At 64.9% G+C, this 113,811-nt stretch carries 109 protein-coding genes, 1 tRNA gene and 1 pseudogene (2 of these 111 only partly in view); 53 read left to right on the top strand and 58 right to left on the bottom strand.

Going from position 1 to position 113,811, the window contains the following annotated elements; all coding sequences use genetic code 11:
• The 3 genes from HBF25_RS14475 to HBF25_RS14465 form a co-directional block, all read right to left on the bottom strand.
• Positions 1-642 carry the 5' portion of a C40 family peptidase gene (locus HBF25_RS14475; protein ID WP_166949575.1) on the bottom strand. The gene continues 60 nt to the left of window position 1, outside the view, so the window shows 642 of its 702 coding nt (coding positions 1-642); it begins with the start codon at positions 640-642; its stop codon lies off the left edge, out of view.
• 263 nt (positions 643-905) lie between these two features.
• Positions 906-1,613, bottom strand: a complete 708-nt coding sequence (locus HBF25_RS14470; RefSeq protein WP_166949573.1) for a YggS family pyridoxal phosphate-dependent enzyme — start codon at positions 1,611-1,613, stop codon at positions 906-908.
• Positions 1,610-3,055 (bottom strand): M20 family metallopeptidase, encoded by a 1,446-nt coding sequence (locus tag HBF25_RS14465; RefSeq protein WP_166949571.1) that lies wholly within the window; start codon positions 3,053-3,055, stop codon positions 1,610-1,612. The genes HBF25_RS14470 and HBF25_RS14465 overlap by 4 nt, the downstream gene beginning before the upstream one ends.
• Positions 3,056-3,249: 194 nt before the next feature.
• Between HBF25_RS14465 and HBF25_RS14460 the strand changes: the two genes are divergently transcribed.
• The 3 genes from HBF25_RS14460 to HBF25_RS14450 all read left to right on the top strand — a co-directional run bounded on the left by HBF25_RS14460 (position 3,250) and on the right by HBF25_RS14450 (position 4,706).
• Positions 3,250-3,564: a ComEA family DNA-binding protein gene (locus HBF25_RS14460; protein WP_166949569.1), complete on the top strand. Its 315-nt coding sequence runs from the start codon at positions 3,250-3,252 to the stop codon at positions 3,562-3,564.
• 117 nt (positions 3,565-3,681) lie between these two features.
• Positions 3,682-4,143 (top strand): SET domain-containing protein-lysine N-methyltransferase, encoded by a 462-nt coding sequence (locus HBF25_RS14455; RefSeq protein WP_166949567.1) that lies wholly within the window; start codon positions 3,682-3,684, stop codon positions 4,141-4,143.
• A gap of 17 nt (positions 4,144-4,160) precedes the next feature.
• Positions 4,161-4,706, top strand: a complete 546-nt coding sequence (locus tag HBF25_RS14450; protein ID WP_208392585.1) for a GNAT family N-acetyltransferase — start codon at positions 4,161-4,163, stop codon at positions 4,704-4,706.
• A gap of 12 nt (positions 4,707-4,718) precedes the next feature.
• Here the strand turns inward: HBF25_RS14450 and HBF25_RS14445 are convergent, their stop codons facing one another.
• The 3 genes from HBF25_RS14445 to HBF25_RS14435 all read right to left on the bottom strand — a co-directional run bounded on the left by HBF25_RS14445 (position 4,719) and on the right by HBF25_RS14435 (position 8,810).
• A complete protein-coding gene (locus tag HBF25_RS14445) occupies positions 4,719-5,630 on the bottom strand; it encodes a hypothetical protein (RefSeq protein ID WP_166949565.1) in 912 nt (303 codons plus the stop codon).
• Positions 5,627-7,852 (bottom strand): M1 family metallopeptidase, encoded by a 2,226-nt coding sequence (locus HBF25_RS14440; protein ID WP_243853236.1) that lies wholly within the window; start codon positions 7,850-7,852, stop codon positions 5,627-5,629. Before HBF25_RS14440 ends, HBF25_RS14445 begins: the two co-directional genes overlap by 4 nt.
• 91 nt (positions 7,853-7,943) lie before the next feature.
• Entirely contained in the window at positions 7,944-8,810 is an 867-nt protein-coding gene (locus tag HBF25_RS14435) for a 2OG-Fe(II) oxygenase (protein ID WP_166949563.1), read from the bottom strand.
• Between the two features lie 111 nt (positions 8,811-8,921).
• Here HBF25_RS14435 and HBF25_RS14430 point away from each other — a divergent pair, with 111 nt between their 5' ends.
• A complete protein-coding gene (locus HBF25_RS14430) occupies positions 8,922-9,329 on the top strand; it encodes a DUF3224 domain-containing protein (RefSeq protein WP_166949561.1) in 408 nt (135 codons plus the stop codon).
• On the opposite strand, the gene HBF25_RS14425 is transcribed toward HBF25_RS14430, so the two are convergent.
• Positions 9,305-9,565: a GIY-YIG nuclease family protein gene (locus HBF25_RS14425; RefSeq protein ID WP_166949559.1), complete on the bottom strand. Its 261-nt coding sequence runs from the start codon at positions 9,563-9,565 to the stop codon at positions 9,305-9,307. The genes HBF25_RS14430 and HBF25_RS14425 overlap by 25 nt on opposite strands.
• Before the next feature lie 32 nt (positions 9,566-9,597).
• Between HBF25_RS14425 and HBF25_RS14420 the strand changes: the two genes are divergently transcribed.
• Positions 9,598-10,647, top strand: a complete 1,050-nt coding sequence (locus tag HBF25_RS14420) for an aminotransferase-like domain-containing protein (RefSeq protein WP_166949557.1) — start codon at positions 9,598-9,600, stop codon at positions 10,645-10,647.
• On the opposite strand, the gene tcdA is transcribed toward HBF25_RS14420, so the two are convergent.
• The gene (gene tcdA / locus HBF25_RS14415; protein WP_166949555.1) at positions 10,648-11,466 is read right to left on the bottom strand and encodes a tRNA cyclic N6-threonylcarbamoyladenosine(37) synthase TcdA; all 819 of its coding nucleotides are present in this window, start codon (positions 11,464-11,466) and stop codon (positions 10,648-10,650) included.
• A 64-nt stretch (positions 11,467-11,530) separates the two neighbouring features.
• Here tcdA and HBF25_RS14410 point away from each other — a divergent pair, with 64 nt between their 5' ends.
• The 4 genes from HBF25_RS14410 (at position 11,531) to cqsA (ending at position 15,905) form a co-directional block, all read left to right on the top strand.
• Positions 11,531-11,920, top strand: coding sequence for a cytochrome c (locus HBF25_RS14410; protein WP_166949553.1), 390 nt, complete (start codon positions 11,531-11,533; stop codon positions 11,918-11,920).
• 34 nt (positions 11,921-11,954) lie between these two features.
• Entirely contained in the window at positions 11,955-13,331 is a 1,377-nt protein-coding gene (locus tag HBF25_RS14405; RefSeq protein ID WP_166949551.1) for a sensor histidine kinase, read from the top strand.
• A complete protein-coding gene (locus HBF25_RS14400; protein ID WP_166949549.1) occupies positions 13,331-14,368 on the top strand; it encodes a response regulator in 1,038 nt (345 codons plus the stop codon). Before HBF25_RS14405 ends, HBF25_RS14400 begins: the two co-directional genes overlap by 1 nt.
• A gap of 274 nt (positions 14,369-14,642) precedes the next feature.
• Entirely contained in the window at positions 14,643-15,905 is a 1,263-nt protein-coding gene (cqsA, locus tag HBF25_RS14395; protein ID WP_166949547.1) for an alpha-hydroxyketone-type quorum-sensing autoinducer synthase, read from the top strand.
• Positions 15,906-15,933: 28 nt separating this feature from the next.
• Here cqsA and HBF25_RS14390 read toward each other — a convergent pair whose 3' ends face one another.
• The 6 genes from HBF25_RS14390 to HBF25_RS14365 all read right to left on the bottom strand — a co-directional run bounded on the left by HBF25_RS14390 (position 15,934) and on the right by HBF25_RS14365 (position 19,377).
• Positions 15,934-16,239, bottom strand: coding sequence for an Mpo1-like protein (locus HBF25_RS14390; RefSeq protein WP_166949545.1), 306 nt, complete (start codon positions 16,237-16,239; stop codon positions 15,934-15,936).
• Positions 16,240-16,252: 13 nt separating this feature from the next.
• A complete protein-coding gene (locus tag HBF25_RS14385; protein ID WP_166949543.1) occupies positions 16,253-17,128 on the bottom strand; it encodes a pirin family protein in 876 nt (291 codons plus the stop codon).
• A gap of 55 nt (positions 17,129-17,183) precedes the next feature.
• Positions 17,184-18,041 (bottom strand): alpha/beta hydrolase family protein, encoded by an 858-nt coding sequence (locus HBF25_RS14380; protein ID WP_166949541.1) that lies wholly within the window; start codon positions 18,039-18,041, stop codon positions 17,184-17,186.
• A gap of 103 nt (positions 18,042-18,144) precedes the next feature.
• Entirely contained in the window at positions 18,145-18,348 is a 204-nt protein-coding gene (gene cspE, locus HBF25_RS14375; RefSeq protein ID WP_089973954.1) for a transcription antiterminator/RNA stability regulator CspE, read from the bottom strand.
• Positions 18,349-18,950: 602 nt separating this feature from the next.
• Positions 18,951-19,160, bottom strand: a complete 210-nt coding sequence (locus HBF25_RS14370) for a cold-shock protein (RefSeq protein WP_046967385.1) — start codon at positions 19,158-19,160, stop codon at positions 18,951-18,953.
• Positions 19,161-19,200: 40 nt separating this feature from the next.
• Positions 19,201-19,377, bottom strand: a complete 177-nt coding sequence (locus tag HBF25_RS14365) for a hypothetical protein (protein WP_166949539.1) — start codon at positions 19,375-19,377, stop codon at positions 19,201-19,203.
• A 126-nt stretch (positions 19,378-19,503) separates the two neighbouring features.
• Between HBF25_RS14365 and HBF25_RS14360 the strand changes: the two genes are divergently transcribed.
• Positions 19,504-19,986, top strand: coding sequence for a hypothetical protein (locus HBF25_RS14360; protein WP_166949537.1), 483 nt, complete (start codon positions 19,504-19,506; stop codon positions 19,984-19,986).
• Here the strand turns inward: HBF25_RS14360 and HBF25_RS14355 are convergent.
• Complete coding sequence (locus HBF25_RS14355) at positions 19,975-21,249, bottom strand: winged helix-turn-helix domain-containing protein (RefSeq protein WP_341778086.1); 1,275 nt, start codon at positions 21,247-21,249, stop codon at positions 19,975-19,977. The two genes, HBF25_RS14360 and HBF25_RS14355, sit on opposite strands and share 12 nt — an antisense overlap.
• 117 nt (positions 21,250-21,366) lie before the next feature.
• On the opposite strand from HBF25_RS14355, the gene HBF25_RS22035 reads away from it, so the two are divergent.
• Positions 21,367-21,870, top strand: coding sequence for a hypothetical protein (locus HBF25_RS22035; protein WP_208392584.1), 504 nt, complete (start codon positions 21,367-21,369; stop codon positions 21,868-21,870).
• Between the two features lie 145 nt (positions 21,871-22,015).
• Complete coding sequence (locus HBF25_RS14345) at positions 22,016-23,083, top strand: phospholipase A (RefSeq protein ID WP_166949535.1); 1,068 nt, start codon at positions 22,016-22,018, stop codon at positions 23,081-23,083.
• A gap of 231 nt (positions 23,084-23,314) precedes the next feature.
• Here the strand turns inward: HBF25_RS14345 and HBF25_RS14340 are convergent, their stop codons facing one another.
• Complete coding sequence (locus HBF25_RS14340) at positions 23,315-23,797, bottom strand: FKBP-type peptidyl-prolyl cis-trans isomerase (RefSeq protein ID WP_166949533.1); 483 nt, start codon at positions 23,795-23,797, stop codon at positions 23,315-23,317.
• 188 nt (positions 23,798-23,985) lie between these two features.
• Between HBF25_RS14340 and HBF25_RS14335 the strand changes: the two genes are divergently transcribed.
• The 13 genes and pseudogenes from HBF25_RS14335 to HBF25_RS14280 all read left to right on the top strand — a co-directional run bounded on the left by HBF25_RS14335 (position 23,986) and on the right by HBF25_RS14280 (position 36,595).
• Positions 23,986-25,980 (top strand): acetyl/propionyl/methylcrotonyl-CoA carboxylase subunit alpha, encoded by a 1,995-nt coding sequence (locus HBF25_RS14335; protein ID WP_166949531.1) that lies wholly within the window; start codon positions 23,986-23,988, stop codon positions 25,978-25,980.
• 11 nt (positions 25,981-25,991) lie between these two features.
• Positions 25,992-26,885: a hydroxymethylglutaryl-CoA lyase gene (locus tag HBF25_RS14330; protein WP_166949529.1), complete on the top strand. Its 894-nt coding sequence runs from the start codon at positions 25,992-25,994 to the stop codon at positions 26,883-26,885.
• 182 nt (positions 26,886-27,067) lie between these two features.
• Positions 27,068-27,547 (top strand): annotated as a pseudogene (locus HBF25_RS22240) (GNAT family N-acetyltransferase); the annotation flags it as partial.
• Positions 27,548-27,571: 24 nt separating this feature from the next.
• Positions 27,572-28,039 carry a GNAT family N-acetyltransferase gene (locus tag HBF25_RS22445; protein ID WP_341778088.1) on the top strand — a complete coding sequence of 156 codons (468 nt, stop codon included), beginning with the start codon at positions 27,572-27,574 and terminating at the stop codon, positions 28,037-28,039.
• A complete protein-coding gene (locus HBF25_RS14320; protein ID WP_166949527.1) occupies positions 28,036-28,599 on the top strand; it encodes a GNAT family N-acetyltransferase in 564 nt (187 codons plus the stop codon). Before HBF25_RS22445 ends, HBF25_RS14320 begins: the two co-directional genes overlap by 4 nt.
• A gap of 211 nt (positions 28,600-28,810) precedes the next feature.
• A complete protein-coding gene (locus HBF25_RS14315) occupies positions 28,811-29,578 on the top strand; it encodes an SDR family oxidoreductase (RefSeq protein ID WP_166949525.1) in 768 nt (255 codons plus the stop codon).
• Positions 29,579-29,603: 25 nt separating this feature from the next.
• Positions 29,604-30,170, top strand: coding sequence for an elongation factor P-like protein EfpL (gene efpL, locus HBF25_RS14310; protein WP_166949524.1), 567 nt, complete (start codon positions 29,604-29,606; stop codon positions 30,168-30,170).
• A 112-nt stretch (positions 30,171-30,282) separates the two neighbouring features.
• Positions 30,283-32,352 (top strand): FUSC family protein, encoded by a 2,070-nt coding sequence (locus HBF25_RS14305; RefSeq protein WP_166949522.1) that lies wholly within the window; start codon positions 30,283-30,285, stop codon positions 32,350-32,352.
• 182 nt (positions 32,353-32,534) lie between these two features.
• Positions 32,535-33,560 carry an amidohydrolase family protein gene (locus HBF25_RS14300; protein WP_166949520.1) on the top strand — a complete coding sequence of 342 codons (1,026 nt, stop codon included), beginning with the start codon at positions 32,535-32,537 and terminating at the stop codon, positions 33,558-33,560.
• A 97-nt stretch (positions 33,561-33,657) separates the two neighbouring features.
• Positions 33,658-34,155 carry a hypothetical protein gene (locus HBF25_RS14295; RefSeq protein ID WP_166949518.1) on the top strand — a complete coding sequence of 166 codons (498 nt, stop codon included), beginning with the start codon at positions 33,658-33,660 and terminating at the stop codon, positions 34,153-34,155.
• A gap of 19 nt (positions 34,156-34,174) precedes the next feature.
• Positions 34,175-35,455 (top strand): kynureninase, encoded by a 1,281-nt coding sequence (gene kynU / locus HBF25_RS14290; protein ID WP_166949516.1) that lies wholly within the window; start codon positions 34,175-34,177, stop codon positions 35,453-35,455.
• The gene (locus tag HBF25_RS14285; RefSeq protein WP_166949515.1) at positions 35,452-36,159 is read left to right on the top strand and encodes a hypothetical protein; all 708 of its coding nucleotides are present in this window, start codon (positions 35,452-35,454) and stop codon (positions 36,157-36,159) included. The genes kynU and HBF25_RS14285 overlap by 4 nt, the downstream gene beginning before the upstream one ends.
• An 82-nt stretch (positions 36,160-36,241) precedes the next feature.
• Positions 36,242-36,595, top strand: coding sequence for a VOC family protein (locus tag HBF25_RS14280; protein ID WP_166949513.1), 354 nt, complete (start codon positions 36,242-36,244; stop codon positions 36,593-36,595).
• 71 nt (positions 36,596-36,666) lie between these two features.
• Here the strand turns inward: HBF25_RS14280 and HBF25_RS14275 are convergent, their stop codons facing one another.
• The 5 genes from HBF25_RS14275 to HBF25_RS14255 all read right to left on the bottom strand — a co-directional run bounded on the left by HBF25_RS14275 (position 36,667) and on the right by HBF25_RS14255 (position 41,057).
• Entirely contained in the window at positions 36,667-36,912 is a 246-nt protein-coding gene (locus HBF25_RS14275) for a hypothetical protein (RefSeq protein ID WP_166949511.1), read from the bottom strand.
• A gap of 36 nt (positions 36,913-36,948) precedes the next feature.
• Complete coding sequence (locus HBF25_RS22690) at positions 36,949-37,194, bottom strand: transposase (RefSeq protein WP_166949509.1); 246 nt, start codon at positions 37,192-37,194, stop codon at positions 36,949-36,951.
• A gap of 88 nt (positions 37,195-37,282) precedes the next feature.
• Positions 37,283-37,624 (bottom strand): hypothetical protein, encoded by a 342-nt coding sequence (locus HBF25_RS14265; protein ID WP_166949507.1) that lies wholly within the window; start codon positions 37,622-37,624, stop codon positions 37,283-37,285.
• Entirely contained in the window at positions 37,621-39,471 is a 1,851-nt protein-coding gene (locus HBF25_RS22565; protein ID WP_166949505.1) for a deaminase domain-containing protein, read from the bottom strand. Before HBF25_RS22565 ends, HBF25_RS14265 begins: the two co-directional genes overlap by 4 nt.
• A gap of 113 nt (positions 39,472-39,584) precedes the next feature.
• The gene (locus HBF25_RS14255; protein WP_166949503.1) at positions 39,585-41,057 is read right to left on the bottom strand and encodes a serine hydrolase domain-containing protein; all 1,473 of its coding nucleotides are present in this window, start codon (positions 41,055-41,057) and stop codon (positions 39,585-39,587) included.
• Between the two features lie 46 nt (positions 41,058-41,103).
• On the opposite strand from HBF25_RS14255, the gene HBF25_RS14250 reads away from it, so the two are divergent.
• A complete protein-coding gene (locus HBF25_RS14250) occupies positions 41,104-41,685 on the top strand; it encodes an ArsR/SmtB family transcription factor (protein ID WP_166949501.1) in 582 nt (193 codons plus the stop codon).
• Between the two features lie 1,026 nt (positions 41,686-42,711).
• Here the strand turns inward: HBF25_RS14250 and HBF25_RS14245 are convergent.
• From HBF25_RS14245 to HBF25_RS14205, 9 genes are all read right to left on the bottom strand, one after another.
• Positions 42,712-43,995, bottom strand: a complete 1,284-nt coding sequence (locus tag HBF25_RS14245) for a glutamate-5-semialdehyde dehydrogenase (protein ID WP_166949499.1) — start codon at positions 43,993-43,995, stop codon at positions 42,712-42,714.
• A 20-nt stretch (positions 43,996-44,015) separates the two neighbouring features.
• Positions 44,016-45,140 (bottom strand): glutamate 5-kinase, encoded by a 1,125-nt coding sequence (proB, locus tag HBF25_RS14240; RefSeq protein WP_166949498.1) that lies wholly within the window; start codon positions 45,138-45,140, stop codon positions 44,016-44,018.
• Between the two features lie 192 nt (positions 45,141-45,332).
• Positions 45,333-46,625 (bottom strand): argininosuccinate lyase, encoded by a 1,293-nt coding sequence (locus HBF25_RS14235; protein WP_166949496.1) that lies wholly within the window; start codon positions 46,623-46,625, stop codon positions 45,333-45,335.
• Positions 46,626-46,643: 18 nt separating this feature from the next.
• On the bottom strand, positions 46,644-47,591 hold the full coding sequence (argC, locus tag HBF25_RS14230; RefSeq protein WP_166949495.1) for an N-acetyl-gamma-glutamyl-phosphate reductase: 948 nt from the start codon (positions 47,589-47,591) through the stop codon (positions 46,644-46,646).
• Between the two features lie 6 nt (positions 47,592-47,597).
• A complete protein-coding gene (locus tag HBF25_RS14225; RefSeq protein ID WP_166949493.1) occupies positions 47,598-48,914 on the bottom strand; it encodes an acetylglutamate kinase in 1,317 nt (438 codons plus the stop codon).
• Positions 48,904-50,001, bottom strand: a complete 1,098-nt coding sequence (locus HBF25_RS14220; protein ID WP_166949492.1) for an acetylornithine deacetylase — start codon at positions 49,999-50,001, stop codon at positions 48,904-48,906. Before HBF25_RS14220 ends, HBF25_RS14225 begins: the two co-directional genes overlap by 11 nt.
• Positions 50,002-50,011: 10 nt before the next feature.
• Entirely contained in the window at positions 50,012-51,217 is a 1,206-nt protein-coding gene (locus tag HBF25_RS14215; protein WP_166949490.1) for an argininosuccinate synthase, read from the bottom strand.
• A 42-nt stretch (positions 51,218-51,259) separates the two neighbouring features.
• The gene (locus HBF25_RS14210) at positions 51,260-52,291 is read right to left on the bottom strand and encodes an N-acetylornithine carbamoyltransferase (protein ID WP_166949489.1); all 1,032 of its coding nucleotides are present in this window, start codon (positions 52,289-52,291) and stop codon (positions 51,260-51,262) included.
• A 356-nt stretch (positions 52,292-52,647) separates the two neighbouring features.
• A complete protein-coding gene (locus tag HBF25_RS14205; protein ID WP_166949487.1) occupies positions 52,648-53,196 on the bottom strand; it encodes a glycine zipper 2TM domain-containing protein in 549 nt (182 codons plus the stop codon).
• Positions 53,197-53,398: 202 nt separating this feature from the next.
• Between HBF25_RS14205 and cysS the strand changes: the two genes are divergently transcribed.
• Positions 53,399-54,778 (top strand): cysteine--tRNA ligase, encoded by a 1,380-nt coding sequence (gene cysS / locus HBF25_RS14200; protein WP_166949485.1) that lies wholly within the window; start codon positions 53,399-53,401, stop codon positions 54,776-54,778.
• Positions 54,775-55,209, top strand: a complete 435-nt coding sequence (locus HBF25_RS14195; protein WP_166949484.1) for a SufE family protein — start codon at positions 54,775-54,777, stop codon at positions 55,207-55,209. The genes cysS and HBF25_RS14195 overlap by 4 nt, the downstream gene beginning before the upstream one ends.
• A 331-nt stretch (positions 55,210-55,540) precedes the next feature.
• On the opposite strand, the gene HBF25_RS14190 is transcribed toward HBF25_RS14195, so the two are convergent.
• Entirely contained in the window at positions 55,541-56,959 is a 1,419-nt protein-coding gene (locus HBF25_RS14190; protein WP_166949482.1) for a nicotinate phosphoribosyltransferase, read from the bottom strand.
• Positions 56,960-57,068: 109 nt separating this feature from the next.
• Positions 57,069-58,028 carry an RNA polymerase-binding protein DksA gene (gene dksA, locus HBF25_RS14185; protein WP_166949481.1) on the bottom strand — a complete coding sequence of 320 codons (960 nt, stop codon included), beginning with the start codon at positions 58,026-58,028 and terminating at the stop codon, positions 57,069-57,071.
• Positions 58,029-58,145: 117 nt separating this feature from the next.
• Here dksA and yidD point away from each other — a divergent pair, with 117 nt between their 5' ends.
• The 3 genes from yidD to HBF25_RS14170 are packed head-to-tail and all read left to right on the top strand — an operon-like array spanning position 58,146 to position 60,527.
• Positions 58,146-58,406, top strand: a complete 261-nt coding sequence (gene yidD / locus HBF25_RS14180) for a membrane protein insertion efficiency factor YidD (protein ID WP_166949479.1) — start codon at positions 58,146-58,148, stop codon at positions 58,404-58,406.
• Positions 58,399-59,739: a dihydroorotase gene (locus HBF25_RS14175; protein ID WP_166949478.1), complete on the top strand. Its 1,341-nt coding sequence runs from the start codon at positions 58,399-58,401 to the stop codon at positions 59,737-59,739. Before yidD ends, HBF25_RS14175 begins: the two co-directional genes overlap by 8 nt.
• On the top strand, positions 59,727-60,527 hold the full coding sequence (locus HBF25_RS14170) for a peptidoglycan DD-metalloendopeptidase family protein (RefSeq protein WP_166949669.1): 801 nt from the start codon (positions 59,727-59,729) through the stop codon (positions 60,525-60,527). The genes HBF25_RS14175 and HBF25_RS14170 overlap by 13 nt, the downstream gene beginning before the upstream one ends.
• 132 nt (positions 60,528-60,659) lie before the next feature.
• Here HBF25_RS14170 and folE2 read toward each other — a convergent pair whose 3' ends face one another.
• The 7 genes from folE2 to efp form a co-directional block, all read right to left on the bottom strand.
• Positions 60,660-61,589: a GTP cyclohydrolase FolE2 gene (gene folE2, locus HBF25_RS14165; protein WP_166949476.1), complete on the bottom strand. Its 930-nt coding sequence runs from the start codon at positions 61,587-61,589 to the stop codon at positions 60,660-60,662.
• 100 nt (positions 61,590-61,689) lie between these two features.
• On the bottom strand, positions 61,690-62,529 hold the full coding sequence (locus HBF25_RS14160; RefSeq protein ID WP_166949475.1) for a squalene/phytoene synthase family protein: 840 nt from the start codon (positions 62,527-62,529) through the stop codon (positions 61,690-61,692).
• Positions 62,526-63,206 carry an HAD family hydrolase gene (locus tag HBF25_RS14155; RefSeq protein ID WP_166949473.1) on the bottom strand — a complete coding sequence of 227 codons (681 nt, stop codon included), beginning with the start codon at positions 63,204-63,206 and terminating at the stop codon, positions 62,526-62,528. Before HBF25_RS14155 ends, HBF25_RS14160 begins: the two co-directional genes overlap by 4 nt.
• Positions 63,203-63,907, bottom strand: coding sequence for a bifunctional 2-polyprenyl-6-hydroxyphenol methylase/3-demethylubiquinol 3-O-methyltransferase UbiG (gene ubiG, locus HBF25_RS14150; protein ID WP_166949472.1), 705 nt, complete (start codon positions 63,905-63,907; stop codon positions 63,203-63,205). Before ubiG ends, HBF25_RS14155 begins: the two co-directional genes overlap by 4 nt.
• A gap of 9 nt (positions 63,908-63,916) precedes the next feature.
• On the bottom strand, positions 63,917-64,186 hold the full coding sequence (locus HBF25_RS14145) for a YciI family protein (RefSeq protein WP_166949471.1): 270 nt from the start codon (positions 64,184-64,186) through the stop codon (positions 63,917-63,919).
• The gene (locus HBF25_RS14140) at positions 64,183-65,523 is read right to left on the bottom strand and encodes a TRZ/ATZ family hydrolase (RefSeq protein ID WP_166949469.1); all 1,341 of its coding nucleotides are present in this window, start codon (positions 65,521-65,523) and stop codon (positions 64,183-64,185) included. The genes HBF25_RS14145 and HBF25_RS14140 overlap by 4 nt, the downstream gene beginning before the upstream one ends.
• Positions 65,524-65,696: 173 nt before the next feature.
• Positions 65,697-66,278: an elongation factor P gene (gene efp, locus HBF25_RS14135; protein ID WP_166949467.1), complete on the bottom strand. Its 582-nt coding sequence runs from the start codon at positions 66,276-66,278 to the stop codon at positions 65,697-65,699.
• 89 nt (positions 66,279-66,367) lie between these two features.
• On the opposite strand from efp, the gene epmB reads away from it, so the two are divergent.
• From epmB to purB, 3 genes are all read left to right on the top strand, one after another.
• Positions 66,368-67,393: an EF-P beta-lysylation protein EpmB gene (epmB, locus tag HBF25_RS14130; protein ID WP_166949465.1), complete on the top strand. Its 1,026-nt coding sequence runs from the start codon at positions 66,368-66,370 to the stop codon at positions 67,391-67,393.
• Between the two features lie 102 nt (positions 67,394-67,495).
• Positions 67,496-69,556 (top strand): EAL domain-containing response regulator, encoded by a 2,061-nt coding sequence (locus HBF25_RS14125; RefSeq protein WP_166949463.1) that lies wholly within the window; start codon positions 67,496-67,498, stop codon positions 69,554-69,556.
• 51 nt (positions 69,557-69,607) lie between these two features.
• On the top strand, positions 69,608-70,975 hold the full coding sequence (purB, locus tag HBF25_RS14120; protein ID WP_166949461.1) for an adenylosuccinate lyase: 1,368 nt from the start codon (positions 69,608-69,610) through the stop codon (positions 70,973-70,975).
• 199 nt (positions 70,976-71,174) lie between these two features.
• On the opposite strand, the gene HBF25_RS14115 is transcribed toward purB, so the two are convergent.
• The 9 genes from HBF25_RS14115 to apbC form a co-directional block, all read right to left on the bottom strand.
• Positions 71,175-72,482 carry an adenylosuccinate synthase gene (locus HBF25_RS14115; protein WP_166949459.1) on the bottom strand — a complete coding sequence of 436 codons (1,308 nt, stop codon included), beginning with the start codon at positions 72,480-72,482 and terminating at the stop codon, positions 71,175-71,177.
• 54 nt (positions 72,483-72,536) lie between these two features.
• Positions 72,537-73,406, bottom strand: coding sequence for a protease modulator HflC (gene hflC, locus HBF25_RS14110; RefSeq protein WP_166949457.1), 870 nt, complete (start codon positions 73,404-73,406; stop codon positions 72,537-72,539).
• The gene (gene hflK / locus HBF25_RS14105; protein WP_166949455.1) at positions 73,403-74,530 is read right to left on the bottom strand and encodes an FtsH protease activity modulator HflK; all 1,128 of its coding nucleotides are present in this window, start codon (positions 74,528-74,530) and stop codon (positions 73,403-73,405) included. The genes hflC and hflK overlap by 4 nt, the downstream gene beginning before the upstream one ends.
• Before the next feature lie 162 nt (positions 74,531-74,692).
• Positions 74,693-76,000: a ribosome rescue GTPase HflX gene (gene hflX / locus HBF25_RS14100; RefSeq protein WP_166949453.1), complete on the bottom strand. Its 1,308-nt coding sequence runs from the start codon at positions 75,998-76,000 to the stop codon at positions 74,693-74,695.
• 89 nt (positions 76,001-76,089) lie between these two features.
• Complete coding sequence (hfq, locus tag HBF25_RS14095) at positions 76,090-76,350, bottom strand: RNA chaperone Hfq (protein ID WP_166949451.1); 261 nt, start codon at positions 76,348-76,350, stop codon at positions 76,090-76,092.
• A 90-nt stretch (positions 76,351-76,440) separates the two neighbouring features.
• Positions 76,441-77,418, bottom strand: a complete 978-nt coding sequence (gene miaA, locus HBF25_RS14090; RefSeq protein WP_166949449.1) for a tRNA (adenosine(37)-N6)-dimethylallyltransferase MiaA — start codon at positions 77,416-77,418, stop codon at positions 76,441-76,443.
• Positions 77,419-77,479: 61 nt separating this feature from the next.
• Positions 77,480-77,977, bottom strand: a complete 498-nt coding sequence (locus HBF25_RS14085; RefSeq protein ID WP_166949447.1) for a hypothetical protein — start codon at positions 77,975-77,977, stop codon at positions 77,480-77,482.
• Between the two features lie 87 nt (positions 77,978-78,064).
• Positions 78,065-78,631 (bottom strand): dCTP deaminase, encoded by a 567-nt coding sequence (dcd, locus tag HBF25_RS14080; RefSeq protein ID WP_166949445.1) that lies wholly within the window; start codon positions 78,629-78,631, stop codon positions 78,065-78,067.
• 60 nt (positions 78,632-78,691) lie between these two features.
• Positions 78,692-79,777 (bottom strand): iron-sulfur cluster carrier protein ApbC, encoded by a 1,086-nt coding sequence (gene apbC, locus HBF25_RS14075; protein WP_166949443.1) that lies wholly within the window; start codon positions 79,775-79,777, stop codon positions 78,692-78,694.
• A 324-nt stretch (positions 79,778-80,101) separates the two neighbouring features.
• Here apbC and HBF25_RS14070 point away from each other — a divergent pair, with 324 nt between their 5' ends.
• From HBF25_RS14070 to nth, 4 genes are all read left to right on the top strand, one after another.
• Positions 80,102-80,572, top strand: coding sequence for a DUF2147 domain-containing protein (locus HBF25_RS14070; RefSeq protein ID WP_166949441.1), 471 nt, complete (start codon positions 80,102-80,104; stop codon positions 80,570-80,572).
• 279 nt (positions 80,573-80,851) lie between these two features.
• Entirely contained in the window at positions 80,852-82,954 is a 2,103-nt protein-coding gene (gene metG / locus HBF25_RS14065) for a methionine--tRNA ligase (protein ID WP_166949439.1), read from the top strand.
• Positions 82,955-82,979: 25 nt separating this feature from the next.
• Entirely contained in the window at positions 82,980-83,588 is a 609-nt protein-coding gene (locus HBF25_RS14060) for an RnfABCDGE type electron transport complex subunit B (RefSeq protein ID WP_166949429.1), read from the top strand.
• A gap of 20 nt (positions 83,589-83,608) precedes the next feature.
• Positions 83,609-84,223, top strand: a complete 615-nt coding sequence (gene nth, locus HBF25_RS14055; RefSeq protein ID WP_166949667.1) for an endonuclease III — start codon at positions 83,609-83,611, stop codon at positions 84,221-84,223.
• Positions 84,224-84,572: 349 nt separating this feature from the next.
• On the opposite strand, the gene HBF25_RS14050 is transcribed toward nth, so the two are convergent.
• From HBF25_RS14050 to HBF25_RS14040, 3 genes are all read right to left on the bottom strand, one after another.
• Complete coding sequence (locus HBF25_RS14050; protein ID WP_166949427.1) at positions 84,573-86,090, bottom strand: SulP family inorganic anion transporter; 1,518 nt, start codon at positions 86,088-86,090, stop codon at positions 84,573-84,575.
• 12 nt (positions 86,091-86,102) lie between these two features.
• Positions 86,103-86,783: a carbonic anhydrase gene (locus HBF25_RS14045; RefSeq protein WP_166949425.1), complete on the bottom strand. Its 681-nt coding sequence runs from the start codon at positions 86,781-86,783 to the stop codon at positions 86,103-86,105.
• A gap of 140 nt (positions 86,784-86,923) precedes the next feature.
• Entirely contained in the window at positions 86,924-87,277 is a 354-nt protein-coding gene (locus HBF25_RS14040; RefSeq protein WP_166949423.1) for a hypothetical protein, read from the bottom strand.
• 277 nt (positions 87,278-87,554) lie between these two features.
• Between HBF25_RS14040 and HBF25_RS14035 the strand changes: the two genes are divergently transcribed.
• From HBF25_RS14035 to HBF25_RS14015, 5 genes are all read left to right on the top strand, one after another.
• Positions 87,555-88,220: a response regulator gene (locus HBF25_RS14035; RefSeq protein WP_166949421.1), complete on the top strand. Its 666-nt coding sequence runs from the start codon at positions 87,555-87,557 to the stop codon at positions 88,218-88,220.
• Positions 88,217-89,638, top strand: coding sequence for a sensor histidine kinase (locus HBF25_RS14030; protein ID WP_341778084.1), 1,422 nt, complete (start codon positions 88,217-88,219; stop codon positions 89,636-89,638). The genes HBF25_RS14035 and HBF25_RS14030 overlap by 4 nt, the downstream gene beginning before the upstream one ends.
• 189 nt (positions 89,639-89,827) lie before the next feature.
• Positions 89,828-93,064: an efflux RND transporter permease subunit gene (locus tag HBF25_RS14025; RefSeq protein ID WP_166949419.1), complete on the top strand. Its 3,237-nt coding sequence runs from the start codon at positions 89,828-89,830 to the stop codon at positions 93,062-93,064.
• Complete coding sequence (locus tag HBF25_RS14020; protein ID WP_166949417.1) at positions 93,054-94,241, top strand: efflux RND transporter periplasmic adaptor subunit; 1,188 nt, start codon at positions 93,054-93,056, stop codon at positions 94,239-94,241. Before HBF25_RS14025 ends, HBF25_RS14020 begins: the two co-directional genes overlap by 11 nt.
• Positions 94,225-95,676 (top strand): efflux transporter outer membrane subunit, encoded by a 1,452-nt coding sequence (locus tag HBF25_RS14015; RefSeq protein WP_250876747.1) that lies wholly within the window; start codon positions 94,225-94,227, stop codon positions 95,674-95,676. Before HBF25_RS14020 ends, HBF25_RS14015 begins: the two co-directional genes overlap by 17 nt.
• Before the next feature lie 79 nt (positions 95,677-95,755).
• Here HBF25_RS14015 and HBF25_RS22225 read toward each other — a convergent pair whose 3' ends face one another.
• Entirely contained in the window at positions 95,756-97,348 is a 1,593-nt protein-coding gene (locus tag HBF25_RS22225; RefSeq protein ID WP_243853235.1) for a coiled-coil domain-containing protein, read from the bottom strand.
• Positions 97,349-97,551: 203 nt separating this feature from the next.
• Between HBF25_RS22225 and rnt the strand changes: the two genes are divergently transcribed.
• From rnt to phoU, 6 genes are all read left to right on the top strand, one after another.
• Positions 97,552-98,211 carry a ribonuclease T gene (rnt, locus tag HBF25_RS14005; protein ID WP_166949415.1) on the top strand — a complete coding sequence of 220 codons (660 nt, stop codon included), beginning with the start codon at positions 97,552-97,554 and terminating at the stop codon, positions 98,209-98,211.
• 167 nt (positions 98,212-98,378) lie between these two features.
• Entirely contained in the window at positions 98,379-99,392 is a 1,014-nt protein-coding gene (gene pstS, locus HBF25_RS14000) for a phosphate ABC transporter substrate-binding protein PstS (RefSeq protein ID WP_341778087.1), read from the top strand.
• A 120-nt stretch (positions 99,393-99,512) separates the two neighbouring features.
• Positions 99,513-100,544, top strand: coding sequence for a phosphate ABC transporter permease subunit PstC (pstC, locus tag HBF25_RS13995; protein ID WP_166949411.1), 1,032 nt, complete (start codon positions 99,513-99,515; stop codon positions 100,542-100,544).
• Positions 100,544-101,413, top strand: a complete 870-nt coding sequence (gene pstA, locus HBF25_RS13990; protein ID WP_166949409.1) for a phosphate ABC transporter permease PstA — start codon at positions 100,544-100,546, stop codon at positions 101,411-101,413. The genes pstC and pstA overlap by 1 nt, the downstream gene beginning before the upstream one ends.
• Positions 101,414-101,495: 82 nt before the next feature.
• Complete coding sequence (gene pstB, locus HBF25_RS13985) at positions 101,496-102,239, top strand: phosphate ABC transporter ATP-binding protein PstB (RefSeq protein WP_243853243.1); 744 nt, start codon at positions 101,496-101,498, stop codon at positions 102,237-102,239.
• A gap of 22 nt (positions 102,240-102,261) precedes the next feature.
• Positions 102,262-102,969: a phosphate signaling complex protein PhoU gene (gene phoU / locus HBF25_RS13980; RefSeq protein WP_166949405.1), complete on the top strand. Its 708-nt coding sequence runs from the start codon at positions 102,262-102,264 to the stop codon at positions 102,967-102,969.
• Positions 102,970-103,069: 100 nt separating this feature from the next.
• On the opposite strand, the gene sugE is transcribed toward phoU, so the two are convergent.
• From sugE to rnr, 4 genes are all read right to left on the bottom strand, one after another.
• Positions 103,070-103,387, bottom strand: coding sequence for a quaternary ammonium compound efflux SMR transporter SugE (gene sugE, locus HBF25_RS13975; RefSeq protein WP_166949403.1), 318 nt, complete (start codon positions 103,385-103,387; stop codon positions 103,070-103,072).
• Positions 103,388-103,612: 225 nt separating this feature from the next.
• Complete coding sequence (locus tag HBF25_RS13970; RefSeq protein WP_166949401.1) at positions 103,613-103,885, bottom strand: CBU_0592 family membrane protein; 273 nt, start codon at positions 103,883-103,885, stop codon at positions 103,613-103,615.
• A complete protein-coding gene (gene rlmB / locus HBF25_RS13965; protein ID WP_166949399.1) occupies positions 103,882-104,628 on the bottom strand; it encodes a 23S rRNA (guanosine(2251)-2'-O)-methyltransferase RlmB in 747 nt (248 codons plus the stop codon). Before rlmB ends, HBF25_RS13970 begins: the two co-directional genes overlap by 4 nt.
• 3 nt (positions 104,629-104,631) lie before the next feature.
• Positions 104,632-107,403 (bottom strand): ribonuclease R, encoded by a 2,772-nt coding sequence (rnr, locus tag HBF25_RS13960; RefSeq protein WP_166949397.1) that lies wholly within the window; start codon positions 107,401-107,403, stop codon positions 104,632-104,634.
• Positions 107,404-107,533: 130 nt separating this feature from the next.
• Between rnr and HBF25_RS13955 the strand changes: the two genes are divergently transcribed.
• The 3 genes from HBF25_RS13955 to HBF25_RS13945 all read left to right on the top strand — a co-directional run bounded on the left by HBF25_RS13955 (position 107,534) and on the right by HBF25_RS13945 (position 108,712).
• A tRNA-Leu gene (locus HBF25_RS13955) sits at positions 107,534-107,618 on the top strand.
• Between the two features lie 220 nt (positions 107,619-107,838).
• Positions 107,839-108,198: a DUF4274 domain-containing protein gene (locus tag HBF25_RS13950; protein ID WP_166949395.1), complete on the top strand. Its 360-nt coding sequence runs from the start codon at positions 107,839-107,841 to the stop codon at positions 108,196-108,198.
• A 55-nt stretch (positions 108,199-108,253) separates the two neighbouring features.
• A complete protein-coding gene (locus HBF25_RS13945; RefSeq protein ID WP_166949393.1) occupies positions 108,254-108,712 on the top strand; it encodes an HIT family protein in 459 nt (152 codons plus the stop codon).
• A gap of 187 nt (positions 108,713-108,899) precedes the next feature.
• On the opposite strand, the gene HBF25_RS13940 is transcribed toward HBF25_RS13945, so the two are convergent.
• A complete protein-coding gene (locus HBF25_RS13940; protein ID WP_166949391.1) occupies positions 108,900-110,891 on the bottom strand; it encodes an RICIN domain-containing protein in 1,992 nt (663 codons plus the stop codon).
• A 396-nt stretch (positions 110,892-111,287) separates the two neighbouring features.
• Between HBF25_RS13940 and HBF25_RS13935 the strand changes: the two genes are divergently transcribed.
• On the top strand, positions 111,288-113,534 hold the full coding sequence (locus tag HBF25_RS13935) for a TonB-dependent receptor (protein ID WP_166949389.1): 2,247 nt from the start codon (positions 111,288-111,290) through the stop codon (positions 113,532-113,534).
• Here HBF25_RS13935 and HBF25_RS13930 read toward each other — a convergent pair whose 3' ends face one another.
• Positions 113,535-113,811, bottom strand: partial view of an alpha-D-ribose 1-methylphosphonate 5-triphosphate diphosphatase gene (locus tag HBF25_RS13930; protein WP_166949387.1) — the 3' portion only. Its footprint extends 875 nt past the window's final position; 277 of the gene's 1,152 nt are visible here — the last part of the coding sequence; the start codon falls outside the window, past its right edge; its stop codon occupies positions 113,535-113,537. It lies immediately after the preceding gene.

Raw genomic sequence — 113,811 nt, 5'->3', positions numbered from 1 at the left:
CTCGTTCAGGCTGTCGACGCGGACGGTCTTGCCGGCCGACGGAGAATGGATGAACTGACCGTTGTCGATGTAGATGCCCACGTGGGAGATGGCCTTGCCACGGGTGCGGAAGAACACCAGGTCGCCGGCCTTCATGTCGGTGCGCTTGACCTTGAGACCCGCCAGGAACTGGCTGGCCGAGTTGGTCGGCAGATCGAGGCCGATGCTGTGCAGGAACACGTAGCGGACGAAACCGCTGCAATCGAAACCGGTGGCCGGGGCGCGACCGCCGCGGTGGTAACGGATATCGCGGAGCTTCATGGCGAGGGCGAGCAGCGCCTCGCGGGCGTGGCCATCGACGTGGCCGGCAAGCTTGTCGGTGGCGGCGGCGACCAGGCTGTCGTCTTCATCGTCGCCGTTCTCATCGTCGGCAGCGACGGGAGCCTTGGCGAGCAGCGGAGCCTTGGGAGCGGTGAGCGCGGCCACGTCCGGAATGGTGGACTGGGCCAGGGACGTTGCCGGGGCGAAGACCGGCAGGTCGGTCAGCAAGAGTGATGCGGACTGGTCGAGACCTTTCGGTGCGGCCACCGTATCGGCGAACGCAGGAGTAGCGGCGAAGCAGCAGGTGGCTAACGCGAGAGTGGTCAGTCGCTTTAAATGCATGAGCGAGAAGGCCCTATTCATCGTCAAGTTAAGCCGCCGTGAAGGTGGACGACCGTGAACGAGCGGTGAAGTTATCAAACCGCATCGCCCTTGTTGTTGGCATAAAGTTAAAAAGTGCCATTCCTAGGAAATATTCAGAGAAATCGCAAGAAACCACCGTCACAAACGTGAATTCTGAACAGATTTAGACACTTGCATAAAGGACGCGTAAAGCGCCAGCGCCGCCCGTCGGGCGGGGCCTTAACGAATGGAATAAATCCCTGTTATGACGCGGGATAATCGCGGGCACCGAAGATCGCACTGCCGATGCGCACTTCGGTACTGCCCTCGGCAATGGCCAGGGCAAAATCGCCGCTCATGCCCATCGACAGCCGGGACAGCTCATGCCCGGCATCGCGTGCCCGGTCGCGCCAGTGGCGCAGGTGGGCAAAGCAGCGACGAACCACGGCCCCGTCGTCCGAAGCCTCGGCCAGGGTCATGAGGCCGCGCACGCGTAGCGAGGAGAACGCCTTCAGCTCTCCCAGGAAGGCCGGCAAGGCCTCCGGAGGCAAGCCGTACTTGCTCTCCTCGGCAGAGGTCTTCAGCTGCACCAGGACATCGATAGCGCGCCCCTGGGCCTGCAAGGCCTTGTCCAGCGCCACGGCCAGGTCGAGGCGGTCCAGCGACTGCACCTCGGCCGCCACCTTCGCGACAGCCTTGGCCTTGTTCGTCTGCAGGTGGCCGATCACCACCCAGTCCAGCGACTCGGCGGCCAGCTCGACCGCCTTGGCCTGGATCTCCTGCACCTTGTTCTCGCCGAAGCGGCGTTCGCCCAGGGCGACGGCTTCACGGACGACGTCGGCACCGAAGGTCTTGCTGACGGGCAGCAGGGTGACCTCCGCCGGATCGCGGCCTGCCTCGCGGCAGGCCGTGTCGATCCGCGCCCGCACGGCCGCGAGGCGGCCGGCGAGCGTGGACAGGTCGGCGCTCATGCGCGCGACGCTTCCTGGAAGTGGCGGGCGACCACGCTGGCCACCACCATGCTCACGCGCTTGCCTGTCGGGATATGCAGGAACTCGTTCGGACCGTGCGCGTTGGAATGCGGGCCCAGCACGCCGGTGATGAGGAACTGTGCCTTCGGGAACTTCTCGCCCAGCATGCCCATGAACGGGATGCTGCCGCCCTCACCCATATACGCGGCGGGCTGGCCGAAGTAATCCTGCGAGGCCTGGGCCACGGTCTCTTCAAGCCACGGCGACAGTTGCGGCGCGTTCCAGCCGCTGCCGTCCTTTTCGAGGTCGAAGCTCACCTTCGCACCGTACGGCGGGTCTTTCTCAAGCAGCTGCTTGAGGAACTGGCCGGCCTCGGCACCGTTGAGCGTCGGCGGCACGCGCAGGCTGAGCTTCACCGAGGTCTTCGGGCGCAGCACGTTGCCCGCGCTGTCGAGCGGCGGCATGCCACCGATGCCGGTGACCGACAGCTGCGGACGCCAGGTGCGGTTGAGCACCAGCTCGGTCAGGTCGTCAGCGGCCGGCTTCATGCCCTCGACGAACGGGAACTTGTCGTAGATGGCCGTGCCAAGCACCTCGGCCGACTTGCGGGCCTGCTCCACGCGCTGCGACGGGATCTCGACGTAGAGCTCCTTCGGGAGGATCTTGCCGGTGTCCTCGTCTTCCAGGCGGCTGAGCAGGTCACGCATCACGCGGAAGCTCGACGGCACCACGCCCGAGGCATCGCCCGAGTGCACACCCTCTTCCAGCACCTGCACGGTGAGGTTGCCGCCGGTCATGCCGCGCAGCGAGGTGGTGAGCCACAGCTGGTCGTAATTGCCGCAACCGGAATCCAGGCACACGACAAGGGCCGGATTGCCGATGCGATCGGCCAGGTGATCGACGTAGTACGGCAGGTCGTAGCTGCCGGATTCCTCGCAGGCCTCGATGAGGATCACGCAACGGGCGTGCGGCACGCCCTGGTCGCGCAGTGCCAGCAGTGCGGCGAGCGAACCGAAGATGGCGTAGCCATCGTCGGCGCCGCCACGGCCGTAAAGCTTGTCGCCCTTGATCACCGGCTTCCACGGGCCGAGGTCATCGGCCCAGCCCGTCATCTCCGGCTGCTTGTCGAGGTGGCCGTACAGCACCACGGTTTCGTCGGTGCCCTTGTCGCCGTTGAGACCCTGCGCCGGCACATCGATGTAGATCAGCGGCGTGCGGCCTTCGAGCTGCACCACTTCGAGCGTGGCACCGGCCAACGCACCCAGCTTGGAGTTCGCCCAGGTGGACATGAGCTTCACCGCCTGGTCCATGTAGCCATGTTCGCGCCAGTCCTTGTCGAACATCGGCGACTTGTTGGGAATGCGGATGTACTCGACCAGTTGCGGGACGATTTCCGCGTCCCAGAGGCCGCTGACGAAGGAAGTGATGCGTGAGGTATCCATGGGGAAAGGACTCGTTGGGCAAAGCGCGATTGTAGCAGCGCCGACGGTTCACCCTGCCGCCCGACAGCCGCGCCCGGAAAGCACGCCAGCGATGCAACGACGCGAAACGGCGTCATGCGCCGGTTCGGCGCATGACGGTGCAGGCGCAGAGTTCGACGTCGCGTCGTCCGACGCGTATCGCACAGGAGAACCGCATGTCCCGACACATCCTCGCACTCGCCGCCCTGCTGGCTGCCATGCCCGCTTTCGCATCCACGCCGGTCAACATCAACACGGCCGATGCCTCTACCCTCGCCCATTCGCTCGATGGCGTGGGTCTTGCCAAGGCCAACGCCATCGTGGCGTGGCGCGAGGCCAACGGCGCCTTCGAATCCGCCGACCAGCTCGCCGACGTCAAGGGCATCGGCGCCTCGCTGGTAGACCGCAACCGCGACGCCATCCTCCTTGGCGACGACAAACCGGCAAAGAAGAAGGCCGCGGCGAAGCCTCGTCACGCCGACGGCGAGTGAGACGGCGGGCGGAAGGGTCACCCCCTTCCGCCCCGGTCCGAAAGCGCTACACTCGCGCCCCAAGCCGGGACGGAAGCCAACCGCCAGCCGAAACGGCAACAGGGGCCTGATGATCCAATGATCCTGCCGCGTTATCGCATCGCCGCGTCTGGTATTCCTGGCGCCGGCAAGGGCTTGTTTATCGACGAATTCGTGGCCGCGGGCAGCGTGGTCACGGCGCCGGATGCCATCGATCGCACCTACGGCTGGGCCGAGATCCAGTCGTCCCCCGAGCTGTCCGGCCAGCTGCACGCCGCAGCCCGCTGGTTCGGCGACCGCTACACGATTTCTCCCGACTGGCCGGACGAATGCTACGTAAATCATAGCTTCCAGCCGACGGGAATCTGGCATCTGGGCTTCATCTTTGCTGCCAAGGACCTTCCGCAAGGCACTGAAATTACAGTGGATTATCGGCACCTGCTCGCACCGGGGCAGAATGAGGACTTTGCCGATGCGGAAACTGGTGAGAAAATAACCGGCTTGTCCTGGCAGGAGAGCCTCGCGCTGAGTACCCGCGCGCTGGCTTCCCTGATCGGTTGAAACCCTTGGTCACTTCGATGGCAATCAGCAACATCCCTGTCCTGGAAACGCCGCGCCTGCGGCTCACAGCCCTTACCGAGAGCCATTTCGACGACTACGCGAGCATGCTCGCCGACGCCGAAAGCACTCGCTGGATCGGCGACGGCCAGCCCCTGGACCGCATGAACGCGTGGCGCTCCATGGCCATGCTGCTGGGTCACTGGGCCCTGCGCGGCTGTGGCATGTGGGCGATCGAGCTGAAGGCCACCGGCGAGTTCATCGGCCGCGCCGGCCTCATGAAGCCCGAGGGCTGGCCCGACCTGGAGCTGGGCTGGATGCTGAAGCCCGAGCACCGCCACCACGGCTACGCCACCGAAGCGGGCACCGCGATCCTCGACTTCGCCTGGAAGCAGATGCACGCCCAGCGTGTGATCAGCCTGGTCCGCATCGGCAATGAAGCCTCCGATCACGTCGCGGAACGCCTCGGCGGCGAGCACATCGACAACATCGACTTCCTGGGCGGCGCGACCCACCTGTTTGCGTATTACCCGCCCCACCGCGAAGCCCGCCGCGCGGCGGGCTGATTCGCATATCGCCTACAGCGCCGGCGCGAAATCCGTGCGCCGGCGACGATGGGCAGGGTTCGTGGCCACCAGGCCCGCGAGCGCCAGCAGACGTGCCGAGCGCATCCACGCCACGATGGCAACGCCGAGTTGCACGATAAGAAACGCAGACACCACACCGGTGCCCACGGCGCTCGTGTGACCACGCCAGACGGCGATCACCAGCGAACCGGCGGCGCCGATGGCCGTGATCGCCATCCAGATCAACACGCAGGCCAGCGGCCGGCGCAGGAACAGCATCACCCCCCGCCCCATGGCTCGAAACGCCGAGCGCAGGCCTACATCGGCAATGAACTGGGCGCGTGCCGATTCCACGACCGTCTGCACGATGGCGAAGCACAGCGCGGTCAACGCCATGCCGCCGTATTGATACCCGCGTGCCTTCGTTTCCAGCGTGGCCGCATCGACACCGTCGTCCACGACGGAAGAAATACCCATGGCGGCGAGGACAAACAATCCATAGGGCAGCAGCGCGAGCAACATCAGCCTGAGCTGCCGCCCATACTCCGTTGCGCCACCCTGGAGCAATGCGCCGAAGCCCAGCGACCTGCCCGCACGCCCCGACGCCACCACCATGCCCGTGAGGAAGGGGGAAACAAGCAGGGTCAGCACCGCGCCGACCACAAAACCCGCGCTTATCCAGGCATTGCCACGCAGGGCGTCGGCCACATCGCTGAACATGAGTCCATCGAAACGGCGCGCCCAGGCAGGCGCATGCACGGAATGCGCAAGCAGGCCATCCAGCGTCTTCCACAGGGGCAGGGTCACGACGAGGGTCGGCACGAGCGTGATCAGCACCCACAACACGATGAGCTGTCCTTGCAGTGCCTGGAAGGCGCCCTTGCCAAGGCTGGCCAGGGCCGACCGGGGAGCACGTGTGTTCATAGGGTTCCCATCCATGCATAAAAGCCCTGGAGCACGGCCGCGATATCCGAGCTCCAGCGTGTGGACGCCGAATGGTCGGCCTCCACGGTGCGGCTGTCGTTGAGCTTGTTGGTATCCAGATAGATACGGCGCTCGGGATCGAGTTCAGCGGATACGGCCTTCGCACCATGCGTGAAATCGAAGCGCGCCCAGCGACGACCATCGTTCCAGTTCACCGTTTCCGTCGCGCCATCCGCAAAGGTCACCTTCAGCACTTGCGGCACGGCCTCTCCATCGCGCCATACCGTCACTGTCGTTCGCCAGGGGAACGGACCGGTGCCTTCCGCCGCGTCAGGGTGCGCACGATGCCATGCGTTGCGCTGCTTTTCGATGGCCTCGTCGTTGTCGTCCGACGACAGTTCGACGCGCTTGCCATCCCGTATCGACAGGCCGGCCAACGGCAACACCTCGGTGCTGGTGATGTCGCTCACCCGGTCGTCGACATAGGCCACGCCGTGCACGTAACGCGAGAACACCTCGTCCACGATGTCCTGCCTGCCCGAGGCTTCGACCAGACTCTGGCGGAAATCGGCGATGGATGGATGGCGGAACTTCCAGCGTTCGTAATAAGCGTGGAACGCCTTGCCCATCACCTCGCTGCCAAGTCGCTGTTCAAGATCGTGCATGGCCGTGGCCGTGCGTGAATACACGGTGCCGTACTCGGCGTTTGAAAGACGGTTCCACGAATTCTGCCCCAGCGGATCGGCTGCTGCCGCCAGGGATGCCGTCATGCGCTCGAACACGAAGGCACCGAACTCCGGATCGATGCCAAAGAAACGCAAGAACGGCGTCGTCATATGCACGCCCTGCCTGCGCTCGCTCAGCATCCGGTCATCCCAGAATTCGTTGAGTCCCTCGTCCAGCATCGGCTCCTCGAATTCGTTCGAGGCCAGCAGGCCGTAGAAATAGCCATGGCCGAATTCATGGATGGTGGTGAAGTCGATCAGTATCTGGGCAAGCGTGCCGGGCACCACGCGCAGTGCGTTGTCCACCGTGTAGAAGGTGGGATATTCCATGCCACCGGCCTCTCCCCCATGGAAGGGCGGCACCACCGCCGTCACCGTGCGATAGGGGTATGGCCCGAGCGTGCGCGAGAAGTAGGTGAGCGAATCGGTGCTGGCTTTCAGGATGGGCCCGGCCACGGCCTCGTATTCGCGCGGATAGACCACCTTCACGGCCACCGGCGGACTGCCCGGCCCCTGCCATGTCGTCTCGCGCGTAAGGAAATCCCGCGCTGCCATCCAGGCGAAATCGTGCACGTCGCCCTGCGTGAAGCGCCACGTGGCCTGGCCGCCTTCGACGACCGGCGCCCCCTGCTGTTCGCCCACGGCTGCCACGACGTAATCCTTCGGCAACGTGATCTGCACGTCGTAGTCGCCGAAGTCCGCGTAGAACTCGCTGTTGAAATGAAACTCGTGGACATTCCAGCGGGGTTCGGTCGCCCCGCGCTCGCCCGGTAGTTCAAGCACGCCGATCTTGGGGAACCACTGGGCCACCAGGTGAAAATCGCCCACGTAGCCCGTGCGCTCGATCACCCGCGGCAACTGCGACTGGAAGGTCATGCCCAGCGTGACAGAGGCGCCGGGTGCCACGGGCTGCGCCAGATCGACGCGAACCACCGTGTGGTCGGTCTGGGGGCCGCCGTCCGGATGCACGTGACGCCACTTCAGTGTCGCGCCGTCCTGTTCTACCGATGACAGGTCGATATATCCCCATTCGCCCTTGCCCACCTCGCCCGCGCCACGCGCATGGCCCGGCGACAGCGTCCGTCGCTCGGTGAAAAAAGTGCTGCCCTCGCTTTCGAACGCATTGAGATACAGGTGCAGGAACACGGCCGACACGGGACGATCGCTACGATTGCGCCAGGTCAGTTGTTCGCGGCCATCCACACGGTGCCGCACGGGATCGAGCGTGGCCTGGATGCGGTAGGACACGACACGGTCTGACAGGTGCTCCTGCCCTTCATGGCGCGGACCACCCCAGGCATCCGGCGAGCTGGGGGCTGTCACCCCGGCGGCGTCGCGCGAGGCAAAGGGAATCTCGACGGGCACCGGCGGTGGCACGGGAGGAGCCTGCACCGTGGCCGCGGATGCAGGCGCATCCTGCGCCGGTGCAATGGATGCCCAGGTCATCACGCACACCAGTAATCCACCCACGACCCTGTTTGCTGCCGGTCGGCGCATCGACACACTCCCCTGTTATTCGTCGAGATTGAGGGAGCGCACGATACGTCGATATAGGCCGGAGGTCATGCCCGGATCCGGCCCGATCCCGTTACACGAACGAGCGCTCGCGCATCCACTTGGTGACGATCCATTTCTCGCCGCCGCGCACGGCGGCGCCACCGTGCAGGGTCAGTGGGTCGAGCGAGCCCTGTGGCGAGAGGTATTCGAAATAAAGTGCCTGCCCCTTGCGTGGCACGTAGCTGAAATCCACGCGCGGGAAGATCGTCTCGCCGCCCTCGTCCACATCGTTGAGATACATGATGAGCGTGGACACCCGTTGCCCGCCCTGGAGCATGCAGGCCTCGCCACCCTTCTCGGTGGGGTCGAAGTAATCGAAGTGCGGGCGGTACTCGCCGCCCACGCCGTAACGCATCACCTGCAGGCCCTCGCCCTGCTCTTCGGGCAGGCGCATGATGCGCGACACCCGGCTGTCGATGCGGGCGACGAGTTCGTTTTCGCTGCGCTGGAAGTAGGCACCGTCGCTGGTGCGGATATCCATCACGACGCTGCCGCCCTGCTGGCCGCCGACCACCATCGAACGCTTCAGGCGCGCCGCCGCCATCTCGCGGAACGCATCGCATTCGTCAGCCGACAGCACGCCGTCGAGCACCGCGACGACAGGCTGGGTCATGCGGACAAGAACCCGCACCTGGCGGTCGCCGGCATCGATGACGTGGCTATCGGACAACCGCCCGCGCCAGGGCGTGACCACCGGCGGCGAGGTCTCGGAGGGATATCCCTCCGAGCGCTGGCGGGCCTCGTTGATCGCCGCCCAGGAGGCGCGCTCGTCGAAGCCGTTGTCGAGCATCGTCTGCAGGATGTCCACCGCGCGGGACCTGGCACGCAGTGACTCGTCGATCCAGCCCAGCCATTCGGGCGGGATGCGCATATGTCGGTTGTGAGAGGTGACGTCCATGGCGTGTCCTCCCTTGTCAGAGGAACGATCCTGTTCCATGGTGTGCCGGTTCGCGGATGGTCCGCCAGACCGCATCCTAGCGTCTCGACCAAGTTCACAGGTAGCCCCGCCATGTCACATACCGCACGCGGCACGTTCGAGGTGAAGCTGTCTCCCACCGGAACCGACGAGGGTCCGGGCAGCCATCTGGGCACCCTCACCCTCGACAAGCATTACCACGGCGACCTGGAGGCCCCGTCGAAAGGCCACATGCTCACGGCAGTGAGCAGCGCCGTGAAGGGCTCCGCGGCCTATGTGGCGGTGGAGCGCGTCGAGGGTGCCCTGAACGGCAGAAAGGGCGCCTTCGCACTGGTCCATCGCGGCATCATGTCTGCCGGCGGACGCGAACTGCGAGTCGATATCGTGCCGGACTCCGGCGAAGGCGAGCTTCAAGGCATCGCGGGCGAATTGCGGATCATCATCGAGGCAGACGGCACGCACCGCTACGAACTCGATTATTCGCTGGCAGCCTCTCCCTGAACACCCAGCCACGCCAGCTTGCGCCCGCGCGGCAACCGCTTCAGTTCGTACTCGGCCTTCGATGCCGAGGACCGGTCGGGAAACGGCCGCGAGCCAAGCAGGCGCACGGGCGGATGGGCGCGCGTATAACGCGCCCCCTTCCCCGCTTCGTGCGCGGCGTAACGTGCCGGAAGGTCGTTGGTGATTCCGGCATACCACGCACCGTTACGGCATTCGATCAGATAGACGCACCACATGGGCGCAAGCGTATCGCGCCGGACACCTGTTCATGAACAACCACTACGACCTGGCCGTCAACCTTCCCCTGCGAGCGACGGCAACCGCCAGGCTGACGGAGGCATTTGGCCGTTTCCTGATCGAAGCCCGCATGCTGGGCTACCCGCTCCCGGGCGGCGATCCCGCCGTGCTGGCAGCGCTTGGCGAATGGATGACGCGACATGGGGGGCACCGTCATGTCGCGCCACGCCACCTTGTCCTGACCCTGGGTGCACGGCATGCCCTGTCGCTGGCTCTGGACGCCACGTGCCGGCCGGGCGACATGCTGTTGATGGAAGCACTGACGTATCACGGCTTTCATCGCGCCGCCACGGCGCGCGGCATCAAGGCGGTGAGCGTCGCGATGGATGAGCACGGCATGCGCGCCGACGCCCTGGAGGAAGCGGCCCAGGCCAGCGGTGCCCGCACCGTGTATGTACAGCCCACGCTGCACAACCCCACGACGATCACCATGCCACCGCAGCGACGCGAAGCCATCGCCGCCGTCGCGACGAAGCGTGGGCTCACCATCATCGAGGGCGACGTCTATGCGCCCTTGCTTCGTGACGCCGCCGTACCACTGGCCGATCTCGTTCCGGAGCGCTGCTATCACGCCGGCGGCATCGGCAAGGTGCTCGGCCCGGGCCTGCGTATCGGATGGCTCCGCTGTCCGGGCATGGTTGCCAGGGAGGGCGCCGCTGCCGTGCTGGCCGATGCCACGGATGGATTGCCTGCCTTTCTTCCGGCCATCGTGGCCAGTTGGATCACCGACGGCACGGCAGATGCGTTGCTGGAAGAACTGCGCACGGCACTCGACGGGCGCAACGCCATCGCCCGGACGATGCTTGGCGCCGGCCTCGTGACAGGCGGCGGCATGCATGCCTGGCTGCCCTGCGAATCCCCACAGGCATGGGCCACGCGTGCCGCAGAAGCCGGCGTTGGCGTAACCGTGGGTAGCGACGTTGCGCAGGCTCATGCCCGGGGCCTGCGAATCAGTCTTACCGCAGAAGAGGATGGCGGGCGTCTCGAAGAGGCCCTGAGGATCGTCGCCGGCCTGCGCTGATCAGCCCCTGACGCGCGCCGTCAGCTTTTCCAGTGCCTTGCCCACGGCAGCAAAGGCGAAGGCCCCCGTGACATGCGTGGCCGCGCCGAGGCCGCCGCCACAATCGAGCTTCAGTGCGTCGCTGCCCGGAGGGCGTACCCCGCAGACGCTGCCATCGGCCTGCGGATACTGGACGTTCTGCATCGAATAGACCGCCGAGACACCGAAGAAGCGATCCGGATTGCGGGGGAAGCCGTGTTCCTGGCGAAGCTTCTTGCGGATCATGCTGAGCATGGCGTCGTGCTCGGTGCGGGACAGGTCGCGGACCCGGATCAGGGTAGGATCGGTGCGACCGCCCGCTGCCCCGACCGTCACCAGGGGCAGCTTGCGCCGGCGGCACCAGACGATGGTCTCCAGCTTCACCTTGAGCGCGTCGCAGGCATCGATGACCATGTCGTAGCCACGGTCCAGCAGGTCGTCCAGGTTCGTAGGCGTAAGGAAGCTCTCGATGGCCTCCAGGCGCAGCAATGGATTGATCGCATGGGCACGTTCCGCCACGACACCCACCTTGGGCTTGCCGTACTGGCCATCCAGGGCGTGCAGCTGGCGGTTGGTGTTCGACACGCAGACGTCGTCGCCGTCGATCAGCGTAAGCCGGCCGATACCACTGCGGGCCAGCGCCTCGGCGGCCCAGGAGCCCACGCCCCCGACACCGATGACGCATACGTGGGCGTCGGCGAGGCTTTGCAGGCTGCCTCGGCCATAGAGCCGTTCGATGCCGGCAAAACGCTCGGCCTGGGCGGTGCTCACGGGAATCTCTGTAGACGACAAAGCAGGCATTATCTCATATTGAAAGAATGGGACCGTCGGCTATGCTGGCAGTCTCATGATCCATGGACATCCGATGCGCGCCCTGCTCCTCGTCATCCTCGGCCTCGCCATTGGCGCGATCGGGGCGACCTTCGCCCTGTCGGCGCTGCGCCAGGGCACGCCGTACCACAAGGCCGTGATGGCGGTTATGCAACACCATATGGGCGCGCTGCGCGACAACGTGCGGGCGAACCGCTGCGAAGCCAAGGTCACGACCGGGCATCTGCTGCGCCTGCGCCAGGAGGCCGGGGATATCGGCGCCGCGTTCCCCGGGGCCGACGCCGGCTTCGGACAGGCCGCCACGCACCTGGCGTCCTCGCTGGACGACGCCATCGCGGCGGCGCCCGCCGATTGTGCCGGCCTCACGGCCGTGATCGCCCGGGTGGGCGAGTCCTGTCAGTCCTGCCACCGGCAGTACCGATGAACCGCATCCTGAGCGCGACCCGGGGGAACCGATGATGAGCCCGCCAGAGGACAGGCCGCCAACCCAGAAGCCGTTCGTCCACATGCAGTGGTGGCTGCTGTTGCGCGCCATGGCGCGCTTCGAGACCACCATGTTCCTGCGCACGCGCTATTCGCAGCCGAAGATGGTGGCGATCGGCGTGGTGGGCAGTTTCTCGCTGGCGGTGTACTACCCCATCTGGGCGTACCTGTTCCCCCAGCCGTACGAAAACCTGCCGATGCGGCTGATCTGCAGTGCCACGTTCATCCCGCTGGCGCTGCTGCCATGGTGGCCGCGGCGCCTGCGCACCCATCTGCCCACCTACTGGTACTTCGCGATGACGGTGGCGATGCCGTTCTTCGTGGGCTACATGACGCTACGCAACGCCACGCCCGCCTGGCTGATGACCCACCTGGCCTGCGTGATGCTGCTGATGATGCTGTTCGACATCGCCAGTTTCTTCCTGGTGTTCACCCTGGGTACCCTGCTGGCGGGGCTGGTCTTCGCACTCTCGCCGGACGCGCACCTGCACGGCCGGACCATGCTCGAATACGTGCCGCTGCTACTGTTCGGCATGGTGGGCGGGGCCACCTGCACGGTCTCGTCCAACATGGCCGAGCAATCGCGTATCGACGCGCTCACGGCCGCCTCCAACAATATCGCCCACGAACTGCGCACTCCGCTGGGCTCGCTGCGTATCGCCGCGCGCGCCGTGGCGCGCTATATGCCCGACCTGCTGCGCAGCCACCGGCTGGCGGAAAGCGAGGGGCTGGCCGTGCCGGAGATCCGCACGCAGAACCTGCATGCCCTGGAACGCAGCATTGGCGTCATGGAGCGCGAGGTCACCTACGCCAACACCATCATCGACATGCTGCTGCTGTCGGCACGGCCCATCGGCGAGGTGCCGCTCACGCCGCTCAGCGCCCGGGATTGCGTCGAGCAGGCCCTGCGGCGCTTCCCGTATGGCTCCCGTGCCGAGCGCGACCGCATCATGCTGTCTCCCACGGGCGACTTCCCTCTCAGCGGCGAAGAGACGCTGGTGGTGCATATCCTGTTCAACCTGCTTCGCAATGCGCTTTTTCATACGGACCGCGCCGGCAAGGGCGAAATCCGGATCTTCGTAGAACCGGATGAACCCACCAATCGCATTCGTGTCTACGACACGGGGCCGGGCATCCCTCCGGACGTCCTGCCGCGCATTTTCAACCGTTTCTACTCCTACGCCAGCACCAGTGCAGGCGCCGGCACGGTGACAGGGCTGGGCATAGGCCTCGCTTTTTGCCGCGCGGCGATGGAGCATATGGGCGGTAGCATCGTCTGCCGAACCAACCTGGGTGAGTTCACCGAATTCATCCTTACCTTCCCGCATCCAGAAACCGGGGACCGGCAGTGATGACGTTGAACTCGCAGGGCGATATCCAGCCCTTCCATTTTCCAACCACCACGGTGCTGGTGGACGACCACGAGGAATACCTCGACGTCGTGCCGCTGCTGCTCGACCCGATGGTCCGTGTACGCACCTTCAGCTCGCCCCGTAGTGCCCTGGCCACCCTCGGCAACAACGGCAGCCGCCCCGTGCCCGGCGGCGGCTGGCTCTATCGGTGGAAAGACCGCCCGTCCGAAACCCAGGAGCTGGTGGCCCTGGACATCGACTCGATCCATCGCGTGGTCTACGACCCCGAGCGCTTCGCCGAGATATCGGTGGTGGTGGTCGACCAGGCCATGCCGGAGATGGACGGCATCACCTTCTGCAAGCGCCTGCCGAACCCCCACATCGGCAAGATCCTCCTGACCGGGCGCGCAGACGACGCCACGGCCATCGATGCGTTCAACTCCGGCGTCATCGATCGCTTCATCCGCAAGAGCGACCCGCTTGCCATCGAAAAGCTGCAGACCGCCATCGTCGAGCTGCAGCGCCGCTATTTTGATCGTGCCAGCGCCTTCGTGGCCGAGACCCTGGCCCTGGGCAATTTCCGGTTCCTGCGCGATCCGGCATTCCGCGAAGTGCTGCAAAGCGTCACGGCCACGTTCCAGCCCGTGGAGTGCTATGTGCACTGCAATCCCACCGGCCTGCTGCTGGTGGACGCCTGGGGCATCGGCCGCTTCCTGCTGGTCCAGACCGACGAAGACCTGCGCACGCATTATGAAATTGCGGCAGATCTGGGGGCTCCTCCTGCCGTGCTCGACGCCCTGCGCAGCGGCGACGCCCTGCCCTGGTTCGCGTCGCGTGACGGCTTCTACCACAAGGGCGTAGAGAATCCGGAAAGCCACATGTACCCGGCGACGGCAGTCTCTGGCGAACAGTGGTATTACTACGCGCTCATCGACGATGTAGAGCGGTTCCGTCTCCAGCATGTGAAGTCGTATCGCAGCTGGTTGCGTGAGCAGGACCTGAGCCTTTCGGCAGACAGTCGTCCACGCTTCATCTGAGCTGTCCAATTTTCTCAAACGGAGAGACATCCCCGTGGCCCACTATTGGGCCTACGGCGACGTCCCCTGCATAGGAATGCACTTTGTCGTTCCGACCCGACGGGTCTGGCGACGTCTCTACTGGTAAGGCAAGAGGCGGGATTCCCCAAGGGAATCCACAGGATGCCTCGACTCACATCACGCGCTGGCCGGGCGAGGCCTGCGCGCGTGTGCAGCACGGGCGTGCTGCGCACGTGGATATCGCCCACCCCCATCACCACCAGAGAGATGACCCATGGAGAAAGTTACCGTTCTGCACCGCATTGCGAAGGCACCGGCACTCCCTGATTTCGTCCATCGCAGGGTAGAGAAATTCCACAACGAACGCGTTGCCATTGACTGGGGCGGTCGTCACATTTTGCGCGGTCGCCGCCCTCAATCCGATGCACTGATGCTCCAGAGCAACGACTACCTCGCGATCGCCGGCCATCCCGCCATCGTCGAGGCCCAACGCGAAGCACTCAGCAAGGGCGGCCTGGGCATGATGATGTCCGCCCTGTTCCAGCAGGATGCCGACGAACCCATCCACCGCGCAGAACGCGAGCTGGCACGTGCCGTCGGCAGCGAAGACGGCATCCTTGCCCAGTCCGGCTTTGCCGCCAACGTGGGCCTGATCCAGTCCATCGCAGAGGATCGCATCCCCGTGTACGTCGATATGCTGGCCCATGCATCGCTATGGGAAGGCATTCGCAGCGCAGGCGCCAAGGCCGTGTCGGTGCTGCACAACGACGTAGCCCATCTCGAACGGCAGATCCTTCGCAACGGACCGGGCGTGATCGTGGTCGATTCCGTTTACAGCACCAACGGCAGCCTGGCTCCGCTGGAGCGCATCGCCGATCTGTCGGAGGCCAATGGATGCGTGCTGGTGGTCGACGAATCCCACTCGCTGGGTACGCATGGCGATCTGGGCGAAGGTCTCGTCGCCAGTCTGGGCCTCAACGATCGCGTGCACTTCATTACCGCCAGCCTCGCCAAGGCCTATTGCAGTCGCGCCGGGTTCATCGCCTGCACCACGCGCTTCAAGGACTATTTCGGCTGCGAAGCGTTGCCCGCCATCTTCAGCTCGTCGCTGCTTCCCCATGAACTGGCCGGCCTCAGTGCGTCACACCGGGTCATCCAGAACGAAACATGGCGGCGCCTTCGCCTGAGGGATGTCACGCAGCACGTACGCCGCGAACTGGCCGCACTGGGTTATCCCATTGCCGATGGTACGGAACAGATCGTGGCCTTCGAAGCGGGCGAGGAACTGCTCACCGCCCATGTGCGGGATGTCATGGAGCAGCATGGCATCTACGGCTCCGTCTTCAGTGCGCCCGCCACCACGCAGAGTCGTTCGCTGCTTCGCCTCACGCTCAACGCGGGCATGAGCGACGGCGATGTGGAGCGCCTGGTAGACACCTGCCGCGATGCGCGCGAAGTCATGCGCCTTCCCGAATGGAGTGCCAGCCGTCGCGCACAACGCGAGGGCGCCCGCCAGCTGGCCATGGAGGTGGCCTGACCTGTAAGAGGCCCCGTTCGTCTACGCGTCAGCGCAGGCGAACGCGGCCGCGCAGGATGTCCCAGAACATCCGCCAGTCGCCCATGAGGCTGTAGAGCGGATGGCGGAAGGTCGCCGGGCGATTCTTCTCGAACACGAAATGGCCTGCCCAGGCGAAGCCGTAGCCTGCCACGGGTACCAGCAGCAGCCAGAGAAGCTGGCCGGTGATCACGGTGAGGGCAATCACCAGCAAGACTACCCAGCTACCCGCGAAGTGCAGCCGCCGACATCGCACGTCGGCGTGCTCTCCAAGGTAGTACGGATAAAAATCACGAAAACTGGCGAACGTCGACATGGCGACCCTCCCTTCAGTGTGGCGGCAGGGGAATACGCTCGTGCTCGTCGCCGGGCACGACGGGAAAACGCTCTGCCGAAGCCGCCCAATCCGCCTTGGCCGCTTCGATCAGCTCCTTCGAACTGGCAACGAAATTCCACCACAGGTGACGCTCGCCATCGAGCGGCGCGCCGCCGAACAGCATCACCAGCGCATCCTCACGTGCTTCGAGCACCGGCGGTTCGCCATCGTGGGCCACGCCCATGTCCAGTGCGCTCAGGTCGAGATCGCCGAAGCGCGCGGCACCCTCGACGACATAGGCGCCCCACTCCGCGTGATGCGCCGGCATGGTGAGGCGGGAACCGCGCTTCAGGCGCGCCTCGACGAAGAACATGGGTGCAAAGACGCGCACGGGCGAGGTAACGCCAAAGGCATCGCCAGCGATCACCACCAACTGTCCGCCATCGACATCCACGCGCGGCAGTTCGCTCGCCGGGTGATGGTGAAATTCCGGCTCGATCGTCTCGTGGGTCTTGGGCAGGGCCACCCACACCTGGATGCCATGCAGTTTCTGGCCGTGATGACGCTCCACCGGCGGCGTGCGCTCGGAGTGCACGATGCCGCGACCGGCCGTCATCCAGTTCACGTCACCCGGATGGATATCGACATGGCTGCCCAGGCTGTCGCGATGGCGGATCGCGCCATCGAACAACCAGGTGACCGTGGCCAGGCCGATATGCGGATGCGGACGCACATCCATGCCGGTGTCTTCACCAAACGCGGCAGGACCCATCTGGTCGAAGAAAACGAAGGGCCCGACATGACGGGCTTTCAGGTGGGGCAGCATGCGACGGACGACGAAGCCATCGCCCAGGTCGCGCTGTTTGCCGTCGATCAGATCCGGACTCATCGTCACTCTCCGCAAGAACTACCCGAAGCGTAACGCAACACACGTTGCCGTTTGCTCAGATGGCGTTTGCGATCCGTGCCGCGACGGCATCGGGCGCTTTCATCCAAGCGAAGTGATCGGCGGCGGCACCACCCAGATCGTCGCTCGACAGGATGGCCGTCGTGTGTGGGGCTGCCGGCATCTTCCCCTGCAGCCATTCCAGCGATGACAGGGGCGCGAGCCAGTCTTCGCGCAACAGCCATGCGTGCACCGGAGCCTTCTGACGCGCCAGCGCCGCCTCGAAATCCACCGGCATGCCGCGCGCCGCATAGCGCCCTGTGCGTCCGCTGCGCCCCCAGTCGGCGATCACGCCACGCGCCTCGTTACCTCCGAAGCCGATGCTATGTCCTGGCAGCCGGCCCACCAGTTTCGCCAGCAACGGGGCGAAGACGTAGGCGCCATAGGTCCAGGGCTTGAAGCGGCGCCAGTACGGGGCGCCCGTGGCAACCAGCACGACGCCGGAAAGCGGCACCGGTGTCGTCGACGCCAGCAGGCAGGCAAGCTGACCACCCAGGCTATGGCCGCCCAGCAGCACGGGCACGCCGGGAGCCGCTGCGCGCAGCGCATCGAGGCTGTGGGGCAGATCGTCGCCAAGCAGCTCGCGGTAACCCCAGTCCTGCCTTCGGCCCGCGCGTCGATCGCTCGAACCATGGCCACGCCACTCATGTACGCCGACCACGACACCGCGGGCCGCCAATGCCCGGGCGAAGGCCTGGTAATGCCTGGCGGATACGCCCATCGCCGGAACCCATAGCAAGCAGGCACGCACAGGCCCCTGGGGTCGGTAGAGCATGAGGTCGGCGCGAGCCCCGTCCGTCATCTGCAGGGAAAGGGTTTCCGGGTGAATTGCCGGATCGGCCGCTGGTTCGCTCATGGTTTTCCTGAGGACAAACAAAAACTCCCCCGGGAACAGGGGCCCGGGGGAGCGGAAGTCGATGCAGATCCAGGCAATGAAGCCCTATCCGCCTGACAAGGTCTTACTTCGGAACGACGTTGTCGGCCTGCGGACCCTTCTGGCCCTGCGTCACCGTATATTCAACCTTCTGGCCTTCCTGCAGGGACTTGAAGCCATTGCCCTGGATCGAACGGAAATGCACGAACACGTCCGGGCCGCCCTCGTCCTGAGTAATAAAGCCAAAACCCTTGGCGTCGTTGAACCACTTCACCGTACCAGTTGCCATTACACACACCTCTATCGAACACACAAAAACCCGGCTCGCGAGCCGGCGACGTTACTGGGCATGCATGGCGGGGTGATGCGATGGAGCGTATCGAATCGCTTACATCGGGTCACTCGCGTGACCGCGCAAACACAGTACGGTGGATGATAACCACATTTCCCTGAAGTTCTGTAGGGGAATTCCTACAGAGGTCGAATTTTTGACACCGATCACGCCTCGTTACGTGAAGGAAGCGCGAAATTCGGCAATCTATCCGTAAGGGATGTCGCGATACTCGAGTTTAGCGGGTCACTTAATGGCGGGTTGCCCTGCATTTGGGAGTGCAACGGCTTTATTCCCGTGAACAGGCCGGATCAGGGCGATAAATCATATGCATATTCGGCATCAACGCCCCTGGAGCCGGAACTGCAGGAGCGCGCCTGCGCGCGACCGAGCGGGCGACGCCCCATCCCCCTGTAGGAGCGCGCCTTGCGCGCGACCGGTTTTCGCGATGATTCCGGGTCGCGCGCAAGGCGCGCTCCTACAGGAGTCTGCTCCAGCCGGGCCAATAAAAAAGCCGGGCGTTTCCGCCCGGCTTTTCGAAGCACAGAAAGTGAAAAGGCTTAGGCCTTGTTCACTTCCTCAGCCTGCAGGCCCTTCTGGCCGTTGACGACCTTGAAGGAGACCTTCTCGCCTTCGGCGAGCGACTTGAAGCCATTGCCCTGGATGGCGCGGAAGTGCACGAACACGTCCGGACCGTTCTCACGGGAGATGAAACCGAAGCCCTTGGCGTCGTTGAACCACTTAACAGTGCCGATCTCGCGATCCGACATAGAAACACTCCAATACGATATAACGAATAAAACCAGCAACTTATAGGAAGTTGCCGCTTACTGGTGTGCAAGGAAACGCGAGGAGCGAAGCGATGTTGCGGATCGTGATCAGCGGCATCGGGTCAACGTAACTCAATGACCCCGGCAAACACAGTGCGGCGATCATACCCGCGTCGGCGACAAATAGCGATGCCGGAACCCGTTCTTTGAGATTCATTCGCTCCGGCCCACCCTACGCTAACGTCCCGTTCACCCGGTTCCGGCACATCCTTGCGGGGTGTCGCATCCGGATTGCGACGCCCGACCATCCATCGCCCACGTTCCATAAGGGGGACAGCCGACCATGACACACTCCCTGCTTCGCATCGCTCCGCTGGCCCTCGGCCTCCTGGCCCTGGCGGCCTGCTCCGACCACGGCACCCGTTCCACGGCCTCGTCCACCCGTACGGTGACGACCACGGCCCCTGCGACCACGACAACCTCGGGCACGGCCAGCAAGACGGCCACCACGTCGTCTTCCACGAGCCGGACCACGACCCGCACGTCGACGGTCAAGGAAGCCCCGCTGCCTGATAGCACCGGCATTGCCGCCTGCGACGAATACCTTGCCAGCTACAAGAGCTGCCACCTGGCGGCGGGCGTCTTCCCGCGCGACCAGATCGAGAACCGCTACGAGATGATGCGGACCAGCCTGCTCAAGCAGTCCCAGGACCCGGACATGCGAGACCAGCTCGGCGCCCGTTGCACGTCGCTGGCCAGCCAGCTCAAGGATGTGCTCAAGGGCCGCTCCTGCACCGACGCTCCTGCTCCTGCATCAACCCGCTAAGCGGCTGGCGATCGCCCTCGACAGCAAACCGGCCAGCCATCGAGGCTGGCCGGCGTCGATCGCCACACGTGGCGTGTCGTGCCACACCGCGCATTCGATGATTGCCCCGGCCATGCCATCCACCAGATCAGGCGTCGGCAGCACACCTTCTTCGAGCCATACGCCAATCACCTGGAAGAGGCCTTCCTGGCGATGGGCTTTCGCATCCAGCCGGCCTACCAGTCGCCCGCGGTGCAGAACAGGCAGTACGTAATAGCCGTAGCGACGCTTCGCCGCCGGCACGTAGCACTCGATCGTGTACTCGAAACCGAACAGATCCAGCGCCCGCGCGCGATCCCAGACCACCGGATCGAACGGTGAAAGCACGGTGGTGCGCGTAGCGCGCAAGGTGTTCCTGCACGCCTCATCAAGTAGTCCCGCATGATCAGGGTGCACATAGGCCACCTCGTTCCACCCGGTAACACTCACCGCGATGAGATCCCCGTCGTCCACCAGGGGCACGAGTTCGTCATCGGTCACGCGAGGCCGCAGGCGAAAATAATCGGCGATCCATCGCGCCTTGGTGATACCCAGCGCGCGCACGCTGCGCAGAATGAAGTGCCGGCGAATCTCGGTTTCATCGAGCAAGGCCATCGGCGGTGGCTCGGCCCAGCGCGATGTCACCCGTTCGGCAAGGTCGTATACACGCTGAAAACGCTCACGCCGGGTCACCATCAACTCGCCTAGCGCAAACCAGGCTTCAAGCCAGCGCTTCTCAGGCTTCCATCCCCACCATCCCGACGTGGCCGGTGCATCGCGCTCGAAGTCGGCCGCGCGCAGCGGCCCTTCCTCGCGAATGCGCTGAAGCAAGGCTTCCATCTGCGCGCGCGATTCGTCATGCGCACGCCGCGCGTTCTTTGTCGCCCAGTGTCCTGCACGACCCAGGCGGAAGTCGCGGTGATAACGGTATTCGGCTACCGGCACGAACGAGGCTTCGTGCGCCCAGCACTCGGCGATACGTCCTTCGGCCAGGGCATCATCGAGCCACGCACTGCGATACGGGCCAAGACGCGAGAACAAGACGAGATACGGACTGCGCGCCACGACGTGGATGGTGTCGATCTGCAACATCTCCATCGTGGCGATGGTGGCATCGACATCGGCGGCACGTGCCTTGCGCGTGCGTTTGCGCAGCAACCCTTGCGCTGCCAGATGCAGCAACTGCGCAGAGCGATGCGTAAGCACAGGGCGCGTGGAGGGATCGTCTGATACGCGTGACGCCACGGTAGAGGCCTGTTCGCAGTTGGGCCGCCATTAAAACGTCCCTTGCTAGCGTCGGCAATGCCGTCGCGACGAGCGTGCCGCGACACCTTACCACGATGACCCACAAGGAGGCTTTCGATGAAGAAGCAAGTACGTGCCGCAGTCCTTGGTGCTTTGCTGTTACTGGCGGGTGCCGCATTCGCGCAGAATGCGCCCCAGCCCGTTCCGCCTCCGCCGCCGGGTGAAGCCACGCCGCCCCCGCCGCCGCCCGGCTCCATGCCGCCTCCGGCGCCGCGCCCGGCCAACGACACCACGATGCAGCAGGCACCGCCGCCTCCGGCCATGCCGCCAGCCGGTGCCGATGCACCGCCCCCGCCTCCGCCGCCCGGCGGCGCGGCCGCCACGATGAATGCGCCGCAGGGCCAGGTCACCGTGAACAGTGGCATGGCGCCCGCGAAGCCGTCGGGTCCGGCGCCTGATTTCAAGACGCTGGCCGGCAAGAAGGGCTACATCACCGAGAAGGATGCGTCGCAGTTCCCGCTGCTCGCCAATGACTTCGACTATGCAAGCCACAAGAGTGGCAAGGTCACCAAGGCACAGTACGAGGCCTGGGTGAAGAAGTCGGGCGCCAGCGGCCAGTAAGCGAGTCGCGATGACTCAGGAAAACGGAGGGCTGCGGCCCTCCGTTTTCGTTCAGGGCCGTGCTGCACGTTTTTCACACATCCTGCGCGGATACACTCCCTCGCATCAGCCGGCCGGAGCGCCGGCCAGAGGGAGTCATCACGAAATGAACCGTCACACCGCGGCGCGGGCGCTCGGCGCATGGGTCTGTGTCCATGCCGGGCTGGCGTTTGCCCAGAATCCCAGCCCCACCGACATCCGCGCCTGCTCGGCCATCGAGACCGATGCACAGCGCCTGCTTTGCTATGACAAGGCCGTGGGTCGCACCCAGATGCCGCAGGCGGCGAAGAAGGAAGACATCAAGGCCGATACGGTCAGCGTGGATCTCGCCACGCGCAATTCGCGCGATGTCGCCAAGCCGCTGTCGCTTCTGGACAGCCGCTGGGAGCTTTCGCCGGAATCCAAGCTCGGCACGCTCAACCTGCGCGGTTACAAGCCGACGTATGCCCTGCCCGTCTTCGTGGCATCACGACAGAACACCACACCGCACAGCCCGGCCGAAGGCCGTACGGTGACGACGCCGCAGGACCTGGACAAGGTCGAGTCGAAGTTTCAGATCTCTCTCAAGACCAAGGTGGCCGAAACCCTGTTCGGCGACAACGGCGACCTGTGGGTGGGCTATACGCAGTCGTCCCGCTGGCAGGTCTACAACAAAGAGAACTCGCGGCCCTTCCGCGAAACCAACTACGAACCGGAAGCCCTGCTCGTCTTCCGCACGAATTACGAGATCTTCGGCTGGACCGGCCGCCTGGCCGACATCGGCATCAATCACCAGTCCAACGGACGGGCCAATCCGCTCTCGCGCAGCTGGAACCGCGTGGTGGCCGACATCGGCCTGGAGCGCGAAGGCTGGACCATCATGCTGCGCCCGTGGTGGCGCATCCCGGAGAACCGGAAGAACGACGATAACCCCGATATCCAGGATTACATGGGTCGTGGCGAAGTGCAGGTGGTGCACGAAGTGGGCCGGAACGAATTTGCCCTGGCGGCACGGCATTCCTTCCGCGTGGGCGATCGCTCGCATGGGTCGCTGCGCTTCACCTGGAGTTTCCCGGTGATCAACAACCTGCGCGGTTACCTTGAAGTGTTCAACGGATACGGCGAAAGCATGATCGACTACAACCACCACGCAACGTATCTGGGGCTGGGTGTGTCGTTGCTCGACTGGTATTGACGGGAGTGATTCATCGCTTCGGACCGGTCGCGCGCAAGGCGCGCTCCTACATGGTATTGGTGTAGGAGCGCGCCTTGCGCGCGACCGGTTCGAAGCGACACGCCCCTGCAGGAGCACACCTCGCGCGCGACCGAAGCCGAAGAAACGCCCGGACACACGCAGAAGCCCAGCCACCACGACAAAGCCCCGAGGACCCTGCCGCCGGCAAGGCCGGCTCCTATAAGACCTGCATCAGTGGTGGTGACCACCCTCACCATGCACGTGGCCATGGGCCAGCTCTTCTTCCGAAGCCTCGCGCACGTTGGTGATTTCAACGGCAAAGTGCAGGGTCTGGCCGGCGAGCGGGTGATTGCCGTCGACGGTGACGTTGTCGCCTTCGATCTTGGCGATGGTCACGTTGATGCTGCCCTGGTCGTTGCGGCCCTGGAACTGCATGCCCGGCTGGAGGTCTTCCACGCCCTGGAACGCCGCGCGCGGCACCACCTGCACGAGTTCGTCGTGACGCACGCCGTAGCCCTCTTCCGGGGCGACATCGACCTTGAACTGGTCGCCGACCTGGCGGCCTTCAAGGGCCTTCTCCAGACCCGGGACGATATGGCCCTCGCCATGGATGTAGGCCAGCGGCTCGCGACCGTCCGAGCTGTCGATGACGTTGCCCTGGTCGTCGGTCAGCGTGTAGTGGAAGGAGACGGCGTGGCGGTCGGCGATCTGCATGAAATTCTCGCTTTAAGGGGAGGTAAGGATGGCGGTATGCCGCCTTCCGGACTCCCAAGGCTAGGGGAGGCGCCCCCTCACTGCAAATCCCCGGGCCCTCCGATGCTGCGCCGCAACCCGCCGCGAGGCCGGATTCTGCTAGTTTTCCCGCTTTTCCCACTCCCCCTTTTCGCCACGCCGGGAACCGCATGTTCGACTGCATTCTGATTGCCAATCGCGGCGAAATTGCCTGCCGCGTGATCCGGACCTGCCGCCGCCTCGGCATCCGTACCGTTGCCGTCTACTCCAGCGCCGATGCCGATGCCCAGCACGTGAGGCTGGCCGACGAAGCGTGGCCCATCGGTGGCCCGCGACCGGCAGAGTCCTACCTGCGCGGCGACGCCATCATCGAAGTGGCCCGCCGCACAGGCGCCCAGGCCATCCACCCGGGCTACGGTTTCCTCTCGGAGAACACCGATTTCGCCCGTGCCTGCGAGGCCGCGGGCATCGCCTTCATCGGCCCGCGCCCGGCCAGCATCGACGCCATGGGTTCCAAGGCGGCCGCCAAGGCCCTGATGGAAAAACACGCCGTGCCGCTGGTGCCCGGCTACCACGGCGAAGACCAGGACCCCGCCCGCCTCGCCGCTGAGGCCGAGCGCACGGGCTTCCCGCTGATGATCAAGGCCGCCTCGGGCGGCGGCGGCAAGGGCATGCGCATCGTGCGCGAGGCGGCTGGCTTCGCCGAGGCCCTTGCTTCTGCCCAGCGCGAGGCAGCCAATGCCTTCGGCGACACGCGGGTGATCCTCGAACGCTACGTCGATCATCCGCGGCACATCGAATTCCAGGTATTCGGCGACACCCACGGCAACGTCATCCACCTCAACGAGCGTGAGTGCTCGGCGCAGCGCCGCTACCAGAAGGTGCTGGAGGAAACCCCGTCGCCCTTCCTCGACGACGCACGCCGCGCCCGCATGGGCGAGGCGGCCGTGGCCGCCGCACGTGCGGTGGACTATGTCGGCGCAGGCACGGTGGAATTCATCGTGGGGCAGGATGGCGAGTTCTTCTTCATGGAGATGAACACGCGTCTTCAGGTGGAACACCCCGTCACCGAGGAAACTCTCGGCCTCGACCTCGTGGAATGGCAGCTGCGCGTCGCAGCGGGTCAGCCACTGCCGCTGCGCCAGGAAGACATCCGCGCCAGCGGCCACGCCATCGAAGTACGCCTGTACGCGGAAGACCCCGAAGCCAACTTCCTGCCAGGCTCGGGCAAGCTCGTGGCCCTGCGACTGCCGTCGCCGTCGCGCCATGTGCGCCTGGACGGCGGCGTGGTAGAAGGCGACACCGTGACGATCTTCTACGACCCGATGATCGCCAAGCTCATCGTGTACGACCGCGACCGTACCCAGGCGCTGGAGCGCTTGCGCGAGGCGCTGGCGGTAACCGACATCGTGGGTCCGAAATCCAACGTGGCCTTCCTTGAGCGCCTGTCGCGACACCCCATCGTCGTCGAAGGCCGTATCGACACCGGCTATCTCGACCGCCACCTCGACGAATTCCTCGTCGCCGGCACAGCCGCAGGCGACACCGAACGCTTCGCCGCCGCCGTGGCCCTGCTGCTGGCGGACGAAACCACGCCGGTACATCAGGCAGCGGATCCGTTCTCGCCCTGGGCCAGTGCCGACGCGTGGCGCCTCGGTCACGCCGGGAAGCGTGTCGTGGCACTGATGGAAGGCGATACCCGCCATGAGATCGAGGCGCATGGGCATGCCGGCCATTACGTGCTCCATGAAGGCGACACGAGTTGCACCGTGGCAGGCGCCCGTCTGGCGAACGGCGTGCTATCCGCCCGCTTCGACGAGCGCTCGCGCCGTATTCCGCTGGGCATCGAAGGAACCCGGGTTCGTCTGCACGACGAACAGGGCCGCCGCTGGCAGTTCGAGCGCGCCCCCGCCTTCGCCTGGGGCGGTGCCGAAGGCGCGGGCGCAGCGCATCTCGTCGCACCCATGCCGGGCCGCATCGTGCTGGTGCGTGCCGCACCGGGCGACACCGTGGAAGAAGGCCAGGAGCTGCTGGTGATGGAGGCCATGAAGATGGAGCTCGCCTTGAAGGCGCCGCGTGCCGGCACCATCGAGTCGATATCCGCCGCCCAGGGCGATTTCGTGGATGCCGACAGCGTCCTCGTCCGATTCGCCGAGACGGCCTGACCGGAGTTTTCATGAGCAACCATGTCCGCATTGTCGAGGTCGGTCCGCGCGACGGCCTCCAGAACGAAAAGACCCTGCTGGCGGCAGCGGTGAAGATCGAGCTGATCAATCGCCTCTCCGACACCGGCCTGGCCACCATCGAGGCCACCAGCTTCGTCAGCCCGAAGTGGGTGCCGCAGCTGGCCGATGCCGCCGAAGTGTTCACCGCCATCCGCAAGGCGCCGGGCGTGGTCTATCCCGTACTCGTGCCCAATCTGCAGGGGTACGAGCGCGCGCGGGAAGTGGGGGCGACGGAAGTGGCCGTGTTTACCGCCGCATCCGAAGCGTTCAACCAGAAGAACATCAACGCCTCCATCGATGAATCGATCGAGCGCTTCGTGCCGGTGCTGGAGCGCGCATGTGCCGATGGCGTGGCGGTGCGGGGTTACGTTTCCACCGTGCTGGGCTGCCCTTACCAGGGCGACGTGCCGGTCGCCGATGTCGTCCGCGTGGCGAAGCGCCTGCACGCACTGGGCTGTCACGAGATTTCGCTCGGCGACACCATCGGGGTCGGCACGCCAGCCAGGGCGCGCGCCATGCTGCGTGCCGTGGCGTCCGAGGTGCCAATGGCGGCGCTTGCCGTGCATTTTCATGACACCTATGGGCAGGCCCTGGCCAATATCCTCGCCTGCCTCGAGGAAGGCGTACGCGTGGTGGATAGCGCCGTATCGGGTACCGGCGGTTGTCCGTATGCCAAGGGCGCCACCGGCAACGTGGCCAGCGAGGATGTCGTCTACATGCTGCACGGCATGGGCATGACCACGGGCGTGGACCTCGACAGGCTGGTACAGACCGGTGCGTGGCTGGCGGAGCAGTTGGGGAAGGAAACGGCGAGCCGGGTAACGCGGGCGCGTACGGCCGCCTGATTGGGGCGGTGGATGGTGCGTGGTGTTCGCCTGGACGGTCGCGCGCGAGGCGCGCTCCTACAGGGGCCGTCGCGTATAAGGCGGCGGCGGTTGTAGGAGCGCGCCTCGCGCGCGACCGGATATAACGCCAAGCCACCAACACAGCGGTGACGCCAGCACCCCCTCCATGGCAGCATCAGGCCATGTCCTCCGATCTCATCCTCCGCCCCATCGAACCGCGCGACGATGTCCAGGTCGCCGCGGTGATCCGCAGCGTCATGCCGGAGTTCGGCGCCGACGGCCCCGGCTTCGCCATCCATGACCCGGAGGTGGACAGCATGTCCGCCTCCTACGCCCTGCCCCGCAGCGCCTACTTCGTTGTCGAGAAAAACGGCAAGGTCATCGGCGGCGCGGGCATCGCGCCACTGGAAGGCGGTGCCGACGACACCTGCGAGCTGCGCAAGATGTACTTCCTGCCGGAAGCCCGCGGTCTCGGTGCGGCATCGAAACTCATGCGCCTGTGCCTCGATGCCGCGCGCCGCGCGGGCTTCTCGCGCTGCTACCTCGAAACGCTCACTGGCATGGATGCGGCCCAGGCGCTCTACCAGCGCCACGGTTTCACCCGCATCGACGCGCCCATGGGCGGCACGGGGCACTTCAGCTGCGACCGCTTCTACCTGCGCGGAATCAACGACAGCGATCTGATCGTGGCGCCCACGCCGCCCTCACTGACGTTCGCCATCGACGAACCCGGTCGGCCTGACGTTGTCCCGCTCATCGAACAGCTGCACGGTTACCTGTCCGACCTGGACCGCCACCCGGTACCGCCGTCGGTCACCATCGACAGCCTGCAACGCCCGCACGTCACCTTCATGACCGCGCGCGTCGACGACATCCCGCTGGCCTGCGGCGCAGGGCTCGCCTACGACGACTACGTCGAACTGAAATACATGTACGTGCTGCCGGCCTGCCGCGGCATGGGCCTGGGCAAGCAGATGCTCGAAGCGCTGGAAAACGAGGTGCGCTGCCAGGGCGCGCGCGTGGTGCGCCTGGAGACCGGCACCGCCCAGACCGAATCCGTCGAACTCTACGAACGCGCAGGCTACCGCCGCTGTCCGCCCTTCGGCGAGCACCGGGCGAATGCCGCCAGCATCTTCATGGAAAAACAGCTGTGATCCGTATCGCCACCGAAGCCGACGCCGCCGCGTGTCATGCCATCTATGCGCCCGTGGTGGAAACCAGCGCGATCACCTTCGAGACCGAACTGCCCGGCGAAGAGGCCATGCGCGGCCGCATCCGCACGCGGCTGGCCACGCATCCGTGGCTGGTCTGGGAGGACGAGGGCGAAGTGATCGCCTATGCCTATGCCGGTCGCTTTCGCGAGCGCGCGGCATACGACTGGATTGCCGAGACGTCGATCTACGTCCACGAAAAAGCTCGTCGTCGGGGCATTGCGCGTCGTCTTTACAACGCCTTGCTGGAAGCCATGCGGCGCCAGGGAATCAACCAGGCCGTGGGCGTGATCACATTGCCGGGCGAGACCAGCGTGGCCATGCATGAGGCCATGGGGTTTGCGCCGGCGGGGGTCTGGCCGAAGGCGGGGTACAAGCTGGGGCAGTGGTGGGATGTGGGGGTGTGGAGCCTCTTTATCAGCGAGCCCGTGGTGCCGCCCGTGCCTGTCGTGCCGTTTGCCGAGTTGGCGGCGCGGGGTGGGCTTGTGGGGGTGGTGGGTTAGTCGGGCGTGGCGTTGGTCCCCGGTCGCGCGCAAGGCGCGCTCCTACACACCGGATCAGCGCGCGGGGCCCTGTAGGAGCGCGCCCCGCGCGCGACCGGCGCAGCCGAAATAACCCCAACGCCAGCCACCACCACTGCCGCGATGCGGCAACCGCCACTACCTGCCCTCGGCTAAACTGGGCCTCTTTGCCTCACGCATCCTTGGAGTACCCATGCAGCTCGATCAGGTCAGGGCCGTCATCACCGGCGGCGCATCCGGTCTCGGCCACGCCGTGGCCCAGCGTCTCGTTGCCGCCGGCGCGAAGGTCACCCTCTTCGACGTCAACGAAGAAAAGGGCCAGGCCGCTGCCGCGGCGCTCGGCGCCCATGCCAGCTTCCAGCGCACCGACGTCACCTCCGAAGAAGGCGTAGCCGCCAACGTCGCCGCCGCGCGCGATGCCATGGGTGGCCTCAACGTCGTCGTGAACTGCGCCGGCATCCTCGGTGCCGGCCGCGTGCTGGGCAAGGAAGGCGCCATGCCGCTGTCCACGTTCTCCAGCACCGTCATGGTCAACCTCATCGGCAGCTTCAACGTGGCCAAGGCCGCCGCGCAGCTGATGCAGTCCAACGATCAGGGCGAGGACGGCGAGCGCGGCGTCATCGTCAATACCGCCTCCGTCGCCGCCTACGAAGGCCAGATCGGCCAGGCCGCCTACTCGGCATCCAAGGGCGGCGTGGTCGGCATGACCCTGCCCATGGCCCGCGAGCTGGCCCGTTTCGGCATCCGCGTGAACACCATCGCCCCGGGCATCTTCTGGACGCCCATGGTCGATGGCATGCCGCCGCAGGTGCAGGAGTCACTCTCCGCCTCCATCCCCTTCCCCTCGCGCCTGGGCAAGCCGGAGGAATTCGCGGACACGGTCGCCTTCCTCATCACCAGCCGCTATCTCAACGGCGAAACGATCCGCCTCGACGGCGCCGTCCGCCTCGCTCCGAAGTGATTCAACCAACCTACGTGCAGACACCATGAAAGCATCCGACGTAAAGAAGGGCAACGTCGTCGAGAACGACGGCACCGTGTACCAGGTGCGCGACATCGAGCGCAGCTCGCCCACCGCGCGCGGCGGCAACGTGACGTTCCGCTTCACGCTGTACTCGATTCCGGGCAACCGCAAGTTCGACCTCAGCCTGCGTGCCGACGACGAACTGAAGGAAGTGAGCCTCGACCGCCGCCAGGCGAAGTTCTCGTACATGGACGGCGACGCGTTCGTCTTCATGGATGACGAGGACTACACCCAGTACACGCTGGACGCGGCCGTGGTCGGCGACAACGCCGGCTACATCGTGGAAGACGTCGAAGGCTATTACGTGCAGGTGATCGACGATGCGCCGGTCGGCCTGCAGGTGCCCACCTCGGTCATCCTCACCGTGACGGACACCGCGCCGGAAATGAAGGGCGCCAGCGCCACCAAGCGCAGCAAGCCCGCCACGCTCAACACCGGCATCGAAATCCAGGTGCCCGAGTACATCACCAACGATGAAAAGGTGTGGGTGAACACCCTCACCGGCGAATTCGCGGGCCGCGCCTCGTGATCGCACCGGGACGGCGACATCGCCCGATGTCGCCGTCCCGCCTTGCCGCTTGCGTTCCAGTCAGGAAGACTGGGGCAGAATCTTTCGTTCAACGGATGAAAACCAGCACACCATGAGCAACGGCTACTCGTTCCGCGCCAGCGTCGTCGACGCGCTGATCCGGACGAAACGACCCGACGTCCCCATGCGGGTCGCGCTGCGCAACACCGCGGCGGTCGTCCTGCCGCTCGCCATCGGCCTCTACAGCGGACACCCGCAGGTCGGCATTGGCATCGCCGCCGGTGCGCTGGACACCATGTTCTCGGACCAGCCCGGTCCCTACCAGCAACGCCTCAGCCGCCTGTTCCTCGCCGCGCTGACCGCCGGCGCCGCTTCGCTGGTGGGCTTTCTCATCGGCAATTACATCCTGCCCATGAGCATCGCCTGCGCCCTCTGCGGCTTCCTCGGCGGCATGCTCGTGGTGTTCGGCCCCGATATCGCCCGCGTGGGCATGACCAGCATGCTCCTGCTGGTGATCACGGCGGCCACACCGCAGGATCTGCGCGGCGCACTGTCGGGCGGCGGGCTGATTTTCGCCGGCGGCATGTTGCTGGCCTTGTTTTCCATTGCCGCGTGGCCGCTGCAACGGTATCGCCCCGAGCGCCTGGCGCTGGCCGATGTCTATCGCGGGCTTTCGGATCTGGCCCGCAAGCCGCAGAAGGACGGTGAAGCCCCCGGCCTCACCGACGCCATGAACACCTTGCAGGTCACCCTGCTCGGCCGATACCACGCACACGGCCGTGCCATGGAAGCCTTCCGCGTGCTGCTCGAGCTGGCCGAGCGTATCCGTCTCGAACTGGTCGCCATGGCGGAGCTGGAAACGCGGCGCGACGGCATGGGCGAGATGTTCCGCCAGGATGCCTCCCGCGTGCTTACCGCCGTGGCCGAAGCGCTCGACGCGGCCGAGCCACCGCAGCGCGCGGAGCGTGCCCTGGCCACGTTGCGCGCGAGCGAACGGGCACTGCTCGCCGGCAGCTCGGGCACGGGTTTGTCCGCGCATATCCAGGCGCTATCGGGCCAGCTCGCCGCCGTGGTGCGTAACGCCAACTGGGCCGGCAGCCGTGGTGAAGAACGCGCGCAACGCGCCGAAACCACCCTGCCGGAAACACTGCGCAGTGCCTCCGCCCTGGCGACCCTGCGCGCGAATATCACCCCGGGCTCGGTGGCCTTCCGTCACGCGGTGCGTTGCGCCGTGGTGCTTACCCTCGCCTTCGCCGCGTCGCGCTATTTCGAGCTGCCGCATGGTTACTGGCTGCCCATGACCGCCGCCATCGTGCTGCGCCCGGACTTCGCCGCCACCTTCAATTTCGGCCTGTTGCGCGTGGCCGGCACCGTGCTGGGCCTGGTCATCACCAGTCTGCTGCTGCGTTTCACACCGGACGAGACCTGGGCGCACATCCTGATGCTGGGTACGCTGTGCGTGATCTTCCGCTATCTGGCCGGTGCGCATTACGGCATCGCCGTGGCGGCACTGACCGGCACCGTCGTGGTGCTGCTCGCCTTCGAAGGCGTGGAATCCAACCACGCCATGCACGACCGCGTGCTCAATACGGCGCTGGGCAGCGCCATGGCCCTGCTTGCCTACGTGGTGTGGCCGTCCTGGGAGCGACACCGTGCACGCAATGCGTTATCGGACATGCTCTGCGCCTATGCCGACTACCTCGATGCACTGGTCGCTCCCGCCGATGCGGGACGGCGGCACGAGGTGCGCATGTCCACCCGCACCGCACGCACGAATGCATTGGCATCCGTGGATCGCATGCGCGCGGAACCCGGCACGCCGGGCGTCCTGCAGGAGCTGGCAGAGACGCTATACGCCAACGGCAATCGTCTGGCGCGTACCGCGATGACGCTGGAAGCGCTGATCGACGTGGGCGATGTACCGGAGGAATGGACACATGTGGGCCCGTTCATCCATGAGGCCTCCGTCGAACTGCGCCGCCAGGCCGAAGCGCTCACGCGCATCGAAGGCATCCCGGTGCCGCCTGCGTTGCGCGAACACCAGCGCGCCCTGGTGGACGCGCTGTCGCGCAGCAAGGACCGCGAATTCGCCGACGCCGTGGGCCGCCTCACCGACCGTCTCACGGATAACGTGGACACCATCGCCCACGTAGTAACCCGCCGCAGCACCGCCCCCATGTAGGAGCGCGCCTGCGCGCGACCGCTGTCACGCCATGTCACACCCCTGTAGGAGCGCGCCTCGCGCGCGACCGGTCGTGGCGCAAGGCAGGGGTCGCGCGCAAGGCGCGCTCCTACAAGAGCCGCTCCGCATGGATTGCTGCACCGCCAGAGGCATCCCGGCGCGTCCGGCCATACACTCGGGGCATGCTGAAGATCGACACGCACGCGCACATCCTGCCCCGTGACTGGCCCGATCTGGCGGCCCGCTACGGCGACATCCGCTTTCCGGTGATGACCCACTCCCAGGGCCATCACCGCATCTACAAAGACGGCAAATTCTTCCGCGAAGTGTGGGAGTCGGCCTTCGACCCGGCCCATCGCATCGCCGACTACGCCCGTTTCGGCGTCGGCGTGCAGGTGGTGTCCACGGTGCCGGTGATGTTCTCGTACTGGGCCAAAGGCCATCAGGCCCTCGAACTGCACACCCACCTCAACGACGACATGGCCGCCGTGTGCGAAACGCACCGCCGCCATTACGCCGGCATCGGCACGGTGCCGCTGCAATCGCCCGATCTGGCCATCCGCGAGCTGGAACGCTGCATCGACGAACTGGGTCTGCAAGGCGTGCAGATCGGCTCGCACTGCAATGCCTGGAACCTCGACGCCCCCGAGCTGTTCCCCTTCTTCGAAGCGGCTGCCGACCTCGGCGCGGCGGTCCTCGTGCATCCGTGGGACATGATGGGCACCGACACCATGCCCAAATACTGGCTGCCGTGGCTGGTAGGCATGCCCGCGGAGCAATCGCGCGCCGCCTGCGCACTGATCTTCGGCGGCGTGCTGGAGCGCCTGCCTTCGCTGCGGGTGATGCTGGCCCATGGCGGTGGCAGCTTCCCCTACTCCATCGGCCGCATCGAACACGGCTTCCGCATGCGTCCCGACCTCGTGGCCACGGACAACGCCCGCAACCCGCGCGAATACCTCTCGCGCTTTTTCTACGACTCCTGCGTGCACGACGATGCGGCCCTACGCTACCTGCTCTCGGCCGTGGGCAACGACCGCGTGATGCTCGGCACCGACTACCCATTCCCGCTGGGCGAGCAGGAACCGGGCAGCGGCATCGAAGCACTGGGCCTGGACGACACCGCCCGGGCACGCCTGTTTCATGGCACCGCCCTGGAATGGCTGGGCGTGCCCCTGCAACGTTTCCAGCCGGTGGCCGCCGTGGCGTGACGCGGCGCACAGCCCGGCGGGCGCGACGCCCACGCAGCTTGTGCGAAAATGCCGCGGTTACGCGGCCGGGCCGCGTCCAGACCGAGGGGAACAACGAGTGATCCGTCCGCAGCCCTTCCTCGCGCTTGCCCTGCTCCTGGCAAGTGCCTCCGCCGTTGCCACCGACATCAGCATGGCAGGCGGCGATATCCGCTTTGCGGTACCCAATAGCTGGGTATCCATCATGCAGTCCGAAGGCGAAACCGAAAGCCAGGTCTTCCAGGTGCCCGGTGCCGGTGCCGCCGACGCCACGCTGGCACGCGTCTCGGTCACGCTGAAGAAAGTGCCCAGCCTGATCGCCTTCCAGCAGTTTTCCGGCGAGTTGCGCAATCGTGCCACCACGCTCAAGGAATATGCGGCCGGCAAGCCGGCGATGCCCACCGAGAACGTCTATTCCGCGAAGGAAGGCACGGTGAAGCTCGCCTATTACGAGCGCTACTTCTTCGCCAGCGGCTATGCCATCCAGCTACGCTGCATCCGCCCCGCCAACGATGCAAAGTTCGGCGCCACCTTCGACAAGGGCTGCGCCGATGTCGCGGCCAGCATGCCCTCCTGATCCCGTTGAGCGCTTCCCCATGACCTCATTCGAAGCCACGCGCGCCTGGGCCGACGCCCAGGACGCCGCCGATCCGTTGCGCGCTTTCCGCGACCAGTTCCATATTCCTCCCCACGACGGCCGCGACACGCTGTACTTCTGCGGCAATTCGCTGGGTCTTCAGCCGAAGGGCGTCGCCGCTGCGTTGCAGGCGGAACTGGAAGACTGGTCCACCCTCGCCGTGGAGGCCCACTTCCGCGGGCGCTCGCCGTGGCTGCACTACCACGAGTATGTGCGCGATGGACTGGCGAACCTCGTCGGCGCGAAGCCGCACGAAGTGGTCGCCATGAACTCGCTGGGCGTAAACCTGCACCTGATGATGGTGAGTTTCTACCGCCCCACCCCGGAACGACCGGCCATCCTCATGGAAGCCGGCGCCTTCCCCACCGATCGCTACGCGCTGGAATCACAGGTGCGCTTCCACGGTTTCGACCCGGCCACCGATCTCATCGAACTACAGCCCGACGGCCCCGGCGGCACGCTGTCCATGGCCGCCATCGAAGGCGCCATCGCCGAGCACGGACACCGAGTGGCACTGGTGCTGCTGCCGGGCGTGCAATACCGCACGGGCCAGGTGTTCGATATCCGTCGCATCGTTAAGGCCGGTCACGCCGTCGGCTGCCTCGTGGGCTTCGACCTTGCGCACGCGGCGGGCAATCTGCCGCTGGCCCTGCACGACGACGGCCCCGATTTCGCCGTGTGGTGCACCTACAAATACCTCAACGCAGGCCCGGGTGCCGTCGCGGGCGCCTTCGTACACGAGCGTCATGCGAAGGCCGACGTGCCCCGCTTCGCCGGCTGGTGGGGACACGACAAGACCACGCGCTTCCAGATGGGCCCCACCTTCGTGCCGACGCCCGGTGCGGATGGCTGGCAGCTCTCGAATCCGCCGATCATGGCCCTCGCGCCGTTGCGTGCCTCGCTCGATGTATTCCAGCGCGCAGGCATGCCGGCCCTGGTGGCGAAGAGCCGTCGCCTCACCGCCTACCTCGACTGGCTCATCCGCGAACGCCTGGACGACACGCTGGACATCGTCACGCCCAACGATCCCCAGCAACGCGGCGCCCAACTCTCGATCCGCGTACGCGCAGGCCGCGACGCAGGACGTGCACTGTTCGGCCATCTGGAAAAGCACGGCGTCATCGGCGACTGGCGCGAGCCCGACGTGATCCGTCTTTCGCCCACCCCGCTGTACAACCGCTACACGGACTGCCTCGGCGCCGTGGAAGCCATCGAAGCCTGGTGGGACACGCACGCATGAGCCTCGGCGATCTGTATCCCTCGCCGCATGCGGAACGCGGAGAGGGTTTTGCCATGCAGGCGACCACCCACTGGCTGCGTATCGTTCCCGGACGCACCCTGATGGGCCTCATGGCAGGTGGCCTGCGCGTAGCACTGCCGGACCTTCCGAAAGACGTAAGCCATCCGGGCCTCGAAGCCACGGTAGGACGCTACCGCACCGCCGTGGTGGACGTGAGCAGCCACTGGCTGCGCGACAACCCCGCGATCACCGACCGGTACGCCACCGCACTGCGCGATGTCGTCGCCAGCAAGCACGCCCGGCTGGACGGCTACGCAAGACATGTCGCCTTGATGGGCGACGTGGAATTGTTCCTGGGCCCGGCCTTCGACCGGGTCGCCTTCGATGTAGCGCTTGAAGACGGCTCGATCGCCCACGCCCTGAAGATCCTGAAGACCACGCCACCCAACGCCCGCGTGGCCTTCGCGGCAGCTCCCGAACCCGGCGCGTCGCCGTATGACGATCCGTACTTCCTGGCTGGCAACCAGGCCTGGATCGACGGCAACCGCCTGCTTATCGAGTTCGATCCCGAAGAAGGCGGCCGCGCAGAGACCATCGCCATCCCTCGCGGTCAGTTCACCGATGCACTGGAACGCTGCTGGTACACCATGATGGACGTAGCCGACCGGATCGCGGCCACGGCAGGAAACACCATCAAGCGCTAGCGCGCGGGAGCGAGCTGCGGCCGTTGCCGCCCACCCGGCCATCTGCTATTGATCTCTCCACCTTGTCGATGGGGAGCGCGCAATGGCTGTCACGGGAATCGGTGGGTTCTTCTTCCGGGCGAAAGACCCGGAAGCGCTGGGCAAGTGGTATGCCGAACACCTCGGCGTAGGCGCCGGCAAGTACGGCAAATGGGACACGCAGGCAGGAACAAGCGTCTTCTCGCCATTCAAGTCCGACACAGACTACTTCCCTGCCGACCGCCCGTGGATGCTCAACTTCCGCGTGGACGATCGCGATGCACTCTGCGACAAACTCCGCAACGCAGGCATCGAAGTCACCCTGAATGCCGAGTGGGACGCCATGGGCCTGGGCCGCTTCGCCCGCCTCCAGGATCCCGAAGGCAACCCGATCGAACTATGGGAACCCCCGGCCTGATTGCGCCTTCGAACTATGGCCCCCGGCCTCATTGCCCCTTGTAGGAGCGCGCCTCGCGCGCGACCACTCCCCTACTCATCCACCACAACAAACTCCGTCAAACTCCCCCGAAAATCCTCCCCCATCCACCCCACCACGCGATCCCGCTCCTCCTCACTCATCGGCACCCGCTCCCCCTCCACCTGCCGATACACAAACTTCCTGTACAGATAAAACCCCATCTTCCCTTTCGAAGGGAAAAACATCTCCGCCTCAGCGAAATAGAACTGGCCGTCGTACTGAGCCAGGATATGCCCGCGGGAAACCTCGCAAATCATTTCGCATGCCTCCTGCAGTCATGGGTGTCATTGAGCCTATCCCCAAATCGTTGCAGCGTAGAACTCAAATCTGGGGGGACGTCGAGCCTGCCATTCATGTCTGCGACACCAGCAGATCATGCCATTACGAAATCTAGCTCTTTTGGGCAGGTCTTCCCATGGGATCCGGATGTACAGCACAATCAGAATGCCATCGAAGGCCCGCCGATCAGGAATACGGGTACGATGCTCTCGTGCAGCGGTCTTTAACTCCGGGATCCACGCCCTGAGTTCTTCCCACAACTTTCGCTGACTAATGCTCGCCTCCTGCCACGTAGCTTTGTTTATCTAGCCACAAACGCCTTGTTTTGTTAGCCGCTCTAAAAGAGCGCTATATCAATCCAAGTACCTTTATGTCTGACTGGAGCTCACCGGCCTCTTCCTTGCTCAGTAATTCATAGGGAAGATCACTTTGAAAACTCAAAATCAGAAGCTCGCATTGCTTGCGATGAAATTTCTCCAAGTTCGCACTCCATGGCCCCCCCAGCGCTAATGCGATGACGTGAAATATGAGGTTTTCAAAAGGATGATCATATGCACCATCCCATTCATCCAGCGCCCACGCAACAATATGCTGGTGAGACTCACCTTTGAACCCCCTATCTCTACAACCGAGCCAGTAGATTGACAGGACATCAAATTTAATTTCATTGTAGGTGGCAATTTTCTTCATTTTGATCTCGGCCGCAACAACACACCATCATTATCCACAACATTTAATGTGATTCCTGGATAACGCTCTCGGAATTTCGATATAACTCCCGCACAGCTCTCACATACAGATCGTTCGGTCAATAGCGTAATTGACCCTGTTGCCGATCGATTGCTTCCAAGTCTCTCAGCTATATTTCCAAGTATAGAAGCCTCTGTATCACCATTTCTATTAATCAAGTCGCCAGTAGCATTCTCAACAGAAAAGGTTTTGAATTCGGAACTGTATCCAACTATACCAAGTTCCACCTGCGCATCAGTTGGTTTCTCGATTCTACTATGAGCGGCCATTTTTCCTGGCAATCCAGGAATGTCGATCTCCGCTGCAGCCATATTTCCTGAATTTTTAAATTTGGACGCAAGGCCAGATCGAACATCAGTAATCTCCTTTGATAACCGATCAAACGTGATGTAGGTGCCTCTCGCTGCGGCATTTGCAGCAGCTTCTGCGTTCACCGCTTTATTACTTAACGTAGCTTCAACTGCAATCGGAGCCAGCTGTGTCGCCCCATACGCAAGCTCAGCAGCAGTCGAAGACATGCCGAGTTTCTGAAGCGCCTGACTCCCAATCGTTTCCGATGGCCTACCATTGACCATCGTTTGATAGCCAGCAGTCGCGTTATCCCAGCCTGTTGTCCACAGATAGAGTGCCGCAGCGCAGCCGACCCCCGTTTCGCATGTGGACGCAACAGGAATACTACTTGCCGCAGACGCAGTACCCATTAGCCACTGGGCCGCCCCACCCAAGCGCACACCTACTTGAGCATTCTTCCAGGAAACTGCGCTGCTATCGTTCCCTGCATCTTCTTTTGTGTACTTAAAAAGGTCGCGATTCTGAGGAATTACGGCCCCCAATCCAAATATGTAGTCCGTCGTCGTCTGCTTGGATAGCAGATCAATTTCAGGCGCCATCAACTGACCTTGATCAGCCATCGCTTTGTACTCGATGTAATCCGCGCTTCCTTCCGGGTACTGCGCGTAGCATTTCGCCATGGAACAGGCCGCTGCAAGCAGACGATCCTCCGCAGCTTTATCACCATTGGCCAATAGTCGGATTCGATCTTTCTCTTCTGCATGTATCTCCCGGTTATACAGCTCACCGGTTAGTGCGGCATTCGCACCATTACCGCCGCCGACAGCACCACCCACAATGGCGCTACCCAACTGCATATACGTATTCCACTCCGCCGATCCCGGCTGGACGTTGTGGTCGTACAGGTACTGCTGCATGACATGCGACACCGCTTCGCTCGATGCGCCACCCAGCGCGCCTCCGACGGCGTTCCCGCCGCCGAGCGACGCCATGGCCGCGCCGACGACGCCATGCAGGATGGTCTTGTTGCTGCCTCCGTCCATCCACGCCGCGCGTTCCTCATCGGTCTTCGCGTTCTTGGCCATCCATTGGGAGAGGTCGCCGACGCCACGCATGCCGACGTAGCCCGCCTGTGCCGTCAGTTCCTGGCGGTCGGCGACCTTGTTGGCGTCGTAGGTGTTCTTGAGCGCTTCGTTTTCCAGCGTCGGCTTGCGATCCAGTCCGGACAGATCCTTGCCCGGATCGTTGCGCACGACGAGGGTGCCTTCGGCGATCCCCGAACGGGTGTCGCTGCTGGCGTTGCCGTGCTGCGGCGTAGCAGCGGAGACGACGGTGCCGATGGCACCAGCGACGTTGCTTGCGATGGTGCTACCACCGCTGAAGCTGATCTGGCTGGCCTTGTACTTCGATTCGTTGTGCAGATCCTCGTAGGTCAGGGTGCCCGTGCTCAGCCAGTTCTTCGACGCATCCGCTTCGCTGGCGATTTTTCCGCCCACGAGGTGGGTATTGCCGCCGACATCCAGCTGGAATCCGCCGCTGCCGGCCTGGATGCCGCTAACTTCGTTGACGCTGCTGTAATGGCTATCGACCGCAGGCGCGCTCCTACATGTTAGTCGAGGGCGAAGCCGGCGACTTTGCCCTGGGCATCCGGGCGGATCGTGTATGGCATGAACACGCCGGGGCCGAACTCGGCAATGTAGTTGTAGAGCATGCCCTTCTCGCCGGGCTTTCTACCTTTGTAGACCATGGCCGTTGGTGTTCCGTAGCCACGCATGCTGGTTAAGCCTGCGCCAAGTCCGTTCGAAAGCTTGTCGCGCAGCGGGGCACTGAAGGCCGCGTAATCCGTGCCAGCCTGCAACTGCGCGAACGACGCCTTCGCGCTCGCCGTCATCGCAGCATCCTCACCCTCGGCGGGCAGATTCCAGGCCGTGACGATATCCGGATGAAGTGCCGCGAAGACAACGTTGGTCACCGTGACCCCGGCCTCCGGCGTCTTGTCGCCAAGGTTGGTAAACGCGAGGATGCGCAGATGCTGATCGGGGAAGTACTCATCTGCCGTGGTAAATCCCTGCGATCCACCCGTGTGCCCGATCCGCACCTGGCCGTAGAGCGAGTCGACGAACATGGCTAGGCCGTAACCCACACTACTGCCGTCGGAAGTCACGAACGACGTCGTCATTTCCGCATAGCCGGCCTTTGACACGACCCTGCCGCCGCTCAACCCCGTGTCCCAGCGGGAAAGATCATCCAGCGTACTGACAAGGAAGCCTGCGGGGCCGCTCCAGTCCGGGTGGAAGTATGGCGAGCGACGCAACGCACCCTCCTCGTGCCGGTAGCCAACGGCCATGCCGTCGAGACGGTCCTTATCGGCCAGGGTGAACGTGTGCGTCATCCCCAGCGGATCGAGCATGTGATGCTGGAGATACGCACGATAGCTCTCGCCTGAAACGGTTTCGATCACTTTCCCAAGCAAGGCATAGCCCGTATTGGAATAGGACCAGCGCGTACCCGGCGGAAAATCGAGAGGCTTGCCGGCAACGCGTGCGATCAGATGATCGTAATCGATTGGCCGCGTAACGAGATCGTCCACCTCTTTCTCCGGGCCGCTGAAATAGTCATGCAGGCCGCTGGTATGGGTCAGGAGCTGACGCAAGGTCACTTCGTCTGCATGTGGGGCGTGTGGCAGGTACAGGGCAAGCTTGTCGTCCATATGCAGCTTGCCCGCCTCCTGAAGCTGGATGACGGCAGCTGCTGTGAACTGCTTGGTGATCGAGCCGATCTCGAAAGGCGTATCCGTGCGTACCGGCAGATTGCCTTCCTTGTCGCGCTGACCATAGGCCTTCGCATAGACCTGCCTGCCATCGACAATGACCTCAACGGCAGCACCCGGAACCTGGAAACGTTGCAGCACCTGCTGCACGTCGGCGTCGATGCGTTTCGCCGTGGTCGCGGCGATCGGGGAGCCGGCCGCCTGCCCTCCCCCTTCCTGTCCGGTCGGCGCGGATACGACAGGCGCACTGCTGCACGCAGCCATGGCGACGGCGAGACCTCCCACGACGATTCCCAGGTAACGAATGCGCATATCCGTGCCATCCCCTATTTTTTAATTTTCGATTATATTCTGAATTATGAGCAAATCGCCGACAAGCCCCCAGACCACGCTGAAGCTGACCGCGGCCCAGTTGGGCACCCTGGCCTCCTCGACGCGGCTGGCGATCATCCAGCGCCTGGATGTAGACGGCGAGGCCTCCGCACGCGAAATCGCCGGGCGCCTCGGTCGTCCGGTCACGGCGCTCTATCACCATCTGGATCAGCTGGAGAAATCCGGTCTCATACGCGTCGTGGAGCTGCGCAGCACGGGGCGTCGGCCGGAGGCGGTTTATGCGGCAGCGTCCAGGCAGATGTCGTCGGCGGATGCCGTGCGCACGCGAAGTGGGCGGAAGAATCTGATCAAGGTGGCCAGTAGTGCTTTAGCTGCCAGCCTGCGGGCCTTTGCTGCCGTGGCCTCGCAGGCCGCGACTCGCTTTGAGGGGCCACAGCGTAATTGTGCTGTGCGGCACCTGACGTTCCGTGCTGACGATGCGCGGCTTGCGCGGATCAATGGGCTGATCAGCGAGCTTGAGGAGGCTGCGTTGCACGCCGGGGAAGGTGGCCAGAATATGTTGTTGACGGTGCTGCTCGCTGAGGTGCCGGGGAAGCGGAAGGGGTGATGACTATGCGAAGAATGACACCACGGTCGTTCCTTCCAAAGCTCGGGATCCGGTGCGGTGCGATAGGTTTTTGGTGAGAGGGTCACTTGCACACAAGCCGATGCAGCGTGGCGGTGTTTGCTGGTGGACCGGGGCGCTGGGTTCCTGCTTTCGCAGGAACGACGGGTTGCGAGATTGCAGCTCCCTTCCTACCCCTCACGTCGTCCCTGTGAAAACAGGGACCCAGTGCGGTGCGGTGGGTTTTCGCGAGAGGGTTACCTGCACACAAGCCGATGAAACGTGGCGGTGTTTACTGGTGAACCGGGGCGCTGGGTTCCTGCGTTCGCAGGAACGACGGGTTGCGAGATTGCGATGCCCTGCCTACCCCTCACGTCGTCCCTGCGAAAGCAGGGACCCAGTGCGGTGCGGTGGGTTTTCGCGAGAGGGTTACCTGCACACGAGCCGATGCAACGTGGCGGTGTTTGCTGGTGGACTGGGGCGCTGGGTTCCTGCGTTTGCAGGAACGACGGGTTGCGAGATTGCAGGTTCCCACCTACCCCTCACGTCGTCCCTGTGAAAACAGGGACCCAGTGCGGTGCGGTGGGTTTTTGCGAGAGGGTTACCTGCACACGAGCCGATGCAACGTGGCGGTGTTGGCTGGTGGACCGGGGCGCTGGGTTCCTGCGTTCGCAGGAACGACGGGTTGCGAGATTGCAGCTCCCCACCTACCCCTCACGTCGTCCCTGCGAAAGCAGGGACCCAGTGCGGTGCGGTGGGTTTTTGCGAGAGGGTTACCTGCACACGAGCCGATGCAATGTGGCGGTGTTTACTGGTGAACCGGGGCGCTGGGTTCCTGCGTTCGCAGGAACGACGGGTTGCGAGATTGCGATTCCCTACCTACCCCTCACGTCGTCCCTGCGAAAGCAGGGACCCAGTGCGGTGCGATGGGTTTTCGCGAGAGGGTTACCTACACACAAGCCGATGAAACGTGGCGGTGTTTACTGGTGAACCGGGGCGCTGGGTTCCTGCGTTCGCAGGAACGACGGGTTAGTGGGGTGGAATATCGAAGGTTCTCGCATGGCGGGTCTGGCCTGCGCCACGTACTACGAAGCGTTCGATCGTCAATGATTCCGCTCCCATCGGCCCATAAGCATGCAGGCGGGTGGTCGAGATGCCGATTTCCGTGCCCAGACCGAGCTCTCCCCCATCACTGAATCGCGATGAGGCATTGACCATCACCACGGCAGAGCGGATGGCACGAATGAACTGCTCTGCCGTTGCCTCATCGCGCGTGGCGATGACTTCGGTGTGGTCCGAACCATAGCGATGGATATGGCCGATGGCATCCTCAGTGGAGTCGACGATGCGCAAGGCAATGACCAGATCGAGGAATTCGGCAGCATAGTCGTCATCCGTGGCCTGCACCAGATCAGACACCAGTGCGCGGCTGGCCGCATCGCCGCGCACCTCTACGCCTTTCTCCCGGAGTTGTCTTACGGCCAGCGGCACGAGGGATGCCGCGATATCCTTGTGAACGAGCAGAGTCTCCAGTGCATTGCATACACCGGGGCGGCTGGTCTTGCCGTCCAGCAGGATGTCCAGCGCCAGTGCTTCGTCGGCCGCACGGTCCACATAGAGGTGGCATACACCCTTGTAGTGTTTGATCACCGGCACGCGCGCGTGCTCGGCGACGAAGCGGATCAGGCCTTCGCCGCCGCGGGGAATGGCGAGGTCCACGATATCCGTGAGCTGAAGCAGTTCGATCATCGTTTCGCGACGTGGATCGTCGATGACGGTAATGGCATCCTCTGGGAGGCCCTGCTCTCGTAGCGCACGGCGCAATGCACCGGCGATGGCGAGGCTGGATTGCACGGCATCGCTGCCGCCACGCAGGATCGCACAGTTGCCTGCCATGAGGCATAGAGCCGCCGCATCGGCGGTGACGTTGGGCCGTGCCTCGTAGATCATCGCGATCACGCCGAGCGGGATGCGTACGCGTTCGACGACGATGCCATTGGGGCGGGTTTCGCGTCGCGTCACAGTACCTACCGGGTCAGGAAGCGCGGCAACGTCGCGTATGCCGGCGACGATGCCTGCCAGACGGGCCGGATCGAGGCGAAGACGGTCCAGCATGGCGTTGCCCGTACCGTTCGCTTCGGCAGCGCGCATGTCGTGTGCGTTGGCTTGCAGTACGGCGGCCTCGTCGGTTGCCAATGCATCGGCCATATGGTTCAACAGGTGCCGCTTGGCGTCGGTGTCGAGTGCCGCGATGGTTGCGACGGCATCACGGCAGGCCAGCGCTGCCGTACGCAAGGGAGAGATCGTGTCCATGGTCGCCTCGTGCTCCTGGTTCATGGGTCACCCAGCAGAACGAGGTCGTCGCGATGGACCACGTTCTCGCCATAGCTGTAGCCAAGCAGGGATTCGATGTCGCGGGTGTGCCGGCCGGCGATGCGGCGGATGTCTGAGGCTGCATATTGCACGACGCCACGGGCCATGGGCTTGTCGGCATGGGCAATGTCGATGACATCGCCGCGTGCGAAGTCGCCTTCGGCGTGCAGTACCCCACCCGGCAGCAGGGAGGCACCGCGCGCGCGCAGTGCTTGCAGGGCGCCGTCATCCACCACGATACGCCCGGCTCCCGGTGCGTGCCGCAGCCAATACTTGCGTGCTGCGAGGCGTGAACGCGGCGCGCGCAGACGGGTGCCGGTGAGATGGCCTTCCGCCAGACGTGCTACGCAGGCGGCGTCGCGGCCGTCGAAAAGGAGGGTTTCAATACCGGCGGCGGCCGCCTTGAGTGCCGCTTCCAGTTTCGTGCTCATACCGCCGGTACCAGCTGCCGTACCGGCGCCGCCTGCACTGGCCAGGTGATCCGGGGTGACTTCGGCCACGTCGGGCACCGGTTGTGCGTCGGGGTCGGTGCGCGGGTTGGCTGTGTACAGGCCCGCGATATCCGAGGCGATCATCAGCACGTCCGCATCGACCAGCGCCGCCACGATGGCGGCGAGGTTGTCGTTGTCGCCGAGTTTCAGTTCGTCGACGGCAACGGTGTCGTTTTCGTTGATGACGGGGATGGCGCCCAGGGCGAGCAGTTCGCGAAGGGTGGAACGGGCGTTGAGGTAGCGGCGGCGGTTGCGCAGGTCGTCGTGGGTGAGCAGGACCTGGCCGACCGGGGCGTCGAAAAAGCCTTGCCACAGGGCGACCAGGCGGGTCTGGCCCAGGGCGGCGAGGGCCTGGCGGCCGCTGAGGCCCGTGCTTTTTTCGGGTAGTGCGAGGCGGCGACCGGCGGCGACGGCGCCGGAGGAGACAATGACCACTTCCCTGCCCTCGCGGCGGCTGGCGGAGACGAAAGCGGCAAGGGATCCGGCATGATGGTCGTCGAGGCTACCGTCCGGGGTGGTGAGAAGGCTGCTGCCGACTTTCAGGACAGCGCGTCGCCAGGAAGGCAACGGTTGTTCGGTGAAGTGACTGGCCATCACGTACCCTCCCGGTGTGCGACAGTGACTCGACGTTGTTGTAGGAGCGCGCCTTGCGCGCGACCGGGTTATGCGAAGAGCTGTCGCGCGCGAGGCGCGCTCCTACAGCGGTGAGGTTTCTTGTAGGAGCGCGCCTTGCGCGCGACGGGTTTTCGCGATCACCTGTCGCGCGCAGGGCGCGCTCCTACAGGGTTAGCGCAGGCTCTCCAGACGCTTGCGCAGAGTGTCCAGCATCAGGTCGTGACCGGCGCCTGGCGAGGTGCGGGCGGCGAGGCTGGATTCCGGAGAGCGACCTTCACCGGCCGAGGCCGCCGTTTCCGCCGCGGCGCGGTAGGCGTCGCGGAACGGTACGCCGGCCACGGCCTGCTCGATCGCCACATCCGTGGCGTACATCGCCGGTTCGATGGCGGCGCGCATCTTGTCCGCCTTCCACTCGAAACGGGCCAGCATGTCCGGCAGCAGTTCCAGTGCACCCAGTCCCATGGAGAAACCATGGAACAACGAACCCTTGGAGAACTGCAGGTCGCGCTGGTAGCCCGAAGGCAACGACAGCAGCTGTTCGATCTCGGTGCGCGCGGCGGCCACGCTCGCATAGCTCGCGCGCAGCAGTTCCACCACGTCCGGATTGCGCTTGTTCGGCATGATGGACGAGCCGGTGGTGTACTCGGCCGGCAGCTTCACGAAGTCGAATTCGGCGGTGGTGAACAGCGACAGATCCCACGCCAGGCGACGGGTGTCCAGCAGTGCCGTGCCGACGGCATCGAGTGCCGCCATCTCGAACTTGCCGCGCGAGAGCTGGGCGTAAATCGGCGAGACCTGCATGCGGCTGAAGCCGAGCGCCGCCGTGGTGTGCGCGCGGTCGAGGGCCACGTTCACGCCATAACCGGCGGCAGTACCCAGCGGATTCGCGTCGATCAGCTCCAGCGCCTGACGTGCACGCAGGGTGTTGTCGATGAAGGCCTCGGCAAAGGCCGCAAACCACATGCCCGTGGACGAGACCACGGCACGCTGGATATGCGTGTAGCCCGGCATCGGCAGGGCATCGCCAGCTGCGCGTTCAAGACACACCTCGGCAATGCGACGGCAGAGGGCCTCCAGCGTGGAGAGCTTCTCCTTCAGCCACAGGCGCGTGGCGACCAGGATCTGGTCGTTACGGCTGCGGCCGGTGTGCACGCGGCGACCGGCATCCCCAAGGCGCTCGGTAAGACGGGCCTCGATGGCGGAATGGCCATCTTCGAAGCGTTCGTCGAGCACGAAGCTGCCGGCGGAAAAATCACCGGCCAGGATGTCGAGCTCACGCAACAGGGCGTCACGCTCATCGGCGGAGACCACGCCGATATTGGCCAGGCCTTCCACATGCGCCTTGCTGGCGGTGATGTCGTGCAGGAAGAACTCACGGTCGAGCACGACATCGTTGCCAGCGAGGAAGCGCATGATGCGCGCGTCCACCTGGGTGTCGGATTTCTGCCAGAGCGGCTGGGTCATCGTAGGGTTCCTTATCGCTCAGAGCGGAATGGCGGTGAGCTCGTCGAAGCCGAGCGCGCGGTTGATGTTCTGCATGGCCTGGGTGGCGGCGCCCTTCAGCAGGTTGTCGAGGGTGGCCACCACCACGACGCGACGACCATCGCTGGACACGGTGAAACCGCCGACGTCCAGATGATGCTTGTTCGCGATTTGACTCACCCACGGAGCTTCATCCACCACGTGGATCAGCTTCTCGTTCTCGAAGCGTGCCTCGAAGCGACGGACGATATCCTCACGCTTGTGCGCCTTGGCGAGATAGAGGTTCGTGGTAACGGTAAGGCCACGGAAGTGCGGCGCTACGTGCGGCATGAATTCCACCGGCATGCCGAGATGACGGCTGGCTTCCTTCTCGTGCATGTGGCCGGTGAGCGAGTACGGCATCAGGTTGTCGCGCAGCTTGTCCGGATCGTTGCGATCCGAGGGCGTAGTGCCCGCACCGGAATAGCCGGACACGCCAAACGATACCGGCGGTGCCGCCAGCAGGTCCTTGATGGGCGCGATGGAGCATTGGATGGCCGTGGCGTAGCAACCGGGGTTGCTCACGCGCTTCTCACCGCGCCAGCGATCGCGATACAGCTCGGGCAGGCCGTAGTACCAACGCTCGTCGAAACGGTAATCCGCCGAGAGGTCCACGATCACGGTGGACGCAGCTGCCTTGTCGATGGCTTCGACGTACGGTGCCGCCTTGCCGTTGGGCAGGGCCAACACCACGACGTCGGCGCCCTGCTCCGCCACGGCGGCCGGGTCGAGGTTGCTGTAGCGCAGCTCGCCGGTGTAGGCGTCGCTATGCTCGGCCAGGCGCTGGCCGTCGAGTTCGCGCGACGACACGAACTTCAGCTCCAGCGACGGATGGCTGGCGATCAGCCGGATCAGCTCGGCGCCCGTGTGGCCACGCGCGCCGACGATGCCGATGGTCTTGGTCGACATGGCCGTTCAGTCCTTCAGGGTGGGGATACGCGTGGCGCAATGCGCGACGCAACGCTCGATGTCGGCGAAGTTGTCCAGGCCGTACCAGAACACCTTCCAGCGCGACTGCTTGAAGCAGCCGTCCGACTCCGCGTAGTAGAAATGATTGATCACGTTGCCGTGGCGCGAACGCCAGAACAGCTTCGGGTTCTCATCGCGCATCACCTGCCACACGGCACGACCCAGGCCTTCGCCCTGCGCGTCGTCCAGCACCGCGAACTTGTCGAGATAGGCAAAGCCTTCCTCGGCCGTGAGCACCATGGCGGCGCGGTAGTTCTCGGAGACGTAGAGGCGATGCAGCTTCGTGCGCTCGAAGTAATCCGGCAGCAACGTGCGGCCGAAGCTGGACTCGATGAGCTGACGCATGCGATCCAGGTCGACGCCTTCCCAGGATTCGAAGCGCAGCACGCGCTCGCCGCGACGCACCAGCGTGCCCGAACCCTTGTGGGTGAACAGTTCCTTGGCCAGCTGCGACGGACGCGTGATCGACACCGACGAGGTCAGCGGCAGGTCGTCCAGGAGATCCTTGATCTGCTCGATCTTCAGGCGCATGCCCGAGTGCAGCCACGGCTGGGCGAGCAACTGCTCGTATTCCGTGGACAGGTTGATCGAGTCGATCACGTTGCCTTCGCCGTCGAGCAGGCCGCCCGTGCCCGTGAGGAACACGATCTTGTACGGCTGCAATACGCGCACCAGTTCGTTGGCGGCGAAGTCGGCGTTGATGTTGAGGATCTGGCCCGAGTCGGTTTCGCCAAGACTGGCGATGACCGGGATCGAGCCCGCGCGCAGGCTGGCCTCGATCGGCGCGAGGTTGATCTCGCGCACGCGGCCCACGAGACCAAGCTGGTCCTGGTCGAGGAAGTCGGCCGTGAACACGCCCGAGGGCACGGACGTGGCACGCGTACCCACTTCCTGCAGCGCTTCCACCAGACGCAGGTTCTGCGCCTGGAACACCTTGCGCACGATGGCCAGGGCTTCGGGCGAAGTCACGCGCAGGCCGTTCACGGTCTTCTTTTCGATGCCCGCGGCCTGCAGCTCTTCGTCGAGCTGCGGGCCGGCACCGTGCAGCACGATGGGCGTAAGGCCCACCTGCTGCAGGAAGGACAGCGACGAGGTCAGGTCGGGCAGTTCGTCGCGCAACACGGCGCCCCCCACCTTCACCACCGCAAAACGTGCGGCGTCGAGCTGGGAGAAACGCTTCAGGTACTGCTGGATCTCGCGCGCGCTGCCCATGGCGGAGAGCAGGCGGACGATGGTCTTGCGGGTGTGCTGGTTAGATTCCACGATCGACGATCCGATGGATGGTCTGGGCGTAATGCCCGAGTTGTTCGAGAGCGACCCATTCGTCGGCGGTGTGGGCCTGGGCGATGTCGCCAGGGCCATAGACGAAGGAGGTGTAGCCGGCCTTGGAGAACAGCGCCGATTCGGTCCAGAAATCCACGGCGTTGCCGACGGGGATGTTCAGTTCGTCGGCAACGTCGCGGGCGGCAAGACGACGCGTTTCGGCCGAGGCGGTGTCCCCGGCCGGCAGCGAATCGCCGCGGAAGGTTTCGCCGAACTCCACCGGATGCGGTTCGACCAGCGTGCGGAAGGTTTCCAGCAATTGGTCGGCGTCCATCGACGGAAGCGGACGGAATCCGAAACGGACATCCGCCGTGGGCGCGATGACGTTGGCCTTGATGCCGCCTTCGATCTTACCCACGTTGAAGCGCAGGCCGGTAAGGCCTCCGAAACGCTCGTGCGACAGCGCCTGGACATGGTCCAGTGCGGCCGCGCCCCAGCGAATCGCCTGGTGCAGTGCGCTGTCGGACGGCTTCTGGTCGCCCGAGGCGTGGCCTGCGCGACCGAGGAAGCGCATCTGCACCGAAAGGATGCCGCGATGCGCGAGCACCGCCTCGCCCTTGGTGGGCTCGGCGACGATCACGGCCTCGTAGTCGCGTGGCGTCTTCAGGAAACCATCGATGCAGCGTGCATCGTTGGCTTCCTCGTCGGTGGACAGCAGCAGGGCCATGTCGCCCTGCGTGGCATTGGCTACCGCCACCAGCGCGGCAGCGGCGCCCTTGATGTCGCAAGCGCCCAGGCCGATCGCCCGGTCTTCCGTCACCCGCAGGTCGAACGGGCTGGCCGTCCAGTGCGGGGAATCAGGCACGGTGTCGAGGTGCACGTTGAACAGGTACTTCGGCTTGCCGCGCACCGCGTACAGGTTGACGGCACCGGCACCGAAATCCGTCACCTGCACGTCGAACCCGGGAAGGTTCGCGCGCAGGTAATCGAAGATGCCACCGGTACCGATGGTTCGCGGCGGGTTGCGCGTGTCGTGGCCCACGAGCGCGCGCAGATGGGTCAGGGTGTCCTGGAGAAGTTTGTCCATGGGGTCGGGATCACTTGCCGTTGGCGCGGTCGACTTCGGCCCAGAGCGTGGAGCTCATGCCGTAGAGCTTGATGAAGCCTTCGGCCTCGGCCACGCCCCAGTCGGCGGCCTGGGCATAGGTAGCCTTGGCAGACTGCAGGATGTTCTTCGATTCCACCTTCACGGCGTACACCGAGCCGCCACGCGTCTCGATGATCACCTTGCCGTCGACCTTGCGCTGGGTGGAGGCGAGGAAGGCTTCGAGGTCGGCCTTGATCGGATCATTGAAGAAGCCTTCGTAGGCCACCTCGGTCCACTTGCGGCCGATCTCCGGCTTGAAGCGGTTCTGCTGCTTCGACAGCACGGTTTCTTCCAGCGCACGGTGCGCGGTGAGCAGCGCGGTGAGCGCCGGCGCCTCGAACACGATGCGGCCCTTAAGACCGATATTGGTGTCGCCGGTGTAGAGGCTGCGGCCCACGCCGTACTTCGCCAGCTCGCGGTTGAGGAAGCCCAGGATTTCCGGACCGGTGGCGGCCTTGCCGTTGAGCGACACGGCCACGCCCTTTTCGAAGCCCAGCTCCACGCGCAGCGGTTCGGACGGCCATTCGGAACGCGGCGCGCACCAGCCGATGGCGCCCTCGCCCGGGATTTCCCACGCGTCGATCTCGCCGCCGGAGATGGTCACGCCCAGCACGTTCTCGTTGATGGTGTAGTGCTTGGTCTTGGCGCGAACTTCGAAGCCCTTGTCTTCCAGGTACTTCTGCTCGTAGGCGCGCACCTGGGTGTGTTCGCGCTGGATTTCGCGGATCGGGGCGATGATGGTGTAGTCGCCCAAGGCCTTCACGGTGAGGTCGAAACGGACCTGGTCGTTGCCCATGCCGGTGCAGCCGTGGGCAAAGAGCTTCGTGCCCAGTTCGTCGCAGCGCTCAAGCGAGGCCTGCACGATGAGGTAGCGGTCGGACACCAGCAGCGGGTACTGGCCCTGGTAGAACTCGCCGGCCTGGATCAGCGGGGTGACGAAGCTGTCCCAGATCGCCTGTGCGGCATCGACGGTGCGGTGCGAGGCGGCGCCCAGTTCGGTCGCGCGGTGCTCGATGTACTCACGCTCTTCGGCCGAAACGCCACCGGTATCGACGAACACGGTGTGCACGGCATAGCCGCGCTCCATGAGGTAAGGGACGCAGAAGCTGGTGTCGAGGCCGCCCGAGAAGGCGAGGACGATATCTTTGCTGGACATGCTGGCTCCGGAAAATGAGGTTCGTAGAGGAAGAAGGAAGAATCAGAAACCGAGGCCGGACTTCGTGCCCGACTGGGAAATGAGCGAGGCCATGACCGCCTTCTGCACGTGCAGGCGGTTTTCGGCTTCGTCGATGGCGATGCAGGCGGGCGAATCCATCACCGCGTCCGTTGCCTTGATGTTCCGGCGCAGCGGGAGGCAGTGGCTGAACAGGCCGTTGTTCGTGAGGGCCATCTTGGCCTCGTCCACGATGAAGTGCTTGTTGGCGTCGCGGATGGCCTTCTCTTCGTCCCAGCGGCCGAAGTAGGGAATGGCACCCCAGCTCTTGGCGTAGACCACGTGCGCGCCGCTATAGGCCGACTCGATGTCGTGCGACACCTGAAGCGAACCGCCGTTTTCGCGGGCGTTCTGCTTTGCGAATTCCATGTAGCGCTCGTCCAGCACGTATTCCGGCGTGGGGCACAGCAAGGTCACGTCCATGCCCATCTTGGTGGCGATGAGCAGGGCCGAGTTCGCCACGGCCGTGTTGAGCGGCTTCGGGTGGTAGGTCCAGGTGAGCACGTACTTCTTGTTCTGCAGATCGCCCAGGTGCTCCTTCAGGGCCAGCGCATGGGCCAGCTCCTGGCACGGATGGGTGATGGTTTCCATGTTGATCACAGGCACCGTCGCGTAGCGGGCGAAGGCGGCGATGACCTTGTCCTGGCGATCCACTGCCCAGTCCTGGAACTTCGGGAAGGCGCGCACGGCGATCAGGTCGACATAGCGCGAGAGCACCCGGGCCACCTCGGCGATGTGTTCTTCCGTATCGCCATCCATCACGGTGCCCACCTCGAACTCGATGGGCCACGCATCCTTGCCCGGCGCCAGCACCACCGCGTGGCCGCCCAGCTGGAAGGTGCCCAGCTCGAAGCTGGTGCGGGTGCGCATCGAGGGGTTGAAGAACATCAGGGCAACCGATTTGCCCGCCAGCTGCTGGCCCTGCGGGGAACGCTTGAACGCGGCGGCCTGCTCGAGAAGGGCGTCGATCTCGGCGCGGCTGTAGTCCTGCGTGGAGAGGAAGTGGCGAAGGGTCATGGCGATCCAGGGGCGGTGGTAGGTGCCTTGCGGGCGGTGTATGGAAAGAAAAAACCGGAAGTGGAAACGAAAAAACCCGGCACATGGCCGGGTTTTTTAGTCGATACGGATGAAACGCGCGCGACAGCCTACCCGGCCAGTTGTCCGATGTACGGTCGACGAGCACGCGAGGTCATTCCTGCGGCCATACGGGCGCTGGTAAGGACGATCGCGGTGTAGACAGCGTTGGACACGGCGGAGCCTGTCAGGGTGGAACGGCGATCATGCCGTGGTTTGGTGCGTTGCGCAACTGGTGGGGCGCACAAAAAAAGCCGCGATCGCTCGCGGCCTTTCCTGTACCGATACAGCCGAAGGGTTCAGTCGGCTGGCGAGACGCTGACCCGTACCCGCAGGCGTTCACCCGGGTCGTAGTTCAGGCGCGAGACATACACCTCGCCGCGATAGCGGTATTCCACGTCGTAACCATTGATGCGGCGCTGCTCGGACACCGTGCTGACGTCGCGGCAACGGGTCTCGGTGCTCTGGTAGACCCGGTCGTCGCCACGCGAGACGTTGTTGCCCACGGCACCGCCGGCTACTGCGCCGACCACCGTGGCGGCCGTGCGGCCGTTGCCCTTGCCAATGGTGTTGCCGAGCACGCCGCCGACGACGGCGCCCAGGATGGTGCCGGCGGTGCTGCCCTGGCCCTGCTCCTGGCGGACCACCTGCTGGTCGTAGCATTCCTGGCGGGGCGTCTCGACGCGGGAGACGCCATAGACCGGATCGACGCGCAGGACGTCGGCCCAGCCGTAATGGGTGTTGTCGTCCGGACCCGCGGGGCCGGGAGGGGCATAGCGACCATCCTGCGCGTTGGCGCCGGTGGCGAAGACCGCAAGGATGAGTGCGGGAATGAGCAGGCGAGACATGTAGAAAAACCTCCAGCCAGGCGCACAGAACGCCTACTGGCATGCATTTCACCAAGTTCACGCTGAATCGACGCTTAGAAGTGCAATGCGACGGAATCACGTCGCGTGTCAACCAATTTCGCCCCCGCGCGTACGCCCGTGGGGCGGCCGGCTTGCTAATATCTCCGACCGGCCGCCCGCCGCGCCCGTCCACGGATTCCAGATGCCGATCTCGCTCTACAACACCATGTCGCGCCGCACGGAGGCGTTCACCCCCCTCGATCCCGAGCGGGTGACGATGTACGTCTGCGGGCCCACCGTCTACAACTACATCCATATCGGCAATGCCCGTCCGCCCGTCGTCTTCGACGTGCTGGCCCGCCTGATCCGGCGGAACTACCCGAAGCTGGTCTACGCCCGGAACATCACGGACGTGGACGACAAGATCAACAAGGCCGCCGCCACCGCCGGCGTGCCCATCGGCGAGATCACCGGCAAGTACGCCCAGGCCTACCGCGACGACATGGCGCGGCTCGGCGTGGCTCCGCCCGACGTGGAGCCGCATGCCACGGCCCATATCCCCCAGATCGTCGCCATGATCGAGCGACTGATCGCCAGCGGCCATGCCTATGCCACCGAGGGCCATGTCCTGTTCCATGTGGACTCGTACAAGGAGTACGGCGCCCTTTCCGGTCGCGATCCCGATGAACAGATCGCCGGCGCCCGTGGCGAGGTTGCCCCGAACAAGAAGAGCCCGAGGGACTTCGTGCTCTGGAAACCCTCGGACGAGACACTGCCTGGCTGGGACAGCCCCTGGGGTCGCGGCCGCCCGGGCTGGCACATCGAGTGCTCGGCCATGAGCGAAACCCACCTGGGCGAGACCATCGACATCCATGCCGGTGGCGTGGATCTCACCTTCCCGCACCATGAGAACGAAATCGCCCAGAGCACCTGCGCCCACGGCGGCAAGGTGTTCGCCCGTTACTGGCTGCACAACGGCATGCTCACCTTCGACGGCAAGAAAATGTCGAAGTCGCTGGGCAACGTGCTCCAGTTGCACGAACTGTTGAACAAGCACCCCGGCGAGGCGCTGCGCCTGTTGCTGCTGCGTGGGCATTACCGCCAGCCGCTGGACTGGTCCGACGCCGCCCTCACCCAGTCGGTGCGCACGCTGGACGGTTGGTATGGCGTGCTGCGCGACATGGCGGACGTGGATGCCGGTGAGGTGTCGATCCCCGAGGCCGTCGAGGCGGCGCTCTGCGACGACCTGAACACGCCCCAGGCCCTGGCCGAGATCTCGCAGCTGGCCGACGCCGCGCGTCGCGCCACGGGTGACGAGCGTGCCGCCGCCAAGGCCGCCTTGCTGGGCGGTGCAAGCCTGCTTGGCCTGCTTCAGGAAGAGCCGGAAGCCTGGTTCCGCCAGGGCAGCCCCGGCGAGAGCGTGGACGCGGCCGCCATCGAGGCGAAGCTTGAGGAGCGTCGCGCTGCCCGTGCGGCGAAGGATTTCGCCCGTTCCGACGCGATTCGCGACGAATTGAAAGCCATGGGCATCGCCATCGAAGATGGTGCGCAGGGCACGCGCTGGAGCGTGGTGAAGGCATGAGCACGCCGCAGGAAGCCACCGCCGCCGAAGCACAGGCCGCCATCGCCGAGGAATTCGCTTTCTTCGGTGACTGGACCGAGCGTTACCAGTATCTGATCGACCTGGGGCGGCAGCTGCCGCCGTTTCCGGAAGAAAACAAGACCGAGGCCTTCCGGGTGCACGGCTGCCAGTCCATGGTGTGGCTGGTGCCGTCCGGCGATGCGTCGAAGCTGCATTTCGAAGCCACCAGCGATTCGGCCATCGTGTCCGGGCTGATCGCGCTGGTGTTGCGGGTGTATTCGGATCGCCCGGCACAGGAGATCGTGGATACCGAGCCGACGTATGTGCAGGAGATCGGCCTGGCGAAGCACCTCTCCCCCACCCGCTCGAACGGTCTGGCCGCCATGCTGGCGAAGATCAAGGCCCACGCGGCGACGCTCGCGGCGGCCTGACGCCGCCCTGTAGGGGCGCGCCTCACGCGCGCCCCACCGAAGCGACACCCCACCCTGTAGGAGCGCGCCTGCGCGCGACCCACCGAAGTGATACCCCACCTGTAGGAGCGCGCCTGCGCGCGACCGGGTTGTCGCGATGACTGGTCGCGCGCAAGGCGCGCTCCTACAGGGTGGGGTGTCGCGATGACCGGTCGCGCGCGAGGCGCGCTCCTACAGGGGGAGGGGTCGCGATGACCGGTCGCGCGCGAGGCGCGCTCCTACAGGGGGAGGGGTCGCGATGACCGGTCGCGCGCGAGGCGCGCTCCTACAGGGTGAGGTGTTGAGGGTGGGTTTACCCCAGCTCGCTGCGTGCGCGTACGTCGGCGAAGGACCAGTCCTTCACCAGTTCGCCGTTCTCCCATACCGTTTCCATCGCATGCTCCCAGCCGTGTTCGGGGACGAGATCCTCGGCGCGCTCCAGGTTCGCCGGAATCGGTACCGTCTTGTACGTGCCGTACTCGCGATGACGGATCAGCGTCAGGCGGCCCCGCTGAGAGAACTTGCCCGCATCCGTCACCGGCGCCTTGAACACATCGACCCACTGGCCGTCGATACGCGCCGCAGAGCACTTCAGCGCAAACTTCTGCGTATCGCGGTCCACCTTCTGCAACAGCGCACCGCCCATGCCGAAGGCGATGTTGTCCGCCGCATAGCCCACGCTGGTGATGCGCTCCAGGATGGCGCGGATGCTGTCCGGGTTGACCCCGTCGCCCTGGATCAGGCGCACATGGTTGAGCAGCCTGTAACCCTTGCCGTTCTTCGTGTGACCAAAGGCCTCGTCGAGCAGCGTGATGCACTGGTGCACCACCTCTACCGGGTCGCCCGAATCCGGGCGCACCACTAGCGTGCCGCCCGAGGCGATTACCTCGTCGCGCAGGGTCTTGCCCCAGTGTTCGCGGATGGCGTGGAAGATGTCGTAGCTGTCCGACACGACGGCCACCAGGCCGCCCGGCTTCGCAAAATGCCTCAGCATGTTGCGGTAGGCGTCGGCTTCGCGGTCGCGCCCCCAGCTGGTGATCGTGCTGTGCTCGGCCGCCGGGATCGAATAGCCGGCCATCGGCTCGCCATAGAACTCGCGTGCCGCCAGTACGCCCTGCACGGTGTCCGTGCCCAGGAAGTTGACCAGGTGCGCCATGCCGCCGATGGCGGCCGATTCTGCGCTGGAAACGCCACGTGCGCCGAAGTCGTGCAGCTTGAAAGGCAGCTGCCCGGCGACATCGTCACTGGTGCGTTCGAGGAACCCCCGGATGGTCCGCTTCACCTGCCAGCTCAGCGTCGCTACCGTTACCGGATACCACAGGCGCAGCAGCAGGGTTTCCAGGTAGCTCGGCAGCCAGAAAGCCTCCGGATCGGTCGACTCGATGGTGACCAGCGCCTGATGGGTGGGCACTACGGCGCCTTCGGGCACGGCCCGGATGCGCATGGGCAGGCGACCGCCGTGCAGGTCCACGATCCGGCGCCAGCCGGCCTCGTTGAACGGCTCGCCATGGATGGCGAAGAAATCGCGCGCCTCGTCCACATCGGCATGGGTGACCGGGCGGCTCAGCCAGGCTTTGAGAATGGCCTGAAGTCCGAAGAATACGGTCCTGTCGTATACGCCACCACGCGACTCGACATAAAAAAAGGTGCGGTCGGTGCCCGGCGGGTACTGGAGCCAGTGGCTGGCCTTGTAGCTGTCGGTATTGAGGATGAGATTGTGCAGATGGCGCATGGGGGCTCCTTTGACGGAAGTTTACTCCCCGCGCTGCGCCCTGCCTGCCCTGGAAAAAAAGAACCCCGCCGAAGCGGGGTTCCCTGGGTATCGCAGGAGCGATGCCGGATCAGTCGCCCATCTGCTTCTGCAGATGCTCGCGGCGCTCCTGCGCATCGAGCGTGAGCGTGGCGATGGGGCGCGCATCGAGACGCTCCAGGCCGATTTCCTCGTCCGTTTCCTCGCAGAAGCCATAGCGGCCTTCTTCGATGCGGCGCAGGGCCTTGTCGATCTTGGAGATCAGCTTGCGGTAACGATCGCGCGTGCGCAGTTCCAGCGAGTTTTCGGTCTCGCGGGTGGCGCGCTCGGCTTCGTCGCCGACGTCACGGACTTCCTCGCGGAGGTTGTCCATGGTCTGGCGCGACTCTTCGATGAGGTCGTCGCGCCACTTCTTGAGCTTGGCCCGGTAATAAGCCAGGTGCTTCGGGCTCATGTATTCCTCGCCATCGTTATCGTTGGGACGATAACCGGCGGGAAGGTCGATGATGGTGGTGGCCGGCAGCGCGTAGCGGCCGTCTTCTTTGGTGATGCCGTTGTCGAAAGTAGTGCTGTCTTTCATGCTGAAGTGCGCAGATTTCTCAGTTCTGGATGGGGAGGCGCTGGCCACCGCGGATGCCTTGCGACCAGCAGCGGTCGCGGATGCATCGTTGGCAGGGGCGGTCTTGGCCGCCAGTGCCGGCGTGGCCTTGGGCGCGGCCTTCACCGGCGCCTCAGGCGTCTTCCTGGCCGTCGCTGCCTTGCTGGCGGCGGCCGGGGTCTTCTTGGCCGCTGCCGGCGCGGGCGCCTTGGCTGCGGGCTTGCTGGCGACCTTGGCCGGAGCCTTTGTCGCTGTCTTGACTGGTGCTGCCTTCTTCGCGGCGGCCTTGGCCGGCGCGCTCTTGGCGGGAGTTTTCTTTGCCACGGCCCCCGCGGCCTTGGCCGGCGCCTTCGTCGCCTTCGCCACGGCCTGCTTGGCCTTCGTCACATCACCAGCCCCGCCTTTCTTGGCGGCGCCCTTGGCAGCTGCGGAACTACTAGCGATTTTCGCCATATCCTTCACCTCGGTGGCCGTGGCGGCGGGGTGTTATAGCCCAGATGCGTTACCCCAGCAACCTCTCTTCTGGGATACTGTCGGCTGGCTATCGCCGGTCGACACCTGGTTCCATACGTGACCCGCCTCCTCCTTCTACTGTTGTCCTTCTACAAGCGGTGGCTCAGCCCCCTCCTGGGAGCCCGCTGCCGGTTCCATCCATCCTGTTCCGATTATGCACGGGTTGCCATAGCCCGCTTCGGGCCGGCGCGAGGCGCCGTCCTGGCCAGCTGGCGCATCCTGCGCTGCCAGCCCTTCTGCGAAGGCGGGCTCGACCCCGTGCCGGAACAATTCGTCCTGCGACGCTGTGGTGCCCAAGGAGCCCATACCCATGACTGAAGCCTGGCTCATCAAGAACGCCGAACTCATCAACGAAAACAAGCGATTCACCGCGGACGTCCGCGTCCGCGACGGCAAAATCGCGAAGATCGCGCAGGGACTGCAAAAAGAGCGTGACGAAGAGGTTATCGATGCCACCGGCCTGTGGCTGCTGCCGGGGATGATCGACGACCAGGTCCATTTCCGCGAGCCCGGCCTCACCCAGAAGGCCGACATCCGCAGCGAATCGCGCGCCTGCGCGGCGGGCGGCATCACCAGCTTCATGGAGATGCCGAACACCAAGCCGCCGGCACTCGACCGCGACACCCTGGAAGCCAAGTACGCCCGCGGTGCCGAAAGCTCGGCCGTGAACTACGCCTTCTACATGGGCGCCAGCAACGACAACCTTGAGCACATCCGCAAGCTCGACCCGAAGGCCGCCCCGGGCGTGAAAGTGTTCATGGGCGCCTCCACCGGCAACATGCTGGTCGACAACCCGGAAACCCTCGACGGCATCTTCCGCGACACCCCGGTGCCGATCATCACGCACTGCGAAGACACCCCGATGATCGACGCCAACCACGAGAAGGCGCGCGAGAAATACGGCGAGGACATCCCTGCCTGGGAGCATCCGCACATCCGTTCGCGCGAGGCCTGCATCAAGTCGACGAGGCTCGCCATCTCGCTGGCGAGGAAGCACAACACCCGCCTGCACGTGCTGCACATTTCCACTGCCGACGAACTGGCCCTGTTCGAGCCGGGCCCCATCGAAGGCAAGCGCATCACGGCCGAAACCTGCGTGCACTTCCTGCATTTCGGCGGCAAGGCCGATTACGACAAGAAGGGTTTCTTCATCAAGTGCAACCCGGCGATCAAGGACGAAGCGGATCGTGAGGCGATCATCAAGGCCCTGGCCGAAGGCCGCCTCGACGTGCTCGCCACGGACCACGCCCCGCACCTGCTGGAAGAAAAGGAACAGAAGTACGACAAGGCCCCCTCGGGCCTGCCGCTCGTGCAGTTCGCCCTTCAGGCCGCCCTTCAGCGCGTGACCGAAGGCAAGCTCACCCTTGAGCGCGTGGTGGAAACCGTCTGTCACAATCCGGCAAAACTCTTCGACGTGAAGGGTCGTGGCTTCCTGCGCGAGGGCTATGCCGCCGACCTCGTGCTCGTGGACCCGAACAAACCGCATACGGTCACCCGCGCGGAAGTGCTGTCCAAGTGTGGCTGGTCGCCGTTCGAAGGCACCACCTTCAGCAGCAGCATCGCGTCCACCTTCGTCAACGGCCAGCGCGTGTGGGACGGCAAGCAGCTCGACGACAGCGTGCGAGGCCAGCGCCTGGAATTCGATCGTTGAGGCGGGTCGCTCTCGCCCTTGCGGCAGCACTGATCTTCCCGGTGGCCCATGCGGCCACCACCGACCTGCCGTCCAGCGTGTCGCAGGGTGGCCTTGTGATCGGGCATACCACGCCCGGCACGCGGGTCGCCATAGCCGGCAAGCCCGTGCGTGTCGGCAACGACGGCACCTTCGTATTCGGTGCCGGGCGTGACGAGCAAGGCCCCATCGACGTCACGGTGGGCGGTTCGCACCATGCCGTGACGGTCACGCCCCGGGACTGGCCCATCGAGCGGGTGAACGGCGTACCGCCGAAAACAGTGAACCCGCCGCCGGATATCGCCCAGCGCATCCAGCGCGAGCAGGCCGAAGTGGTGGCGGCGCGCAATCGCGATGATTCACGCGAGGATTTCGCCAAGGGATTCATCTGGCCGGTGACGGGGCGTATCAGCGGGCGCTTCGGTAACCAGCGCATCTACAACGGCGATCCCAAGGCGCCGCATTCGGGCATGGATATCGCGGTGCCCGAAGGCACGCCGGTCAAGGCGCCGGCCGATGGCATCATTACGTTTGCCAAGCCCGATCTGTATCTCACCGGTGGCACGGTGCTGCTGGATCACGGCTTCGGCTTGTCGTCGAACTTCCTGCACCTGTCGCGCATCGATGTGAAGGTGGGCGAGCAGGTGCATCAGGGTCAGGTGATCGGTGCAGCCGGCAAGACGGGCCGTGCCACGGGCCCGCATGTGCACTGGGGCTTCAACTGGTTCGGTACGCGACTCGACCCGCTGTTGCTGCCCGGCATCAGGTAACCCCTGTAGGAGCGCGCCTTGCGCGCGACCGGGTTGTCGCGATAACCGGTCGCGCGCAAGGCACGCTCCTACAGTAAACGGGGTGTCGCGCGAACGATGGCGCGCAAGGCGCGCTCCTACAAGAGTTTCAGGTCAGCGGCGGGCTTTGCTGGAGAACGCTACGGCGTCGTGGGGGTGCAGGCTTTCGTGATGTGCCACGCGTACGTGGAAGTCGGCGATGCCTGCATCGGCGTCCAGCGTTTTCTGGATACGGCGGGCGGCGTCTTCGCAGAACATCAGGTTGCCGCCATTGGCCAGGGCGAAGGCCTGTTCGTCGGCGCGCTTCACGGCCGTCTGCACCGGCGTGCCAAGAGCGGCTTCCACCCGATCGATCATGCCAATCAGGTCGAAGGCGCCCTCTCCTGCCGGTCGCACACGGATCGTGGCCGTGCTGCGCTGGGCGTGCGGCGTGGCAACGATGCCCTGCTCCGTGCCCAGCCACGCGAGGATCGTCTCGCGATCCAGCGCATGGTCGGTGGGAAAAGCCTTCGCGAAGCTGTCCTGGATCAACTGGCGCGACAGTGCCGCAGAGGCTGGACAGGTCGAGGAATAGACCACGTTCGTGGTGAGTTCCAGAAGAAACTGCCCGTCACTGCGCAAGGTGGCATCGAGGGTGATCGGATACGCACGCCAGCCACTGTTGTCGCTGCGCAAGGCACGGCGGCGCACCAGGTGCTCGAATCCGATGGTGATCCGCGCATGATCGGAAAGCCCCTCGTGGGACGAGAGAAACTGCCCCAGCAGTGCTCGCACACCCGCCAGCGTCACCGGACCGGCAGACAACGCTTCCGACACCAGCAGGTACAGGCGCGACATGTGGATGCCGCGCGCCTCCGCCCTGGTCAGGTTGACGAAGGCACCCACGCGCGCGCTGGTGGTCCTGGCATCGCCATCGCCCGCATCGAAGGCCACCGGCATCTCCATGCCATCCATGCCCACCCAGTCCAGCGTGCCCAGGGCGAGTGCGTGGTCTTGCGATGCCACGTCGGGAAGCTGGCGGGCCGGGGAATCTTGCATGTACATGGATGGGATCCTTGGTGCAGGCCGGGGTCTGCCGGCTTATCCGAACCAGATGGGGTAGATGGCGGCAAGGGTCAATGGAAGGCTCCGGGAAACAGTCCGTTCAGCCCAGCCGGGACGCCGCCTGCCGGGCTGCCCGCCACGCCCTGAAGGCCGTGGCAGGACCCGTGAGCGACTGTCGGCGGTGCAGCTCGGCAAAGGGCTCCGCCGCCTTTGCGGCACCGCGTGCCGTGGCAAGCGCCGTACGCCCTTCCAGGCCACGAAACGTGCTAAGGGGCTCATTCAAAGACAGCGCATCACGCAAGCCATCCGCCAGCTCGCCGAGCTGGGCTTTCAAGGCCTCGCGACGCGCCGGGGAATCGTCCTTCAGCTGCGCACGCGACAGGCCATGCCGGGCCAGGCGCGACATCGGCAGCGGCAGGCGCTCGTGGTCGGCGTCGAGTTCCAGGCGGGACAGCGCGAAGACCAGGTGTGAGAGCGTAGCGATGCGCGTAGCGGCCTCGACAGGCACCTGCCCACCGAACCACCAGGCGTTTTCCAGCGCAGCCAGCGAACCGTGCAGGTTGCGCGCCGCCACGACCTGGGCCGCGAAGTCCGACGCGGTGCCCTGCTCGAGCTGGGCCATCGCCGCGAGAACAGGCGCCAGCCATAGGCGCGTGTCTACTTTCCTGGCGCGCTCGCTGGCGAACAGCACCTTGGTCAGCGGATGACGACCGCCGCTGGCAGCGGCGCCGGAGAGTTCTTCCGCCCACCATTGCAGCTTGGCAGCCGCCACCTGCGGCTCACGGATGCCATAGGCAGACGAGATGAGTTCCTGCTCGAACGCGGCCAGCGCCACGTGCTCGTCGCGCACGGCCGGATCGACGAAGCCCAGCGCAACCCGCTGCTGGGGCTGCACCGCCAGCCACTTGTCGACAAAGCTCTGGGTGGCGCCGTCGGTCACGCAGCCACCTTGATGCCCAGCAGCGCCGCCAGTTCATCCGGATGATCGATCACGAGATCGGCGCCCCACTCGTCCGGGTTGCCGCCATCGAGATAACCCCAGCGCACGGCCACGGTGAACAGGCCGGCCGCATGACCTGCCTGCACATCGCGGCGGTCGTCGCCCACGAACACCGAACGCTTGGGCGGTACGCCCGCGAGTTCGCAGGCACGCAGGACCGGCGCAGGATCGGGCTTCTTTACCGGCAGCGTGTCACCGGCCACCACGGCAACGGGCTTCCAGTGCGGTACGGCACGCGGCAGCAGGGCCTCGGTGAGGAAACCCGGCTTGTTGGTGACGATGCCCCAGCGCAGGTGGGCGGCGTCGAGGCCGCTGATCAACGGCTCGATGCCCTCGAAGGGTCCCGTCCCGGCGCGGCCCATGTTTTCCTCGTAGATCGCGAGGAAACGCGGCACGTGACGAAGCACGGCATCGGCGTCGAAATCGGGAAAAGCCACCGCGATCATGGCACGCGAACCGCGAGACACCACTTCGCGCAGCGGCTCGAATTCGGGCACCGGCGACTTCAGCTCGTGGCACAGCTGGACGATGGCGGCGTAGAGATCCTGGGCGCTATCCAGCAGCGTGCCGTCGAGATCGAAGAAAACGCCTTCGGGCTTGAAGGGCAACGTGGTCATGCGGGCTTCCTTGCAGAGAGGATGTAGTTCACCGACGTATTGCCCGACAGGCTGGCGTTACGGGTGAGCGGGTTATAGGCCAGCCCCTTGATGTCCTCGAGTTCGAGATCGACGTGACGCAGCATCGCGGCAACCTCGGAAGGCTTCAGGAACTGGGCGTAATGATGAGTGCCGCGCGGCAGCAGGCGCATGAGGTATTCCGCGCCGACGATGGCCGCGCCGAAGGCGGCCGGCGTGCGATTGAGCGTGGACAGGAACAGCTGTCCGCCCGGCTTCAGCATGGCGGCCAGATCGCGGATCAGAACCAGCGGATCGGGCACGTGCTCGATCATCTCCATGCAGCACACGGCATCGAACGATGCCGGTTCGGCAGCGGCGAGTTCTTCCGACGACTGCACGCGGTAATCCACGGAGAGGTTCGATTCGAACAGGTGCAGCTTTGCGATCTCGATCAGCTTCGCACCGAGGTCGATGGCGGTGACGTTGGCGCCGGCACGCGCCAGCGCCTCACTGAGCAGGCCGCCGCCGCAACCGACATCCACCACCTTCGCACCGCGAAGCTGGGTGCGACCACCCACGTAGGCGGCACGCACGGGATTGAGATCGTGCAGGGGACGGGACTCGCCATCGGGGTCCCACCAGCGAGCGGCGAGCTTTTCGAAACGCGCGATTTCTTCCGCGCTGACGTTGGCGTTCTGCATGGTGTTACCTCAACTGAAACGGCGCACGCGCCACTCATGGACGGTGAGCCTGGACGATCCGCTCACATGCAGCGGATCGGTATGGGCAATCTGCGTGGCTTCCTCGAGGCTGGGCGCGCGCAGCAGATAGGCGCCACCGGTGCCGTCGGTGAACGGACCGGTGAGCTCGATCATGCCGCGACCGATCAGCTCCGACAGGAACATCTGGTGGTCGTCGCCCGCCGATGCGGAGAAATCCGGCGTACGGATGGCGAGCACCAGGTAGAGATGATCGGTCATGCGGGATCCTCCGCCGCGATACGCTCGCGCCACGAACGAGCCTTCTCGCGGATGGCATCGATATCCACGTCGACAAGACGCTTGTTGGCGAGCTTGCGCGCACCGTCGATCCACACGTCGCTGACCTGGTGACGGCCCGTGGCGTACACCAGCTGCGAGGCCACATGGTAAAGCGGCTGGGTTTCGAGGTCGTCGAGACGCACGGCGGTGAGGTCCGCGCGCTTGCCCGGCTCGATCGAGCCCACCTTGTCGCCCAGGCCGATCGCCCTGGCGCCATTGAGGGTGGCGGCACGCAATGCACTGGCCGCATCAAAGGCCGCGGCATCGCCGATCACCGCCTTGGCGAGCATGGCAGCGGTGCGCATCTCGCCGAACATGTCGAGGTCGTTGTTCGATGCGCAGCCATCGGTGCCGATGCAGACGTTCACACCCGCGGCGCGCAGTTTTTCGGCCTGGCAGAAGCCCGAGGCCAGCTTCAGGTTGGACTCGGGGCAATGCACCACGGAGACGCCGGCAGCGGCACAGGCGGCGATCTCGCCGTCGGTGAGCTGGGTCATGTGCACGGCGATCAGGCGCTCGTTGACCAGGCCCAGCTTCTGCAGGCGCGCAAACGGACGCATGCCGTCCTTCGCGATGCCCTCTTCCACTTCCTGTGCCGTCTCGTGGGTATGCAGGTGAACGGGGATGTCGAGCTGGTCGGAGAGCACGCGGATGCGCTCGAAATTCTCGTCGGACACCGTGTACGGCGCATGCGGGGCGAAGGCCGTGCTGAGCAGCGGCTCGCCGCGCAGCGAGTCGTGCACTTCCTCGGCGCGCTGGAAGTATTCGTCGGAGGTCTTCGCCCAGGGCGTGGGGAAGTCGATCACCGGCAGGCCGATCACCGCGCGGAAGCCCATCCGGCGATACGTCGCGGCGATCACGTCGGGGAAGAAATAGTTCTCGTTGGCGCAGGTGGTGCCGCCACGGATCATCTCGGCCACGGCCAGTTCCACGCCGTCGCGGATGAAGTCCGGCCCCATCACGCGGCCTTCGGCCGGCCAGATGTGTTCCTGCAGCCAGACCATCAGCGGCAGGTCGTCCGCGAGGCCGCGCAGCAGGGTCATCGGATTGTGGGTGTGCGAATTCACCAGGCCCGGGATGAGCGCATGCTCGCCGAGGCTGACCCGCTCGCGCGGCGTGTAGTGCTTGCGCGCCTCGTCGGCCGGCAGGATGGCGAGGATCTCGCCGCCGTTAATGGCGACCGCATGGTCGTCGAGCACGACACCGTGCGGCTCGACGGGGACGACCCAGCGGGCCTCGATGAGAAGATCGATATCGATAGGGGTGGTGGAGCTCATGGGTGCCTCACTGAATCCGGATACCAGGAAGTCACGGAACATATCGATCCCGTATGACCTTCCATCGTACTTGAGCAGGACACAGGCAATCCCTTGCCGGTCGCAGATAAAGAAACGGCACGGCGCCCCGGGGGCTGCCGTGCCGATCAGCCAGACCTGGTGGTCCGGACGACTTACTTGACGCGGCTGTCGTACTCGCCGGTGCGGGTATCGACCTTGATCACTTCGTCCTGGTTGACGAAGAGCGGCACGCGAACCACGGCACCGGTTTCGAGCGTGGCCGGCTTGCCGCCGCCGCCCGAGGTATCGCCACGGACGCCCGGGTCGGTCTCGACGATCTTCAGCTCCACGAACTTCGGAGCCTGCACGGCGATGATCTGGGTTTCGTTGAAGAGGGTGATCTGGCAAAGCTCGTCGCCCTTGAGCCACTTCCAGGCGTCGCCCATGGCGGCCTGGTTGGCACGGTACTGTTCGAAGGTTTCCGAGTGCATGAAGATCCACTCGCGGTCGTCGCCGGTACCCTCGATGTACGAGAAGGATGCGTCGGTATCGACGGCATTGGCTTCTTCGTAGGAGTCGCTCGACTTCAGGGTGAGCTCGGTGGTGCGGCCGTCCTTCAGGTTGCGCACGCGGATGCGCGTGAACGCCTGGCCCTTGCCCGGCTTGATGAAGTCGGCTTCGGTGATGACCCAGGGATCGCCGTTGTGAAGGATCTTCTTGCCCGTTTTGACGTCATTAAGGCCAAGGGTCGCCATGCGTTTCTTGCTCCAGAGGTGAATCCGCCCACCGGGCGGCTAAAATAGGGGGATCTCAAGAGGCCATATGGCCCGCCCCAAGGCCCACCATGATAACCGCAAGCCCCACCTGTCGCCTATCCGCACCCGTTCCGGGCTGGCGCGAGCTGTGGCGGGACGCCATCACCGACGCCGGGGAGCTGCTGTCCGCCGTGGGCCTGGCCCACCGCGCCGACCTGCTGCCCGCGGACGACGCCGGCTTCCCCCTGCGGGTGCCACGCGGTTTCGTAGCCCGCATGCGCCATGGCGACCCGGACGACCCCCTGCTGCTCCAGGTGCTGCCGCGCCAGGCCGAGCACGTGGAAGCCCCCGGCTACACGATCGATGCCGTGGGCGACATGGCGTCCCGGGCCGGTCACGGCGTGCTGCACAAGTACGACGGCCGCGCCCTGCTGATCGCCAGCGGCTCGTGTGCGGTGAACTGCCGCTACTGCTTCCGCCGGCACTTTCCCTATGGCGAGGACATCGCCGCCGCAGCCCAGTGGCGCGAGGCGCTGGCCCATGTGGCCGCCGACACTTCCATCCGCGAGCTGATCCTCTCCGGCGGCGACCCGCTCTCGCTGGCCACGCACAAGCTGGAAGAACTCACCCGCGGGCTGGCCTCCCTGCCCCACGTGATCCGCCTGCGCATCCATACGCGCCTGCCCGTGGTGCTGCCCGAGCGCATCGACGATGCGTTCGTCGCCTGGCTCGCCGCCCTGCCGTTGCAGAAAGTGGTGGTGCTGCACGCCAACCATGCCAACGAATTCGATGCGAACGTGGATGCCGCGTGCGCACGCCTGCGCGAGGCGGGTGCCACGCTGCTCAACCAGTCCGTGCTGCTGGCCGGCATCAACGATGACGCCGATACGCTGGCCGAACTGTGCGAACGCTCGTTTGCGGCAGGCGTGCTGCCCTATTACCTGCACCAGCTCGACAAGGTCACGGGCGCTGCCCATTTCGAGGTGCCGGACCACCTCGCCCTCGACCTCGTGGATGCGCTGCGTGCACGACTTCCCGGGTACCTTGTCCCAAAACTGGTACGTGAACTGCCGGGCGATCCCTCCAAGCGCCCTGTTGCCGATTCGGCGCGTTAGTATTGGCGTTCTTCCGGTCGGCCAGCGTCGACCGGACCGCGTTTGGGGGAAGCGGAGTGGGCAACCACTTCGCGGGGTGAACAAGGCGGCAACCGGAACGGCATGAAACACGACAACGTCATCAGGATCCTCTTCATCGAAGACTCGGTGGAAGACGCCGAGCTGTTGATCAACGTATTGCGCAACGGCGGCATCGCCGTGCGTCCTGCGAGAGCCACGAAGGACGACGAGATCCGCACCGCGCTGGACGAACTCCAGCCCGACCTGGTGGTGCTCAACCCGTCCGTTGCGGGCGTGGAAACCGACGCCGTCATGCGCCACATCGATGCCAGCGGGCGCGACATGACCCTGGTGGCCGTGGTGGAAGGCCTGGACACCGATGCGGTGGCCGACCTTTTCGCCAGCGGTGCGCGTGGCGTGGCGCTGCGGCGCCGCTCCGACCAGGTGCTGGCCGTGGTGCGCCGCGAATTCGAAGCCCTCTCCACCCGGCGCCAGCTGCGCCGCATGGAAACCTCCCTGCGCGAAACCGAACGCCGCTGCGACGCCCTGCTCGACTCGTCGCGCGATGCCATCGCCTACGTTCACGAAGGCATGCACGTGAGGGTGAACCAGGCATTCCTTGAAGCCTTCGGCTTTGTCGAGGCGGACGACGTGATCGGACTGTCCATCCTCGACCTCGTGGCCAGCGCCCATGCCGACCCGCTGAAAAGTGCCCTTCGCGGCCTTTCCCGTGGCGAGAAGCTGCCGCCCATGGAGCTGGTGGCCCGGCGCGATGACGGCCGCACCTTCAAGGCCGTGGCCGAATTCGCCCACGCCTCGTTCGAAGGCGAGGCCTGCGTGCAGATCATCTTCCGCCAGCAGGCCGTGGACCCGGCCCTGGTGGCGCAGTTGCAGCGCGATCCGGTCACGGGCCTGTTCAACCGGGCCCGCACGCTCGAACACATCGACCAGGCCGTCGCCGCCGCAGCCGGGGGCCGTGAGGGCCAGGCCGTGCTTCTGCTTGAGCCCGACAACTGGAAAGACCTCGTCGCCAGCGTGGGCATCGGCAATGCCGACCGCATCCTGGCCACGCTGGCCCGCAGGGTCTGCGAAGCCGTGGACAACGAAGACATCGGTGGCGTGCTCGGCGACCACACGCTCGGTTTCGTGCTGGGGCCGCGCGGCGACCTCGAACACGCCGCGCTCGCCGAACGCCTGCGCACCACGGTGGCCGAGCACATCTTCGACGTGGGCAGCCGCTCGATCACGCTCAGCGTCACCATTGGCGGCGCGCTGCTGGCCGAAAAGAACGCCAATACGGAAACCCTGCTCGACCAGGCCAGCGCAGCCCTGCGCAACGCCCAGAACCAGGGTGGCAACCGCGTGGAACTGCACGACCCCAGCGCCCGCGAAAAGGCCGAGGCCGAGCGCGAGCAGTACTGGCTCGACCTGGTGAAGCAGGCCCTGGCCGACGACGGCCTGCGCCTGTACCACCAGCAGATCATCAGCCTGCAGGATGCCGCGGGCGAGTTCTACGAGATCCTGGTCCGCATGCAGGGCCCGAAGGGCGATGTCCTGCCGTCCTACTTCTTGCCAGTGGCCGAACGCAACGGCCTGCTGCCGGCCATCGACCGCTGGGTGCTGGGCCATGCCATCGATGCGCTGGCCCATCGCGAGAACGATGGCCTGACCACCACCTACTTCGTGAAGATCACGCTGCAATCGGTGGAAGACCCCGACCTGCTGCCCTGGCTGAAGCGCCGCCTTGAAACGGCGCGCCTGCGCCGCAGCACGCTGGTGGTGGAGATGCCCGAGTCCAAGGTGCTCACGAGCCTGCGCCCGGTGCAGGAGTTCGTGGCCGGCTGGCGCAAGTCAGGCGGGCGCTTTGCCATCGAGCAGTTCGGCTCGGGTCTCAACTCGTTCCAGATGCTGACCCATGTCGAGGCCGATTACCTCAAGATCGACCGCAGCTTCATGACCGACCTGCCCCAGCATCCGGAAAACCAGAAGAAAATTGCCGATATCTGCCGCGAGGGTCATGCCTCGGGCAAGCAGACCGTGGCCGAATGGGTCGAGGATGCCGTCAGCACGTCGCTGCTGTTCGCCTGCGGGGTCGATTTCGTCCAGGGCAACTTCCTCCAGGAGCCTGCCAAGGTACTTGCCGAGGAATACATGCCCCTGTGACGGGCCGGGTATAATCGGCGGCTGCCCCGCATCCGCCTCAGGAACCTTCCGATGTCCCACTCCGCGCTGACCGCCCTTTCGCCCCTGGACGGCCGCTACGCCGCCAAGGCGGCTTCGCTGCGCCCGATCTTCAGCGAATTCGGCCTCATGCACCGTCGCGTGCACGTGGAGATCCACTGGCTGCTTGCCCTGGCCAGGCACCCGGGCATCGTCGAGCTGCCGGCGTTCCCGGCCGACGCCGTGGCCCGCCTGGAAGCCATCGCCGACCAGTTCTCGGTAGACGATGGCGAGCGCATCAAGGAAATCGAGGCCACCACCAACCACGACGTGAAAGCCGTGGAGTACTTCATCAAGGAGCGCATCGGCAACGAACCCGCCCTGGCCCAGGCCAAGGAGTTCGTGCACTTTGCCTGCACCAGCGAAGACATCAACAACCTCGCCTACTCCCTGATGCTGAAGGACGCCCGCGAGAGCGTGCTGCTGCCGGCCCTGGACCAGATCATCGGCAAGCTGCGCGCCCTGGCGCACGAGCACGCCGGCCTGTCGCTGCTGTCGCGCACCCACGGCCAGACAGCCTCGCCCAGCACCATGGGCAAGGAACTGGCCAACGTCGTCGCCCGCCTGGAGCGCCAGCGCCGCCAGCTCGTCGCCATCGAGATCCCGGGCAAGATCAACGGCGCCGTGGGCAATTACAACGCCCACGTCATTTCCTACCCCGAGGTGGAGTGGCCGGCCCTGGCCGCTGGCTTCGTCGAGGGCCTGGGCCTCACCTTCAACGCGTACACGACGCAGATCGAACCGCACGACGGCATCGCCGAGTTCGCCGATGTGCTGCGCCGGGTCAACATCATCCTGATCGACCTCGCCCGCGACGTATGGGGTTACATCTCGCTGGGTTACTTCCGTCAGGCGCTCAAGGCCGGCGAAGTGGGCTCGTCCACGATGCCGCACAAGGTCAACCCGATCGATTTCGAAAACGCCGAAGGCAACTTCGGTCTCGCCAACGCCCTGCTCGGCCACTTCGCCGAGAAGCTGCCGATCAGCCGCTGGCAGCGCGACCTCACCGACTCCACCGTGCTGCGCGCGCTGGGCACGGCCTTTGGTCATTCGCTGGTGGCGTTCGAATCGCTGATGAAGGGCCTGGGCAAGCTCAACGTGAACGCCGAGCGCGTGGCCGCCGACCTCGACAACAGCTGGGAAGTGCTGGCCGAAGCCGTGCAAACCGTGATGCGTCGTTTCGGCCTGCCGGAGCCGTACGAGCAGCTCAAGGCTCTCACCCGTGGGCAGGGCATCACGAAGGATTCGATGCGCACGTTCATCGCCGGCCTCGACCTGCCCGCCGACGCGAAGCAGGCCCTCGCCGAACTGACCCCGGCCAGCTACATCGGCCTGGCCGACAAGCTCGCCCGCGAGATCTAGCCACGCATTATCGCGCACCCCCTGTAGGAGCGCGCCTCGCGCGCGACCGGTTATCGCGAAAACCCGGTCGCGCGCAAGGCGCGCTCCTACAGGGGTATGGTTTTGCTGAAACCCGTCGCGCGAAGCGGGCTCCTGCAAAGGGCGTAAAAAAACGCCAGTCTTTCGACTGGCGTTTTGTTTTACCGGGCCTGCGAAACGATCAGCAGCCGCTGTCGTTGCCGAACGGGTCGTCGAGGACGATCGTGTCGTCGCGGTCGGCACCCGTGGCCACCAGGGCCAGCTTGCAGCCCGACAGCTCTTCCACGGCGCGCAGGTAGGCGCGCGCGGCCGGCGGCAGCTTGTTCCAGTCGCGGATACCCGCGGTGGACTCGGCCCAGCCCGGGAATTCCAGGTACACCGGCTTGCACTCGTCCCAGCCGTCGGCATCCAGCGGCGCCAGTTCGCGACGCTTGCCGCGGTATTCGTACGCGATGCAGACCTTGATGCTTTCCAGGCCGTCGAGCACGTCGAGCTTGGTGATCGCCAGGCCGTCGATGCCGTTGATCTGCACGGCGCGCTTCAGCGCCACCAGGTCGATCCAGCCGCAGCGACGCGGACGGCCCGTGCTGGCACCGAACTCGTTGCCCTTCTTGCGCAGGGTCTCGCCCATCTCGTCGTTGAGCTCGGTGGGGAACGGACCGCCGCCGACGCGCGTTGCATAGGCCTTGCAGATGCCCAGAACGTAGTCGATATCGCGTGCGCCTACGCCGGTACCGGCCAGCGCACCGCCGACCGTGGTGTTCGACGAGGTGACGTACGGATAGGTGCCGTGATCGATGTCGAGCAGCGCGCCCTGCGCACCTTCGAACAGGATGTTGCCACCCTCGCGACGCACGTCGTGCAGGATGGTGGCGACGTCGTCGACCATCGGCTTGATGTACTCGCCCCAGGTGAGCGCTTCGTCGAGGACAGTCTGGTAATCGACGGGCTCGGCCTTCAGCCACTGCGTGAGCACGAAGTTGTGGTACTCGACGGCAGCCTTCACCTTCTCCGGCAGCTCGTGCGGATACATGAGGTCGGCGACGCGGATCGAGCGGCGGGCCACCTTGTCTTCATAGGCCGGGCCGATGCCGCGACCGGTGGTGCCGATGGCCTTGGCGCCGGAGGCGACTTCGCGCGCCTTATCGACGGCAATGTGGTACGGCATGATCAGCGGCGTGGCCGGGGAGATCTTCAGGCGGGCACGCACATCCACGCCCTGGCCTTCCAGCTCGGCGATTTCGCTCATCAGTGCGGCCGGGGAAAGCACGACGCCGTTACCGATGAGGCACAGCGCGTCGTCGCGCAGGATACCCGAGGGAATAAGGTGCAGGACGGTCTTCTTGCCCTTGATCACCAGCGTGTGACCGGCGTTGTGGCCGCCCTGGAAACGCGCGACGGCGCCGACGCGCTCGGTAAGCAGATCGACGATCTTGCCCTTGCCTTCGTCGCCCCATTGCGCGCCGAGGATGACTACTGACTTGCCCATGATGATGATGCTCTCTTCAAGGTAGGTTGCCCGCGAGGGCGATGTGGAGACCGGTTAGCGCTGACGACCGGGGCCGTCGTTGAGGTAGCGCAGGAATTCGGAATCGGGCTTCAGCACGAGCGTACCCTTGCCATCGGCGAAGGCTTTGCGATACGCGGCGAGGCTCCGGTAGAAGGCGAAGAACTCGGGATCCTGGCTATAAGTCTGCGCGTAGATGGCCGCAGCCTGCGCATCGCCGTCGCCCTTCACCTTCGTGGCGTCACGGTTGGCATCGGCCAGCAGCACGAGCTTCTGGCGATCGGCGTCGGCACGGATCTTCTCGGCGCTTTCCTGACCGGTGTAGCGCAGCTCGTTGGCCAGCTGCAGGCGCTCGGCGCGCATGCGCTTGTAGACCGAGCCACTTACTTCGTCGGGCAGGTCGATGCGCTTGATGCGCACGTCGACCACGGCGATGCCCAGGGTCTTGCGGGCCACGGCATCGGTCTGCTGGCGCACGCGCTCGGTGATGTCCTTGCGGCCACCGGCGATCAGGTCTTCGAGCGGACGGGCATTGAACTCGTAACGCAGTGCGTCCTTCACGATGGGCGTGAGGCGCTGCACGGCCTGGATCTGCTCGCCCGACGTGGCGCGATAGTAGGCGGCGTTATCGGCGATGCGCCACTTCACGTAGAAGTCGACGTTGACGCTCTTCTTTTCGAGCGTGAAGTAACGCTCGGGCTGGGCATCGAGACCCAGGATGCGGTTGTCGAAACGCATCACCTGCTGGATGACCGGCACCTTGAAATGCAGGCCGGGCTGGTAATCGGCACGCACGATGCGGCCGAACTGCAACAGCAGCGCGTTCTCGCCTTCCTTCACCACGAAGGCACTGTTGAAGCCAAGGAGGACCAGGGCGACGACGATGAGGCCGGAGATGATCTTCACTGGGCATTCCCCTGCGCGTTCGGCTCGGTGGTCGCGGACTGCACCACGGTGCCTACGCCCGGCACGTTGCGGACGCTCGAGTTCGACTGGCCGTCCACCGGCAACTGGATGATGTTCTTGCCGTTGGTACCGTCGATGACCTTGGGGTTGCCGGCCATGACTTCCTCGACGGTTTCCAGCCAGAGGCGACGACGCGTCACTTCCGGCGCGGCACGGTATTCCTTGAGGATGAGATTGAAGCGCTCGACATCGCCATTGGCGCGGGCGATGCGCTCCACGCGCTCGGCTTCGGCCTCGGCGGCGATGCGGGCGGCTTCACCACGCGCCACCGGCACGACCTGGCTTTCGTAGGCGCGGGCTTTGTTCTCTTCGCTCTGTTTGTCTTCGCGCGCCGCGTTGACGTCGTCGAAGGCGTCCTTCACTTCCTTCGGCGGAGCCACGTTCTGGAAACTGACGCCGGTGACGGTGACGCCGGCATCGTATTTATCGAGCGTGGCCTGGAGGATGTCACGCGTCTGCTGCTGCAGGGTTTCCTTGGCGGCCGGAGCCACGCCCGTGACGGGCGCCTGGTCTGGCGCCGGGCTGTCGACGCCGGGCGTGGTGAGGATGTTGTCCATCACGTTGGCGCCCACCACCGAGCGCACGGCGGCCTCGGCCGCATTGGCGATGGTGCCGTTCTCGACGTCGGCGTTGGAATACAGGAACTTGCGGGCGTCGGCGACCTGGTACTGCACGTTGAAGTCGATGGCGATGATGTTTTCATCGCGGGTAAGCATCGACACGTTGTCCGAGATGGAGCGGACCTGGGTCGTCTCCACCTTGGTCACCGTTTCGATCGGAGCCGGTGCCTTCAGGTGGAAGCCGGGCGGCAGGATGCGCGAGAACTGGCCGAAGCGCAGCACCACGCCGACCTGCCGGGCATCGATGACCGTGTAGCTGGAGACCAGCAGCCAAGCCACGATGAACACGGCGATGATGGCTGCGACGCCACCACTGCCTGCACCAAAGCGACCGAAACGGGCCTTGATGTTCTTGATCGCTCCGTCGAGGTCGGGCTTGCGCCCGCCTTGCCGGTTGCGGTTCCAGGGATCCTTCTGGCCGTTACCGGGTTCGTTCCAAGCCATGGGCGACAGTCTCCTTCGGGGACCGGAGGTGGGCGGCTGACAAGCCATGATCAGGCCGACACGACGGCAGCGAGCGGCGGGCGTCATTGCAGACCCGGCACCGCGCCGGATCGGCACGCAAACAGTGTTAATTCTACCAGAAGGCCATGGCGATGCGACGGGTCAGAAATCCGCCCCGGCCGGCTCGATCAGTTCGCGTAAAGGCCTTGCATGCTCGTCATCGCCCAGCAGCGGGGCCAGGACGGAACGCGGGGCATCGATGTCGAGATGCCAGCCGTGTTCGTCGATGGCTTCGCCCACGATGGCACCGGCCGCTTTCAGGCGGGCGTGCAGTCTGCCGGCGGTGAGAGGAAGCTCAAGACCGGTACGGATGCGGTCACCGCCAAGCAGTTCGCCCAGAGCCTGGCGCAGGCCTTCAAGGCCCTCGCCCGAATGGGCGGACAGCCACACCTGGCGTGGCAGCCCGTCGTCACCCCGGTCCACGCGGGCTTCCGTATCGACGAGATCGATCTTGTTCATCACCGAAAGCTGGGGGACGTCGCCCGCGCCGATCTCTTCGAGCACCTCGTCCACCACGCGGCGCAGCAGCTCGCGCTCCTCGTCGGCGGCGTCGCTGACATGGATCAGCAGGTCGGCATCGCGGGCTTCGGCCAGCGTCGCGCGGAAGGCTGCGACCAGGTCGTGCGGCAGCTCGCGGATGAAGCCGACGGTGTCGGCCACCACGGCCGGCCCGCAGGACAGGCCGTCGATCTTGCGTACTGTCGGGTCCAGCGTGGCGAACAGCTGGTCGGCGGCATAGACCCCGCCCGTGGTCAGCGCATTGAACAGCGTGGACTTGCCGGCATTGGTATAGCCCACCAGGGCCACGCGAGGCACCGTGTTGCGCAGGCGCGCGCGGCGTTGCTGGTCGCGCTGGACCTGAACCTTTTCAAGGCGTTTGGTGAGCATCTTCACCCGCTCGGCAAGCAGGCGGCGGTCGGTTTCCAGCTGGGTTTCACCCGGACCGCGGTTGCCGATGGCACCGCCGCGCTGGGCGTCCAGATGGGTCCAGCCGCGCACCAGGCGGGTGGCGATGTGCTTGAGCTGCGCCAGCTCCACCTCGAGCTTGCCTTCGTGCGAACGGGCCCGCTGGGCGAAGATGTCGAGGATGAGACCGGCGCGATCCACCACGCGGGTCTTCAGGTGTTTTTCGAGGTTACGTTCTTGCACCGGGGTGAGCACGTGGTCCACCAGGACCAGGTCGGCCTCCAGCGCGCGGACGGCCTCGGCCACTTCGTCGGCCTTGCCACTGCCGATGTAGAAACGGGGGTTCGGGGTTTCGACACGTGCGGGGATGCTGGTGAGGATCTCGGCGCCTGCCGAGGTCACCAGTTCGGCGAATTCCTCACCACGACGCACCGCGTCGCCCTCGCCGCGCGAATGCGGCAACACCAGGATGGCCCGGTCGCCTTTCTTTTGCCTATCGAACACTTAGCGGGATAACCTCATGAGTGATGAAGGGCGCGCGCCGCATGCGTGCGCGCGCCCGACCCCTTATATGGGTTTCCTTCGAAGGCCCCTCAACCCTCGACGTCGCCCGACGCCGACTCCGCGTGGTTTTCGTGACCGCCAACGCGCACGTTGCGGCTCGGCACCACGGTGGAAATGGCGTGCTTGTAGACCATCTGGCTGACCTGGTTGCGCAGCAGCACCACGAATTGGTCGAACGACTCGATGGTGCCCTGCAGCTTGATGCCGTTCACCAGGTAAATGGCGACCGGCACGCGCTCGCGGCGCAGTGCATTCAGAAACGGATCCTGCAACGATTGCCCTTTGGACATTCTTCTTCTCCCCTACGTTTTTATTGTGCGGGTCCGGATAAAGAACGCCCCGCGGCGCCCCGGCCCAAGTTTTTTGAATCTTAACTGCATTTAAACGTCATCTGGAAGCGGCCGGCGTGACGACTCCGGCATTCCGAGGAACAGTGCCAGAGCCGCCGAGGCCTCCGGCAACGGATCGACCCGGTCAGGGTCGAACGTCCGTGCGTCCAGCTCGCTGCGCAGCCAGGTGATCTGGCGCTTGGCAAGCTGGCGGGTGGCATAGATACCACGGTCTCGCAAATTCGTGGCGTCTCCGTGACCATCGAGATATTCCCACGCCTGACGGTAGCCCACCGCGCGAATGGCTGGAAGATCGGCGTGGAGGTCGCCGCGGGCCCGCAGGGCCTTTACCTCGTCGAGAAAGCCTTCGTCCAGCATCTGCGTGAAACGCCGGGCGATGCGCTCGTGCAGGGTGGTGCGACTCTCCGGCAGCAGGGCCAGCTTGAGCACCCGCCATGGGAAGGGCTTGCGCGCCTGGCGCTGAAGCTCGCTGATCGGGCGCCCCGTCAGCTCCATGACTTCGAGCGCCCGCTGGATCCGCTGGGCATCGGCCGGCTTGATGCGCTCGCCGGCCTCGGGATCGGCCGCCGCCATGCGCGCATGCATGGCGGCCCAGCCCAGGCGGGCCGCCTCCTCAGCAAGACGCTCCCGGACGGACGCGTCAGCTTCCGGCAACTCCGACAGCCCTCGTTGCAAGGCTCGGAAATAAAGACCCGTACCACCCACCAGCAGCGGCACCCTGCCGGAGGCCGCCACCGCTTGCATGGCGGACACTGCATCCGTGGCGAAATCGGCAGCCGAGTAAGGCTGCGCGGGATCGCGGATATCGATCAGCTCGTGCGGATAACGGGCGAGCGTGGCCGCATCGGGCTTGGCGGAACCGATATTCAGGCCACGATAGACCAGCGCCGAATCGACCGAAATCAGGCCGACCGGAAAGCGGTCGGCAAGCTCGCAGGCAAGCGCCGTCTTGCCCGAGGCGGTAGGGCCCATGAGAAAGATGGCGAGAGGGCGTGCGTCGGACGACATTGCTGTCCCTGAAATAGAAAATCGCCGGCCCGAAGGCCGGCGATTCCCGGAGAGTGCTGCGTTACTGCTGGGTCTGCGGATCGTAGGCGCCGCTGGACGCCGACTTGCCCTGCATGTGGTCGGGCAGCGCCGCCTTCTGCGGGGTGTCTTCCAGCGTGCGGGCATCCTTCTCGACGGCATTCAGGCGAACCAGCTCGCCCTTCTTGTCGTAATACACGGCAAAGCCGTAATCGAGCGCCATGCGGGCCATGAAGCCCAGGTGGGCGTCACGGATCTTCGAATCGTCGCTGGGCAGCAGGAGCACCGTCTTCGGCAGTTTGCCCTGATCCTTCAGGTACGCGAAGTGGCTGCCCGTATCCGCTGCGGAGAGCACCGCGTTGTCCACGAGGAACTGGCCGCTCTTGTACGCCTTCACGGTGTAGTCGAACTTGCCTTCGGTGGCGCTGGTGGCAACGTGGTCGTCCTTGGAGACGCCACGGTGGCAACCGGCAAGCACCAGCAGGCTGGCAAGGAAGACCGCGGCGACGGCGCGGGTCATCAGGGTGGGAAGTCGGATCATCGGTGTCTCCGTGGATCGGGTGCGGCTTCGGAAAAGGGCGAGTCTACCGCGCGCGGATGTCGCGCGCGGCTGGGACCGGGCGGGCGTTCAGGTGCTCGGCAGCGTGACGCCGCGCTGGCCCTGGTACTTGCCGCCACGGTCGGCATAGGACACCTCGCAGACCTCGTCGGACTCGAGGAACAGCATCTGCGCCACGCCTTCGTTAGCGTAGATTTTTGCGGGCAGCGGCGTGGTGTTCGAGAACTCCAGCGTGACGTGGCCTTCCCACTCGGGTTCGAGGGGGGTCACGTTCACGATGATGCCGCAGCGGGCATAGGTGCTCTTGCCCAGGCAGATCGTCAGCACGTTGCGCGGGATGCGGAAATACTCCACGGTGCGCGCCAGCGCGAACGAATTCGGCGGGATGATGCAGACATCGGACTTGATGTCGACGAAGCTGCCCTTGTCGAAGGCCTTCGGGTCGACGATGGTCGAGTTGATGTTGGTGAACACCTTGAACTCGTCAGCGCAGCGGACATCGTAGCCGTAGCTGGACGTGCCGTAGGACACGAGACGATGGCCGTCACGCTCCCTCACCTGGCCCGAGGCGTACGGCTCGATCATGCCGTGCTGCTCGGCCATGCGGCGAATCCACTTGTCTGACTTGATACTCACTTACGATCTCCCTCGCTGGAGCGGGAAAGGTATAGGAACGCCCCCTTCCACGCCACTTGTTTACGTGTTCTGGATGACGATCTTCGGGAAGGAAATGGCCTTGTTGCGCGCTTGCAGCGACAACCTTGCGGCCGCTGAGCGGGCGATGGACCGGTAACGGGCCGTAAGGTCCGAATCGGGGATGGCGGCCACCGTCGGCTTGCCGCCGTCGGCCTGCTCGCGGATGCGGATATCCAGAGGGAGATCGCCGAGGTAGGCGATGCCGGCCTCTTCCGCCATGCGCGCACCGCCACCGTGACCGAAGATGTGTTCCTCGTGGCCGCACTGCGAGCAGATGTGGGTGGCCATGTTTTCCACCACACCCAGCACCGGCACCTCCACCTTGCGGAACATGCCCAGCGCCTTGCGGGCATCCAGCAGCGCGATGTCCTGCGGGGTGGTGACGATGACCGCGCCGGAGACCGGCACCTTCTGCGAGAGCGTGAGCTGGATGTCGCCCGTGCCGGGGGGCAGGTCGATGATGAGGTAGTCCAGGCCGTCCCAGCGGGTATCGGTGAGCAGCTGCATCAGGGCCTGGGTGACCATGGGGCCACGCCAGATCATGGGCGTGTCCTCGTCGATCAGCACACCGATCGACATGGCCTGCAGGCCATGGGCCCGCATCGGCTCGATGCTCTTGCCATCCGGGGAGACGGGCTTGCCGGACAAACCGAGCATCTTCGGCTGGCTGGGGCCGTAGATATCGGCGTCCAGGATGCCGACGGTGGCGCCTTCGGCGACCAGCGCCAGGGCGAGATTGACCGAGACGGTGGACTTGCCCACGCCGCCCTTGCCCGATGCCACGGCGATGATGTTCTTCACGCCCGGCAGGGGAGCGAGCTGGCCCTGCACCTTGTGGGCATGCACCCGCCAGCTCACCGACACGGCGGCCGACGCAATGGCGGGCTCAGCCTCCAGGGCCGCACGGGCCTCAGCGGCGGCCTGTTCGACATAGCCCACCGCGGGATAACCGAGCTGGATATCGACGGACACACGGTCGCCATCCACGCCGATGGCACGGATCGCCGCCGACAGCGGCTGACCGGAATGGGGATCGACGACGCGGTCGAGTACGCCGCGCACGAGGGTTTCGCTGGCCTGGGACATGGGGAGAAGTGAGGAAAATCGAAGATGACATTATTATGCCAGTCTGGGGGGCTCGCCGGTCTTGCGACTGTGGGAAGGGGAGCTTCGTACCGTGGAATCGTCGGGTGAATCGCCTGTACCGGTCGCGCGCAAGGCGCGCTCCTACAGTCTTGCCGTGTAGGAGCGCGCCTTGCGCGCGACCGCCCCGAAGCGACACCCAGCCCTGTAGGAGCGCGCCTTGCGCGCGACCCGGCCAGGGCGACCACTCCGTGGCGCGATGCAACTTGACGATTCCTGCCGCCTTTCGTCAGTCTCGGGCCATACCTGACCGTATGGGGAGTCCCGATGTCCGTGAACCACCTGATCCGCACCACCGCCGCCCTCGCCTTCGCGACGGCCGCCCTCCCCGCCCTCGCCTCCACCGATACCCCGGTGGGCAAGTGGAAGACCATCGATGACACCACCCACGAGGTGAAGTCTGTCGTCGAGATCACCGAGAATGGCGGCGTGCTTGAGGGCAAGGTGCTCCAGGTGCTCAAGCCCACCCCGGGCGCCGCGCGCGACGCGCAAGGCCACCTCATCTGCGCCAAGTGCGACGGCGAGCGCAAGAACAAGCCCATCGAGGGCATGACCATCATGTGGGGCCTGAAGAAGGACGACGACCAGTGGTCGGGCGGCCAGATCCTCGACCCGTCCAAGGGCAAGATCTACAAGGTCAACCTGAAGCTGGTGGACGGCGGTAAGAAGCTCGATGTGCACGGCTATATCGGTTTTTCCCTGCTCGGTCGCAGCCAGGAGTGGGTGCGCGACGAGTAAGGGCCTACGTCGCCTCCAGTCGGCGCCCGGATCAACCGGTCGCGCGCGAGGCGCGCTCCTACAGGGTGCGGGCTTCGCTTCGGGCTGGTCGCGCGCGAGGCGCGCTCCTACAGGGTAGGGGATTCGCTTCGGGTGGTCGCGCGAGGGCGTTCCTACAGGGTGGGTTTGTAGGAGCGCGCCTTGCGCGCGACCGGGACAACGCGTGACGCCTCATTCCACGGCCCGCTGCCAGCGGGCGCCATGCCATAATCCCCGGTCCCATAGCCGACCGTGAGCATCATGGCCCGCCGCATCCTCGTTACCAACGCCCTTCCCTATGCCAACGGCCCGCTCCACCTGGGCCACATGCTCGGCTACATCGAAGCCGACATCTGGGCGCGGGCGCAGCGAATGCAGGGCAACGAGGTCTGGTACGTGGCGGGCGAGGACGCCCATGGCACGCCGATCATGCTGGCTGCCGAAAAGGCCGGAAAGACGTCCGAGCAGTACATCGACGACATCCGCGCCGGCCACGAAGCCGACTTCGCAGGCTTCCACTTCAGCTACGACCAGTACCACACCACGCACTCGCCGGAGAACCAGGAGCTCGCCACGGCGATCTACCTGCGCCTGCGCGATGGCGGCTATATCGCCCGCCGCGACATCCAGCAGTTGTACGACCCCACGCGGGACATGTTCCTGCCTGATCGCTACATCAAGGGCACCTGCCCCAACTGCGGCACGCCCGACCAGTACGGCGACAACTGCGAGAACTGCGGCGCCACCTATGCGCCCACGGACCTGGTGAACCCCTACTCCGTGATGTCCGGCGCCACGCCGATCCTGCGCGACTCCGAGCACTACTTCTTCGAACTGGGCAAGTTCGAGCAACTGCTGCGTGACTGGTTCGCCGGCAATTTCACCGACGGCAAGCCCACGGCCGACAGCAGCGTCGTGGCCAAGCTCGGCGAGTGGATCGATGGCGGCCTGCGCGACTGGGACATCTCCCGTGACGCGCCCTACTTCGGCTTCCCGATTCCCGATGCCCCGGGCAAGTTCTTCTACGTGTGGCTCGATGCGCCGGTCGGTTACCTGGCCTCGTTCAAGGCACTGTGCGAACGCACCGGCCTGCGCTACGACGACTTCCTCGGCAAGGACAGCACCGCCGAACTGCATCACTTCATCGGCAAGGACATCATCAACTTCCACGGCCTGTTCTGGCCGGCGATGTTGCACGGCGCGGGTCTTCGCGTACCCACCGCGCTGCACGTCAACGGCTACCTCACCGTGAACGGCGCGAAGATGTCCAAGTCGCGCGGCACCTTCATCCAGGCCCGCACCTATCTCGATGCAGGTCTCGACCCCGAAGCGCTGCGCTATTACTTCGCCACCATGCTCGGCCCGGCGCCCGTCGACGTGGACCTCGACCTCAAGTCCTTCGAAGAGCGCGTCAATTCGCACCTTGTGGGCAAGTGGGCGAACATCGCCAGCCGCACGGCGGGCTTCCTGCATACCCACTTCGCCGGCAAGCTTGCGGATCGTTTCGATGCGGAAGCCACCGCCCTCTGGAGCGACCTGCTTGGCCAGTACGACGGCATCGAAGCGCTCTACGAAGCTGACGAATACGCCGAAGTCACCCGCCGCTTTGTCGCCATGGCCGATATCATCAATGGCTACATCGCCACGAAGGCACCGTGGGTCATCGCCAAGGATGAAAACCGCCGCGATGAACTGCAGCAGGTCTGCACCTTCGCCATCCATGCCTTCCGCCTGTTGTCCGGCCTGCTGAAGCCCATCGTGCCGACCACCGTGGCCGGCGCCGAAACCTTCCTCGGCGGCTCCATTGAAAACTTCGCCGATGCCCGTCGCGAACTGTTCGGCCACACGCTCAACGCCTTCACGCCGCTGTTCGCCCGCCTCGATCCGAAGAAGATCGAAGCCATGGTCGAAGCGTCGAAGGAGTCACTGACGCCAGCCGAACAGGCGCGTGAAGTGGCCAAGGCCGACACCAAGAAATCGAACAAGCCCAAAGAAGCACCGAAAGCCATGACCGAGACCACCAACGAATCCGCCACCATCTCCATCGACGACTTCGCCCGTCTCGACCTTCGCATCGGCAAGGTCGAAGCCTGCGAATTCGTGGAGGGCTCGGACAAGCTTCTGCGCTTCGAACTCGACGCCGGCCCGCTGGGCAAGCGCCAGATCTTCTCCGGCATCCGCGCCGCATATGGCGAACCGGAAAAGCTCATCGGCCGCAACGTGGTGTTCATCGCCAACCTCGCCCCGCGCAAGATGCGCTTCGGCCTGTCCGAAGGCATGATCCTGTCCGCCGGCGAAGGCGGTGCGGATTTGTTCCTGCTCGATGCCGACCAGGGCGCCGCACCGGGCGCCACCGTCCGCTGATCGCCCTATCGGCCGTGCGCCAGCCATGACGCCAACGCTCGCCGACCGCATCGACGACCTGCTCCCACAGACCCAGTGCGAGCAGTGCGGCTTCCATGGCTGCCGCCCGTACGCGGAAGCCATCGCCGCCAGCGAAGCGGACATCAATCGCTGCCCGCCGGGTGGTGCCATCGGCATCGCCCGGCTTGCCGCCCTGCTCGATCGCCCTGCCATTCCTCTCGACACATCCCGTGGCGACGAGAAGCCGCGCACGCTCGCCCGTGTGGTCGAAGCCGAATGCATCGGCTGCACGAAGTGCATCCAGGTCTGTCCCGTGGATGCCATCGTGGGCGCATCAAAGCTGATGCACTCCGTGCTGAGCGACCTTTGCACGGGCTGCGAACTGTGCGTGCCCGCCTGCCCGGTGGATTGCATCCGACTCGACCCGATGCCAGCCGCACAGGCGGAAGACCCCGCTCACGCCGATGCAGCACGCCAGCGATTCCAGCGGCGCGAAGCGCGGCTGGGCCGCCAGCGTGAACTGCGCGAGCAACAGCTCGCCGCCAGCAAGCGGGACGTCGGCGCGCCGGCTGCACGCAATGCCGTACTGGAAGCCCTGGCCCGCGCCAAGGCAAAAAAGAAGGACGCTCCGTGAAGAAAGCCGACATCGTCGAGATGTTCAGCCGCTTGCGCGAGCTGAACCCGCATCCGAAGACCGAACTGGAATACACCACGCCCTTCGAGCTGCTGTCGGCGGTGGCGCTGTCGGCGCAGGCTACCGACGTTGGTGTGAACAAGGCCACGCGCAAGCTTTTTCCGGTGGCCAACACGGCGCAGAAGATTCTGGATCTTGGCCTGGACAAGCTGAAGACCTACATCAGCACCATCGGGCTCTACAACAACAAGGCGAAGAACCTCATCGCCATGAGCCAGATCCTCGTCGACCGTTACGACGGCGAGGTGCCGCAATCACGCGAGGCGCTGGAAGAACTGCCTGGTGTCGGCCGCAAGACGGCCAACGTGGTGCTCAACACGGCCTTCGGCCAGCCGACCATCGCCGTGGATACGCATATCTTCCGCGTGGCCAACCGCACCGGGCTCGCGCCGGGTCCGGATGTGCGCAAGGTGGAAGACAAGCTGGAGAAAGTGATCCCGAAGGAGTTCATCCAGGATGCGCATCACTGGTTGATCCTGCACGGGCGCTATGTGTGCAAGGCACGCAAGCCGGAGTGCCCGGGCTGCCCGATCATTGATCTTTGTGCATACAAGCAGAAGACAAAGGCCACCTGAGCACGACAAGCCTTCCTTGTAGGAGCGCGCCTTGCGCGCGACCGGCAACGCGATAGCCTGCAATCAAGCGTATGGCCCGGCAGACTCAGGGATTCGAAATGGCTTCTTCGTAGGGGTCGCGCGCAAGGCGCGCTCCTACAAGGGGTATCGCGGGTTTGGAGGTGTGCGGCTGTCGGGCCTTGGGCTATTGGGGGCTTTTAACTCATTTGTGGGCAATCGCGTTGACGGTCGCGCGCAAGGCGCGCTCCTACAGGGGCGTATTGCGCATGTGTTGCCGGTTGCGCGCAGGACACTCCATGTAGGAGCGCGCCTGCGCGCGACCGGCAACGACGTCACGCCAACCAACTCATCAAGCGGCCTTGGGCGAACCCTCGACCCGTCGACCCAGTTCCTGCCAGTCGACGATCAACTCGCAACCGCGTTTCGAGGCATTACGGCCCCACTCACGCAGCAGTTCCAGCGATGCCTGGTCCACATGCTGCAGGCGATCCATCGACACGCTCAGACGCGTGTTCGGCGGCACGGCTTCCAGCGTGCGGGCCATGCTCGGCACCTTGAGGAACGTGGCCGAACCTTCCAGGTGCAGCGTGGCCTGGCCCGGCTCGTCATGGTGCTTGACGTCCATCTTCAGTTTCGACGACAGCAGCGCAAGGCGGAACAGCGACAGGCCGAAGCCCACGATCACACCGGTGAGCAGGTCGGTGGCCACGATGGCGACGGTGGTCGCGACGTAGACGGCCGCGGTGCCCTTGCCGTAGGCGGCGAGGTCCTTGATCTGCTTCGGGTTGACCATCTTCACGCCGGTGAACACCAGGATGCCTGCGAGGCACGAGACCGGGGTCATGCGCATCAGCCAGGGCAGCAGCATCACGAAGGCCAGCAGCCACACACCGTGGTAGATGGCCGCCATGCGCGTGGCGGAACCCGCCTGCACGTTGGCTGCGCTACGCACGATCACGCCCGTCATCGGCAGTGCACCGAGGAAGCCACAGATGAGGTTGCCCACGCCCTGCGCCGTAAGCTCACGGTCGTATTGGGTGCGCACGCCGTCATGCATGCGATCCACCGCTGCGGCGGAAAGCAGGGTTTCAGCACTGGCGATGAAGGCGAAGGTAGCCGCGGCCACCAACAGGCTCGCATCGAACAGGCCAAACAGGCTGCCCATGCTGGGCAGGCTCACCGCCGAGAACAGATTGGCGGGCACGTCCACGCGCTTGACGTCGAGCGCACCGAACTGCGCGATGAGCGTCATGGCAACCACGGCAAGCAACGCACCGGGGATGAATCGCAGCTTCGCGGGGCGGAGCTTTTCCCAGCCCAGCATGATGGCAATGGTGCCAAGGCCGACCATGAGCGCGGCAGGTGCCTGCCCTTCGGCGGCACCGGTGACCGATTCCCACGCGGCAGCGGGGAGCGCCGCGAAGTTTTCCAGACCACGGGCTTTCGGAATCGCGTCGAGCAGCACATGCGACTGCGAGGCCACGATGAGGATGCCGATGCCCGACAGCATGCCGGCCACCACGGCCGGCGACGTCATGCGGAACCACACGCCGACCTTGCACAGGCCGGCCACGATCTGGATCAGGCCCGCAAGGAGCACGACGGGGCCAAGGGCGGCCACGCCGTGCTCGCGCACCAGTTCGAACACCAGGACCGCCAGGCCCGCCGCCGGGCCGCTGACCTGTAGCGGCGAGCCGGCGATGGCGCCTACGACGATACCGCCGACGATGCCGGTTATCAGGCCCGCGCTGGGCGGCATGCCCGACGCGATAGCGATACCCATGCACAACGGCAGAGCGACAAGAAAAACGACCACCGATCCTAGGAGGTCGCGGCCAAACAGGCCCTGGGAGAAATACGTGCGCATCGGGGTTGGTCCTTAAGCGGCAGAAGCCACCGGCAGTCGCACGGAGAAACGTGCGTGGGGGGTCGCATCCGGCATGTCCGCAACCAGCGGACGGAAGCGACCCTGGGCGGGGTCGAAAGCGGTGATCTCGGTCTTGGCGATGTCGTAGATCCAGCCGTGGATACGCAGGCTACCGTTCGCCATCGCAGCGGCCACGGCAGGCAGCGTGCGCATGTGCTCAAGCTGGCCGACCACGTTTTCCTCGGTGAGGTAGCGCAGGCCTTCCTCGCCCAGGATGGTGGGACGGTTCTCGGCCACCACATAGCGTGCGACATCGGCATGCTTCAGCCACTGCTCGACGGACGGCTTGCCCTTAAGCGCGGCCGGATTCTGCAGGGCCTTCATCGCACCACAGTCGGAGTGGCCGCAGATCACGATGTGCTGCACCTTGAGCGCCGTGACAGCGTACTCGATGGCCGCTACCACGCCGCTGACGTGCTGTGCATACGGCGGCACGATGTTGCCCACGTTGCGATAGACGAAAAGATCGCCCGGCTGGGCGTTGAATATCAGTTCCGGCATCACGCGCGAATCGGCGCAGGTGATGAACATGGTGTGCGGGGTCTGCCCGGATGCCAGGCGCGAGAAGAGCTCGCGGTGCTCGGCGGTCATTTCACGGCGAAACTGTTCGAAACCCTGGATAAGACGTTCCATGGCGGTTCTCTCTCTTTGGGGGAGGATCGGTGTGCAGGCGCGCGGGCCCGCGAACGCCTCGGCTCATGCCGATGCGCATAGGTGTTTTGTGGTGCGAGGAAGATGGCGTCGTCGCGGACGCGACGGCACGCGGGGGGCAATCAGACGATCGGGGGACGATGGTCCTGGCGCGGGTGATGTGCGTGCGGCGGAGGCACGAGATCGACCGGGCGCGGGGTGCTGGCGCGAGGCACGCTGATCACGTGCTCGGCGGGGACATCGAAGGTGTCGTCGAGGCTGTAGCTATTGTCTTCGAGCGAGGGCACGGTGCCTCGAGCATCGTCGTCGGAAGCGAAGACGCCCGCCGCATCATGGGAAACATGCTCCATGAGGGAGGCATCGTCGTGCGCAACGCATGGGTTGGCCTGCACCGTGCCACAGGCGACGAAGAGCCCCACGAGCACGATCATCGTGCTGAGGAATCGACGCATGGCGCTGGCGAAGGAGATACCCATGACGGCCGAACCTACCCACCGCCCTGTTACCTTGCAAGCGCTGCAACGCAACAGATTCAGCTTTTGGGCAAATTCACCTGCAAAACCGTGATAAATGCCCGTTTCCAGTAGGGGTCGGACTGGAAATACGGTGGGAATCCGTTCACGTTACGCCTTCGCAAGCCCCCTCAGCCGGTGAGACGATTCGCAGCAAGGGGACAAAAGCAAGGCAAAAGCCATGCTCCCGATCATGTCAGTCTCCCCGGGCCTATCCGAACCGCCGAGCCGAGCCACATCCATGCATATCCTCCTGATGGAAGACGACACCGAACTGGGCGAGGCGATCAAACACGCTCTCGAACACCAGTCCTATGCCGTCACCTGGCTCACCGATGGGCGCCAGGGCCTGGCGGCGCTGGCGGACGGCTCCATCGACCTCGTGCTGCTCGACCTGGGCCTTCCCGGTAAGGACGGCCTGGAACTGCTCGCCGAAGCCCGGCGCTCGGGCGTGAAGACCCCGGTGCTGGTGATGACCGCACGCGATGCGCTGGAGGCCCGTATCCGCGGGCTCGACCTCGGCGCGGACGATTACCTGGTGAAGCCCTTTCACCTGGGTGAGCTGGCCGCCCGCATTCGCTCGCTCACCCGGCGGGCGCAGGGCCTGGTGGATAACCGGGTGGAAGTCGGCGGCCTGCTGCTCGACCTGGCCACCATGGAAGTGGAGTTCCGCGGCCAGCGCGTCACCCTCACTCGCCGAGAGTTCGCCGTGCTGCGCATCCTCATGGAGCGGGCCGGGCGTATCGTGCGCAGGGAAAGCCTGGAAGGCTCGGTCTACGGCTTCGATACCATCGTGGACCGCAATGCCATCGAGGTGCAGGTGCACTGGCTGCGGCGCAAGCTCAGCCCCGAAGTGATCCACACCATCCGAGGCATCGGCTACATGATCCCCAGGGACCCCCAGTGAAGAAGACCCTGAGCCTGCGCTCGCGCCTCACCTGGCTCGTCATCGGCGTGATGGTGGTGGTGCTGATTCCCCTGGGCGCCATCAGCTACGAGCGCGAGCAGCGCGAGATGAACCAGTTGCTGGACGGCCGCCTTGCCCAGGCCGGGCGCACGCTGGGCATTCTCATGGCCTACGGCCAGCCCGGCTACGTACCCAAGGAAAACGTCCGCAGCATTACCTTGCCGGTGGAAGCCCAGCGCGGCGGCGTGCTGGTGCCCGTGCACGCGAAGAGCTACGAGCCCGAGGTCGGTTTCCAGGCGTACGACCCCAGCGGTCATCTCATCGCCGCCACGGCCAACTTCGTGAACATGGCCGCCCCCGCCCAGGAGGAACGCGGCTTCGGCAACATCGAGCATGAGGGCACGCGCTGGCGCATCTTCACGTTGCAGAACCACTTCGGCCTGGTGATCCGCATCGGCGAGCGCTACGACAACCGCCAGGACATCACGCGCGGCCTCGTGCTCGAACACACCCTGCCCCTGGTGATCGGCCTGCCTTTGCTGGCGATCCTGCTCAGCCTCGCCGTGAAGCAGGGCCTGCGCCCGCTCGACCTGCTCACCCGCCTGCTCGCCCGGCGCACCCCCGGCAGCCGGCGACCGATCGCGCTGGATCGCACACCGGACGAGATCAAGCCGCTCATCGTCACGCTGAACCAGCAGCTGGAACGCCTGGAAGACGCCATCGAGCGCGAGCATCGTTTTGCCAGCGACGTGGCACACGAACTGCGCACCCCGCTTGCCGCCACGATGATCCACCTGGAAAGCGCGCTGATCGCCGACGACCCGGACGAGGTGCAGTACACCCTGAAGAACGCCCGGCGCAGCCTGGGCCGGCTGGGCCGGCGCATCGAGCAGATCCTCGCCATCGCCCGCCTGGAGGCCGGCGCAGCCTCGCAGCGCCGCATGCCGCTCGACCTCGTACTCATTGCCACGGAAGTCGTGGAAGAGCTGGCCCCGGTGATCGCGGAAAAGGATATCTCCCTCAGTCTCAACCACGACGAGGCCGAACTGCTCGTGGCCGGCCACGAGGTAGCGATGACGGCCATGTTCCGCAATCTCGTGGAAAACGCGCTGCGCTATACCCCCGAGCGCGGCCAGGTAGATATCGATATCGCGCTCCGGGACGGCAAGGCCATCATCGATATACGCGACGATGGCCCCGGCATTCCGGTCGAGCGACGCGAGGCCGTGTTCCGGCGCTTTCATCGCGAGACGGAGGCCGCAGCCAGCGGTTTTGGGCTGGGCCTGAGCATCGTGCAACGTGCGGTCGAGCTGCACGATGCCAGCATCGAACTGCTGGAAGCCCCCGGCGGACACGGCTTGCTGGCCCATATCGTGATGGACGCCCTGCCCCCCGGCGAGCCTCCCGTGGTCGTCTGATCCGGCTTGCGCGAACCTTTCCCGGGCCAAAAGATTTCCACAAGCATCGACAAGGATGATGCCACTGGGCGCTTCCGCCCGAGGCAAAGCCGAGCGTTATCCGTCGATGAACACCCAAGTGCCCGAACGGCGTACAGGACGTCCTGCTGACGTCGCGCCCGCGACCCAAGAGCTCCCGGAGCGCCGGCCATGCTAGCGCTCGTCCGCATCGCGCTTTCGCGCCCCCTGACCTTTATCGTCCTGGCGCTGCTGATCCTCATCGCCGGACCGCTGGCAGCCCTGCGCACGCCCACCGACATCTTTCCGAACATCGGCATCCCGGTGATCAGCGTGGTGTGGACCTACACCGGCCTGCCGCCCGACCAGATGTCCGGCCGCGTGATCTATTACTACGAGCGCCAGCTCACCACCGCCGTGAACGATATCGAGCACATCGAGTCGCAGTCGCTGCCCGGCGTGGGCGTGGTGAAGATCTTCTTCCAGCCAGGCGTGGACATCCGCACTGCCACCGCGCAGGTCACCTCGATCTCGCAGACCGTGCTCAAGCAGATGCCCCCGGGCATCACGCCGCCGCTGATCCTTAACTACAACGCCTCCACCGTGCCGGTGTTGCAGATGGCGTTGTCGAGCAACAAGCTCTCCGAAGCGAACATCCGCGACATCGCGCAGAACTTCATGCGCCCCACCCTCGTGTCGGTGCCTGGCGTCGCGATCCCCACGCCTTACGGCGGCAAGCAGAAGCAGGTGACCCTCGACCTGAATCCGCAGGCGCTGGCGGCCAAGGGCCTTTCCGCGCAGGACGTGGGCACGGCGCTCAGTGCGCAGAACCAGATCATCCCCGTGGGCACGGCGAAGATCGGCACGTTTGAATACAACGTGCAGCTCAACAACAGCCCCACGGCCATCGACGAGCTGAACAACCTGCCCATCAAGACGGTGAACGGCGCCACCATCACCATCGGCGACGTGGCCCACGTGCGCGACGGCTCCCCACCGCAGAACAACGTGGTGCGCGTGGACGGCAAGCGCGCGGTGCTGATGCCTGCACTGAAGAACGGCAACGCCTCCACGCTGGACGTGGTGGCCGGCATCAAGAAGCTCCTGCCGCTCATCCAGGAAACCCAGCCGAAGTCGCTGAAGACGAACCTGCTGGGCGACCAGTCCATCTTCGTGAAGGCCTCGATCAGTTCGGTGGCCCGCGAAGGCGTGATCGCCGCGCTGCTGACCTCGGTGATGATCCTGCTGTTCCTGGGCAGCTGGCGCTCGACGGTGATCATCGCCCTGTCGATTCCGCTGGCGATCCTCTCGGCCATCGCCCTGCTTGCGCTGTTCGGGCAGACCCTCAACGTCATGACCCTGGGCGGCCTGGCACTCGCGGTAGGCATCCTGGTGGACGACGCCACGGTGACCATCGAGAACATCAACTGGCATCTGGAACAGGGCAAGGGCGTGATCGACGCCATCATGGATGGCGCGAAGCAGATCGTGACACCGGCCTTCGTTTCGCTGCTGTGCATCTGCATCGTGTTCGTGCCGATGTTCATGCTCAACGGCATCGCCGGCTTCCTGTTCCGCCCCATGGCACTGTCGGTGATCTTCGCGATGGTGTCGTCGTTCATCCTCTCGCGCACCCTGGTGCCGACGCTGGCGATGTACCTGCTGAAGCCGCATCACGTGGAAACGGGGGTGGGCGCCCATCCCGAAGACCCATACATCAACCATCACGAAGGCGACCAGCACGGCCGTCGCAAGCCCGCCGTTCTGCGTGCACTCGTGGCCTTCCAACTGGGCTTCGAGCATCGCTTCACCCGCATCCGTGACGGTTACTACGCCATCCTTGGCGTCGCGCTCGGCAACCGGAAACCGTTCATCATCGGCTTCCTGTGCTTCGTGCTCGCCTCGTTCGTGCTCGTGCCGGCCCTGGGTCGCGACTTCTTCCCGGCGACGGATTCGGATTCGATCTCGATGCACATCCGTGCGCCGATGGGTACGCGTATCGAAGAGACGGCCGCCGAGTTCGATCACATCGAGGCCGCCATCCGCCGGATCGTGCCGCCGGACCAGCTCGATACGATCATCGACAATATCGGCCTGCCGCTCAGCGGCGTGAACCTGGTCTACAACAGCAGCGGCACCATCGGTCCGCAGGATGGCGACATCCAGATCGTGCTGAAGGAAGGCCACGGCGCCAGCGCCGACTTCGTGCGGACCATGCGCGCGAAGCTGCCCCGTGAATTCCCGGGTACGCAGTTCGCCTTCCTGCCCGCCGACATGACCAGCCAGATCCTCAACTTCGGCGCACCTGCCCCGCTGGATGTATCCATCTCCGGACGCGACCGCGCCGGCAACGAGGCCTATGCGCAGGAGATCATGAAGCAGATGCGCAAGATCCCCGGCATCGCCGACGTACGCTTGCAGCAAAGCTCGAGCTATCCGCAGCTGAACGTCACGGTGAACCGCGTGCGTGCCGATGGCCTGGGCATCACCGAGCGTGACGTCACCAACAGCATGGTGGCCTCGCTGGCCGGCAGCTCGCAGGTGGCCCCGGCGTTCTGGCTCAACCCGAAGAACGGCGTGTCCTATGCCATCGTCGCGGCCACGCCGCAGTACCAGATGGACTCCATGGCCGACCTGAAGGCCATGCCGGTGACCTCGTCCGGCGCGCATCCGACGCAGATTCTCGGCGGCATCGCCACGTTCAAGCGCGGCCCCAGCGATGCGGTGGTGTCGCACTACAACATCATGCCCTCCTTCGACATCTACGCCTCGATCCAGGATCGCGACCTCGGTGGCGTGTCCAGCGACGTGCAGAAGGTACTCGATCATTTCGCCGCCACGCGACCGAAGGGCACGCTGGTGAGCCTGCACGGCCAGGTCGGCACGATGAACGAAGCCTTCAGCGGCCTGCTGTTCGGCCTGGTCGGCGCGGTATTGCTGATCTACCTGCTGATCGTGGTGAACTTCCAGTCGTGGCTCGATCCGTTCGTGATCATCACAGCGCTGCCCGCCGCGCTCGCCGGCATCGTGTGGATGCTGTTCCTCACCCATACGAGCCTGTCGGTACCCGCACTCACCGGCGCCATCATGTGCATGGGCGTAGCCACGGCCAACTCGATCCTGGTGGTGAGTTTCTGCCGCGAACGGCTGGCCGAACACGGCGATGCCATGAAGGCCGCGCTGGAAGCCGGATTCACCCGCTTCCGCCCGGTCTGCATGACGGCGCTGGCCATGGTCATCGGCATGCTGCCCATGGCGCTCAGCCACGAACAGAACTCCCCGCTCGGTCGCGCCGTCATCGGCGGCCTGATCTTCGCCACCTTTGCCACGCTGCTTTTCGTGCCCGTGATCTTCTCGATCGTGCACGGCCGCACCGCACCCGCTCCTTCTGACCAACGCCTTATCGGAGACCAGCCCCATGTCGCATGAAACCCCTGCCGCGATACCGGGACGGCCGCCCCGCCTGCGTCTGCCGATTGCCATCGGCCTGGGCCTCGCCGTCGTCGCTGTCGTCGCCGGCCTCTCGCTGCGCAGCGTCGAATCGCACGAGCTCACCCAGTGGACGAACGCACAGCTCATTCCCACCGTGGAAGTCATCACTGCATCCAACGCAGAGAAGGGACAGGGTCTCACCCTGCCCGGCCATCTCGACGCATGGATCAGCACGCCGATCCATGCCCGCGTGGCCGGTTACCTGAAGCAGTGGAACGTGGACATCGGCGACAAGGTGAAGGCCGGCCAGGTGCTCGCCACCATCGATACGCCCGAACTCGACCAGCAGTTCGAACAGGCCAAGGCCGGTCTTGTCCGTGCCCAGGCCGACGTGCGCCTGGCCGAGACCACTGCCACGCGCTGGCAGAACCTGCTCGCCTCGCGTTCGGTGTCGAAGCAGGAGGCCGATGAAAAATCGAGCGAAGCGGAAACGGCACGTGCCAACGTGCTTGCCGCCAAGGCCGACGTCGACCGCCTCGCGGCGCTGGAAGGCTTCAAGCGCATCGTCGCGCCGTTCGATGGCACGGTGACCGCGCGCAATACCGATATCGGCGACCTCATCACGGCCAATACCGATAGCGACAAGCCGCTGTTCGCCGTGGCCGACACCAACAAGATGCGCCTGTATACCGAAGTACCGCAGGGCTATGCCTCCGCGGTGCGCCCCGGCATGAAGGTGAAGCTGCTGGTGCTCGGCCACGGTGGTGAAATGGTGGACGGCACGCTGATCGGCAGCTCCAGTGCCATCAACACGGCGTCCGGCACGCTGCGCGCGCAGTTCCAGGTGGAGAACCCGCGCAACGATCTTCTGCCGGGCGACTTCGCCGAAGTGCAGCTGTCGCTGACGCCAGACCCGAACACCGTGCTGGTACCGGCCACCACCCTGCTCTTCCGCGCCGCTGGTCCGCAGATCGCCGTGGTCGGTGCCGACAACAAGGTGGTGCTGCGCGATGTGCACATCGCGATCGACCTCGGCGACCGCCTGGAAATCGACCACGGCCTGAAGCCGGGCGACCGCATCGTCGACCACCCGTCGGATTCGCTCTCGCAGGGTGACCTCGTGCAGATCGCCACGCCTGCCGGCAAGGAGGCCCCCCGTGGCAAGCAAGCGTGACCTGACGCGACGCCTGCCCACCGCCGCCTTGCTTCTGGCGCTGGGCGGGTGCTCCCTGGCGCCCACCTACAAGGCGCCAACAATCGGTGCGCTGCCCGACAGCTTCAAGGGTGCCGCGAACCCGGACGGCTGGACGACGGCCGCGCCGGGCGACGAGGCGTCACGTGGACCGTGGTGGAAGGTGTATGGCGATCCCACGCTCGACGAACTCGAAAGCAAGCTCGATGCCGGCAACCCGGATCTCGCCGTCGCACTGGCTCGTTACAACGCATCGCGCGCCTTCGAACAGCAGCTTCGCGCCGATGAACTGCCCCACGCCAGCCTCGACGCAAGCCCGACCAACAACCGCCAGTCCGACAACCGTCCATTGCGCGGCTCCAACCAGCCCGACGAGTACGACACGCGCACCGTGCAGTTCAACGCCGGCTACGAGCTCGACCTGTGGGGCCGTATCCGCAACGAAGTGGCGCAGGGCACGGCACTCAGCGTGGCGGCAAAGGCCGATCTCGGTTCGGCGAAACTGAGCCTGGAAGCACGCCTGGCCGATCTCTACATCCGCCTGCGCGGGCTGGATGTCGAGCGACGCATCGTCCGCGATTCGCTGTCGGCGTTTGCGGATGGCCAGCAGATGACGCAGAAGCGGATGGAAGGCGGCGTGTCGTCCGGCCTGGACGTGGCGCGAGCCAATGCCCAGTACGCAGATGCACAGGCACAGGGCACGGAGCTGCGCGCACAGCGCGCGCTGGCCGAGCACGCCATCGCGGCGCTCGTGGGCGAAACGGCCTCCACGTTCTCGATGCCGGAGAAGAACACCCCGCTGTCGATTCCCGCCATTCCCCTCGGCGTGCCCTCGACCCTGCTGGAGCGTCGTCCGGATATCGCGGCGGCCGAACGCCGGACCTTTGCAGCCAATGCCAGCATCGGCGTCGCCCGGGCCGCATTCTTTCCCACCCTGAGCCTCGGTGCGGGATTCGGCTGGCAGGACGTCGGCAACGGCAGCCTGCTCAGCACGGGTAACCGGTTCTGGGCACTGGGCCCTCTCGCTTCGCTGCCCCTGTTCGACGGCGGCCTGCGCCGAGCACGCGTTGCACAGGCAAGAGCCGAGCTGGATGCGGCCTCGGCCCAGTATCGCGGCGTGGTGCTGCATGCCTTCCAGGAGGTGGAAGACAACCTCTCCCTGCTGGAAGACTTAGGGCGTGAGGCCAGCCAGGAAAATGCCGCGGCGGACGCGGCGAAGGAATCGCAGACGCTGGCGACCAATCGCTACATGGAAGGCGTGGTGAGCTATCTGGATGTGGTGACCGCACAGACGGCGGCACTGAAGGCGGAACGCACGGCCGAACAGGTGCGTACCCGTCAGCTGCAATCCAGCGTGGACCTGATCCGTGCGCTGGGTGGCGGCTGGGATGCCGGGAACGATGTCAGCAAGCGCTGACATCACCCGGAATGAAAACGGCGGGCATATGCCCGCCGTTTTCTCCGTCCCTGGGTCGAACTCCTTTGCGATACCTGTATCAGAACGGGTAGTAGCGGAAGCTCGTGAAGAACATGTCTTCCTTGGCCTTCGGCGAACCACCGATGCCTTCGAACGCTTCGCGCTGGGTGTGCGAGTACTGGGCGCCGAACTGCGCGCGACCGAACTTGCCCTGGTAGAACTTCCACCAGAAACCGAGCGTGCCCTGCCAGATCTGCTTCGTGTTGCCTACGCAGCTGCCGCCTTCGATATCGCAGCCGGCGTTGTTGTAACCGGCATTGCCCCAGCCGAGCGGCACGCCGTTGTAGTTGAACGCTTCCTTCTGCTGGCGCTCGCGGCCGCCGAAGGCGTAGACGTCCCAATCCGGCGTGGCGTGGTAGGTCAGGCCGGCAAGGAGCATGTTTTCCTTGATGGGGGCGATGGAGCCGTTCGGGCGGAAGGTCACGTCCGGAAGCTGCGAGCTGCCGTAACGACCGATGCCACGACCCTGCATGCCGGAGAACTGGAAGTCGAGCACCTTCTCGACCACCGGCAGGATCACGCCGATGCCGTAGCCGCCACCGTAGACGTTGTGGTTGCTGTTGCCCTGGCCCGAGTTGTAGCGGTTGTAGAACGCGCGGCCCACACCGAAGATTTCGTAGTGACCAAAGCCCGGGTCGGCGGCGAACTTCACGACCACGTCCGGGATGTGGTTAAGCGACAGCGTGTTGGCCGAGTCGTAACCGGAACCGGCCGGGGTGTTGTAGATCGGCTGCACCGGCGCCTTCGACTGGTTCGGGCTCACGCCGAACGTGGTCTGCGGGTTTTCCAGCGAGATACCCAGCCAGTACTGCTTGTTGAAATCCTTGACCAGGCGGATCTGCGTCTGGCGGGCCCAGGTGAAGCCCGGGATGTACTGGGCGTCGATCTGCGGAGGGGTGAGCTCCTGGCGCGGGGTGATGCCCTTGCTGTTGAGCGTCAGCAGCGACCAGTTCTGGCCGGCCAGCAGGTGCAGGCCCGGGTTGTCCCAGTCCACCGTCATGTAGACATTGCGCTCGCGCGGGTTGAACGAGTTGCTCTCGTTCTGGTTCGCGGTCTGGGCGCCACCGATGAAGTCGGCTTCGATGTAGCCGGCGACGTGGGTGTTCGGATCGATGTCGCCCTGGGCGAGCAGGGAGACGCGGGTCTGGCGCGCGGTGAAGTGCGTTTCCGACGTGCGGCCGACCGAGCTGTTCTTGTACGGGATCGCATTGAAGTTCGACGCGATGTCGGCGCCTTCGTTATGCGTGCGGTAGATCGTTTCGGCGGCGAGGAAGCCGCCGAGCGTGATGTTCACGCCCTTGTAGGAGATCTTGTCGGCCGACTTCTTGATCGCCGCATCGGCAACGACCTGCTGCTTCTGCACGGCCTCGAGGTTCTGGCCCGTGGAGACGTTGATGTCGGACTGGGCATCGGTGCGCTGCTCCAGTTCGGTGACCTTTGCCTGCAACGCCTGGAGCTGGGCCTTGAGGGCCTCGATCTCAGCGTTCCTCGACGCCTCGGCGCTCTGGCTCGCAGTCTGCCCCTTCTTGGCCGACGCCGGATCGGCCGCGACATGGAAGCTCGTAACGCCCAGGCCGGCGGCAATGGCCACCGTGAGCAACTTGGAACGCATGGGATGTCTCCGCTTGTTGGTTTGAATGTCTGCCCCTCACTCCCCTTGAGTCTTTTGGTCAGAAAAAACTCAAAAGGAGCAAACGCCGCGAAGAATGGAACCCGCCCTTTACCGTTACATGCCTTTTTTATTACAAAACCAAGACAGGCGCACATCCGCTTAACGAATGGGTGGCCTGCCCCCCGGGCTGGTATCCTTGTCACATGGATACATTGAGCAATAGCACCGCCACCACGATGGCCGCGCGGTTCCGCGGGTTCCTGCCCGTCATCGTGGACGTCGAGACCGGGGGGTTCGACTCCGAACGCGATGCCCTGCTCGAGATCGCGGTCGTCCCCGTCCGGATGGACCCCTCAGGCCTGCTCGTGCCGGATCCGGCCGTCGCGGCCAATGTCGAGCCCTTCCCCGGCGCCAATATCGACCCCCGCTCCCTGGAGGTCACCGGCATCGACCCGGACCACCCCTTCCGCAATGCCCTGCCCGAGCGCCAGGCCCTGGACCACGTCTTCGCCGCCATACGCGAGGCCGTGAAGCAGGCGGAGTGCCAGCGGGCCATCCTGGTCGGGCACAACGCCGCGTTCGACCTGGGCTTTCTCAATGCGGCCGTGCGCCGGGTCGGACACAAGCGCAACCCGTTCCACCCTTTCAGCTGCTTCGATACCGCTACGCTCGGCGGGCTGGCCTATGGGCAGACCGTGCTCAGCCGTGCGGCCATCGCAGCAGGCGTGCCGTTCGATACGCGAGAGGCGCATTCCGCCATTTACGATGCGGAGCGCACTGCCGAACTGTTCTGCGAAATCGTCAACCGCTGGCGTCGCCTGGAGCTTGCAGAGCAGGAACGTGCAACGCCTTTGGCCGTTTGAGCCTTTTCGTAAGTTCCTGAATATGACGCCAAAAAGACGGGTGTCATATTCGTGAAACATTCAACTCATTTCATTGCAACACGGCAGGGCTGCAATACGGCCCCGGGCGCGCTTCGCCTGACACTCTCTCCACCGAGGACCACTCCGTGTTCACACGCAAACTCCGCATTGCTGCACTCGTCGCTGCTTCGCTGTTCGGCATGTCGGCCGTGCATGCCACCGATATCACTGGTGCCGGCTCGAGCTTCGTCTATCCCGTGATCTCCAAGTGGTCCGCGGCCTACGCCGAGAAGACGGGTAACAAGCTCAACTACCAGTCCGTCGGCTCGGGCGCCGGTATCGCCCAGATCAAGGAAGGCACCATCGACTTCGGCGCCTCCGACGCCCCGATGAGCGCCGAAGACCTGCAGAAGTTCGGCCTGGGCCAGTTCCCCAGCGTCGTCGGCGGCATCGTGCCGGTCATCAACATCAAGGGCATCGACGCCGGCAAGCTGAAGCTCACCGGCCCGGTCCTCGCCAAGATCTTCCTTGGCGACATCAAGGAATGGAACAACGCCGAGATCCTGGCGCTGAACCCCGAGCTGAAGACGGCCCTCACCGGTCTCGAAGGCAAGGCCGCGCAGATCACCGTCGTGCACCGCTCGGACGGTTCGGGCACCTCGTTCAACTTCACCAACTACCTCTCGAAGGTCAGCCCCGAGTGGGCCTCGAAGGTGAAGTTCGGCACGGCCGTCGAATGGCCGGCCGGCGTCGGTGGCAAGGGCAATGAAGGCGTGTCGCAGTACGTGCGCCAGATCCCGGGCTCCATCGGCTACGTCGAATACGCCTACGCCGAGAAGAACAAGATCTCCTGGGCCCAGCTGCAGAACGCCGCCGGCCAGTGGGTTCAGCCGAACGCCGACGCCTTCGCCGCTGCCGCCGCCACCGCGGACTGGAAGTCGGCCAAGGACTTCAACCTCATCATGACGAACGCCCCGGGCGCCAAGGCGTGGCCGATCACCGCCACCACCTGGATCATCATGTACAAGAAGTCGAAGAACCCGGAGCACACCAAGGTGGCCTTCGATTTCTTCAAGTGGTCGCTCGAGAACGGCCAGTCGCAGGCCGCCTCGCTCTCCTACGTGGCCCTGCCGCCGGAGCTGGTCAAGCAGATCGAAGCCTACTGGGCCGAGTTCAAGTAATCGTCGCGAACCGACAGGCCGGATGAAACATTTCCGGTCCAGGGTATCGCCCAAGGGGGTCGCCGTTCCGACAGGAGCGGCGACCCATAAATTTGCATAGGCCCGGGAAACAGCATTCGCATGCATGCCACCGCCAGCAACGCCGTGACGACCGCCGCCAAGTCGGCCGAAGCGGCCCGCAACGCGAAGGATTCGCGCAACGACGTCCTTTTTGGATGGGTGCTCAAGGCCTGTGCCCTGCTCGTCCTCCTGGCGCTCATCGGCGCCGCCGCCTCCACCCTGTGGCTGGGCCAGGACGCCTTCCGCACGTTCGGCTGGGGCTTTCTCACCAGCTCCGTGTGGGATCCCAGCAACGACCAGTACGGCGCCCTCGTGCCCATCATGGGCACCGTCGGGACCGCGCTGATCGCACTTGTCGTCGCCGTGCCCATCAGCTTCGGCATCGCCCTCTTCCTTACCGAGATCGCGCCGCAGTGGCTGCGCGGCCCCGTCAGCTCGGCCATCGAACTGCTGGCCGGCATTCCGTCGATCATCTACGGCATGTGGGGTCTCTTCATCTTCGCCCCCTTCGTGGCGGAGCACATCAAGCCGTGGCTGATGAACAACTTCAGCGCCGATCCGGCCGACGGCAAGGTGTCCTGGCTGGTGACCCACGTGCCGGGAATCGCGAAGTTCTTCTCCAGCGAATACTCCTTCTTCGGTGCCGGCGTGCTCACGGCCGGCCTCGTGCTGGCGGTGATGATCATCCCGTTCATTTCCTCGGTGATGCGCGAGGTCTTCCAGACCGTGCCTACCCGCCTGAAGGAATCGGCCTATGCGCTGGGTTCCAGCACCTGGGAAGTGGTGTGGGACATCGTGGTGCCCTACACCCGCACCGCCGTGATCGGCGGCGTGTTCCTCGGCCTGGGCCGTGCGCTGGGTGAAACCATGGCCGTGGCCTTCGTGCTCGGCAATACCTTCAAGTTCTCCTGGTCGTTCCTGGAGACCGGCAGCTCCATCGCCTCCACCATCGCCAACCAGTTCGGCGAGGCCCAGGGCCTGCAGAAGTCCGCCCTGATGGCGCTGGCCTTCCTGCTCTTCGTGGTGACCTTCATCGTGCTGCTGATCGCCCGCCTCATGCTTCGTCGCATGGCCACCAAGGAGGGCCGCTGATGTCTTCCGCGCTCTACACCACGCGCCGCGTGAAGAACATCCTGGCGATGATCTTCAGCGTGGTCGCCACGGCCATCGGCCTGCTGTTCCTGGCCTGGATCCTCTGGGAAACCCTGAGCCAGGGCCTGGCTGGCCTGAAGCCGCAGCTGTTCACCAAGATCACCGCCTACCGCGAAGAAGGCGGCCTCGCCAACGCCATGGTGGGCAGCCTGATCCTCAACGTGCTGGGCATCCTCATCGCCACCCCCATCGGCGTGGCGGCCGGCACCTGGCTGGCCGAGTACTCGCGCCGTTCGCGCCTGGGCCCGACCATCCGCTTCCTCAACGACATCCTGCTGTCGGCACCGTCGATCGTGCTGGGCCTGTTCGTCTATACCATCGTGGTGCTGCCCTCCAAGTACCTCACGGACGGTGCGGTCACCTTCTCGGGTATCGCGGGCGGCATCGCGCTGGCCCTGATCGCCCTGCCCGTCATCGTGCGCACCACCGACGAAATGCTGCGCCTGGTGCCGGGTACGCTGCGCGAAGCCGCGCTGTCGCTGGGCGTGCCGCAGTGGAAGCTCACCTTGCAGATCCTCGTGCGCTCTGCCCGCTCGGGCATCGTGACGGGCATCCTGCTGGCCCTGGCCCGCATCAGTGGCGAAACCGCTCCGCTGCTGTTCACGGCCTTCGGCAACAACTTCATGACCTTCAACCCGCTCGACAAGATGCCGAGCCTGCCGCAGATCATCTACGAATACACCAAGGACCCGAGCCCGGACATCAACGTGCTCGCCTGGGCCGGTGCCTTCGTGCTGACCATGTTCGTGCTGGCGCTCAGCCTGATCGCCCGCTTTGCCTTCTCGCGCTCCAAGGTGTCCCATGACTAACATGAACGAAGTCGTTTCCCAGCCGGGCTTTGGCACGTCGCCTCACGCCTCGGGCGTCGACCTCGGCCAGGTCCCCGCGAAGATGACCGTGCGCGACCTCAACTTCTACTACAACGAATTCCATGCGCTGAAGAACATCGCCATGGACGTACCGGAGAAGAAGGTCACCGCCATCATCGGTCCGTCGGGCTGCGGCAAGTCCACCCTGCTGCGCATCTTCAACCGCATCTATGCCATTTACCCGGGCCTGCGCGCCCAGGGCGAGATCGTGCTCGACGGCGAGAACATCCTCGATCCGAAGTACTCGATGAACCGCCTGCGCAGCAAGGTGGGCATGGTGTTCCAGAAGCCCGTGCCGTTTCCGATGACCATCTTCGAAAACGTGGCCTACGGCATCCGCCATCACGAGAAGCTTTCGCGCTCGCAGATGGAAGAACGCGTGGAGCAGGCACTGCGTGGCGCAGCCCTGTGGGACGAGGTGAAGGACAAGCTCAAGCAGAGCGCGCTGGGCCTCTCCGGCGGCCAGCAGCAGCGTCTGTGCATCGCGCGCGGCATTGCGCTGAAGCCCGAGGTGCTGCTGCTCGACGAGCCCACCTCGGCGCTCGACCCCATCGCCACCAGCCGCATCGAGCAGCTGGTGGAAGAGCTGAAGAAGGATTTCACGATCGTCATCGTGACGCATAACATGCAGCAGGCTGCACGCTGCTCCGACATGACCGCCTTCATGTACATGGGCGAGCTGATCGAGTTCGACCGGACCGAGAAGATCTTCACGAAGCCGGACAAAAAGCAGACCGAAGACTACATCACCGGCCGTTTCGGCTGAGCCCCAAGACACGAGGGATGCGATGAACACGCCGCACCAGCACATCATCAAGAGCTACGACGAAGAACTGAAGCGCCTCACGGGTGAAATCGTGAAGATGGGCGAGCTTGCCGTCGCCCAGATCGAGGCCGCCATCGACGTGGTGGAGCGCCGCGACGAGCGCGCCGCCCAGCGCGTGGTCGACAACGACGACGCCATCGACGTCCTGGAGCAGGAAATCAGCCAGGACGTAGTGCGCCTGTTCGCCCTGCGTGCACCGATCGCCAGCGACCTGCGCAACGTGCTCGCCGCGCTGCGCATCGCCGCGGACATCGAGCGCATCGGCGATTACGCCGCGAACGTGGCCAAGCGTTCCATTCCGCTCAGCCGCGTGGCGCCGATTCCCGTGGCCGGTGGCCTGGCCAACCTGGCCGAACTGGCCGCCGACCAGCTGCGCAACGTGCTCAAGGCCTATCACGACCAGGATGCCGAGGCGGCCTACGAAGTGTGGAAGGCCGATGCGGAGCTGGACGAAGCCTATACGATGGTCTTCCGCGCCCTGCTCACCTACATGATGGAAGATCCGCGCAACATCACGCCGTGCACGCACCTGCTGTTCATGGCGAAGAACATCGAACGCATCGGCGACCACGCGACCAACATCGCGGAAAACGTGTGGTTCGTGGTGCACGGCGAACCGCTTGTAGCCCCCCGCGCCAAGCGCGACACCACGTCCAACCCGGAACCGTAATCCCCATGTAGGAGCGCGCCTTGCGCGCGACTGGTACAGAGCGATGAATTCACGGCTCCGTACCGGTCGCGCGCAAGGCGCGCTCCTACAGATGGATCGCTCAGGCGGCCGTCAGTTTCAGGCCGACGATGCCGGCCACGATCAGTCCGACGCAAAGCAACCGCAACGGCTGCGCCGACTCGCCGAACAGCACGATACCCAGGGTCACTGCACCCACCGCACCGATGCCGGTCCACACGGCATACGCCGTGCCCAGAGGCAATTTCTTGGCCGCAAATGCCAGCAACACGATACTCACCACCATCGCGGCGCCGGTGAGCAGGCTGGGTACCAGCTTGGTGAAGCCTTCGGTGTACTTGAGTCCCACGGCCCAGCAGATTTCAAACAGGCCGGCGAGGAAGAGGATGAACCAAGACATGGTGTCGCTCCGCCAGGGCGGGGCCGTCCCCGCAGTGAAAGAGCGCCATGGGGTCGTCCCCATGGGCGGACCGGCCTTGCGCCGGTCCGGTAAGCATTCTACCGGGTCATCCTGACCGGGGTGTAACCCTGTAGGAGCGCGCCTTGCGCGCGACCGGGTATCGCGAAAAAACCTTCCGTACGCGATACCCGGTCGCGCGCAAGGCGCGCTCCTGCAAGGGCTGCCTCAGGGCACGATGGGCGTGACTTTTCTTGCCCTTACGCCACGCACCATGCCGTAGACGCTGATGAGGAACCACGCCAGCTCCTGCAGGAACGCCGACAGGTTGAAGGTGCCGAAAATCAGCGACAGCAGGATGCCGAACGCACCCAGCAGGTTCATCACCTGATAGGTGTACCCCTGCCCCGACAGCTTGTGCGCCTGAAGCAGGAAATACGCGATCAGCACCAGGCCCACGCCGATAAGGCCAGTCCAGTCGTGCCAGAGCATGTTGCTCATCGTTTGGCTCCTCGTTGCCTCAACGCCTCGAACAGCACCACGCCAGTTGCGACGGATACGTTGAGGCTTTCCATGTTACCCGGCATGGGGATCTTCGCCACGAAATCACAGGTTTCGCGGGTCAGGTGACGCATGCCATCGCCCTCGCTCCCCATCACCAGCGCCACCGGCCCCTTGAGGTCGATGTCGTAGATGGACTGGTCGGTCTCGCCGGCCAGCCCCGTGATCCACACGCCGGCATCCTTCAGCGCACGCAGGGCGCGCGCCAGGTTGGTCACGGCCAGCACCGGAATGAGATCCGCGCCGCCAGCGGAGGCACGACGCACCGTCGGCGTGATGCCCACGGCACGGTCCTTGGGCACGATCACCGCCGTGACCCTGGCCGCTGCCGCGCTACGCAGGCAGGCCCCCAGGTTGTGCGGATCGGTGACGCCATCGAGCACCAGCACCAGCGCATCGGAGCCGGCCGCTTCAAGCAATGCGGGCAGATCGCCCTCACCGCGCAGCGGCGGCGTTTCGTACTTGGCGATAACGCCCTGGTGGCGGGGTTCGCCACCGATGCGCTCAAGCTGGTCCTTGCCTACCGACTTCACCTGGATGCCGCGCTTGCGCGCAGCCGCCGCGATCTCGTTGATGCGGGCGTTCTTCGAGTTCTGCTCGATCAATACTTCACGGACTCGCTCCGCGTCGTTGGCAAGGGCGCCTTCGACCGGATTGATGCCGACGATCCACGTCTCGCTCATGACTTACGACTTGCTCCTGGGTTTGCCCGGGGCCGCTTTCTTTGCCGCGACCTTTTTCGTTGCCGTTTTCTTCGTGGCGACCTTCTTCACCGCTGCCTTCGGTACCGCAGCCTTTGTGGGCGCGGACTTCTTCGCAACGGCCTGCTTCGTGACCACCGGTTTCGCAACCGCCTTCTTCGCCGCCGCCTTCACGGGTGCGCTCGGGGCGACGGTTTTCTTCGCGGCAGCCTTCTTGGCAACGGCCTTCTTTGCCGCAGGTGCCACCGCCGGCCTTGCCTGTGCAGCACGCTTTGGTGCGACCGGCGTCGCATCGACGACAGGGCGCGCATCATCGCGAACCACTGGCGCAGCGGCAACCCCGGCCTTCGGCTTGCGCTTCGCACCAAGCTTCTCGGCCATCTTGCGCACGGCGCGACCGATGGCCTTGCCGGCTTCAGTCACGGCGTTGCCCGGCGCCGGAGGCGGCGTGGCTACCGGTACCGGTGCAACGGGCTTGGGCAGCGATTGCAGGCGCGCCACGAGACGGAAGTCGATCTTGCGGTCTTCCAGGCTGGCGCGCATCACCTGCACGCTCACGTAGTCGCCCAGGCGGTAGCTGGCGCCCGTACGCTCACCGGCCAGCAGGTGACGTACCGGATCGAACTTGTAGTAGTCGTTGGGCAGCTGCGACACATGCACCAGACCCGACACGCGGGACGCCGCCAGCTCGACGAACAGGCCGAACGAGGTAACCCCGGTGATAGTGCCGGCAAACTCCTCGCCCACGTGCTTTTCCATCCAGGCGCACTTGAAGCGCTCGTCCACATCGCGCTCGGCCTCTTCCGCACGGCGCTCGCGCTGCGAGCAGTGCACGGCCATGGCGGCCATCTGGGCTTCGCTATAGGTGTAATCGGACGGCTTGCCCTTGGTCAGCGCATAGCGGATGGCGCGATGAACCAGAAGATCGGGATAACGGCGGATCGGCGAGGTGAAGTGGGCGTAGGCATCCAGCGCCAGGCCGAAGTGGCCCTGGTTCTCCGGGTGATACACCGCCATGCTCTGCGCGCGCAGCAGCACGGACTGGATCAGCTCGGCTTCCGGACGATCCTGCACCTTCTTCAGCAGCGCGGAGAAGTCGGCCGGCGTCACCTCGTCGGCGGACGGCAGCTTCAGCTTGAACTCGCGCAGGAAGCGCAACAGGTCTTCGTATTTCTCGACGGGCGGCGGCGCGTGCACGCGGTACAGGGCCGGAATCTTGCGCTTCGAAAGGAATTTCGCCGCCTGCACGTTCGCGGCGATCATGCATTCCTCGATCAGCTTGTGCGCGTCGTTGCGATCGGTGGCGCCCATGGACACCACATCGCCCGACGGCGCGAGGCGGAACTTCACCTCGGGCGTTTCGAAATCGATGGCGCCGCGACGCTTGCGCGCCTTCGACATCGCCTTGTACAGGCGATGCAGGTTCTCCACCTGCGGCAGCACATGGGCGATTTCATCGCGCACCTCGGCGTTACGCTCGCCCACGGCCTGCCAGACCTTGTTGTAGGTGAGGCGGGCGTGCGAGTACATCACCGCTTCGTAGAACTTGGCGTGCTGCACCTCGCCCTGGTCGTCCACTTCCATGTCGCAGACCATGCACAGGCGGTCCACCCGCGGATTGAGCGAGCAGATACCGTTGGACAGCGTCTCCGGAAGCATCGGCACGACGAAACCGGGGAAGTACGTGGACGTGCTGCGCTCGTAGGCCTCGGTGTCCAGCGGGGTGCCCACCGGCACATAGTGCGAGACGTCGGCAATGGCCACGATCAGGCGGAAGCCGCCGCCCTTCAGCGGTTCGGCATACACGGCGTCATCGAAGTCGCGCGCATCCTCGCCATCGATGGTCACCAGCGGCAGCTTGCGCAGGTCCACGCGGCCCTTGCTCTCGGCGGCGGACACCTTCGGCTCCACTTCCTCGGCCTGGCGGACCACCTGCGGCGGCCACTCGTGTGGCAGGTCGTGGCTGGCGATGGCCATCTCCACCACCAGCGAGGGTTGCAGGCGCTGACCCAGTACGGCACGCACCGTGCCCAGCGGGCCACGATGCGGCGTCGGCGGATCGGTGATCTCGGCCACCACGATCTCACCCGAACGGGCACCGGCTTCGCGACCGGCGGGGATCATGATGTTCTGGTGCAGGCGGCGGTCGTCCGGCTCGACCAGGGTCACGCCGTTCTCGATGACGATACGGCCCACCAGTCGGGGCGAGCGACGCTCCAGCACCTCGACGATGGCACCCTGGCGGCGACCACGGCGGTCGATGCCGACGACGCTCGCAAGCACGCGATCGCCATGCAGCACGCTGCGCATCTGCGACGGCGAGAGGTAAAGGTCTTCCCCGCCCTCGTCCGGACGCAGGAAGCCATAGCCTTCGGCGTTCGCAATGACCCGGCCCGGAATCAGGCTGAGCTTCTGCGCCGGCGCATAGCCGCCGCGACGGTTACGCAACAGCTGGCCGTCGCGGATCATCGCGCCCAGGCGCTTGCCCAGGGCATTGATCTCGTAATCGGTAAACAGACGCAGGGCGCGGGCGATGTCCTCGGCGGACACCAGTTCGCCCCGCTCTTCGAGCAGCGCGAGGATCGCCTCGCGACTGGGAATGGGTTGCTCGTAGCGCTGGGCTTCGCGCTCGGCATGGGGGTCGGCGACCGCGGCCGGCAAGCGGTCGCGGTACTTGGCCAGCGCCTTGCCGGGGCGCGTGGCCTTGGGCTTACGGGGGCCCTTCGAGCCTCCGGAACCTTTGTTTTTCTTCGTCACGTAGGGACCTTGGAAAGTGGATGCAAAGTTTTTTTGAATCCGTTGTGAAAAATCGTTGACAAGTTTACCCGACCTGCCTAATCTACGCGGCTCACGGGGCAGCAACGCAACACACTGCTTCGAGTCACCTGCCCAGGTGGCGGAATTGGTAGACGCACTAGTTTCAGGTACTAGCGGGTAAAACCGTGGAGGTTCGAGTCCTCTCCTGGGCACCAATACAGAATGCGGCACAAGGCTTCGAAAGCTTCTGGCGCAATTCTACCGAACTAGCCACCCTCATGGGTGGCTTTTTCGTTTTCACCTTTCCACCGCCTTCAGGCACGTCGGTTATCACTGCTTGTCCACTGGCGGCGAACGATGCCCCAACCACTTGCCATGGGTGGTTGCGCATCCAACAATCGACTTCAGGCCTCTCTCCCCGGGATACGTCTTCCGATGCCCCGCATTCCCTCTTCGAGTGCAACGCGTGCCGAACTGCGTGAACTGCTCTTCGACTACAACTGGGACGACGGGCTGGAGTTGCCCCGCGCCATTGCCGCGCACCCTGGTTGCGACCTGAGCCTGGCACTGGATCTTTTCTGGCTGGCGGATGCCTACGAAGCGCTGCTGTCATCCACGGTGGAGAACGAATTCAGCATCGAGCGGCTTGCGTTCGGACGGGCGCTTGCCCAGGACATCCTCGGCGGCCGATACCCGCGAACCGACGCCGTCTTCAAGCCGCCACTTTCGCGCACCCAGCGCCACCTGTTCGGGAAAGACGGCTTGCCCGCTATCTTTCTTACCGATATTCCATAGTCCGGGCCATGACCAGCATGAAGGCACTCGCATATCCATCGCCAGAGCTCAGTTCATGACAGAACATCTGATCTTCCGCACTCAGCACTGGTCGGTCAGTCATCGAAGGGATGCGCGATACCCCGGCTACCTGATGGTGTCGTCGCACTCGCAAAGCGCTGACCTCTACGAACTGAACAACGAGTCGCTGGCGGAGCTCGGGATCGTATTGAAGCAGGTTGAACTCCTGCTTCGGAAGGCCTATACGCCACTCAAGGTGGTGTTTTATAAACTGGGTTTTTCGCCCGGCTTCAGTTGCCATTTTCATGTAGCACCGGTGACTTCCGCGTTACTGGCAGAAGTCGCCCACCATCCCGGGTATGTCGACGTCCCTGACGGCAACGATGTGATCCTGTTCCTTAGCCGGGTTTACTGTGAGCGGGAGCTGATTACGGAAGAACAGGATGAGCAGCAGGCGACGATCAGGCGACTCCGGGAACAATGGCAAGACCTGTCGCCATCGTTACATCGATAGCGACAGACCAGACGCGGTGACTTCAGGAGCGGGCCTTGCCCGCGACCGCTCAGGATCATCGTTACGAATGAACGGGTGCGCCGCAACCGTTGAGTGCCTGGTATCGGCATTACCCGGTGCAATGCTTCATTCGCGATGTTCATTCGCCCGGCGGTCGCGGACGAGGCCCGCTCCTACAAGTCGTACGTCACTCCAGGCCGGCTCGCAAAACCACCGGGGACCAGCGCTGTTCGACGCCTGTGTTGCCGTACTTCGTCGACCAGTCCGCCGGTACGTGGCCTGGTACGGTGCCGTACGGCGCGGGAATCAGCTCCCCGGTAATGGGCTTGGCGGGGTACCCCGACCACGGCTTGAGAGCCGGGCTATGCGGATTCACCGGCAGGTCTTCGAAACGCCCGGCATCGACAACGATGCGCAGCTGACCATTCTGGACGTGCAGACGATGCAGTCTGCCGTCATAGCCGCTATGGATACGGTCTGCCCGCCATTCCCATCGCTGATCGTTGGACAGCGAGCAAGCCTTCGTCAGCAGGCTCTTCGTCTGGAAGTCGGCCTGGAGACACTGCTTGTTGCCTCGATTCACATAGCGGCCTTCGCTATCCAGGCCCCACATCTGTCCGCGATTCATAGGGTCGCAGGCAGCCAGTTCCACCACTCCGCTACGCTGGGTGACACAGCCTCCCATGCCTTGTTCGGACCTCAGCAGCACTGTGATCTCGCGGGTGAGGTACGGATGGGAAAGATCGAGGTCGTAGCTACGTGACCCTTCCACGGGCGCGGTCGTATCGGAATGGCGCCAGGTCGGCCCGTCCCACCACCATTTCTTCGTATTGAGATCGAAACCCGCGGAGATTTCTACGCTGGCAATCCCCTCGTACGTTCCCGGCAACTTCCACATCGAGGAAGTGGCGATGCCGGCCGTCCTCATCATGGGCGTCATGTGCTTTTCAGTGAGGTCGACCCTGTCGGAATAGACCTTTTCGACTAGCACATGCTTGAGCCTGTCGGCAATGGGAGCCTCCCAGAGCATACGCTTGCCTGCGTCCACTTCTCGTGCCAGGAGCGCGTAGTCCTTGAAGCTGAAGGCCAGTTGCTCACGCGTGGTATGCGAATAGCCAACCGACAGGTTGAACGGAATTTTTGCCGCCAGCAGGGAATCCGGTTTGCCATCGGCAGAGAGCGAATCTCCGGACGTGCCGCCGATATTGAAGGTGCGCTCCGAACTCTTCTCGTAATTGAATTCGGTACTGGTTTCCGTGGCCGGAAGATGTGCCACCATCTGCGGATTCTGGCCGGCAGCACTGACCTTGTGACTTACCCTGTAAGTCCACGGGAGGTAGGCCGCGGACAGGTTGACGCCTTCCTTGTGCCCCTCGTAAATGCCCGCACCACGCGATCCATAGCCTCGCGGTGCATAGGTCGGCCATACGTAGACGTGGATCTCCTTGTCGTCGCTAGACCGGTCGGCACTGCGAATGACATCGATGGCCAATTTGCCGGTGATCTCGTCAGTACCGGTCTCGAATGTGCCCTCGTGAATACGAAGGATCGGTACCGTGCCCTTGTCGTCATCGGCACTCACGGCGTCACGGGACGCAGTCGCGACCGGAACAGATGCCGCTTCGGCCTGAAAGCGGCCCAACGCCGCCGCCGATGCAGAAGACCACTGCGGCGTCCAGTGCGCCTCGTCCTGGGCACTGCCGAGGATATCGATGTTCCCGTTCTTTTCATGGACAAAGATCACATCGCCACCCGAAGGAGCGACACCGAAGAAACGGGAAACCGCATGGCGATCACCATCGTCCATGCAGACAAAGACAGGAACACCGGCCTCGAACAAGGCCGAGAGCCTGGCCCGGCTTTCACCCAGCTTATCCAGTTCGCTGGCGGCAATAACCACCATGGCCTGGGTACCGGGCGCTTTCAGGCGGCCCATGTCGACATCGTTGAGGCGGTTGCCATACATGATGCGATCATCGGACACGGTGCCGGCGAAGCGACGAACATGATAAGCATGGCCGGTACCACCGAAAAACACGAGTGGGCCAACGGCCGACACGTGGTGTGACACGAGTGATTCATGAGCGAACGACGTGGAAGGAGCCGTCATCGCTACGCCTGCAAGCAGGGCAAATCCGACGGCGGCAGTAAGGGAACGACGTGGGGAAGTGGACTGCATAACATCTCCTTGTTGTGGGTCCTGCGGCAAAGGTAGCCGCTTCAACGATCATGTCGATCCGGCTTTGCTCAGGCGCATCGGCTGTCCGCCCCACCCTGGACCTTGCGCCAGGAGCCCATCCCTGACAGAAACATCGGGCCCTGGTCACTGCACTACCTACGCTCCTGTAGGCAGTGACCTGACCAAGACCTGGCATTCCCCTACATCCTCATCAGCCATCCGCCTTCTCGCTGCATCACCAAATCCCCCTGTCTAGACAGCGAGCCGCGATTGTCCAAAACGTGCCGCCTGCCCGACACCTGCGAAGCATCCCGGCGTAACGCGGCCAACGCGTAATGGGCGCCCATCACCCCTGCCACCGTGGCCGGGGTCTGGACCTCCATCGAAGGCTTGCCCATGACGCCGCTTCGCACCCCGCTTTGCCTTGCCCTGTTCGCCGCCCTGCCCCTCATGGCCCATGCCGATGACGTCGCCGACAAGGTGACGGATGCGAAGAAGGACCCGACCACGCTCGATACCGTGTCCGTCGTGGGCCAGAACGCCACCCGGCAGGTGCAGCAACTGGGCAAGCTGGACATCCAGCAGCAGACGCCGGGCACCAGCCCCTTGCAGATGCTCCAGCGCATGCCCGGCGTGCACTTCGTCTCAAACGAACCATTCGGCACCGACGAATGGTCGTCACGCATCAGCCTGCGTGGCTTCAACCATACCCAGCTTGGCTACACGCTGGACGGCATCCCGCTCGGCAACGCCGATTACCACACGGGCGACGGCCTGAGCGTCACCCGTGCATGGATCGGTGAAAGCCTGGGCGAGCTTGATCTTTCCCAGGGCTCGGGTGCCCTGGGTACCGCCTCAACGAGCAACCTGGGTGGCACGGTTCAATTGCATACCGACGATCCCAGCCGTACGCCTGGCGTACGGGTCAACGCTACCGGCGGATCGTACGGTTTCAAGCGTGGGTATATCCGCGGCGATATCGGCGAGCATGATGGCTTCAGTGCCTATGTGGCGGGCATGTATGTCGATGCGCCCAAGTGGAAGGGCGACGACGGCCAGCGCCAGCGCCAGTTCATCGGCAACGCCATCTACGACTGGACCGGCGGCCGGATCACCGGCATCGTGGATGTCGTTCGCCGTACCGAACAGGCCTATCTCGACCTGTCGAAGGATTCGCTGCGTCGCTGCGGTTATCGCTTCGACTACCTGGCACCCGACTGGCAGCGCTCGGTGGATATCGCCAACGGCAAATACAGCGGCTGCGTAACCTCGGCGGACGACACCTATTTCAACGGCAACGGCATCCGCCAGGACGAGATAGGCTCGGTGAAGGGCGAGTTCTTCCTCAGCGACAATCTCACGCTGAACGTGCAGCCGTATTACCACCATGACCTCGGCCAGGGTCACTGGTATGCACCGAAGTCCGACCTGCCGTACACACCCGCACCGGGCGACGCCCCAATCGCCCTACGCCTGTCGCACTACCTCATGACCCGCGGCGGCATCATGAACTCGCTGGAGTATCAGCTGGGCGAACATCATCTCCAGGCGGGGTTCTGGTTCGAAGATAGCCACTACACCATCGCGCGCAGCTTCCAGGCCATCCCCGATGGCGGCCCGATCAGCCAGGACCGCATCTACGACACCTACGACAACGTGCTTTTCCGCCAGCGCTTCATGACGCTGACCCGCCAGTGGTATATCGAGGATGACTTCTCGCTGCTCGACGACCGCCTGCATATCGATGGCGGCTTCAAGGGCCACAACGTCACGACCAATGCCATCGCCCTGCTGCCGGGCCGCGCCAGCGGCGCGCTCACTGCCAGGAGCGATTTCCTGCCACAGATCGCCGCCAACTACCGCCTCGGCGGTGGCTGGGAAACCTTCGCGTCGTTCCAGGTGAACCAGAACGCGTACGAACCCGGTGCGAACGGTGCCTGGTCATCCGACCAGAAAACCTTCGACGGGCTGAGCAAGCACCTGCGCCCGGAACGCTCGGCCAACAGCGAACTGGGTGTGCGCTATGTCGACGACACCGTGCAATCGTCGCTCGCGCTGTACAACATCGACTTCAAGAACCGCCTGCTGGTGATCGTGCCCTGTGCCGGCGTGGTGAGCTGCCCCAACCAGATTGCCAACGTGGGCAAGGTGAACGCGCGTGGTGCGGAATTCACCGTCGTCTGGCAGCCCACGCGCGATGTCCGCTGGTTCAACTCGGCCACCTACAACGACGCCAAGTACAAGGACAATTACCTCGATGGCGGCGTACTCGTGCCCACGCGCGGCAAGACGGTCGTCGATTCGCCGAAGAAGATGCTGGCCAGCGAAGTCAGCTACCGGTTCGGCGATGTCGAGGCAAAGCTCGGCGCGAAGTACACCGGTGCGCGTTACTACACCTACGTGAACGACCAGCGCATTGGCGGCTTCACGTTGTTTGACGCAGGACTTACCTGGAACCTGGGCAGGATGGGCTCGGTGCAGTCCACCAAGGTATCGCTCACGGTCAGCAACCTGCTGGGCAGGAAATACGTGGCTACCATCGACAGCAACGGCTTTACCACGAGCGATCCCAACGGCACCTTCCAGACCCTGCTGGTAGGCGCGCCACGGCAGGGCTTTCTCACCGTGGACATGACGTTCTGATCAGAGCCTGGGCTGGCCCGCCACCCATACCGAACGAACCACCGGCTGCGCCCCATGCATGCGGACGCGCAGCAGGTCGGCGCGCAGGCCGGGCTCGATACGGCCCCGGTCACTGAAACCCAGCACACAGGCCGGTGCATCGCTTACCGTGCGGATGGCATCGGCCAGCGACCAGCCGGCTTTTTCATGGAGGATGAAGGCGCCGTGCAGCAGGCTCGTGGGCATGTAATCGGACGACAGGATATCGAGGCAGCCGGCACGCGCCAGCTCGATCGCC

This window comes from Luteibacter anthropi (genome assembly GCF_011759365.1).
GTDB classification, from domain to species: Bacteria; Pseudomonadota; Gammaproteobacteria; order Xanthomonadales; family Rhodanobacteraceae; genus Luteibacter; species Luteibacter anthropi.
This window is presented reverse-complemented; position numbering and strand designations above follow the sequence as displayed.

Coding starts and splice junctions, on each gene's coding strand:
- HBF25_RS14470 (WP_166949573.1), bottom strand. CDS start 1,613: ATGAGCGCCGACCTGTCCACGCTCGCCGGCCGCCTCGCGGCCGTGCGG.
- HBF25_RS14465 (WP_166949571.1), bottom strand. CDS start 3,055: ATGGATACCTCACGCATCACTTCCTTCGTCAGCGGCCTCTGGGACGCG.
- HBF25_RS14460 (WP_166949569.1), top strand. CDS start 3,250: ATGTCCCGACACATCCTCGCACTCGCCGCCCTGCTGGCTGCCATGCCC.
- HBF25_RS14455 (WP_166949567.1), top strand. CDS start 3,682: ATGATCCTGCCGCGTTATCGCATCGCCGCGTCTGGTATTCCTGGCGCC.
- HBF25_RS14450 (WP_208392585.1), top strand. CDS start 4,161: ATGGCAATCAGCAACATCCCTGTCCTGGAAACGCCGCGCCTGCGGCTC.
- HBF25_RS14445 (WP_166949565.1), bottom strand. CDS start 5,630: ATGAACACACGTGCTCCCCGGTCGGCCCTGGCCAGCCTTGGCAAGGGC.
- HBF25_RS14440 (WP_243853236.1), bottom strand. CDS start 7,852: ATGCGCCGACCGGCAGCAAACAGGGTCGTGGGTGGATTACTGGTGTGC.
- HBF25_RS14435 (WP_166949563.1), bottom strand. CDS start 8,810: ATGGACGTCACCTCTCACAACCGACATATGCGCATCCCGCCCGAATGG.
- HBF25_RS14430 (WP_166949561.1), top strand. CDS start 8,922: ATGTCACATACCGCACGCGGCACGTTCGAGGTGAAGCTGTCTCCCACC.
- HBF25_RS14425 (WP_166949559.1), bottom strand. CDS start 9,565: ATGTGGTGCGTCTATCTGATCGAATGCCGTAACGGTGCGTGGTATGCC.
- HBF25_RS14420 (WP_166949557.1), top strand. CDS start 9,598: ATGAACAACCACTACGACCTGGCCGTCAACCTTCCCCTGCGAGCGACG.
- tcdA (WP_166949555.1), bottom strand. CDS start 11,466: ATGCCTGCTTTGTCGTCTACAGAGATTCCCGTGAGCACCGCCCAGGCC.
- HBF25_RS14410 (WP_166949553.1), top strand. CDS start 11,531: ATGCGCGCCCTGCTCCTCGTCATCCTCGGCCTCGCCATTGGCGCGATC.
- HBF25_RS14405 (WP_166949551.1), top strand. CDS start 11,955: ATGAGCCCGCCAGAGGACAGGCCGCCAACCCAGAAGCCGTTCGTCCAC.
- HBF25_RS14400 (WP_166949549.1), top strand. CDS start 13,331: ATGACGTTGAACTCGCAGGGCGATATCCAGCCCTTCCATTTTCCAACC.
- cqsA (WP_166949547.1), top strand. CDS start 14,643: ATGGAGAAAGTTACCGTTCTGCACCGCATTGCGAAGGCACCGGCACTC.
- HBF25_RS14390 (WP_166949545.1), bottom strand. CDS start 16,239: ATGTCGACGTTCGCCAGTTTTCGTGATTTTTATCCGTACTACCTTGGA.
- HBF25_RS14385 (WP_166949543.1), bottom strand. CDS start 17,128: ATGAGTCCGGATCTGATCGACGGCAAACAGCGCGACCTGGGCGATGGC.
- HBF25_RS14380 (WP_166949541.1), bottom strand. CDS start 18,041: ATGAGCGAACCAGCGGCCGATCCGGCAATTCACCCGGAAACCCTTTCC.
- cspE (WP_089973954.1), bottom strand. CDS start 18,348: ATGGCAACTGGTACGGTGAAGTGGTTCAACGACGCCAAGGGTTTTGGC.
- HBF25_RS14370 (WP_046967385.1), bottom strand. CDS start 19,160: ATGTCGGATCGCGAGATCGGCACTGTTAAGTGGTTCAACGACGCCAAG.
- HBF25_RS14365 (WP_166949539.1), bottom strand. CDS start 19,377: ATGAATCTCAAAGAACGGGTTCCGGCATCGCTATTTGTCGCCGACGCG.
- HBF25_RS14360 (WP_166949537.1), top strand. CDS start 19,504: ATGACACACTCCCTGCTTCGCATCGCTCCGCTGGCCCTCGGCCTCCTG.
- HBF25_RS22035 (WP_208392584.1), top strand. CDS start 21,367: ATGAAGAAGCAAGTACGTGCCGCAGTCCTTGGTGCTTTGCTGTTACTG.
- HBF25_RS14345 (WP_166949535.1), top strand. CDS start 22,016: ATGAACCGTCACACCGCGGCGCGGGCGCTCGGCGCATGGGTCTGTGTC.
- HBF25_RS14340 (WP_166949533.1), bottom strand. CDS start 23,797: ATGCAGATCGCCGACCGCCACGCCGTCTCCTTCCACTACACGCTGACC.
- HBF25_RS14335 (WP_166949531.1), top strand. CDS start 23,986: ATGTTCGACTGCATTCTGATTGCCAATCGCGGCGAAATTGCCTGCCGC.
- HBF25_RS14330 (WP_166949529.1), top strand. CDS start 25,992: ATGAGCAACCATGTCCGCATTGTCGAGGTCGGTCCGCGCGACGGCCTC.
- HBF25_RS14315 (WP_166949525.1), top strand. CDS start 28,811: ATGCAGCTCGATCAGGTCAGGGCCGTCATCACCGGCGGCGCATCCGGT.
- efpL (WP_166949524.1), top strand. CDS start 29,604: ATGAAAGCATCCGACGTAAAGAAGGGCAACGTCGTCGAGAACGACGGC.
- HBF25_RS14305 (WP_166949522.1), top strand. CDS start 30,283: ATGAGCAACGGCTACTCGTTCCGCGCCAGCGTCGTCGACGCGCTGATC.
- HBF25_RS14300 (WP_166949520.1), top strand. CDS start 32,535: ATGCTGAAGATCGACACGCACGCGCACATCCTGCCCCGTGACTGGCCC.
- kynU (WP_166949516.1), top strand. CDS start 34,175: ATGACCTCATTCGAAGCCACGCGCGCCTGGGCCGACGCCCAGGACGCC.
- HBF25_RS14285 (WP_166949515.1), top strand. CDS start 35,452: ATGAGCCTCGGCGATCTGTATCCCTCGCCGCATGCGGAACGCGGAGAG.
- HBF25_RS14280 (WP_166949513.1), top strand. CDS start 36,242: ATGGCTGTCACGGGAATCGGTGGGTTCTTCTTCCGGGCGAAAGACCCG.
- HBF25_RS14275 (WP_166949511.1), bottom strand. CDS start 36,912: ATGATTTGCGAGGTTTCCCGCGGGCATATCCTGGCTCAGTACGACGGC.
- HBF25_RS14265 (WP_166949507.1), bottom strand. CDS start 37,624: ATGAAGAAAATTGCCACCTACAATGAAATTAAATTTGATGTCCTGTCA.
- HBF25_RS14255 (WP_166949503.1), bottom strand. CDS start 41,057: ATGCGCATTCGTTACCTGGGAATCGTCGTGGGAGGTCTCGCCGTCGCC.
- HBF25_RS14250 (WP_166949501.1), top strand. CDS start 41,104: ATGAGCAAATCGCCGACAAGCCCCCAGACCACGCTGAAGCTGACCGCG.
- HBF25_RS14245 (WP_166949499.1), bottom strand. CDS start 43,995: ATGGACACGATCTCTCCCTTGCGTACGGCAGCGCTGGCCTGCCGTGAT.
- proB (WP_166949498.1), bottom strand. CDS start 45,140: ATGGCCAGTCACTTCACCGAACAACCGTTGCCTTCCTGGCGACGCGCT.
- HBF25_RS14235 (WP_166949496.1), bottom strand. CDS start 46,625: ATGACCCAGCCGCTCTGGCAGAAATCCGACACCCAGGTGGACGCGCGC.
- argC (WP_166949495.1), bottom strand. CDS start 47,591: ATGTCGACCAAGACCATCGGCATCGTCGGCGCGCGTGGCCACACGGGC.
- HBF25_RS14220 (WP_166949492.1), bottom strand. CDS start 50,001: ATGGACAAACTTCTCCAGGACACCCTGACCCATCTGCGCGCGCTCGTG.
- HBF25_RS14215 (WP_166949490.1), bottom strand. CDS start 51,217: ATGTCCAGCAAAGATATCGTCCTCGCCTTCTCGGGCGGCCTCGACACC.
- HBF25_RS14210 (WP_166949489.1), bottom strand. CDS start 52,291: ATGACCCTTCGCCACTTCCTCTCCACGCAGGACTACAGCCGCGCCGAG.
- HBF25_RS14205 (WP_166949487.1), bottom strand. CDS start 53,196: ATGTCTCGCCTGCTCATTCCCGCACTCATCCTTGCGGTCTTCGCCACC.
- cysS (WP_166949485.1), top strand. CDS start 53,399: ATGCCGATCTCGCTCTACAACACCATGTCGCGCCGCACGGAGGCGTTC.
- HBF25_RS14195 (WP_166949484.1), top strand. CDS start 54,775: ATGAGCACGCCGCAGGAAGCCACCGCCGCCGAAGCACAGGCCGCCATC.
- HBF25_RS14190 (WP_166949482.1), bottom strand. CDS start 56,959: ATGCGCCATCTGCACAATCTCATCCTCAATACCGACAGCTACAAGGCC.
- dksA (WP_166949481.1), bottom strand. CDS start 58,028: ATGGCGAAAATCGCTAGTAGTTCCGCAGCTGCCAAGGGCGCCGCCAAG.
- HBF25_RS14175 (WP_166949478.1), top strand. CDS start 58,399: ATGACTGAAGCCTGGCTCATCAAGAACGCCGAACTCATCAACGAAAAC.
- folE2 (WP_166949476.1), bottom strand. CDS start 61,589: ATGTACATGCAAGATTCCCCGGCCCGCCAGCTTCCCGACGTGGCATCG.
- HBF25_RS14155 (WP_166949473.1), bottom strand. CDS start 63,206: ATGACCACGTTGCCCTTCAAGCCCGAAGGCGTTTTCTTCGATCTCGAC.
- ubiG (WP_166949472.1), bottom strand. CDS start 63,907: ATGCAGAACGCCAACGTCAGCGCGGAAGAAATCGCGCGTTTCGAAAAG.
- HBF25_RS14145 (WP_166949471.1), bottom strand. CDS start 64,186: ATGACCGATCATCTCTACCTGGTGCTCGCCATCCGTACGCCGGATTTC.
- HBF25_RS14140 (WP_166949469.1), bottom strand. CDS start 65,523: ATGAGCTCCACCACCCCTATCGATATCGATCTTCTCATCGAGGCCCGC.
- efp (WP_166949467.1), bottom strand. CDS start 66,278: ATGGCGACCCTTGGCCTTAATGACGTCAAAACGGGCAAGAAGATCCTT.
- epmB (WP_166949465.1), top strand. CDS start 66,368: ATGATAACCGCAAGCCCCACCTGTCGCCTATCCGCACCCGTTCCGGGC.
- HBF25_RS14125 (WP_166949463.1), top strand. CDS start 67,496: ATGAAACACGACAACGTCATCAGGATCCTCTTCATCGAAGACTCGGTG.
- purB (WP_166949461.1), top strand. CDS start 69,608: ATGTCCCACTCCGCGCTGACCGCCCTTTCGCCCCTGGACGGCCGCTAC.
- HBF25_RS14115 (WP_166949459.1), bottom strand. CDS start 72,482: ATGGGCAAGTCAGTAGTCATCCTCGGCGCGCAATGGGGCGACGAAGGC.
- hflK (WP_166949455.1), bottom strand. CDS start 74,530: ATGGCTTGGAACGAACCCGGTAACGGCCAGAAGGATCCCTGGAACCGC.
- hfq (WP_166949451.1), bottom strand. CDS start 76,350: ATGTCCAAAGGGCAATCGTTGCAGGATCCGTTTCTGAATGCACTGCGC.
- miaA (WP_166949449.1), bottom strand. CDS start 77,418: ATGTCGTCCGACGCACGCCCTCTCGCCATCTTTCTCATGGGCCCTACC.
- HBF25_RS14085 (WP_166949447.1), bottom strand. CDS start 77,977: ATGATCCGACTTCCCACCCTGATGACCCGCGCCGTCGCCGCGGTCTTC.
- apbC (WP_166949443.1), bottom strand. CDS start 79,777: ATGTCCCAGGCCAGCGAAACCCTCGTGCGCGGCGTACTCGACCGCGTC.
- HBF25_RS14070 (WP_166949441.1), top strand. CDS start 80,102: ATGTCCGTGAACCACCTGATCCGCACCACCGCCGCCCTCGCCTTCGCG.
- metG (WP_166949439.1), top strand. CDS start 80,852: ATGGCCCGCCGCATCCTCGTTACCAACGCCCTTCCCTATGCCAACGGC.
- HBF25_RS14060 (WP_166949429.1), top strand. CDS start 82,980: ATGACGCCAACGCTCGCCGACCGCATCGACGACCTGCTCCCACAGACC.
- nth (WP_166949667.1), top strand. CDS start 83,609: ATGTTCAGCCGCTTGCGCGAGCTGAACCCGCATCCGAAGACCGAACTG.
- HBF25_RS14050 (WP_166949427.1), bottom strand. CDS start 86,090: ATGCGCACGTATTTCTCCCAGGGCCTGTTTGGCCGCGACCTCCTAGGA.
- HBF25_RS14045 (WP_166949425.1), bottom strand. CDS start 86,783: ATGGAACGTCTTATCCAGGGTTTCGAACAGTTTCGCCGTGAAATGACC.
- HBF25_RS14040 (WP_166949423.1), bottom strand. CDS start 87,277: ATGGGTATCTCCTTCGCCAGCGCCATGCGTCGATTCCTCAGCACGATG.
- HBF25_RS14035 (WP_166949421.1), top strand. CDS start 87,555: ATGCATATCCTCCTGATGGAAGACGACACCGAACTGGGCGAGGCGATC.
- HBF25_RS14025 (WP_166949419.1), top strand. CDS start 89,828: ATGCTAGCGCTCGTCCGCATCGCGCTTTCGCGCCCCCTGACCTTTATC.
- HBF25_RS14020 (WP_166949417.1), top strand. CDS start 93,054: ATGTCGCATGAAACCCCTGCCGCGATACCGGGACGGCCGCCCCGCCTG.
- HBF25_RS22225 (WP_243853235.1), bottom strand. CDS start 97,348: ATGCGTTCCAAGTTGCTCACGGTGGCCATTGCCGCCGGCCTGGGCGTT.
- rnt (WP_166949415.1), top strand. CDS start 97,552: ATGGATACATTGAGCAATAGCACCGCCACCACGATGGCCGCGCGGTTC.
- pstC (WP_166949411.1), top strand. CDS start 99,513: ATGCATGCCACCGCCAGCAACGCCGTGACGACCGCCGCCAAGTCGGCC.
- pstA (WP_166949409.1), top strand. CDS start 100,544: ATGTCTTCCGCGCTCTACACCACGCGCCGCGTGAAGAACATCCTGGCG.
- pstB (WP_243853243.1), top strand. CDS start 101,496: ATGACCGTGCGCGACCTCAACTTCTACTACAACGAATTCCATGCGCTG.
- phoU (WP_166949405.1), top strand. CDS start 102,262: ATGAACACGCCGCACCAGCACATCATCAAGAGCTACGACGAAGAACTG.
- sugE (WP_166949403.1), bottom strand. CDS start 103,387: ATGTCTTGGTTCATCCTCTTCCTCGCCGGCCTGTTTGAAATCTGCTGG.
- HBF25_RS13970 (WP_166949401.1), bottom strand. CDS start 103,885: ATGAGCAACATGCTCTGGCACGACTGGACTGGCCTTATCGGCGTGGGC.
- rlmB (WP_166949399.1), bottom strand. CDS start 104,628: ATGAGCGAGACGTGGATCGTCGGCATCAATCCGGTCGAAGGCGCCCTT.
- HBF25_RS13950 (WP_166949395.1), top strand. CDS start 107,839: ATGCCCCGCATTCCCTCTTCGAGTGCAACGCGTGCCGAACTGCGTGAA.
- HBF25_RS13945 (WP_166949393.1), top strand. CDS start 108,254: ATGACAGAACATCTGATCTTCCGCACTCAGCACTGGTCGGTCAGTCAT.
- HBF25_RS13940 (WP_166949391.1), bottom strand. CDS start 110,891: ATGCAGTCCACTTCCCCACGTCGTTCCCTTACTGCCGCCGTCGGATTT.
- HBF25_RS13935 (WP_166949389.1), top strand. CDS start 111,288: ATGACGCCGCTTCGCACCCCGCTTTGCCTTGCCCTGTTCGCCGCCCTG.